Consider the following 115343-nt stretch of genomic DNA (forward strand, 5'->3'; position numbering starts at 1 on the left):
CATTTTTCGCGCCTCCTTATGGGGTTTCGATGTTGACTATCAGTCTGACTCCACAAGCACCCACACGAATTGCTTGATTCAGTTGTTAAAGAGCGGTTGGCTAAGATCTTTCGTCTCAACCGAGGCGCGCATTCTACAGCAGCCTCTGTTACTGTCAAGCGGTTATTTTAAGAAGTTTTCAAAGTTTCGCTTGGGAATCTTCAACAACTTCAACCACTTGCGCTTCCGATCTCTCGTTAGCGGGAGGCGAATAGTACAGTATTTAATTTCGTGGTCAACCACCTGCTGCGATTATTTTTCCCTTAGCAAAGCCCTTCAAGGCGAGCACTGATTTCTGCTTCTATAAGCAGCCCTGCTTTACTCATCGACACCCCAGTGATGGACAAGGCTCAATCCTCACCACTAGCTGCGTTATCATCGCCCGCCTCTCTGCACCAAGAGTCTTGAGCCCGGATGTCCGTATCTTTGCCATTGCCCGCCGATCACTCCCTATTGCCACCGGTCCTCGTCGGTCCACTATTACGGCGCCTGGAACCCACGCGGCTGGTACTGTGGTTGGTAGGGTCGCGTGCGCTGCCGCTGACGCTGCGCCTGCAAGGAGTCGACATCAGTCTCGATGCGGGACAACGCACGGTTATCCCGGTCGGTACTCATGCCTTCATTCATTTGATAGATGTGCCACTGGATGCCGCCCTGCCCTGCGACACGTTGATCGAGTACGACCTGCTGATCACCGACGCGGATGGCACTCAGTCGGGCATTCTCGAATGGGCGCCTCATCTACTATATGGCGAGGCGCAATGTCCGAATTTCGTGTTGCGCTCGCGGATCGATCAATTGCTGCATGGCTCCTGCCGTAAACCTCACCATTCGGCGGCTGATGGTTTGCTGTGCGTCGATCGATTGCTGGAGTCTGAGCCGGAGGCTTGCAAGCGCCCCGCGCTATTAATGATGAGCGGCGATCAGGTATATGCGGATGATGTCGCGGGGCCGATGTTGCGGGCGATTCATGCCTTGATTGAGCGTCTGGGGCTGTTCGGCGAACACCTCGACGGTGCAGTGGTCAGCGACAGCGCCAAACTCTACGAGCATCCTGCCAGTTACTACCATCGTGCGGATTTGTTACCGGCGCTTGAGAGCAACGAAACCCTGCGCGAACGATTTTTCGGTGGAGCGCGTAAGCCGATCTTTACCAGTAGCAGCGCCGACAACCATTTGGTGACCTTCGCCGAGGTCATGGCCATGTACCTATTAGTATGGTCGCCCACGTCCTGGACACTGATCGCGCCGCAACCACCGGCACTGACGCCCGAACGGCGCAAGCGCTATACCCTGGAGCAGACGCGCATCGATGCGTTCAAGATGGGGCTGGGTGGTGTTGGGCGAGCGATGGCGCACCTGCCGTGCCTGATGATTTTCGACGACCACGACATTACCGATGACTGGAATCTTTCCGCGCAATGGGAGGAAACGGCCTACGGCCATCCGTTCTCCAAGCGCATCATCGGCAACGCGCTGCTCGCTTACATGCTGTGCCAAGGCTGGGGCAACAACCCGGGAGCGTTTGGCGGCATGCTGGAAAAAACCCTTCTATTGAGTGCCTCGGGGCAAGATCCTTACCTGGACAGCGATGTCCAGGATAGCTTGATCGACGAGCTGCTGAGCTTTCAGAAGTGGCATTACGTGCTGCCCACTCGCCCTGCGGTGGTGGTGCTCGACACTCGCACTCGGCGCTGGCGCAGCGAAATGACGCTCAAGCAACCGTCCGGTCTGCTGGATTGGGAAGCGCTCAGCGAGCTACAGCAGGAATTGCTCGATCATCCCTCGGCGATCATCGTTTCGCCGGCACCGATTTTCGGCGTCAAATTGATCGAGACCGTGCAACGAGTGTTTAGCTGGTGCGGTTATCCACTGTTGGTGGACGCCGAAAACTGGATGGCCCATCGCGGCGCCGCCCAGGTCATCCTGAACATTTTCCGACACTCCCGCACTCCCGGTAACTACGTGGTGCTGTCCGGCGATGTGCATTATTCCTTCGTCTACGAAGTATTGATCCGACACCGCAAGGCTGGCCCACGAATCTGGCAGATCACCAGCAGCGGTATCAAAAACGAGTTTCCGCCCGCGCTGCTCGAATGGTTCGACCGCCTCAACCGCTGGCTCTACTCGCCCCGTTCGCCGCTGAACTGGCTGACCAAGCGCCGGCGGATGCGCATTGTTCCGCATGTTCCAGAGCATGCCGAGGCGGGCGAGCGGTTATGGAATTCGGCGGGGATCGGCCAGGTGTTCTTTAATGAAAAAGGCCAGCCGCAGGATATTTATCAGCACAACGCGGATGGTTCGCCGAAGACGCGGATGGTGGCGCCTGAAATTTCCGAAGCGGCTGACTGACTTTGCCCGAGCTGCCATGAGCAATCATTACCCGCACACCATGAACCTCACCCGAACCCTGATCATCGGCAACTCCGGCTCGGGCAAGAGTTGGCTGGCCAAACGACTGGCTGAGCACTTGCAAGTGCCCTGGACCGATCTCGACCTGATTCACTGGCTATCCGATGAACACAGCATCGCTCGTCCCCGCGCCGAAGCATTGGGAATGGCGCGGGTGGCAGCGAATGAAGAGCGGTGGGTTATCGAGGGTGTGTATGGATGGATGGTCAGTGAACTGGTGGAACAGGCGACGACGTTCATCTGGCTGTGCCTGGATGACGAAGACTGCGTCAGTCATATTCGCCAGCGTGAAGCAGAGCGCGATGATAGTGACGAGTTGCTGATAGCGTTACAGGACTGGGCGGGTAGCTACCGTATGCGCGGCGATTCCAGTGGATTTGCCGCGCATCAGCGCTTGTTCGCAGGGTTTAGCGGTTCGAAACTTCAACTGATGAATCGGAATGAAGTCACGGCTTTCGTCAGTACGATGCAACAAATCGACTGATCGTTCCCGATTCCACTCACGCGAACACCGATTCCTACGGAGGGAATGCATACATTCAATAGAAGTCAGGCTGCGCTCACCGCCCGACCAACGCCTCTGACAATCATCTCCACTTCCCGCTCATCAATCGTCAGCGGTGGGAGCAGGCGAATGGTCTTGCCCCGTGTCACGTTGATCAACAAGCCATGATCGCGGGCTGCAATCAGGGTCAGGTCGCGAATCGGTTGTTTGAGTTCGATGCCGATCATCAAACCCTGGCCGCGAATCGCCAGGACGTTGGGGTCATCGGCCAATTCGATGCGCAATCTGGCGAGCAAGCGTTCACCCTGCAGTTTGGCGTTTTCCAGCAGCCCTTGCTCCTCAATGATCTCCAGCACGGCGCATCCCACTCGACATGCCAGCGGATTGCCGCCGAACGTGCTGCCGTGGCTGCCGGGGGTGAACAGGTCGGCGGCTTTGCCCCGGGCCAGGCAGGCACCGATAGGGATGCCGTTGCCCAAACCTTTGGCCAGAGTCATGACGTCCGGGATAATGCCTTCGTGCTGGAACGCAAACCACTGGCCGGTGCGGCCGATGCCGGTCTGGATTTCGTCGAGCATCAGCAGCCAGGCGCGCCGGTTGCACAGTTCGCGTACCGCTTTGAGATAACCGGGCGGTGCCACTTGCACACCGCTTTCGCCCTGAACCGGCTCCATCAGAATCGCCACGATGCGAGGACCGTGGGCCTGCTGGACCGCCTCCAACGCAGCGAGGTCGCCGAACGGCACTTTAATGAAGTCCCCCGGCAATTGGTTAAACCCCAGGCGAACCGCCGGGCCGTCACTGGCGGACAGGGTGCCAAGAGTACGGCCGTGAAAGGCGTTTTCCATGACTACTACCAGCGGCTGCTCGATGCCTTTGTGCCAGCCGTAAAGCCGCGCGAGTTTCAGCGCGGTTTCGTTGGCTTCGGCGCCAGAGTTGTTGAAGAACGCCCGATCCATGCCGGAAAGCCGAACCAGTTTCTGCGCCAGCCGCTGTTGCCAGTCGATGCTGTACAGGTTGGAGGTGTGCAACAACAGCCCGGCCTGTTCGCTGATGGCTGCCACGATTCGCGGATGGGAATGGCCGACGTTGGTCACCGCTACGCCCGCCACCGCGTCCAGATATTCGCGACCGGCCTGATCCCACAAGCGCGTGCCCAGGCCTTTGCTGAAACTCAGGGCCAAGGGTTGATAAGTGCTCATCAGGCAGGCGGCGGTCATGACATCAAACTCCATTAATAGTCGGTGTTTTTGCAGTATGGTTAGCCACCTGAGCTGGATAAACACTGCAACACTTCAATCATTTTAAAGCTGGGCTTGATAATGGATTTGTTCCAGGCAATGACCGTTTACGTAAGAGTGGTGGAAGCCGGCAGCATGACCGCCGCCGCTTTGCAGTGCGAAATGTCCACGACCATGGTCGGCAATCATCTTCGGGCCCTGGAGCAACGTCTGGGTGTGCGCCTGCTTAACCGTACGACACGACGCCAGCGGCTGACGGAATTCGGCACGGCGTACTATCAACGTTGTCTTGAGGTATTGGGGCTGGTGGCCGATTCCGAACGCCTGGCAGAACAGACCCTCGACGAGCCGAGCGGCACCCTGCGCATCACCGCACCGCTGACCTTCGGCACCGAACGGCTGGCGCCGGCCTTGAGCGAATTCACCTTACGCTGCCCGCAGGTCAAACTCGACGTCGTGTTGACCAACCAGCGCCTGGATCTGCTCGACAACGGTTTCGATGTGGCGATTCGCTTGGGCACTACCGAGATGTCCAACATGATCGCCCGCCCGCTCATCGACTACACGATGACCCTGTGTGCATCGAAGGACTATCTGGCGCGCCGAGGCACTCCTGAAAAACCCACCGACCTGCAACACCATGACTGCCTGGCCTTCGCCTACCCGGCTGGAGATGACTGGCATTCGGTAGCCAAACAATGGCGCCTGAGGGGACCCGAAGGCGAAGTCATGGTGGCAGTCAGCGGGCCGATGCTGATCAACAGTTCGGCGGGCCTGCACCAAGCGGCGCGCACCGGTATGGGCATCGTGATGGTGCCCGATGCCTTGGTGGAGCAGGATCTTCAGGACGGAAAACTGGTGGCCTTGATGCAGGACTACCAACTGCCCAGCCGCCCGATGAACCTGGTGTACGCCCAAGACCGCTACCGTTTGCCGAAATTACGCAGCTTCGTCGACTTTGCGCTGCAGAGGTGGGGCAAGCAGTAGGGGGCGTTCTCAATGAGTTTCCCCGCCGCGGTGGGGGAACTAATTGAGAACGCCCCCTAGCAGTAGCAATACCCCATGAACTAATCTCCCCGACTGGGGAGTCACGTTGATATCAGTTCGGCAGGGAGACCGATGATGGGTGAGGCATCGAATATCGAGCCGTTGAAGTTCAATCTGTCAGATTTTAACGAAGACATGCTGCACACCATTCTGGAACTGGTCAGCGATGGCATCTGGGACTGGAATGCCAACACCGGGTTCGTCTACCGCAACCCCGGGTGGTACGAGATGCTCGGCTATCCGCCTCATTCCCTGGATAACACTGTGCTGACCTGGGAAAACGTGATCCACCCCGACGATTATTCACAGGTCATGGCGCTGTTTGATGACTACCTGAATCAGCGCGCACCCGGTTATCAAGCCGAGTATCGCTGCCGCATGCGCGATGGCACTTACACCTGGATCGAAGATCGCGGCTATGTGCTGGCACGTAATGCCGACGGCTCGGTGGCACGAATGGTCGGCGCGCACCGCAGTATCGAAGACAAGAAACGCCTGTTCGAAGAAATGGAACGGCGCAATCAATCCCTCGAAGCCATCGTCGAAGAACGCACTCGGGAGTTGTCTCGGGTCAATCAGCAGTTGCAGATTCAACTCGAAGAAAACCGCAAACTGGCGGAAACCGACGTACTGACCTCCATCGCCAATCGCTATCGCCTGGAAAAAGCCCTGCCCCAGGAATGCGACCGCGCCCAACGCTTTCGCCAACCCCTGTCGCTGATCGCGATGGACATCGATGACTTCAAAAACATCAACGATCACTACGGCCACGCCTTGGGTGATGCGGCGTTGGTGCAGGTGATCGAGAGCGTGAAGCACTGCGTGCGCGAAGGCGATCTGTTGGCGCGCTGGGGCGGTGACGAATTCATCATGATCCTGCCCAATACCTTGTTGGCCGACGCCAGGGCACTCGCTGAAAAAATCCGTCACAGCCTGTCGAGCTTGCTGCCGGTCGGGGACTATCAAGTGACCATGAGTTTTGGAGTGGTGCAACGCTTTGAAGAAGAGCAACAGACAGGGTTGCTGGCCAGGGCCGATCAGGCGCTGTATCGGTCGAAGATTGCGGGCAAGAATGTGATTTCGGGGTGAGTACTTCCGTGCTTATCCGTGATATGCAGCCCTCGGACGCAGAGCCCGTACGACTTTTTCTTGGCGAGAATGGATGGGCTCACCGCACCGGCTCATCCGAGCATTTCGCGCAGCTGATCGCTAATTCCCAACGTACAGCTCTTGCGATAAAGGACTCCCACATCGTCGGGTTTGCCCGAGGCATCACCGACGGATTGTCCAATGGTTATCTGTCGATGGTTGTCGTGTGTGGGCAGCATCGGCGTGAAGGCGTCGGTCGCGCACTGGTTGAGCATGTCATGGGCGACAACACCGCCATTACCTGGGTTCTGCGAGCAGGCCGTGAAGGCGCTTCAGATTTCTTTTCAAAGCTTGGCTTTGAAACGTCGACCATTGCGATGGAACGCTCACGCTTGAAGTAGCCAATGCACTATTGACCAGCCTTCACCAACACCGGCTTCTCCTGATACCGATCCGGATACAACTGTTTCAACTGCGCCACTTTCGGCAGGTCATTGATCACGATGTAGGGATACGTCGGATGTTCCGTCAGGAAGTCCTGATGTTCTTCCTCGGCCGGGTAGAAGCCGTTGTAGGTTTCCAGTTTGGTGACGATGGGTTTGTTGAACGAATGGGCAGCGTCTAGCTGGGTGATGTAAGCCTGGGCGACGCGTTGCTGTTCGGCACTTTTCGGGAATAGCGCCGACCGATACTGAGTGCCGCGGTCCGGCCCCTGGCGGTTGAGTTCGGTGGGGTTATGGGCCACCGAGAAATAGATCTGCAAGAGGCTGCCATAACTGACTTGAGCCGGATCGTAGGTGACTTCGACGGCCTCCGCATGACCGGTATCGCCATTGCTGACCCGCTCGTACTGAGCGGTGTCGGCTGTGCCCCCCGCGTAACCGGAGACAGCGTTCTTCACCCCTTTGACGTGTTGAAATACCCCTTGGACGCCCCAGAAGCAACCGCCGGCAAAAATTGCCGTTTCACTGCGGGCTTCAGTGTTCTCGTCGAGTGTTGGTGGCGCAATGATGACCGCCTCTTCGGCGCCTGCGAAAGAAAACGCGGCACACTGACCGATAAAACTGGCTGCGGCCAATCCCAGCAGGGTGCGACGCCAGTTAAATAGGGTTTTCATGGCTTGTCTCCTGAATGAATGGGGCTATCAACCAAATGGCTATCAACCAAAGGTGAATGCATACGCCGACACACCCGGGTCGAGAAATTCAATGCTGAATGTCCGGTCCTTTACGCCTGCGGTCTGGCGTACCAATTGATACAACCGCTGCTCGGTAACGCTGCCGCTGCCATCCGGCGCCACGTCAACACCGTGGGCACTACCTGGGGGCTTGCCGTCAATCAACACGTTGAAACGCACCGGTTTGCCATCAGCACCGGGGCCCAATACCAGATGCAGATCACGAGCGTGGAAGCGGTAGACGATTCGACTGGCCGGTGCGTTCGAAACGGCCCGCTCCGGACCGACCGTCCATTGGCCCTCCAGGCTCCAGTGATTGAGGGCCAGTCGGGACGGCGGGCTATAGGCCGTCATCTTGTCTGGCGCCAGATCGGTTTGAGCAACGAAATGCTCCGCCCGTCGGTAGCCGATATAGGTTTCCGGCGATTGCACTTCACTCATGTCCGGGGCGAGCTGGACGCCCTCGGCACGAGCATTGATCAGCCCGTCCGCGACCTTCTCGGCGCCCGCCTCACGCAGCAGTTGTTGAATCACTCGCTCCGATTCGGCGTATTTGCCCTCGCCAAAGTGGTGGTAACGAATGCGCCCCCGGGCATCGGCAAAATAGTGGGCCGGCCAGTATTGGTTGTTGAAAGCACGCCAGATCTTGTAGTCGTTATCGATTGCCACCGGATAAGTGACACCCAGGTCGTTCATGGCTTTGGTGACGTTGCCGACATCACGTTCGAAGGCAAACTCGGGCGTATGGACGCCGATCACCACCAAGCCCTGATCGCGATACTTCTCGGCCCAGGCCTTCACATACGGCAGGGTGCGCAGGCAGTTGATGCAGGAGTAAGTCCAGAAATCCACCAGCACGACCTTGCCCTTCAAGGCCTGGGCGGTGAGAGGTGGAGAGTTGAGCCATTGCACAGCGCCGTCCAGCGATGGAAGGTTGCCTTCAGTCGGCAGTTCGCCCGGTATCCTGGCGGTCATTTTCATGCTGGCGGCGGGTTGATCGCCGCCCCGTGGAATCTGCGACATCATCGCCCCACTGTCGGAGGGCAGCTTACCGGCCAATTGGTTGACCAGCGCCTGCTCGATATCGCCGGTGGATGCCGTCGAGACCCGCGCCAGAATCCCGGTATCCAGCCCCAAGGCGATCGCCACTACACCCGCCAGCATCGCGCCTCCCAAGCCTCGACGCAGCCACTCGCCTGCGCCTATCGAGCGCTTCATCGCGGCGAAGACTTTACCGCCCAGCAGCAATGCCGCGGCGAGAGAGGTGGCGGCGCCGGCCGCGTAAGCCAGCAGCAACAAGGTGGTGGCGATGTTTGCCCCTTGCAGCGCCGCGCCAGTCAACAGCAGGCCCAGAATCGGCCCGGCGCAGGGCGCCCAAAGCAGGCCCGTGGCGACACCGATCAGCAACGAAGCGCCGGGGCGCGGCCGGGTATCGAGAGCAGCGGCTTCCGACAGCCGACCGCCGGCCGCCACCAATGGACGCGTCAGGCGTTCGGCCAACCGGGGCAGCAACAGCGTCAGCCCGAACAGTGCAACGAACAGCAACGCGAGCCAGCGACCGTACTGATTGACTTGCACCACCCAACCGCCGCCCACCGCCGCCAACGAGGCGACGAGCGCGAAGGTCAGCGCCATCCCCGCCAGCAGCGGCAAGCCACTCTTGATAAACGGCTGCCCGGTGCGAGCGAAGACAAAGGGCAATACCGGCAGAATGCACGGGCTGACGATCGTCAGCACACCACCGAGATAAGCGAGGACCAGAAGCCACATAACGTCGACCTGCGTGAAGTGAGTGGAAGGAAGTGCCCATGGATTACGCCTGTGGCTTGAAAGTCAGCGCCAGACCGTTCATGCAGTAGCGCATACCGGTGGGCTTTGGCCCGTCCTCGAAGACATGGCCCAAGTGACCGCCGCAACGACGGCAATGAACCTCTTCGCGCAGCACGCCGAAGGAGCGGTCCTGACGGGTGGCCACCGCGTTGTCCAGTGGCGCCCAGAAGCTCGGCCATCCAGTGCGGCTGTCGAACTTGGTGTCGGAAGAAAACAACGGCAGATCACAACCGGCGCAGGCAAAAACGCCCTTGCGGTGCTCGTTGTTCAGCGGGCTGCTGTAGGCCCGCTCGGTGCCCTCTTCGCGCAGGATCTCGTACTGCTCGGCGCTGAGCATGGCGCGCCACTCGCTGTCGCTGTGGGCCACCTCGAAAACCTCTGCCGCGCGGACCTCATCGATCAGCGCGCCGCCTGCGGAAAATTTTGGCAATACACCGATCACCAGCGCCGCAGCCCCCAGCCCGCCGCTTGCTACAAGAAACTGTCGCCGTGAAAACATGGGCCTTCTCCAAAATTCCAGATGCCTTGCATGGAACACAGCCTAGGCTTGAGTTGATCGCCAAATCCTCACGAGGAGTTAAACAATTCGTGATAACTCAGCCTCAGGAAAAGCCGCACAATGTTGTTCATTGCATCACGAGGGATTGAGCTCCATGGAACCGGCCAAACGCGTCCTGGTGGTCGAGGACGACCTGCCTATCGCCGACCTTATCTGCCTGCATCTTCGCGATGAGCAGTTCGAGGTGGTGCACTGCGCCGATGGCGATGAGGGCATGCGACTGCTGCAGCAAGGAAGCTGGGACGCACTGATTCTCGACCTGATGCTGCCCGGCGTCGACGGCCTGGAAATCTGCCGCCGCGCCCGGGCCATGGCCCGCTACACACCGATCATCATCACCAGTGCGCGCTCCAGCGAAGTCCATCGGATTCTGGGGCTGGAACTCGGTGCCGACGACTACCTGGCCAAACCCTTTTCCATGCTCGAGCTGGTGGCACGGGTCAAGGCATTGCTGCGACGGGTCGACGCCATGGCCCGCAACCTGAAAATGGATGCTGGCAGCCTGATCAGCGATGGCCTGTCCATCGACCCGATCACACGTGAAGTCTCCCTCGATGGCCGTCGTCTTGACCTCACGCCGCGGGAGTTCGACTTGCTGTACTTCTTCGTCCGCCAGCCCGGCAAGGTCTTCTCGCGCATGGACCTGCTCAACGCGGTGTGGGGCTACAGCCACGAAGGCTACGAGCACACGGTCAACACCCACATCAACCGCCTGCGAGCCAAGATCGAGGCCGATCCGGCGCAACCGGCGCGCATCCTCACCGTGTGGGGTCGTGGTTACAAATTCGCGACGAGCGGAGAACAGCCATGAGGTTGACCCTGACCCAACGCCTGTCCCTGGTGTTCGCCGTGCTGTTGCTGGTGTGCTGCGGCACCTCGGCATGGATGCAGGTGCGCTCCAACCAGATGCATGAACTGGAAGTGGTGCAGGGGTTGTCGCGGGATCTGGCGCAACACATCGCCCACGACACTGTGCTGATGGACCGCAATGGCCCGATGCCCAATGCCGTGCGCGAACTGTTCAGCCAGCTGATGCTGGTCAACCCCAGTGTCGAGGTCTATCTGCTCGACACCGGGGGTCGAATTGTCGGCAGCGCCGCGCCCGAGGGTCGAATACGCCGAGAGCAAGTCGACCTGGCGCCAATCCTGCGTTTGCTCAAAGGCGAGGCCCTGCCGATTCTCGGCGACGATCCGCGCAGCATTGATGGCAGCAAGGTTTTCAGTGCTGCGCCGTTGCGGGTCAATGGTCTGCCGGCCGGTTATCTTTATGTGGTGTTGCTCAGTGAAGAGCACGATCGCTTCGCCGAACGCGGCGCCACCAGCGCAGCGCTCAATACCGCTTTGTTGTCCATTGGGCTGGTGGCGTTGCTATGCCTGATTGCCGGCCTCACGGCATTTGCCCTGATCACACGACCATTGCGTCGCTTGACTGAAAAAGTCAGTCAGTTCGATATCAATGGCGTTCCGTCCACCTCGCCCGAACCAGAGCCTGAACCGGTAGAAAAAGCCGCCAGCCACGATGAAATAGCCATCCTCGACGCCGCCTTCCGACAGATGCAAGCGCGCCTCGGCGAACAATGGCGCTCGCTGACCCGTCAGGATCAGGAGCGTCGGGAACTGGTGGCGAACATCTCCCACGACCTGCGCACACCGCTGGCCTCGCTGCACGGTTACCTGGAAACCCTGTCACTCAAGGACGCCACATTGTCCCCCGCCGACCGCCGCCGTTATCTGGGGATCGCCCTGGATCAGAGCCGCAAGGTCGGCGGCCTGGCGCAATCGCTGCTGGAACTGGTGCGGCTGGAGCACGGTTTCGTGCAACCGGTGCTGGAGCGCTTTTCGCTGACCGATCTGGTGCAGGACATCTTTCAGAAATTCGAACTCAGCGCCGAAGCGCGCCAGATCGAACTCAAGGCCACCTTCGCCCCCAACGTCTCGGCGGCCTGCGCAGATCTTGGGTTGATCGAGCGGGTGCTGACCAACCTGTTCGACAATGCCCTGCGCCATACGCCCCAAGGTGGAGAAATCGAACTAAGCCTGCGCCCTCAAGGGTCTTTTATCGAAGTGACCGTCAGCGACACCGGCCCGGGAATCGCTCCCGAACTGCGCGAAGGTCTGTTCCTGCGTCCGTTCAACATTGGCGGCGCACGGCGCGATGGCGGGCTGGGATTGCGGATCGTGCACCGGATCCTGCAATTGCACGGTCGAGAGATCCATCTGATAGATATTCCCGGACGCGGCGCGACCTTTCGCTTCTCGTTACCGGTGGATGAGCAGACCGCCGAGCAATGGGCCGTTCGGTCGACTAATCCGAACGCAATGAGGAAATAGTCGACAGCTTTGGCCATAGTAACGGCTACTATCCCGATCCTCATTTTTCGGCAAGGAACGCTGCGCAATGCTCATCACCCTGCAAAACATCCCGCTGTGGGTTTACGTGATTTTTTTGGTGTTGTGTTACTTCGGGGTCAAAGCGCTTTATCCGACCCATGAAAGCAAAGCCGCATTACTTGTCACTCCCCCGGCCTTGCTGGCATGGTCCCTGTTTTCATTGAACCTCACGCTGAACCCTCAGCTCTCGGTGGGTTGCTGGTTGGTCACGTTTCTGCTGGGCAGCCTCGCGGCGCTGGTGTTTTTTTCACGCAAGGGCGTGGAGCTGGATGATCCGGAAACCGGGTTGATCGTGCCTGGCAGTTGGAAGACGCTGGTGCTCTACCAGCTGTTTTTTGCCGTAAATTTTTACTTCGGCTATCAGGACGACGTGCATCCAGAACAGGCCGCTACGCTTGAGGTGTTGCTGTTCAAGGCTTCGGCGTCGGGGTTTGTCTATGGATTGATCTGCGGACGGTCGCTGAAACTTTATCGGCTGTTGCTGGAGCTTCAGGCGCAACGTCCCAAAATGGCTGCCGGTTAAAAGCCCCTCGCCAAAAATGCTGACCAGCCGCCTGTTCATCCGTGACAACGCAGCCTCGGTCCAATAGATTAGGCGGCCTGAAAAGGCCTCGTGCTTTCTCGCCTCAATCCAAGCTAAAAGAAGTAGTGAAATTTCAATGTCCGATTCCAATACCGCTGAATCCGTAGTCACCTTGTCGTCCAAAGCGGAATACGAAAACTCCATCAATCTTTCACAACACGTGCCTCAGGCCAAGACCATCAGCGAGATGGTTCTGGATGCTTTTCAATCCACCCGCGAAAGCGACCAGATCCGCGAACTGCGCGCCGCGATTCGCCAGGCTCACGACAGCTTCGACGACGATAAAGCCTACGAATTGATGGGCGAACTCAAGCAATTGAAAGACGCCGAAGCAGCCGACATCGCTGCCCTGGAAGACCTGAGCAGCAAATTCCCGATCAGCCGCATTCTGTCCAGCTTCAAGGACGACCCGGCGTTCCAGGAAATCGTCTACGGCCTGGCGCTGAAGGTACTGAACCAGACTCACCAGGCCATCAGCAACCCGAGCAGCGGCAAGAGCAAAGCGGCTCGCGCCAAGAAAGACGTCGAAGTGTTCACCATCAGCAAGGACGGCATCAGCGTCACCCTGCCCCTGCGCACCCCGCGTTCGCGCCTGAACGTTGACCGTGAAGCGCTGGAGTTCCTGGGCTTCACTTTCGTCGGCGAAGGCGATGAGGCGGAGTTGGAAAGCGAGACGTTCCTGGACAATGCCGGGGCTGAACAAGCGGTCAACCGCAAGAACATCATCACCGCGCTTCAGCAGCAAACCGCGTTCGACGGCTACAGCATCGCCGCGCAGTAACGCTATACGCTGCACACAAAAATCCCCGCCATCAGAGCGGGGATTTTTATTTCCTGTTCGCCTGATTAGCTTTTTTCTGATGCACCGCGGCGCGGCCATCGCGAGCAGGCTCGCTCCCACAGGGGTTAAGCATCTAGCACAAAAGTGGCGACAACACCGACCCAGTGTGGGAGCGAGCCTGCTCGCGATCGGGACGACACGGTCCGTCAAATAGAACCCAACAAAAAGCCCCGCCATTCTCTCGAAGGGCGGGGCTTTTCTTTACAGCATCCGAAGCTTAAGGCGCGTAAGTCAGCAACAGCTCACTCGGCACTTTAAAATCCAGCGACATCATCACGCTCAACGCGGTAATGGTGAAGATCGAGAACACGAACAGCTTGCGTGCCCAGACCGTGTCATCCACTGCCTTGTAACCGGTCCAGGCCATGTACAACCAATACATGCCCATGGCCGCGGCGACGGCGAGGTAGCTCATGCCGGCGTAGCCGCTGAAGGTCAGCATCAAGGTCGCCACGAGGAACGCCAGGATGTAGAGCAGGATGTGCTTCTTGGCCACTTCAATTCCACGCTTCACCGGCAACACCGGAATCGATGCGGCCAGGTAATCGTTGAAGCGGAAGATTGCGATGGCGTAGGAATGCGGCATCTGCCACAGGCTGAACATCACCAGCAGCGTCAGTGCGGCCATGTCGAAGCTGTTTGTCACAGCTACATAGCCAATCACCGGCGGCATCGCCCCCGACAGACTGCCCACCAGCGTGCCGTGAACCGACTTGCGCTTGAGGTACAGACTGTAGAAACCGACGTAGATGACGAAACCGATCACCGCGAACAACGCAGCCAACGGGTTGGCCACCTTGTACAACAGTGCAACGCCGAAAACACCAAGGATGGTCGCAAAAGCCAGGGCCAGTTTCAGGGAGATCAGGCCCTGGACCAGCGCACGGTTCTTGGTGCGTTCCATCTTCAGGTCGATGTCGCGGTCGATGCAGTTGTTGAACACGCAACCGGAAGCGACCACCAGGGACGTGCCGATCATCGCAGCCAGGAAAATGGCCAGATCGACATGCCCTTTGGAGGCCAGGAAAAATCCGCCTGCCACAGAAAGCACGTTACCGAAAATGATCCCCGGTTTGGTGATTTGGATAAAGTGCTTAAAGGACATCCGGACTTACCTCACTTCGCCATCATGTTGGTGTGGATGCTGAACATGATCCACAGCGACAGGCCGACCAACAGGACGATCACCAGGGCAGCGAAGACAAACGCAATCACGTTGTTACGCTGGGCGGCGGAGCGGTCCAGGTGGAGGAAGTAAACCAGGTGCACCAGCACCTGGATCACAGCGAAGGCCAGAACGATCCACAGGGTCACGGCTTTCGGCAGGGATGGGTACATCACCAGGCCGAAAGGAATGACAGTCAGGATCACCGACAGGATGAAGCCGATGGCGTAGGACTTTACGCTGCCGTGGTTGGCTTCGTGGCCATCGTGGGAATGAGCGTTAGCCATTTACATAGTCCCCATCAGATAAACAACCGTGAATACGCAGATCCACACTACGTCCAGGAAGTGCCAGAACAGGCTCAGGCAGCTCAGACGGGTCTTGTTGGTCGCCGTCAGGCCGTTTTTCTGCACCTGATACATCATGATCGCCATCCAGATCAGACCGCTGGTCACGTGCAGACCGTGGGTGCCGACCAGGGTGAAGAACCCGGACAGGAAGCCGCTGCGGCTAGGACCGAAGCCCTCGGAGATCAGTACGTGGAACTCGTTGATCTCCATGCCGATGAAGCCGGCACCGAACAGGAAGGTCATGCCCAGCCAGCCCAGTACCTGGTTCTTCTTGCCCTTGAACAACGCCAGCATGGCGAAGCCGTAGGTGATCGAGCTGAACAGCAGCAGAGCGGTTTCGCCCAGTACGTATGGCAGCTCGAAGATGTCGTGGCCCGACGGGCCACCCGCTACGTTGTTAACCAGTACCGCGTACACCGCGAAGATCGACGCAAACAGAATGCAGTCGGTCATCAGGTAGAGCCAGAAACCGAATACGGTCATCTCGCCCGAGTCGTGGTGATGGTCATCATGCCCATGTCCATCGACATGGGTGTGTCCAGCATTGGTCACTAAGTTCGACATGGTTTAAGCCTGTTCCAACGAGGTTTCAACACGGGTGGCGGTGGCTGGAACTTTCCCGGCCGCTACCAGACGCTTGTGCTGCTCGGCTTCGATGCGCTCGATTACGTCGACCGGCACCATATAGCCTTGATCATCACGTGCAGCGTGGATCACGAAGTACACCACGGTGCCGACCAGGCCTGCGATGGCCAACCACCAGATGTGCCAGATCATCGCGAAACCGAACACGGTCAACAGAGCACCCATGACCACACCGGTCGCAGTGTTGTTTGGCATGTGGATCGGCTCATACCTGGCCGGAGCCTTGTACGCGGTGCCGTTTTCCTTGGCTTCGGTGAACGGGTCGATGGTTTCTGCTTTTGGCAGCACGGCAAAGTTGTAGAACGGTGGTGGCGAGGAGGTCGACCATTCCAGGGTATGGGCATTCCACGGGTCGCCGTGTTCGCACATGTTCTCTGGCTTGTTGCGATCACGCACGCTGACATACAACTGGATCAGCTGGCAGGCGATACCGACGGCGATCATCACCGCACCGAACATGGCAACGTACAGGTACGGTACCCACTCAGGGTTGGTGGTGGCGTTCAGACGACGGGTCATGCCCATGAAGCCCAGTGCATAGAGCGGCATGAACGCGACGAAGAAGCCGCTGATCCAGAACCAGAACGCTGCCTTGCCCCAGCCTTCGTGCAGCTTGAAGCCGAACGCTTTCGGGAAGTAGAAGGCGAAACCTGCGATGTAGCCGAATACCGCGCCGCCGATGATCACGTTATGGAAGTGCGCGATCACGAACAGGCTGTTGTGCAGAACAAAGTCAGCACCTGGAATGGCCAGCAGTACGCCGGTCATGCCGCCGATGGCGAACGTCACCATGAAGCCCAGGGTCCAGAGAACCTGGCTGGTGAAACGCAGACGGCCTTGATAAATGGTGAACAACCAGTTGAATAGCTTCACACCCGTCGGGATGGAAATCAGCATCGTCGCCAGACCGAAGAAGGCGTTGACGCTGGCACCCGAACCCATGGTGAAGAAGTGGTGCAACCAGACCATGAAGCCCAGGATCGAGATCGCGCCGCTGGCGTAGATCATCGAGTGGTGGCCGAACAGTTTCTTGCCGGTGAAGGTCGAGATGACTTCGGAGAAGATCCCGAACGCCGGCAGGATCAGGATGTAAACCTCGGGGTGACCCCAGGCCCAGAACAGGTTGACGTACATCATTGGATTGCCACCAAGTTCATTGGTGAAAATGTGGAAATCCATGTAACGGTCAAGTGTCAGCAGTGCCAGGGTAGCGGTCAGGATCGGGAACGAAGCCACGATCAGGACGTTGGCCCAGGTGCAGGTCCAGGTGAAGATCGGCATGTCCATCAGCTTCATGCCAGGGGTACGCATTTTCAGCACGGTGGCCAGGAAGTTGACCCCCGTCAGCGTCGTACCCAACCCGGATAGCTGAAGTGCCCAGATGTAGTAATCCATCCCCACGCCCGGACTGTATTGCAGGCCCGACAGCGGTGGATAAGCAACCCAACCGGTCTTGGCGAATTCGCCAACGCCCAGGGACAGGTTGATCAGCACCACGCCGGATACCAGCAGCCAGAAGCTCAGGGAGTTCAGGAACGGGTAGGCAACGTCACGCGCGCCGATCTGCAGCGGCACTGCAAGGTTCATCAGGCCGGTGAAGAATGGCATCGCCATGAAGATGATCATGATCACACCGTGAGCGGTGAAGATCTGGTCATAGTGTTCAGGTGGCAGGTAGCCAGGCGAACCCTCGGTGGCCATGGCCAACTGGGTACGCATCATGATGGCGTCGGCAAAACCGCGCAGCAGCATGACCATGGCGACGATGATGTACATCACGCCGATTTTCTTGTGGTCGACCGAGGTCAACCACTCGGTCCACAAATAGGTCCACTTCTTGAAGTAGGTGATTGCAGCGAACAGCGCCAGACCACCGAGCGCGATCATGGCGATGGTTATCATCACGATCGGTTCGTGGAACGGGACCGCTTCCCAACTTAATTTACCAAACATCGTTTACTCCTCTGCCCCGGCAGCTGAATGCGAGTTCATGTCCATTCCTTGCGTAGCGGCCACTTCTTTCTCTTTCTTCTCGTGCTTGACCTTCGGACCCGGTTTCATGCCTTCGTACTTGTCGACGATGATCTGGAACAGGTTCGGCGTGACCGAGGAGTAGAGCTCGACTGGGTTGTTCTGGCTTTGCTTGGCAAGGGCTGCGTATTCAGCTTGTTCAAGCTGTTTAGGTGCCTTTTTGACTTCGCTTACCCAGGCGTTGAAATCTTCCTGAGAAGTGGCGATAGCTTTGAATTTCATGCCGGTGAAACCCGCGCCGCTGTAGTTGGCGGAGATACCGTCCATTTCAGCGTTCTGGTTGGCGATCAGGTGCAGTTTGGTCTGCATGCCCGCCATCGCGTAGATCTGACCGCCCAGGGCCGGAATGAAGAACGAGTTCATCACGGCGTCCGAAGTCACCTTGAAGTTGATCGGGGTGTGCGCCGGGAACACGATCTTGTTGACCGTGGCGATGCCTTGTTCCGGGTAGATGAACAACCACTTCCAGTCCAGCGCGACCACTTCAATGGTGATTGGCTTGACGTCGGATTCCAGCGGCTTGTAAGGGTCCAGGGCGTGGGTCGACTTGTAGGTGACGTAACCCAGGGCAATGATGATCAGTACCGGAATAGTCCACACCGCGATTTCGATCTTGGTGGAGTGGGACCATTTTGGCGTGTAGACGGCGTCCTTGTTGGAGGCGCGGTATTTCCAGGCGAACAGGAAGGTCATGACGATGACCGGCACGACGACCAACAGCATCAGCAGCGTTGCGGTGATGATCAGGTTTCGCTCATCCAGGCCGACCTGGCCCTTGGGATCGAGCAAGGTCATGTTGCAGCCTCCCAGCAACAGAGTGCCGAGCAGCGGCAATAAGCCTAGTAGTCTGGGGTACCTGTTTTTACTCATCTCACGACCTCTAAAGCAGCTTGCGCAATGCAGTTGGGTTTTGATCGCCAACACTTCACCCTGCCAAGGGTTGGCATTTTTCTTGGATTGAATAAGGGCCTGCCCGTCGCGCGTCAGACGCTGTTCGACAATTGCTGGGCCTGCGGTGAGTTCTTATTCGAATTCGTGGTCAAGGGCCTTGTTACAGACCAATTCCATTTGGTGCGGATAGTCGGAAGGCACCGACACCTGGGAGTCGCATGAAGCCATCGGACCTCTCGACACCCTGGTTCTGCTCATGCACCTGAGTAAGGGTGAGCAGTGCCGGGAATTCAGTGCGGGCGATTGTAGATATGTAACGATTCATAAACCATGTCTCATCCCGAAATAATTTATATCCGATCCGACAACAATCATTAACGGCTTTTGCAAAAGTGCGCCATGGTATCGAAATTCATTCTCAACAAAAACACCAAAAATAGTAGGTCTACCACGCGAAGTTCAGACAGCTTCCAAGGCTCTGCGCTCGCCTTCGACCCGGCTCTACCCCCTATGTGACAAGGGCTTTGCCAATTTGCCAGGCCCTGTTAAAACTGCCTGTTTCGACTGACAAGCGCTGAAACCGACAGTGCCTGGAAGAGCAGGTTTTTGCTGCGAAGCGATGCCCTGAATCAGCGATTTGAAATGCCTTGCGACACTCAAGCTGTGACAACATGTCGCATACGTGTCGCACCCTTCCTTGTCGAGCATCAAGGTCTTTTTACCTGACCAGCGAATATGCAAACGCCCCGGCCTCTCAACGAGAACCGGGGCGTTTTTTTTGCTTCCTGCAATAGTACGACGTACAGCCTCAGCGCAGCGCTTTGCGGTTACGCGAAATGAGCAGCGGCACCAGCACCACGATCAGCACGAAGGCCAGCAGCGCCCACTGTGCCAGGGACAAGCCGAGGATCGGCGGGTACGGTGTAGAGCAGAAGCCATCGACCTGGAAGCCCAGCGGGAAGATCTTCGCCAGCGGCAGGCCGTCGACGATTGGCTGCAGCACATCGATGCCGCAACTGACCGCCGGGTAAAACTGGGTATAGACGTGATGCCCGGCCACCCCGGCGCCCGCAATGGCGCAGATCACCACCAACGTTTCGAACAGCGTGACGCTGCGGCGGGTGCGCGTCGCTGCGCCGATAAAGGCGAACAGCGCAATCAGCAACAACGCGTAGCGTTGCAGGATGCACAGCGGGCATGGTGCCTCGCCCAGAGCCACTTGCATGTACAGCGCGCCACCGATCAGCGCCAGGCAGATAATGCCCAGCAACACCAGATAGCGCCGCTCACGTCCCAACCGCATGGTTTCCTCGCTCATCGCGTCTCCCTTTTGTGTCCGTGGATATCGGTTGTCCGAAAGTCTACACGCAGCCCCTGCCCTTTGAGAGCCTTGAACGGGCCGCTGAAGTCGGGGGAATAAACGATAAACCGGTTAAGCACGGATTAACCTTTAAGCGATTGTTAATAATCGAAACCGCGACGCGGTCTTCGCGAAGGGTTACTTACTGCTTCCACCGATCTGCCGCCGCATGATCGCTGTCACGCCCTTCCACCCAACGCGGTCCATCACGGGTGTTTTCTTTCTTCCAGAACGGCGCGCGGGTTTTCAGATAGTCCATGACAAAGGCACAGGCATCGAACGCCGCCTGACGGTGGGCGCTGGCGGCGCCGACGAAAACGATCGGCTCGCCCGGCTCAAGCGCGCCGATGCGGTGCAACACTTCCAGCTTCAACAGCGGCCAGCGCTGCTCGGCCTCCACGGCAATCTTGCCCAAGGCTTTTTCGGTCATGCCCGGGTAGTGCTCCAGAAACATCCCGGCGACGTCGAGGCCCTCATTGAAGTCGCGCACGTAGCCGACAAAACTCACCACCGCACCGACGCCCACATTGGCCGCGTGCATGGCGTTGACTTCGGCGCCCGGGTCGAACGGCGTGGACTGCACACGAATCGCCATGGCTCAGCCCCCGGTCACGGTCGGAAAAAACGCCACTTCATCGCCATCGCTCACCGGCTCGTCGAGCTGGCAGAGGTCTTCGTTGCGGGCGCACATCAGGTTTTGCTCGCTCAGCACTTCGGCGCCGTCACGCTGGGCCAGCAGCGTGCGCACATCGTCGACCGTGGCGAAATCACCTTCGACCTTCACCGAGTCCACACCGAGCGCTTCACGGTAACGGGCGAAAAACTTCACGGTAATGTTCATGGCTGATCCGCCCGAAAATGGCCGCTCTTGCCGCCGAGTTTCTCCAGCAGCCGCACGCTCTCGATGGTCATGCCGCGATCCACGGCCTTGCACATGTCATAAATGGTCAGCGCCGCGACGCTGGCTGCGGTCAGCGCTTCCATTTCGACGCCGGTCTGCCCGGACAACTTGCAGCACGCCACGATGCGCACGGTGTCGTCGCCTTCGGCACTGAGTTCGACCTTGACGCCGGTGAGCATCAACGGGTGGCACAAAGGAATCAGATCGCTGGTTTTCTTCGCCGCCTGGATGCCGGCGATCCGCGCCACGGCGAACACGTCACCCTTGGGATGGCCGCCTGTGACAATCAACTGCAGGGTTTCGGGCAGCATGCGCACCAGCGCTTGGGCCGTCGCTTCACGGAACGTCACGTTTTTTTCAGTGACGTCGACCATATGGGCGCGACCTTGGGAATCGAGATGAGTCAGCACAGGGATACTCCTGATCAGGAGCATCGATTGTAAACCTGTGGGTCAAATTTCCGCACGTTTGATTATCGGATCACCACGCTCCCACATTTGATTTGTGTCGGATACAAAAAACCGGGCGACTTTGGGCCGCCCGGTTCTGGTGAGGGTTACAGATGCGATTCGGCGTATTCGGCCAGAATCGAGCGTGGCACCCCTTGCAGGGTGATGTGTACACCGTTGGGGAAATCCTTGAAGCGTTCGGTCAAGTACGTCAGCCCGGAGCTGGTCGCGGACAGGTAAGGGGTATCGATCTGCGCCAGGTTGCCCAGGCACACCACTTTGGAACCGGCGCCAGCACGGGTGATGATGGTTTTCATCTGGTGCGGCGTGAGGTTCTGGCATTCATCGATCAGGATCAGACTCTGCTGAAAGCTGCGGCCTCGGATGTAGTTGAGGGATTTGAACTGCAACGGCACTTTGCTGAGGATGTAGTCGACGCTGCCATGGGTGTTTTCGTCATCCATGTGCAAGGCTTCGAGGTTATCGGTGATGGCGCCCAGCCAAGGCTCCATTTTTTCCGCTTCGGTGCCAGGCAGGAAGCCGATTTCCTGGTCCAGCCCCTGCACGCTGCGGGTGGCGATGATGCGCCGGTAGCGCTTGCTGACCATGGTCTGCTCGATGGCCGCCGCCAGGGCCAGGATGGTTTTACCCGAACCGGCCGCGCCGGACAGGTTGACCAGGTGAATGTCCGGATCAAGCAAGGCGTACAGCGCCAGGCTCTGATAGATATCACGCGGTTTCAGGCCCCAGGCTTCCTGGTGCAACAGAGGTTCCTGATGCAGGTCGAGGATCAGCAACTTGTCGACCTGGATTTCCTTGATCCAGCCAACAAAGCCCTGTTCGTCGATGATGAACTCGTTGACGTGTACCGCAGGCAGGTTGTCGATCAGCTGCACCTGGTGCCAGGTGCGACCATGATCCTGCCGGGTTTCTACTTTGCTCACCCGATCCCAGAACGAACCGGTCATGTTGTGATAACCGTTGGGCAGCAACGAAACGTCGTCGACCAGTTGGTCGGTGCTGTAGTCCTCGGCCGCAATCCCGCAAGCCCGGGCCTTGAGGCGCATGTTGATGTCTTTTGTGACCAGCACCACGGGCAGTTTTGCATCCCGCGCGCGCAGGTCGATCAACTGGTTGATGATGATGTTGTCGTTCAGATGCTCGGGCAGAATGATGTTCGGCTCAGTGCGCTTGCTCATCAGAATTGACAGCAAACCCTTGGGCCCACTCTTGCCGCGCTGGATCGGTACGCCGAGTTCAACGTCTTCGGGGCTGGCATCGCCCAAAGTCTTGTCGATCAGGCGAATCGCCTGGCGGCATTCCGCGGCAACGCTGTGATGCCCGCTCTTGAGCTTGTCCAGCTCTTCAAGCACGGTCATCGGGATGGCGACGTGGTGTTCTTCGAAATTAAGCAGGGCGTTTGGATCGTGAATCAATACGTTGGTATCGAGTACATAAAGGATTGGCTGGTTGGAAGAAGGGCTACGTCCGTGATCATCCATACTCGGTCACCTTTGTGGGAGCCAGTCGACGCAATACCATGACAGTGCTGCGCCTCGAAGTGGCCGCCGAATTCACCTGCGAGGAGTCAAGTGAACTGCACACAAACTGGGGTCTTGGGAGACGCCACCTGTGTTGCAGGTTTCGGCGGTCTGTCTTCGTAATACTCCAAAACATGTGACAGAAAAAAGCACTTTGACGTTTTTTTGAAGTTTATTTTTCAGAGTGACGAATAGCCCTTGGCGTGCAGGCAATGTGCCGTTAAAGTCGGAAGTCCGCCTGCACCGATTTCTCTGCAAAAATCGCCCTTCACCCAATGTTTACGGCCTTTTGCCGTTTTCAGCGAAACGCGTCCTGACAGTCTGCCCAACCGATCCCGCTTGGCGCCGTTTGCGTAATGAGCCAAGGCATCGCCGTTTTCAGCGCATCCTGCTTCACATTGAAATTGATCACCCCATGCCGCCATAGCAGCATCAAGGTCAATACCCGTTGTGCGCTCTGGCTGCCCTTGAGCTTGCCGGCGCCGTCCTGGGCATCGATGTCCCACAATGCCACCTGCAAGCCCTGAGATTTGAAGAAGCCCTCGGCATCGGATCGACGCTGCCCCTCGGGCGGGCGAAACAGCGGCACGTAATTCTCCGGCAACTTGCCTTTGACCAGCTCGACGCTGCGTCGCACCGAGTCCTGCCAGTCTTGCCAGTGGCTGTGGGAGCGAAACTCCCAGCCTTGCACGCCAACGCATTGCTGCGAATAAGTCCCTTGCAGGCTGGCCACCGAGTGATCGGCCAGGCGGGCCTGGATGTCCTTGCCGAGGACGAAGAACGTAGCGTTCATGTTGGATTTGCGCAGGTACTCGGTGACCCAGGCGGTGTTATCTGGCGCGGCGTTGGCGGCGCTGTCGAAGGTCAGCAGGAACAGCCGGTCATTCATGGCATCGCCGTTGCGCTCATAGTCGCCAAAACGATCGACTTCGCTGCTGGTCTGCGGGAACAGCGCAGCCTTGCGCAGCTGCTCGTCCAGGTATTGGGCGTGGAACAACCGGCTCGGCTCGGCCCATTTGATGTAATAGCTGTCATCGCTCACCTGAAACTTGGCCGCTTGCTCGCGCAGGGTGGCCATGTCCTCGACCAGGAAACAGAAGGAGGCATCCTGATCGCAACTCTGCTGGGCGAAGTTGTAGTTGGTCAGCAAACGCTGCCACAGGCGTTGGCGCAGTTGGTTGACCGACTCCAGATTGAGGGTGCGCAGGCCCAGGCGTTGAGCCAGGCTCGCTTCATCCAGCGATTCACTGGCCAGCAGAACCCGGGCAAACATGAGGATTTCGGCCCGCGAGGCGACGTCAAACAGCGTCGGGCTGCTGAGCTGCTCAGGCCAGGTGCTGCGATCCAGCGTCGCCACATCGCCCGGCGCCGCCAGGGCGCCGAAACTCAATAGCCAGGCCGAGAATAGAAAAACGATACGCAATGGGATGTCTCCATAACAAAACCCGCGCGGCACTATAGCTGATCGCGTTCACATTCCCGCAGCAGCACTGATCTCATTGTGGCGAGGGAGCTTGCTCCCGTTGGGCTGCGAAGCAGCCCTCAACCCAACACATGCATTCCTTCAGAAAAAACACATGCGCCTGTATTGCGACCGCTTCGCGCTCGAGCGGGAGCAAGCTCCCTCGCCACAGGATCTCTCTGTCACAAAACCTGGTTACACCACCGATCACCTATGACACCCATAGCTGGAGTCAACAAGGACAACCCCCTAGAATCGCCCCCACGATTAAAGGAGACGACTTCATGCTGATGGTGATTTCCCCCGCCAAGACCCTCGATTACGAAACACCGCCGGCGACCCAGCGCTTCACTCAGCCGCAATACCTCGACCATTCCCAGGAGCTGATCCTGCAACTGCGCGACCTGACGCCAGCGCAGATCAGCGAATTGATGCACGTCTCCGACAAGATCGGCGGTCTCAATGCCGCGCGTTTCGGTAGCTGGACCCCGGCCTTTACCCCTGCCAACGCCAAGCAGGCGTTGCTGGCATTCAAGGGCGATGTGTACACCGGCCTGAATGCACAAACTTTCAGCGAAGCCGATTTCGATTACGCCCAGCAGCACTTGCGCATGCTCTCCGGCCTGTATGGCCTGTTGCGCCCCTTGGATCTGATGCAGCCCTATCGGCTGGAGATGGGCACCAAGCTGACCAATGCCCGTGGCAAGGACTTGTACGCCTTCTGGGGTACGCGGATCAGCGAATGGCTGAACGAAGCCTTGGCCGATCAAGGCGATGACGTGCTGCTGAACCTGGCCTCCAACGAGTACTTCTCGGCGGTCAAACGCAGTGCTTTGAACGCGCGCATCATCAATACCGAGTTCAAGGATCTGAAGAACGGCCAGTACAAAATCATCAGCTTCTACGCGAAAAAGGCCCGCGGGATGATGAGTCGCTTCGTCATCGAAGAACGCATCAATGACCCGGTCGCCCTCAAGCAGTTCGACGTTCAGGGTTATCGCTACAGCGCCGAACAGTCTAAACCGGACAATCTGGTGTTCCTGCGAGATCACGCACCGGAGTAATAGAGCCTGCACTAAGTCAGCGCACGACACCCGTTACTTCGTCGTGCGCGCCCCCCTTTGATCGTCGAACAATCCCTTCCTTTTCGCCGCTTTATTGGCGCCAATATTCAAGCACTTCATTTTCTAACTTTAGTTTCACTCGACATTGATCATTTTTTTCAGTAGTGGCACTGAAAATTTTTACTCGTAGTGGCAAAAACATATCCAGAACGACAATCGCCCCATATATAAAGGGCCAAAGGGCAAGTGCTATCAATATGAAAGCAGTGCCATCTTTTTCAATATTTCAAGAAATTTCAGAATTCGCGATGGGCGGACAGGAACTATGTCCAAATGCGCCGCTCATACCACCGGTAACGATTCTCTCGGTGATTGTGCGAGATAACTTACACAGACAAGAGATCGATATAGCGAAGTTGTCACACTTACTTGGGCTTACTGATCACTTATTTGGGCAACACACGAAGGACAGGAGATAACGCACCATTACTATCCCCTACAAGGCCACGGCTGCGCCCCTATAAACGTGCTCACCTGAGCACCCAACCGCTTGATTTACGGGCTTTCGGGCCTGGCATTGAGCGCGCAAGACCTTTGCACGGAAGTCTTCAGAAAAGAGGATCGGCTGCATAACAGGGCACGTCATAACAATAAGACCTGGCTGCGCACATCTTGAGTGCACTTATTTAGACACTCGGAACTTAGTATGCCTGCACACGGCATTGTGGCGCCTTTAAGTCGCACTTGCGAGTGCTCTATGACCGCTGAACACCATTAAATCCGGCCATGTAATGGCTTGATGAACACAGGTTTGATTAACTGAGAGGTAATTGCGATGCGCATCAGCATATTTGGTTTGGGTTACGTCGGCGCAGTATGTGCCGGTTGCCTGTCTGCACGGGGCCATGACGTCGTTGGCGTCGATGTTGCCAAAGACAAAATCGATATGATCAACGCCGGCAAATCGCCGATCGTTGAACCGGGTTTGGGCGAACTTCTGCAGAAGGGCATCGAGACGGGCAAATTGCGCGGCACGACCAACTTCGCCGAGGCGATTCGCGACACCGACCTGTCGATGATCTGCGTCGGCACGCCGAGCAAGAAAAACGGTGACCTGGAACTGAACTACATCGAAGCCGTGTGCCGCGAGATCGGTTTTGTCCTGCGTGACAAGACCACCCGCCACACCATCGTGGTTCGCAGCACCGTCCTGCCGGGCACCGTGGCAAACGTGGTGATCCCGATCCTCGAAGACTGCTCCGGCAAAAAAGCCGGCGTCGATTTCGGCGTGGCGGTCAACCCTGAGTTCCTGCGTGAAAGCACCGCGATCGCCGATTACGATCTGCCGCCAATGACCGTTATCGGCGAGTTCGACAAGGCTTCGGGTGACGTTCTGCAATCGCTGTAAGAAGAACTCGACGCACCGATCATCCGCAAGGACATCGCCGTTGCCGAGATGATCAAGTACACCTGCAACGTGTGGCACGCCACCAAGGTGACCTTCGCCAACGAGATCGGCAACATCGCCAAGGCCGTCGGTGTTGACGGTCGCGAAGTGATGGAAGTGGTCTGCCAGGACAAGACACTGAACCTGTCCCAGTACTACATGCGCCCTGGTTTCGCGTTCGGTGGCTCCTGCCTGCCTAAAGACGTCCGCGCCCTGACCTACCGCGCCGGTTCCCTGGACGTGGAAGCACCACTGCTCAACTCGCTGATGCGCAGTAACGAGTCCCAGGTGCAGAACGCGTTCGACATCGTCTCCAGCCACGACAAGCGCAAAGTCGCCCTCCTGGGTCTGAGCTTCAAGGCCGGCACCGACGACCTGCGCGAAAGTCCGCTGGTTGATCTGGCGGAAATGCTGATCGGCAAGGGCTACGACCTGAGCATCTACGACAGCAACGTCGAATACGCCCGTGTCCACGGTGCGAACAAGGATTACATCGAGTCGAAGATCCCTCACGTCTCGTCCTTGCTCAACGCCGACTTCGACGACGTGATCGCAAACTCCGACGTGATCATCCTCGGCAACCGTGACGAGAAATTCCGCGCCCTGGCGCTGGAAGCTCCACACGGCAAGCAAGTGGTCGACCTGGTTGGCTTCATGTCTCAAGCCACCAGCGTCAGCAAGCGCACCGAAGGTATCTGCTGGTAACACGCCTGTAGGAGCTGCGTAGGAGCTGTCGAGTGAAACGAGGCTGCGATCTTTCCAGATCCACTTGAATGCCAAGCGAAGATCAAAAGATCGCAGGCTTCGCCAGCTCCTACAGGGATTCTGGCGTTATCCAAACCCGGTGGCGCCAGTTTTCACAAGCCTGCCTTAACCCCATCGGGCCACCCCACAGGCTCGCCCGAGATCGAGACGGATGCAGATTATGCACAGGCTAAAGCACGGCCTACTTCAGGCCGCCGGTTGGCTGTTTTACCTAAGTTTACTGATGGGCATCGCCATGGCGCTGCCTACGTCCACGTTCGACTCCGAGTCGAAGGACTTTATCTTCCTGATCGGTATCGTCGGTATCTGGCGCTACTCGATGGGTGCCACGCACTTTCTGCGCGGCATGCTGTTTCTGTACGTGGTCTACCCGCACCTGCGGCGCAAAGTGCGCAAGCTGGGCAAAGAGGCAGACCCGTCCCATGTATTTCTGATGGTCACCAGCTTCCGTATCGACGCGCTGACCACCGCTCAGGTCTACAGCTCGGTAATCCGCGAGGCCATCGACTGCGGCCTGCCGACCACCGTGGTGTGCTCCATCGTCGAAATGTCCGATGAGCTGCTGGTCAAGAGCCTCTGGAAACGCATGAACCCACCGCCACGGGTCAAGCTCGACTTCGTGCGCATTCCCGGCACCGGTAAACGCGATGGCCTGGCCTACGGTTTCCGCGCCATCTCGCGCCACCTGCCGGACGACCGCGCCGTGGTTGCCGTGATCGATGGCGACACCGTGCTGGCTGAAGGCGTCGTGCTCAAGACCGTGCCGTGGTTCCAGCTGTTCGGCAATGTCGGCGGCCTGACCACCAACGAGTTCTGTGAAGTGCGCGGCGGCTACATCATGAGCGAATGGCACAAACTGCGATTCGCCCAGCGCCACATCAACATGTGCTCCATGGCCCTGTCCAAGCGCGTGTTGACCATGACCGGCCGGATGTCGGTATTCCGCGCCACCGTGGTCACCAACCCGGACTTCATCGCCGATGTGGAAAGCGACTCGCTGCAACACTGGCGCCTGGGCCGCTTCAAGTTCCTCACCGGTGACGACAAGTCGAGCTGGTTCAGCTTGATGCGTCTGGGCTACGACACGTTTTACGTGCCGGATGCCGCGATCCATACCGTGGAACACCCGCCGGAAAAGAGCTTCATCAAGGCCAGTCGCAAACTGATGTTCCGCTGGTACGGCAACAACCTGCGGCAGAACTCCCGCGCCCTGGGCCTGGGGATGAAACGCCTCGGCCTGTTCACGTCGGTGGTGCTGTTCGATCAGCGTGTATCGATGTGGACGTCCTTGCTGGGCCTGACCGTGGCCATCCTCGCCACCTTCAAGTACGGCAGCGCGTTCATCCTGGTTTACCTGCTGTGGATCGGCATCACCCGCCTGATCCTGACCGTGCTGCTGTCCTGCTCCGGTCACCGGATCGGCCCGGCTTACCCGGCGATTCTCTATTACAACCAGATCGTCGGCGCGCTGGTGAAAATCTACGTGTTCTTCCGCCTCGACCGACAGTCCTGGAGTCGCCAGCCCACTTCCCTGACCCGTGATCTCGCCAGCTTTCAAGGTTGGTTCAACACTTGGTCGTCTCGGACCATGACCTTCTCCGCCGGCAGCATTTTTGTCGCCGTGCTGCTGCTGATGGTCTGACCGAACTCGCCTGAATTAACTAGGAAATCGCCCATATGAATACCGCCGTCAACTCCAACGTAGTGCACGAATCCGAAGCCCAGCGCCAACACGCTCGCGTGAAAATCCCGGCCAAGCTGCGTTTCTTCGGCCCTGACCGGACTCCGGTTGAAGCCCGGCTCATCGACCTTTCCGCTGGCGGCCTGGCGTTCAACGCCGGTCAGCTGCCGCTGAAAGTCGGCGATGTGCACAAGGCTCGCCTGCAATTCGTGATCGATAACCTCGGTTTGGCCATGGACGTGGAATTGCAAATCCGCTCCGTGGATCGCCAGACCGGTCGCACCGGTTGCCAGTTCCAGAACCTGGAACCTCGTGACATTTCCACCCTGCGCCACCTGATCACCTCGCACCTGGCCGGCGACATCGTCAGCGTGGGTGAAATGCTGGCGACCCTGCAGCGCGACAACTTCACCAAGGCGCGCAAGGACAAGGATGGCGGCCACGGCATGACCCCGCTGGGCCGTCTGAAAGCGGTGACCTTCAGCGCCGGTATCTTCGTGGTCGGCCTGGTGGCGTTCGGTTTCATTTTCAAATCGGTGTACGGCATGTACTTCGTCAGCCACGCCCAGGCCGGTCTGGTCAGCGTGCAGGGGATGAACATCACCATGCCGCGCGACGGCACCGTGCAGAGCCTGATCAAGGCTGACGGCGTTGCCGCCAAAGGCGCCCCGCTGGCGACCTTCAGCACCAGCATGCTCGACGTACTCAAGGGCCATCTGGACGAAGGTCAACTGCAACCATCCAAGGTTGAAGAACTGTTCGGCAAGCAAATGACCGGAACCCTGACGTCGCCGTGCGATTGCACCGTGTCTCAGCAACTGGTGGCTAACGGTCAGTACGCCAGCAAAGGCGACGTGATCTTCCAACTGGTGCCGCGTAACACCGAAGCCAACGTTGAAGCGCGCTTCTCCTATCGCCAGTTCGGCGACGTGCGTCCTGGCACCACCGTCAGCTTCCAGATCGCCGGCGAAGACCAAACCCGTACCGGCAAGATCGTCAGCAGCACCAGCCTGAAAAGCGCCGACCTGTCATCCGACATCCGCGTGCAGATCAAACCAGACGAGCCGCTGGACAGCGCCTTCGCCGGTCGCCCGGTTGAAGTGAACAGCACCCGTGGCCCGAACCTGAGCTGGCTGATCAACAAAGCCATGGCCGCCGGTCTTTAAACAGAGGACATGCCCGTGACCATCACAAAAATCCTGAACACACCGCACACCTTGTGGGAGCGGGCTTGCTCGCGAAGGGATCAACACGGTCTGCCTGATGCTCCGCAGCGCCTGCTTCGCGAGCAAGCCCGCTCCCACAAGGGTGCATTCTGTGCACTGGCGTTAGCGGTGAGCCTTAGCGGCTGCGCCGGCCTGCCCGACCAGCGTCTGGCCAATGAAGCCCTCAAGCGCGGCGACACCGCGCTGGCGGCGCAGAACTACCAGCAGCTGGCAGACCTGGGTTACAGCGAAGCTCAGGTCGGTCTGGCCGATCTGCAAGTCGACAGCCGCGACCCGGCACAAATCAAAAAGGCCGAGGCGACTTACCGCGCCGCGGCCAGCGTCTCGCCGCGGGCTCAGGCTCGCCTGGGTCGTCTGCTGGTGGCCAAACCCGGTGCCACCGAAGCCGAACATCACGAAGCCGAAGCGTTGTTGAAGAAAGCCTCGGCCAATGGCGAAGGCAACACCCTGATCCCGCTGGCGATGCTGTACCTGCAATACCCGCACAGTTTCCCGAACGTCAACGCACAGCAGCAGATCAGCCAATGGCGCGCCGAAGGCAAACCGGAAGCCGGTCTGGCGCAAGTGCTGCTCTATCGCACCCAGGGCACTTACGATCAACACCTGGATGACGTGGAAAAAATCTGCAAAGCCGCGTTGAACACCACCGACATCTGCTACGTCGAACTGGCCACGGTCTATCAGAAACGCGGCCAGCCAGAGCAACAGGCTGAACTGATCAAGCAGATGCAGGCGGGTCAAAGCCGTGGCGTCGTCACTGCGCAACGTGTGGACAGCGTGGCTCGCGTACTGGGCGATGCGAGCCTGGGCAAGACCGACGAGAAAACCGCTCAGTCGCTGCTCGAAGGCATCGCACCAGGCTATCCGGCGTCCTGGGTCAGCCTGGCGCAATTGCTCTACGACTTCCCGGAACTGGGTGATGTCGACACCATGATGAAGTACCTGGACAACGGCCGCGCCGCCGACCAGCCGCGTGCCGAACTGTTGCTGGGCAAGCTCTACTTCGAAGGAAAAATGGTGCCGGCCGACGCCAAGGTCGCCGAAGAGCACTTCAAGAAAGCCGTCGGCCGGGAAGTCGCCGCCGATTACTACCTCGGCCAGATTTACCGTCGTGGTTACCTGGGCAAGGTCTATCCGCAAAAAGCCCTGGATCACCTGCTGACCGCTGCGCGTAACGGCCAGAACAGCGCCGATTTCGCCATTGCCCAACTGTTCTCCCAAGGCAAGGGCACCCGACCCGACCCGGTCAACGCTTATGTCTTCAGCCAGTTGGCGAAGGCTCAAAACACCCCACAAGCCAATGAGCTTGCGCAAACCATCGAAGCGCAACTGCCGCCTGACCGGCTGGCCGAGGCCCAACGCCTGTTGAAACAAGAACAGGCCATTCGTAGTGCCGTGAGTCCGGACACGCTGGAACTGCACGCCCTGCAAGAAGAAGACGGCGAGGAATCCCTATGAAGCTCAATCCATTCGTGAAGGCCGGTATTGGCCTTACATTCGCCCTGCTGTGGTCGTGCCCGACCCTGGCGGCCCTGACCGAAGACAAGAATTTCGGCCTCGAAGTCAAAGTTACCGGCCAGTCCGAAGACGACCGTGACCTGGGCACTGCCAGTGGCGGCGACGTTAACGGCGTTGGCCTCGATCTGCGTCCATGGGTGTACGGCGAAAGCGGCGCGTGGAGCGCCTACGCCATGGGCCAGGCCGTGACGTCCACCGACATCATCGAAACGGACACCCTGCAACAGTCCGACAGCGACGGTACCCAGACCACCGACAACGGTGATCGCAAAACCAAGAAGAACTACCTGGCGATGCGCGAGTTCTGGGTCGGTTACAGCGGCCTCACGCCCTACCCTGGCGAGATCCTCAAGCTCGGTCGCCAACGCCTGCGCAACGACGACGGGCAATGGCGCGACACCAACATCGAAGCCCTGAACTGGACCTTCGACACCACCCTGTTGCGCGCCAACGTCGGTGTCGCCGAACGCTTCAGCGAATACCGCACCGACTTGAAAGAGCTGGCCCCCAAGGACAAGGATCGCCTGCACGTTTTCGGCGACGTTGCCACTCAATGGTCGCCGGGTAACTGGGTCGGCATTCGCGGTCATCACACCCACGATGACGGCAAGCTCGACTACCCGGAGCCGGGCGTGGCCGGCGATTCGCTGGATAAAAAACAGAATGGCGACATCAGCTGGCTCGGCCTTACCGCCGATAGCGATGCCTACAACTGGCGCAACACCAACACCGTCAATTACTGGGGCAGCATCACCGGCATGAGCGGTGACACCGACACGGTCAACCCGCTGAACGCCGATGGCACGCGTCCGACCGAAGCCAAACGTGGTGAAGACCTCAATGGCTGGGCCACCGATATTGGTCTGCGTCTGCGCCTCGATCCGCAGTGGCAAGTCGGTGCGGCCTATGCCCGTGCCAGCGCCGAGTACGAACAGACCGGTCTGGAAAGCAATCGCTCGAACTACACCGGTACACGTTCGCGGGTTCACCGTTTCGGCGAAGCCTTCCGTGGCGAAATGAACAACATGCAGACCGCTACCCTGTTCGGCTCGTGGATGCTCAACGACGAATACGACGCCAGTCTGATCTACCACAAGTTCTGGCGCGTCGACGGCAACAAGCCGGTGGGCAGCAACGGCATCAACGCCGTCGAAAACAACACCGACGACGTGACCGGCGCAATCCTCTCCAGCACCTCTCTGCCGCTGGAAGATGGCAACAAAGACCTCGGTCAGGAAATGGACCTGGTGGTCACCAAGTACTTCAAGCAAGGCCTGTTGCCGGCGGCGTTGAGCCAGTCGATCGATGAGCCTTCGGCACTGGTACGGTTCCGTGGCGGTGTGTTCAAGCCCGGCGATGCGTATGGCAAAGAAGTCGACTCGTACATGCACCGCGCGTTTGTCGACGTGGTCTGGCGCTTCTGATGCAAACCGCGAAGGGAGTGCCCGACATGAACAGTGCCAAGAAAGGCTCGATCAGCCTGCTGGCCGGCGCGCTGCTGCTAGCCAGCGCAGCCGCCTTCGCCACCGTCGAACCGGCCAAGCCTGTGCAACAGGGCAAATCGGCGACCATAGCTAAAGGGCTGCAACAGGCCAAGACCTACACCGTCAGCAGCGCGCCAACCGCGCCGCTGGACTTGGCCAAGCCGAAACTGCCGGACACCTCTGGCTACACCGCCGAAGCCATCGCCGCGAAAATCGTGCGCACCAAACCCGGCAAGATCAGCGTGCGCCGGATGATGCAGGAAAACGCCCTGAAGGACTTCATCGGCGGCGACAACAAGATGGCCGAGTGGGTGGTGCGTCAGCATGGCATCCCGCAGGCGATCTTCGTCGACGACGGCTACATGAACCTCAAGGACCTGGCGAAGAAGCTGCCCAAGCAGTACTTCAGCGAAACCTCGCCGGGCGTGTTCCTGGCGAAGTTGCCGATCGTGGTGGGTAACAAGGGCATTCTGGAAATCGACAAGCAGACCCAGGAATTGCGCCTGTCCCAAGAGGCCGGCTCGTTCCTGGTCAACGACGGCCAGCTGTTCGTGCGTGATACCAAAATCACTGGCTGGAGCGAGAAAGCAAACGGCCCGGCGGCCTTCAAGTCGCCCAAGGAGTTCCGTCCGTTCCTGCTGTCCTGGGGGGGCACCGAAACCTACATCGCCAACAGCAAGATCGCCAGTTTCGGCTACGCCAACAGTAAGTCCTACGGCGTGAGTATTTCCCAATACACGCCGAACATGGCCAAGGTGCTCAAGCGCCCTGAACCGTCCGGCTGGATCGTCGGCTCCGAGTTCTCGGACATGTGGTACGGCTTCTACTGCTACGAAACCCGTGACTTCGTGGTCAAGGGCAACACCTACAAAGACAACATCGTCTACGGCATCGACCCCCATGACCGTTCCCACGGTCTGATCATCGCCGACAACACGGTGTACGGGACCAGGAAGAAGCACGGGATCATTATTTCCCGTGAGGTCAACGACAGCTTCATCTTCAACAACCGCAGCTACGACAACAAGTTGTCGGGCCTGGTGATCGACCGTAACAGTGTGAACAACCTGATCGCCTACAACGAGATCTACAAGAACCACACCGATGGCATCACCCTCTATGAGAGTGCTGACAACCTGCTGTGGGGCAACAAGGTGATCAGCAACAAGCGCCACGGCATCCGCATTCGTAACAGCGTGAACATTCGCCTATACGAAAACGTTTCGATGGCCAACGGCCTGACCGGTGTTTACGGGCACATCAAAGACCTGAGCGACACCGACCGGGACATCAAGCTCGACCCGTTCGACGCCCAGGTGTCCCTGATTGTGGTCGGTGGTGAGCTGGCCGCCAATGGCAGCGGACCACTGTCGATCGACTCGCCGCTGAGCGTGGAGCTGTATCGCGTGTCGATGCTCGCGCCGACCAAATCCAGCGGCATCAGCTTCTCGGGGATCCTCGGCGAACGCCAGGATGAAATTCTCGACCTGCTGGTGCGCCAGCAGAAAGCCGTGCTGATCGACCCAGTCGAACGCCAGACCAAAATGCAGGACTGAGGATAATTTTATGCACCCACACTTGATCAAATTACTCAGCCTGTCGGCCCTGACCGCTGGCATTCTTGCGGCGAGCACTGGCGTACGTGCCGAAGACGCCAAAGCCCCCAGCTTCAAGGCCGATGATTGCTGCAATCTCTGCCCCGAAGCCCACGACCCGAAGAACTACACCACCCGCTATCAGCAGAACTTCACCACACTGGTGCAGGCGCAGGGCGATTGGCTGTTCCGTACGCAAGAAGACTTGCGCACCGAATTCGACACCACACCCGCTGGCTACAAACGCATGAAACAACTGCACGATGCGTTCAAGAGCAAAGGCGTGGAACTGGTCATCGTTTACCAGCCGACCCGTGGCCTGGTGAACCGCAACAAGCTGAACCCGGCAGAGAAGGCGAGCTACGATTTCGACAAGGCGCTGAGGAATTACAAAACCATGCTCGGGCGTTTCGCGCAGATGGGCTACGTGGTCCCGGACCTGTCGCCACTGACCAACGAATCGCTGCCCGACACCTTGCCAGCCCACGACTTCTACTTCCGCGGCGACCAACACTGGACGCCGTATGGCGCCCAGCGCACGGCGAAAATCGTCGCCGAGAAGGTCAAGCAATTGCCGGCCTTCGCCGACGTTCCCAAGCGTGAATTCGAGACCCATAAGTCGGGTCGCATGGGCAAGACCGGAACGTTACACAACATGGCTGGTCAACTCTGTGGCACCAGCTACGCGATCCAGTACATGGATCAGTTCACCACCGAGCCAAAAGGCGAAGCGGGCGATGGCGATCTGTTCAGTGATTCCGGCAATCCGGAAATTACCCTGGTCGGCACCAGCCACAGTGGCAAGAACTACAACTTCGCCGGTTTCCTCGAAGAGGCCATCGGCGCCGACATCCTCAACGTGGCATTCCCCGGTGGTGGCCTGGAAGGTTCGATGCTGCAGTACCTGGGCAGTGAAGAGTTCCAGACCAAACCGCCGAAAATCCTCATCTGGGAATTCTCGCCGCTTTATCGCCTCGATCAGGAAACCATCTACCGCCAGATGATGGCGCTGCTGGACAACGGTTGCGAAGGCAAAGACGCGCAGATGAGTGCCAGCGCCACGCTGAAACCGGGCAAAAACGAATTGATGGTCAACAGCAAGAACCTGGACCTGCGCAACAGCAGCCACCAGGTCGATATCCGCTTCGCCGACACCTCGGTGAAAACCTTGCAAGCCACCCTCTGGTACATGAACGGGCGCCACGAGGACATCAAGATCGACAAACCGGAAACATCCGAAACCGACGGGCGTTTCGCCTTCGAGTTGCGCACGGACGAAGACTGGGCCTCGCAGAATCTGCTGGCCGTCGAAGTCCAGGGACCTGAAAAACCAGGTACCACGCCTCAGAAAGTCGAAGCGAAAATCTGCAAACGCAACGTGTTCTCCGGCGCCGAGCAGCGTACCGCTCAAGCCGGGCAATGAGGCTACCTCTTATGAACTGCATGCAAACCCGAACGCTGAAAAAGTTACTCGCGCCCTCTCTGCTGACGCTGGCGATGTTCGCCGGCGCCACCCAGGCTGCCGCGCCACTTCGCCCGCCCCAGGGTTACTTTGCGCCCATTGAAAAAGTCAAAACCGGCGACAAGAGTGAAGGCTGCGACGCGATGCCGACGCCTTACACCGGCGCCCTGCAATTTCGCAGCAAATACGAAGGCTCCGACAAGGCCCGTTCGACCCTGAACGAGGCATCGGAAAAAGCGTTCCGCGAGACCACCGCCGACATCACCAAGATCGAGCGCGCCACCAGCAAGCGGGTGATGCAGTTCATGCGTGACGGTCGTCCGGAACAACTGCAATGCACCCTCAATTGGTTGACCGCCTGGGCCAAGGCCGACGCGTTGATGTCCAAGGACTTCAACCACACCGGCAAGTCCATGCGCAAATGGGCGTTGGGCAGCATGGCTTCGTCCTATGTCCGCCTGAAATTCTCTGACTCGCATCCACTGGCTACCCACCAGGAAGAAGCGCAAGTGATTGAAGCCTGGTTCAGCAAAATGGCTGATCAGGTGGTCAGCGATTGGGACAACCTGCCGCTCGAACAGACCAACAACCACTCGTACTGGGCAGCCTGGTCGGTGATGGCGACGTCGGTCGCCACCAACCGCCGCGATCTGTTCGATTGGGCCGTCAAGGAATACAAGGTCGGCGTCAATCAGGTCGACGCCCAAGGCTTCCTGCCCAACGAGCTCAAGCGCCAGCAACGCGCCCTCGCCTATCACAACTACGCCCTGCCGCCACTGGCGATGATCGCCAGTTTCGCTCAGGTCAACGGTGTCGATTTGCGCCAGGAAAACAACGGTGCCTTGAAACGTCTGGGTGATCGCGTGCTTGCAGGCGTGGAAGACCCGGATGAGTTCGAGGAAAAAAACGGTAAAGAGCAGGACATGACCGACCTCAAGGTCGATTCGAAATTTGCCTGGCTCGAACCGTTCTGCTCGCTCTACACCTGCACGCCGGATGTGCTGGCGCAGAAACACAAAATGCAGCCGTTCAAGACCTTCCGCCTCGGCGGGGATTTGACCAAGGTCTACGACCCGGCGAATGAGAAGGGCAAAAAAGGTTCCTAGAGCCAAACGCAAAACCCCTATGGGAGCGAGCCTGCTCGCGATGACTGAGTGTCAGGCGACATCGATGCTGAATATCAGATCGCTATCGCGAGCAGGCTCGCTCCCACAGGGTCAGTGTCAGGCATGAATTGTGTGTTACGCCCTCCGGTTTTCGGTGGGGGGTTTGGGGGGGCTGCGGCCCTTGACTGTTGGTTAAACATGGAGAGATCGGGATGGTATTTTCATCCAACGTGTTCCTGTTTCTGTTCTTGCCGATCTTTCTCGGCATGTACTACTTGAGCGGAATACGCTATCGCAACTTGCTGCTGCTGATCGCCAGCTACGTGTTCTACGCCTGGTGGCGTGTGGACTTCCTTGCGCTGTTCGCAGCCGTCACGCTGTGGAACTACTGGATCGGCCTGAAGGTTGGTGCGGCGGGCGTTCGGACCAAACCGGCCCAGCGCTGGCTACTCCTGGGCGTGGGCGTCGACCTGTGCATCCTCGGCTACTTCAAGTACGCCAACTTCGGCGTGGACAGCATCAACGCGATGATGACCTCGGTCGGTCTGTCGCCGTTCATCCTGACTCACGTGTTGTTGCCGATCGGGATCTCGTTCTACATCTTCGAGTCCATCAGCTACATCATCGACGTCTACCGTGGTGATACCCCGGCGACCCGCAACCTGATCGACTTTGCCGCATTCGTGGCGATCTTCCCGCACTTGATCGCCGGCCCCGTGTTGCGTTTCCGCGACCTGGCCGACCAGTTCAACAACCGCACCCACACCCTCGACAAGTTCTCCGAAGGTGCCACGCGGTTCATGCAGGGCTTCATCAAGAAGGTCTTCATCGCCGACACCCTGGCGGTGGTGGCCGACCATTGCTTCGCCTTGCAGAACCCGACCACGGGCGACGCCTGGCTCGGCGCCCTGGCCTACACCGCGCAGCTGTACTTCGACTTCTCCGGCTACAGCGACATGGCAATTGGTCTGGGCTTGATGATGGGTTTCCGCTTCATGGAAAACTTCAAACAGCCGTACATCAGCCAGTCGATCACCGAGTTCTGGCGTCGCTGGCACATCAGCCTGTCGACCTGGTTGCGTGACTATCTGTACATCACCCTCGGCGGTAACCGTAAAGGCACGCTGATGACCTATCGCAACCTGTTCCTGACCATGCTGCTCGGTGGTCTGTGGCACGGCGCGAACATCACCTACATCGTCTGGGGTGCCTGGCATGGCATGTGGCTGGCGATCGAAAAAGCCCTCGGCCTGAACACTTCGCCGCGCAGCTTCAACCCGGTCCGCTGGGCCCTGACTTTCCTGTTGGTGGTGATGGGTTGGGTGATCTTCCGCGCAGAGAACCTGCACGTCGCCGGTCGCATGTACGGCGCCATGTTCAGCTTCGGCGAATGGTCGTTGTCGGAACTCAACCAGGCCAGCCTCACCGGTCTGCAAGTGGCAACCCTGGTGGTGGCTTACGCAACCCTGGCGTTCTTCGGTCTGCGTGATTTCTACACCAACCGGCCACCGGTCAAGACCAAGCCTGCGGTGAACACCGAAACCGACGGCCCTGCCGCGGCTACGCCTGGAATGATCAAAGCCGTACCGGGTGAAAACCCGGCCAGCATCCACGAACCGGGTTACACCGTCGGCGTTGAAGCGACTGTGCAACCGGCCTACTGGACCGCTGACTGGTCCCGTTACGTGATGCGCGCTCTGGTACTGCTGCTGTTCATCGCCTCGATTCTCAAACTCTCGGCGCAAAGCTTCTCGCCGTTCCTTTACTTCCAGTTCTGAGGGATCTGACTATGACCCGCTCATTACGCATCTTCTACATCGCCCTGTTCCTGGTGACCTTGCTGGTCCTGGGCGTGTGGTCGGTACGCAGCTTCTTCGGCTTCAGTACCAACGCCGATGCGACCGTGCTCAACGGTCGCTGGAGCAAAGCCGTCGAGACGCACTACGACGACGAGTTCCCGATCAAGCGCCTGGGCACCAACCTTTGGGCCGCGCTGGATTTCAAACTGTTCAACGAAGGTCGTCCGGGCGTGGTGCTCGGTCGCGATCAGTGGCTCTACAGCGATGAAGAGTTCCACCCGATCGTCAACGAAGAGTTGAACCTGCAGGGCAACTACGCGCTGGTCGAAGGCGTGCGCCAGACCTTGAAAAAACAAGGTGTGCAACTGGTGATGGCGATTGTCCCGGCCAAGACACGTCTCTACCCGGAACACCTGGGTGAAGTGAAGCCGGCGAGTATCCACGCCAATCTGTACAAGGACTTCCACGCTCGTGTGGCGGCCGACAAGATCCTCGCCCCTGACCTGCTCGGCCCGCTGCAAAAGGCCAAGCAAGACGGTCAGCAAGTGTTCCTGCGCACCGACACCCACTGGACCCCGGAAGGCGCGCAAGTCGCTGCCCAGACTCTGGCCAAAACCATTGCCGACAAGGCTCCGCTGAGCGGCGAACCGCAAAACTTCGTCACCGAACCTGCGGAGAAGGTGACGCACAAGGGCGACCTGCGGTTGTTCCTGCCCCTGGACCCTCTGTTCGAAAACCTGATGCCGGCGCAGGAGCCTTTGCAGAAGCGCAACACCGTGGCGGCCCAGGATCAGCCTGCCGGTGATGACGCCCTGTTCGCCAACACTGAAGTGCCGGTAGCCCTGATTGGCACCAGCTACAGCGCCAACCCGAACTGGAACTTCGTCGGTGCGCTGAAAGAAGCACTGCACAGCGATGTGGTCAATTACGCCGAAGACGGTCACGGCCCGATTCTGCCGATGCTCAGCTACCTGAAAAGCGATGCTTTCAAGAACAGCCCGCCACAAGTGCTGATTTGGGAGTTCCCTGAACGATATCTGCCTGTGAACAACGAAATCGGTGACGCCGACCCGCAGTGGGTCGCAGAGCTTAAACAAGCCGGCGCACGCCAACAAAACGTAGCTGCAAACACTAAATCCGAGACGCCCGACCGGGCGCAAAACTGAAAGAGAGGTACTTCCATGACTTTCACTACTACTCCTCGCCGTCTCGCCAAGACCTTCGCCCTCGTCGCCGGCATGAGCGTGCTGTCGATGCAGGCCTTCGCCGGTGACGGCGCGCTCTACGGCCCGACCGCGCCAAAAGGCTCCAGTTTCGTGCGGGTCTTCAACGCCGGTAACGCTGAAGTCAGCGCCACTGTTGGCACCACCAACCTGAGCGAAGTCGCGCCACTGTCCAGCACCGACTTCAGCTTCATGCCGGGCGGCGATTACAGCGCCAAGGTCGGCAGCCAGACCCTGCCAGTGAAATTGGCCGGCGACCACTATTACACCCTGGTCAACAACGCCAGCGGCGCACCACAACTGATCGAAGAGCCGCCGTTCAAGAACAAGCAGAAATCCCTGGTTCGCGTACAGAACCTCAGCGACAAGGCCCTGACCCTGAAAACCGCCGACGGCAAGACCGAAGTGGTCCCGTCTGTGGCAGCCAAGGGCCGTGGCGAGCGTGAAATCAACCCGGTGAAAGTCAGCCTGGCACTGTACGACGGCGCCACCAAAGTCGGCGACGTGAAACCGGTTGCCCTGGAACGAGGCGAAGCCGCGGTGCTGTACGTCACCGGCAGTGGCAGCAGCCTGTCGCCAGTGTGGGTAAAACGCCCGGTTTCGACGCGCTAACACATTTGCCGGATTGACCCATATCCCTGTGGGAGCGGGCTTGCTCGCGAATACGGTTTCACACTCAACGATGATGTTGGCTGACCCACCGCTTTCGCGAGCAAGCCCGCTCCCACAAGGGACCGAGGCGTCAATTCGGACACGGAACAAGAACAAGAGTGAAACGACAGAACGCAGTAGCTCTAACCCAATCGATTTTGAAGGAGTAACAACATGATTCCGGTGATCTTGTCAGGTGGTAGCGGCTCACGTCTTTGGCCGCTTTCGCGTAAGCAATTCCCCAAGCAATTCCTCGCCCTGACCGGCGAACACACGCTGTTCCAGCAAACCCTGGAACGCCTGGTGTTCGAAGGCATGGATACCCCGATCGTGGTCTGCAACAAAGATCACCGTTTCATCGTCAACGAGCAACTGAGTGCCCGCAACCTGGACACCCAGCGCATCCTGATGGAACCGTTCGGTCGCAACACCGCCCCGGCCGTGGCCCTGACCGCGATGATGCTGGTCAATGAAGGTCGCGACGAGTTGATGCTGGTGCTGCCGGCCGACCACGTGCTGGAAGACCAGAAAGCCCTGCAACGCGCCCTGGCCCTGGCCACTGTGGCAGCCGAGCGTGGCGAGATGGTGCTGTTCGGCGTGCCGGCGACCAAACCGGAAACCGGTTACGGCTACATCAAATCCACCAACGATGCGCTGCTGCCGGAAGGCGTCAGCCGTGTCTCGCACTTCGTTGAAAAACCGGACGTGAAACGCGCCACCGAATTCGTCCAGTCCGGTGGTTACTTCTGGAACAGCGGCATGTTCCTGTTCCGCGCCAGCCGTTTCCTCGAAGAACTGAAAAAGCATGATCCGGACATCTACGACACCTGCGTACTGACGCTGGAACGTAGCGCACAGGATGCCGACACCGTCGACATCGACCCCGCCACCTTCGCCTGCTGCCCGGACAACTCCATTGACTACTCGGTGATGGAAAAAACCCAGCGCGCCTGCGTCGTGCCGCTGACCGCAGGCTGGAGCGATGTCGGTTGCTGGTCGTCGCTGTGGGAAGTCAATGAAAAAGACGCCAACGGTAACGTCACCAAAGGCGACGTGGTCATCCAGGACAGCAAAAACTGCATGATCCACGGCAACGGCAAACTGGTGTCGGTGATCGGCCTGGAAAACATCGTGGTCGTCGAAACCAAGGACGCCATGATGATCGTCCACAAGGACAAGGTCCAAGGCGTGAAACAGATGGTCAACACCCTCAACGAGCAGGGCCGCAGCGAAACCCAGAACCACTGCGAAGTCTATCGTCCGTGGGGCTCCTACGACTCGGTGGACATGGGCGGTCGCTTCCAGGTCAAGCGCATCTCGGTCAAGCCGGGCGCGTGCCTGTCGCTGCAAATGCACCACCACCGCGCCGAACACTGGATCGTAGTCAGCGGCACTGCCGAAGTGACCTGCGACGAAAACGTGTTCCTGCTGACTGAAAACCAGTCGACCTACATCCCGATCGCCTCGGTCCACCGTCTGCGCAACCCGGGCAAGATTTCACTCGAGATCATCGAAGTGCAATCGGGCAGCTACCTGGGCGAAGACGATATCGAGCGGTTTGAAGATATCTACGGTCGCTCCAACCCGATCGAGCGCGGCGTGTCGGTGAAAACCATCGCGCAGTGATTGACCGGCAACAATAAAAAGCCCCCGTCCAGCCCACTGCGTCCCTATCCGCAGAGGGTTGGGCGGGGGCTTTTTATTTGGATCGGCTTCTTTTGCGCTCGCGCATTGCCGGTGCGGCTGCAGGCGTAGGGGTATTGAATCCCGCTGCCAGCAGGCGCATTGCCAGCGGGCTTGGTGAGTGCGATGACGGCTCCACTGAACCAGCCAAAGGCGATTGGGCAGTCGTCAAGGCTGGCATTGTCGATGACCTGGCAATAACCGTTGGCGGACCTCCAACAGTTGGGGCTCGAACATTACTCAGCTGCCTGTACTGCATTTGTGTCTGGGCTTCCGATACTTCCATAAGCCGTCCCATAGTCTGCACCACGGCTCCCGCGGCACTCAGTAGCGGGTTTCGGGAGAACGACGCCAGTTTTCCCACTCCCTTCATACCTTTGGCCACGGCATCGCGTCGGTCAGCCAGAACCTGCGGATCCTCGACCGGACTGTTGAAGGTGACCGACATCGGGCCCATGATGCGACCTGTTGTTTGCTCTCCCGCTACAGAGTTCAGCATCCCCGAAATGAGCTCCCCCGAGTGATACAGCACTGCCCCGGAAGGTGGCGCCGTCTGGGTCCTGACGGCGGCAATGACATGGGCTTGATGGGTGTTAGTGAACGCTATGTTTCCGCCTTCACCCAACTGCTCGAGGGCTATCGGAATTTCTCGGCGATAAGCCAAAGTCGATGGGTCCTGGCTGTCCGCAAAATAATTGCGGATGGGTTGCATGCCGGCTGCTTGAAGTGGGTAAACAATGCCCTCCTGGGCAAGATCGTGATAAACCTCGTCCTTTGTTTTTTGATTAGGATGAGGCGCCAGACCATCGACATCCTTGTAGAACAACGGATTGTTACGCATCGCCCGGTATCGATTCGGCCCATCAATGTTTCCCCCAGGATCCGGGTTGATCCATCGTTGCAACCACGCGGCGTAATATCTGTACCCGTAGTAGTCGAGCCCCGTCGCATCCCGTTCCTTGCCCGAATAACGAATGGTTTTGTAACTCGCTTCAACGATGCCCGCCCCGGCAAACCAAGCCGTTTCGCCAAAGGGATAGTAAGTTTCCTGGCTGATAATTCGCGCGTCGTCGGCCAGTTCCAGCGTGCAGGATTTCAGGTGATCGACCAGGCTGTAGCGGTATTGATCGTTGGCGATACCGGACGGTGGCGCTGTTTCCCAATGCAGCACTCGCACGCTATTGAGTCCCGCCTGGGCGCTGATCACCTGCAATACTTCTCCCGTGCCGTTATCGCTGCGCATCTCAAGCCCCGGCAGATAACGCACTTCAGCCACCACGGTCCGGGCATTGGTCTGCAATGAGCGGATTTTGCGAACCCGCTGCCCACCGCCATCGTAGACATAGGACTCCCTGTCATTGAGCCCGGAGACGCGTTCCACCGGGCTGACCGACTGCAACTGATTACGCAGATCCCAATTCAGGATCCGTCCCTGATCCAGCTCCAGCAAATTGCCATTGGCGTCGAACGCCGCGGCGATGTCCTCTTCCGTCGGCGGCACACCGTTGCGCCAGGGCAGACAACGATTGCTGTAGCGCGCCGCTTTCAGTTCGCGCCCCCGACTCTGCGTGCCGACGTGCGTCAGCGTCAGCAGGTTCCCGCCCTCGTCATAGCGGTAGGTCTGGTGATAGTTGCTGACCGCCGCCGGATCGACCCGTCCCACCGACGCCGGCCCCTGCTGGAGAGTGCCCTCCTCCCAGCCGTAGGCTTCGATCAATTGATACAGGCTGTCATAGATAAAGCGACTGAGGGGATCGATGCGCTGGTTGTTGAAGTAACGCACCGACAGTGCCCTGTCCTCGATGCTCAGGACATTGCCCATCCGGTCATAATCGTAGATCAGGTGTTGCAACAGTCGGGCACTGGCATCCTGTGCCCGGCGCTCCATCAGCAGACCGTCTTCGGGGCGGTAAACGAGGGTCGTCTGTACGTTGTTGCCAGCAGTTTCGTGTTCGACCTGGCCCTGCGCGCTGTACCGAATATCGCGCACCAGCGTTTGCCAGGTGGTCAGCCCATGGAGTTGCAGTCGCGCCTCACGCAATTGTCCATCAAGCGTCAGGTGGAAGACCTGACGATTCTCCTTGGCATCGGTCTGTTCCAGCACATGATCCTGTGGACCGAAACGCCACGTCGACGACGCACCTTCACCGGGCTCAAGCAGCCGCTCGCGATCGGCTTCCAGCTCCGGCCAGTCGGGGGCAACAGGGTCCAGGGTAAAGTGACGGACTTGCTTCACGCATTGGCCGGTGATCGAAAATGCCTCGAACAGCACCGTTCCGGCGGGATCGTCATTACGGATCAACTGCCCGCATTGATTCTGATCGCCCTGATCGGGCCCGCCATAGGTCATGCGTTCAACGGACCTTCGCGGCTCAGTTGCGCCCTGCTCGAACACTGCCAAAGGACGAAGCAGGCCATCGTATTCAACCTCGCGTCGTGTACCTCGGCTGTCCCATGCCAGCAAAATCTCGTCGCCCAGACCGGGCAGGTTCAGCTGCAATCCAGCATCGACGCTGACGGTACCCAGCGCATGGCCGGACAGCGAATGCACGGTCGTTGAATTGGCGGGTGTCAGAGGATCTTCAACCTGCAATGCCCAAAGCCGCGGATCCCACTGTTTTATCGGGTGGCCCGCAGCATCATGGGCCGTGCGATTGATGCGTGCTTCAGTGGGCAGGTTTTCGACGGCGCGCCAATAGTCCACCGTACGGATGGTCAAGCCGCGCGGGTCGACGACGGACAATTTTGGTGTTTTGTGGTGCATTCCCATCGTCAAGACCTGCATGCCTGTATGTCCTCATCTAACTGTTCGTGGACAGGCCTGGCTACTATCAGAAATGAGAGTACCGACCAACGGCCACCGATCTTGCTCCACGAATGTCCATTCCCGCGCCCCTTCGGTAGGATGGTGTTTATGAGTTCAAGGAGCGTTCACACATGTTCATCGGCGTCCTGCTGGTCATCACCTGGCTGATCCTGCTGCTGCGCTACCCGTCCAAGGCTGTGCCGGTGTCCATGGCCGCCGCTGTCGGGTTGGGCCTGGTGGCGGTGTGGGTGTTCTGGCTGGACACCCGCGAGGTCAAGCAACTGGCGCGCCTGGAGTTGCGCATCACCTACGCGCCCGAGCACTGCCCGGCGGATCGCCCCTTGAAGCTGACGATGAACAACGGCAACGACGTGCCGCTGACCGAACTGCGCTGGCGAATCGCCGCTTACGCACCGGGCGATACGGTCAATCTGGCTGACAATCAATACGCTGCGCCGCGTTATCGCGGCCCCGGCGAATTGCAGGCCGGAGGCAATTGGGAGGACTGCTTGCCAATGCCACCTCTGCGCCCCGGTTATCGCCCGCAAACCCTGGAGTTTCGCGCCGAGCGTTTGCAGGGTAGTTTCTCCGACTGATCCCTTTTCTTTTTGCACAAGGACCGCGCCATGCCCGTTGCGTTGATTACCGGTTGTTCCAGCGGCATTGGCCGCGCCCTCGCCGACGCTTTCAAAAGTGCCGGGTACGAAGTCTGGGCCAGCGCCCGCAAAGCCGAAGACGTAGCCGCTCTAACCGCCGCCGGGTTCACCGCCGTGCAACTGGACGTGAACGATGGCCCGGCCCTCGAACAACTGAGCGAGCGGATCAATCAGCAACGCGGCGGCCTTGATGTGCTGATCAACAACGCCGGCTATGGCGCCATGGGGCCGCTGCTCGACGGCGGTGTGCCGGCCATGCAGCGGCAATTCGAAACCAACGTGTTTGCGATTGTCGGCGTGACTCGCGCGATGTTCCCGGTGCTGCGTCGCGCCAGGGGCCTGGTGGTGAACATCGGCAGCGTTTCCGGGGTTCTGGTCACGCCATTTGCCGGCGCCTACTGCGCCTCGAAAGCCGCGGTGCATGCCCTGAGCGATGCGCTGCGCATGGAATTGGCACCGTTCGGTGTGCGGGTCATGGAAGTTCAGCCTGGGGCTATCGCGTCCAGCTTTGCCAAGAATGCCGGCCAAGAGGCTGAGCAACTGATCACCGAACAATCGCCATGGTGGCCGCTGCGTGAAGGTATTCGCGCACGGGCCAAGGCGTCTCAGGACAAACCGACGCCGGCCAGTGAGTTTGCCGCCGGTTTATTGAAGGCCGTGCAGCAGAATAAACCGCCGCGTCTGGTGCGTTTGGGTAATGGCAGCCGCGCGTTGCCGTTGATGGCGGGGTTGTTGCCCAAAGGGTTGCTGGAGTCGGGGTTGATGAAGCGGTTCGGGTTGCGCGGGCAACTTTGAGATCGCGGTGCCCCATTCGCGAGCAAGCCCGCTCCCACAAGGTTCTGCTGGGTGGCATAGATAGCATTCACACCAAAGATCACTGTGGGAGCGGCGGTGCGACGATTCGACTTGCCCGCGAAGACGTCAGGACAGACGCTGCAAAATTTCAGGAAACAGCATGACCAACTACACCGAATACTTTGACGAAGTGATCCAGGCTCACATAGCCATTGAACAATGGTTGGCCGAAGAGCAAGACGAATCCGAGCTTGAACAATTGCTCATGCGTTTTTCACCACAGTTTTCCATGATCTCGCCGTTGGGCCGGGTGCTGGATTTCGGGGCATTGAATGAATTGTTTCTGCTGGCGGGCGGGAAGAAACTCGGGTTCAGGATTGAGCTCAGCGAGTTGCGCGGTGTTGCGCTATACGACGGTGGCGCAGTGGTGAGTTACCGCGAGCAGCAGACCGATGCGACGGGGTTGCATTCTGATCGACGGTCTTCGGTGGTGTTCGAGAAACAGCCCGATGGCAAGGTGGTTTGGCGGCATTTGCATGAGACGTTTTGTCAAAGCTGAAACCGTTCCCTTGTGGTGAGGGGGCTTGCCCCCGTTGGGCTGCGCAGCAGCCCCAAAACCTGCAACCCCGTTCTTCCAGATGCACCGCATGCTCTGGTTTTGCGCCGGCTTCGCCGCCGAACGGGGGCAAGCCCCCTCGCCACAAGGTTATTCGCCACTTTCCTGTTTCACCACAACGGTGCAAGTAATCCCCGCCGCCAGCAGCACCCCCTCCGGCACTTCATCAATGTGAATCCGCACCGGCACCCGTTGCGCCAGGCGCACCCAGTTGAACGTCGGGTTCACGTCGGCGATCAGCTCGCGGCTTTGCGGGTTGTCACGGTCGTAGATCCCGCGAGAAATGCTTTCCACATGGCCCTTGAGCACTTCGCCGCTCATCAGTTGCATATCGGCTTTATCGCCCACGCGCACATGCGGCAGTTTGGTTTCTTCGAAGAAGCCATAAACCCAGAACGAGTTCATATCGACCACGGCCATTTTCGCTTCGCCGATACGTGCGTAGTCGCCGCGATGGACGTTGAGATTGGTCACATAGCCGTCCACCGCCGCGCGCACTTCGGTGCGTTTGAGGTTCAGTTCGGCGGCTTCCAGCTGTGCCTGGGCGTGCTGGTAATCGGCCAGGGCCGAGTCGGCGATGTTGGTGGCGTCGTCGCGGTTTTCCCTGGAGATCACCAGGTTGTCGAGGTCGGCGCGGCGATGGGCGTTGACCTTGCGCATCTCCCACGTGGCTTTGCGCGAGGCCACCAGTGACTGCGCCTGTTTCACCGCGATGCGGTAATGCTCGGGGTCGATGCGCATCAGCAAATCGCCCTTTTTCACTAACTGGTTGTCGCGCACCGGCACATCCACCACTTCACCGGTAACGTCGGCGGCGACGTTGATGATGTCGGCGCGCACCCGGCCGTCGCGGGTCCAGGGTGTGTTCATGTAATGCACCCACAGGGTCCGGCCGATCCACAGGGCAAGGGCCAACACCAGCAGGGTCGCGAGCAGGCTGAAAAGCTTTTTCATCAGGGCATTCTCAGTGGTAGAGAGTCAACGGTAAACAGTCAGCGCAAGAGCGCCGAACAGACAAGTAAACAGACTCAGACGCAATAGCGCCGGGTGCCAGAAGAAGCGGTACAGATCGAACCCGGAGAGGAACCGATCCAGCGCCCAGGCCAGCGCCGCAGCAATGAAAAACATCAAGGTCATGGTCGGCATGTACACGCCGTGGAAGGCGATTTCACGAGGCATGTTCAAGTCCTTGGGGCTTGGTGATGGCACTCGCTTTTATGTAGCCGGCGAGTGGCGATTGCGGGTCAAGCAGCGAGGTGCGGATGAAGTGCAGGTAGCTTTTCACCCGACGCAATGCAGAGGTATCGAAGTGCGGCGCGAAGGGCTCATCGGTGGCCTGCACGCGGCTGATCGCGTGGTCGACCGCGGCCAGGGCACGCTCCAGATTGCTCGGGCCGGGTTGCAGAAACAGTCGCACCAGCGAACGCCCCATCGCCCGGATTGACTGGCGCCACGGTTGGGATTCGGCATAGGCCGGATGCACCGGCAGAATCGCCTGTTCCTTGCGCAACTCGATGATCGCGTGGCCGACTTCCAGCACCACGAACATCCAGCGCAATAAGTCCCGTTGCACTTGCGGCTGTCCCGCTGCGAGGCCATAGGCCTGATGCAAAAGATCGCGGGTACGACTTTCGAAACTCGACGCCAAACCTTTGAGTTTGCCACTGATGGCGTACACCACTTGCTCGCGCAAATCCTGCTCCAGGCGCCGCCATAACCAGCGACTGTTGGGCGGCAAAATGATCGCCCCGGCCGCCGCGCACACCAGCATGCCCATGATCATGGCGATGTAATCGTTGATGAAGGCGTAAGGGTTGTAAACCGTGAGGTTGTCCGGCACCGAACCGGTGCTGAAGAAGATCAGCAACCCCAGGCCAACCCCGGCGTATTGCGGCCGTGACGTCAGGAACGCCCCGATCACGATCACCGGCGCGAGCATCACGCAGAGCAAGGGAAACCCGTCGATCCAGGGGAAGATGAAAAACATTTCGACGAAGCCGATCAGCGCCCCGAGCAACGTCCCGCAAGCCATCTGAAACGCCATCCGTTTGGGGTTCGGTGTCGCCGCTGAAAGGCCGACGGTGGCGGCGGCGATCAGGGTCATGGTCGCCCCGCTCGGCCACGCGGTGGCCACCCAATAACTGCCGAGCACCACGAGAATGAATGCTGCGCGAAGGCCCGATGCCGCCGAGGCCAGCCAGTTGGTTTGCGGGGTGAAGGGCTCGTCCCAACGTTCCCGTTCGTGGCTGTGATCGGCCAGCGATGCGTGGGTCTGTGCATAACTGTGCAGGTCGTCGACATAGCGATAAAGCAGCTCGTAGGCGGTGTGAAAATCCAGCTGCTCGGCGTCGCTCGGATCACTCTCCTGAAAGGTCGCCCGCAGGCTGCGGACTCGCGCTGGCAAGTTTTCCTTATAGGTCGCCAAAGCGCTGGCCAGGCGTGCAGCGTCGGGGCTGGTCAAGGCGCGACCGCTGAAGCCGTCGAGCACTTCGGCCAGGTCCTGCAACCCCGGTTTGATCGCCGCGACAACGTGATCGGTGCCGCCGCTGCGCAAGCGTTCGAGCAACTGATGCAACGCATTGAAGCGCGTAGTAATACCCATGAACTCGCTGTTCAAGCGACTGAGCCGCCCGTTGCGCCGACGCATGTGCGGGTCTTCGAACACTGTGACGCTGCGCAGTCCTTCCAGACCTACCGCCTCGGCGATAAACCGCACGTTGTTCGCTTCAAATGCCTCGCGCCGGCTGCGACCGCGCAAGCCATCGGTGACGAACAAGGCAAACACGCCGAAGCGCTGATACAAAGCATTGCGCATCGCGGCACTGGCGGTTTGCGGCAGGATCGCGGCGCTCACCAGCGTCGAGCAGAGAATCCCCAGGGAGATTTCCAGCACTCGCCAGACTGCTGCCATGAACGCGCCGTCGGGATGAGCCAATGCAGGCAGTCCGATCATCGCCGCCGTATAACCGGCGAGCACAAATCCGTAGGCGCGGAAGTTGCGATAACGCGCCGCGCCGGCCGAGCAGAGGCCGACCCAGATCGCCAGCGAGCCGAGGAACAGTTCGGTGTTCTGCGCAAACAGGGCAATCAACGCGACCATCACCGCCGACCCGGCCAACGTGCCGAGGAAGCGATAGAAACTCTTGGCGAAAACCTGGCCGCTTTGCGGTTGCATGACGATGAATACGGTGATCATCGCGGTGCGCGGTTGTGGCAACTCAAGGCGCATGGCCAGCCACAGGGTCAGGAACGCGGCGAACAGCACCTTGAAAATGTACACCCAGGTCACGCCGTCGCTGCGTGCCCAGTCGAAGAAACCCCGGCGCCATTCAAGGGAATACAGCCAGCGCAAAGGTGCGGGCAAGGGAGTCATGGGATTTTGCTCAATGAAATTCAGTCAGGTCGCAGAACCTGTGGGAGCGAGCCTGCTCGCGATGGCGATTTCACATTCAACATTGATGTCGACTGACACACCGCTATCGCGAGCAGGCTCGCTCCCACAGGTTTTGTGTTCAACGCAAAAGAACCGGGGTTTTCGGGGGTTGGGTTTTCTCGGCATTCGGGACGTCGTTGCCAGCGCCGAGGCCTCCGCCCAAAGCAGTCACCAATTCCGCATGAGCGCTCAACCGTGCAGCCTGAACCTGCTGTTGCACTTGTTGCTGCTTGAACAACAAAGTCTGCGCATTGAGCACGTTGAGATAATCGGTGAGCCCGCGCTGATAGGCGATCATCGCGATGTCGTAGGTTTTCTGCGCCGTGGCCACCGACTCGGCGGCGAAGGCCTGTTGCTTGTCCATCGACTCGCGGCGAATCAGCTGGTCGGAGATGTTCTTCAGCGCATTGACCAGCGTCTGGTTGTACCTGGCCACCGCGATGTCATAACCCGCCGAGGCCTCGCCCAACTCCGCACGCAAGCGGCCACCGTCGAAGATCGGCAACGAAATCGCCGGACCAACGCTGTAGTTGAGCTTCTTGCCAGTCAAAAACTCCAGCGCACCACCGCCGGTGGCCATGTAGCCGAGACTGCCGACCAGATCGACGTTGGGGTAGAAGCCCGCGTGAGCGACATCGATGCCCCGCGCCTGCGCCGCCACTTGCCAGCGACTGGCAACCACGTCCGGGCGTTGACCGAGCAATTGCGCCGGCAAGGAGGACGGCAGTTTCAATGCCTCGCCCAACGACAGTGTCGGCCGTTGCAACTGCGCGCCCTCCCCCGGTCCCTTACCGGCCAACGCGGCGAGTTGGTTGCGGCTTAGGGCAATTTCCTCGTCCAGGGCATCGATTTGCCGATGGGTTTCCGGCAAGGGTGTTTCGGCCTGGCTGACTTCGAAATGGGTGCCAATACCGCCGTCCAGACGTTTCTGTGCCAGGTCGAGAATTTGCTGTTGCTGCTTCAAGGTCGCGGCGACGATGTCCCGTTGCGCGTAATGCAACGAGAGCTCGATGTAGGCGCGCACGATGTTGTTCTGCAATTCGAGCTGGGCCTGCCGTGCTTCGGCGGCGCCCATGTGAGCCATGTCCACGGCGCGTTCGGTGGCGTTGCTTTCGCGTCCCCAGAGGTCGAGGGCATAGCTGAAACCCAGCGCGGCGTTGTTGTCCCAAGTTGTGGTGTTGGCCAACTCGCCGGGGCCGTAGAACTGATCGGTGGGCCAGTTGTGGCGCTTGAGGGTGGATTGGCCATTGATCTGCAACGACTCGGCGGACTCGGCAATGCCGGCCATGGACCGAGCCTGACGCACTCGCGCGGCGGCCATGGCCATGCTCGGGCTGCCTTGCAGGGCGAGGTCGATCCAGCGGTTCAATTGCGGGTCGCCGTAGGCTTGCCACCATTGAGCGGTGGGCCAATGAGCGTCTTGCTCGGCGCTCTGAATGGCATCGTCGGTGGCCAATGCATTGGCCTCCAGTGCCTTGTCTTGCGGGGCAATACCTGCGGTGCCGATGCAGCCGCTGATTGCCAGGGTTAAAGCCAAAACACTGAGCGTCTTGAGCGCTCTGTTGATGCGACGCGGCACTGCTGCGATTTCCTGAGGTGGGAAGAGGTACGGAAAACGTGTGGGAACGGCTTTTTGTGGCGAGGGGGCTTGCCCCCGTTCGGCTGCGCAGCAGTCGTAAACCGGTTACTGCAATTCTGATTGAAGATCGCGGTGACCGGTTTTCAGGGTCGCTTCGCAACCCAACGGGGACAAGCCCCCTCGCCACACAAGCCCATGCCTACAGGGCGCAATTCTAGGGGTGGGCCTTGTTGGCGATAAGCCGGGATTCTTGTGAATCTTTGTTACCGTTAACGCGATAATCCCTTGGTCGCACCTTTAGTCGTCTGTAAAGAATCAGCAACTTCGTGTCACAATTTGCCATTCGCCAAGAGAGCACCCCATGGACACTTTGCAAAACATGCGCGCCTTCAGTTACGTGGCCGAGGCCGGGAGCTTCACCGCCGCCGCCGTGCAACTCGACACCACCACGGCCAACGTCTCGCGCGCGGTCTCCAACCTGGAAGCCCACCTGCAAACCCGCCTGCTCAACCGCACCACCCGCCGCATCGCCCTGACCGAGGCCGGCAAGCGCTACTTATTGCGTTGCGAGCAGATCCTGGCCTACGTCGAAGAAGCCGAAGCCGAGGCCAGCGACGCCCACGCGCGCCCGGCCGGGCAACTCAAGGTGCATACCATGACCGGCATCGGTCAGCACTTCGTGATCGACGCCATCGCCCGCTACCGCAAAACCCACCCGGACGTGACCTTCGACCTGACCATGGCCAACCGCGTGCCGGATCTGCTCGACGAGGGCTACGACGTGTCCATCGTGCTCGCCAGCGAACTGCCCGACTCGGGCTTCGTCTCCCAGCGTTTGGGCATCACCTACAGCATCGTTTGCGCGTCGCCCGCCTATGTAAAAGCCAACGGCTGCGCGCACAAACCCAGCGATTTGCTCAACCACGCCTGCCTGCGCCTGGTGAGCCCGGTCATCCCGCTGGAGAAATGGACCTTCGATGGCCCCGATGGCCAGGAAATGGTCACCATCAACAGCTCACCGTTTTTGGTGAACTCCGCTGATGCGATGAAGACTGCAATCACCAGCGGCATGGGGGTTGGCGTTTTACCGGTGTACGCGGCGATTGAAGGGCTGCGCAACGGCACGTTGGTGCGGGTGATGCCGAACTATCGTTCACAGGAATTGAATCTGTATGCGATCTACCCGTCGCGGCAGTATCTGGATGCGAAGATCAAGACCTGGGTCGAATACTTGCGTGGGTCGTTGCCGGAGATATTGGCGGCGCATCAGGCGGAATTGGCGGCGTATGAGTTGAGTGGGAGTTTGGGTGGGGTTCGGTTGGCGAATTGAGGTGTGTGGACTGCGGGTTAGCCCAGCAGTCCAGCGTACGTTCCGCAGAGCCAATACGCACAAAGGCCAACAATTGAATAGGCAAACATCAGATTGGGAATGACGACCCAGCGTCGTAGGTGTAAAGGAAAGTGCTTTATTTCATCGATACAATGCGGGTCGCTTTTCAGCAGGAATGCATCATCCTCACGAAGCATGGTCGAGAGATGAGTCAAGCGGTAATGACGCCCGTACAGACCATCCCCCATGACCCGACGGTTGCGACCAACGAAGTAAGAGTCGTTGAGGTGAAATTCGAGTTCTTCGAGTTTAAAAAAACAGATGTACACACGCAGCAGCGAAACGATAGAAACCAGGGCGAAAAAGCCGATCAGGATGGCTGTGTAGAGTAGTTTCAGGTCACTCATCGGGTTTGAAATTGTCGTACGCAAAGACACAAAACCACTCCAAAGCAACAGTAGTCCAGCGCTGACGACCGCAATCCGCATCATTTTTTTTGGAGTTTCAGCCCATTTTCTCAGACGCGCCGGCAAGATTTCAGCCTCCATAAACGCATACGGGTCCAACATCTGATGTTGATAGAAACTGCCCGTTAAAGCGCCAATCAACCTAAGTCTGTTCATCCGTCCAAACGGGCCGTCACCCGCCGTGTTTCGATTGATACTCACCAAATGAGACGCGTTGAAGTGACCTTCAATTTGGTCGAGTTTGAAGTAGGCGCCCAATAATAAGAGGGTCTGACTGAGCAAAATCATCAGAAAAACAAGTACCCAACCAATCAAATGCACATTCTCAGCGCCACTCATGGTTGTGTGAGCTCATATATTTTTTCACCTATTTCTCCGCCAATTTCTGAGCCTTTGGTTCCCGTCGCACTGGCGACAGCACCCGACACCAGCAGCGCACAAACGATTCCACCAACACCCAATGTCTCCACACCTATTGCCGCGCACACTCCATATTTCAGTGCGCTACTCGCTACATATCCGGCGGCAACACCTCCGCTAATACTTCCTGCCAACTTGCCTCCCTCTACGAATCTAGCTTGGGAGCATTCATCCTTGCTTCCACTGCGACAGGCTTCATCAACTCTCATCGCCGCCGCCCCCATCGCCAATCCAATACCAACATAGCCTCCTGCCTTCAAGTACTTCACCGCTCTGGATACGCCCTGAATATTCGTTGCATAGCCCGGCAGTTGGGTAGGGGCGCCAGCCTTGTTCCAATGGTGAATTGTTCTGCGAGTAGAAAGACCCAATGCTCGTTTAAGCCTGGGATGATCAGGAATGCCTGTGCCTTTACGTACCAGCGGGCCAAGGCTGGCATTGATCTTTGCCATCATCCGTTTGCGATGGGTAAAGAAATCCCTCGATCGCAAGTGGCCGTGCTGACGGTATTGTTGCTGATGCAGTTTCTCCAACTCGATGAGCGTACCTTTGAGGTTTTCCAGGTGTTGGCCGACCATGAAGGACGCCACACCCAACGACCCTGCCGACACCTCCAAAAACGGCTCAATCACTTCATGATTTTCGACCATGAACGAAGCCTCTTCTTCGCTCAGGTCCTTAAGCGCTTCGTTGACCTTCTGCGCCGCGATCATCATTTGCGCCTCTTCGCGGCGGCACATGTAATGCCGTGAATCGCTGAAAATCACCATTTGCCCCGGTTTCACCCGATCACCGAGATGGCGATTGAGCGAGCGGAATTCTCGGCGCAGCGCATCGCTTGGCGGGTTTTCGTACAGTGAGCGCTCAAGGGCTTCGAGGGTCATGGGCTGCTGAATGATGTAGAAGCCCGACTCCACGGGTTTGGGCAGAGCAAAGGCGTGTTCTTCGACCAGATGCTGCGCTGGTGGCGGCTCAGGTTTGGGTTTGAAGGCATTCCATGAAGCACCGCCGTTATCGGGATCGATGCGGGGCGTCACCATGACCCAATCGCCGTTGCTAACAGCATTGATGAGTTTCTGCTGGTTGGCGGCCTGCATGTAGTTGGAGCGGTTGGCGCCGATCGCGCCAAGCAGATCGTCGAAGCCTTGCAGGTCGTAAGGATAGTTCAGGGCCTGGCGCAGGTCGGCGACGGCTTGATGGCTGTCTAGCACCTGGCCGTGTTGGCCGGCGAGTTGGTTTTTGGGGATGAGTCTGGTCACGCTCGTGTCCCGTTCCTTGGAAATGGGAGACTTTGGCGAGTGGACTCAAGGGGGGATGCCGGGCGATTCGCCTTTGCGTGTAGGGGAAGTCCGAGTTTTCATGATGGCGACACTGTCGGCGCTGCCGAAGGGCTGGGATCTTTTGATCTTTACGTCATTGATAGCGCCGGAAGATCAAAAGATCGCAGCCTTCGGCAGCTCCTACAGACGGGGTGATTTTTGAGGATGTTTCCCACAGGTTTTGACGGTTGTTGCTTCGGAAACGAAGTGGGTAGGCTTTGTGGGTCGCTACCAAATCAGCGATCAGGTCTGGAAAACCTGGCGAACACTTACCAAACCCCATGGCATACTGCGGCGCTTTTTTCTGCACGCAATTCCTTGTTATGGCGGCTGTGCGCGGGAGACCTTCGGGTCTGCCGGGTTTGGTGGATGTTCCGGTTTTTCCAGTCCGCGCGCAGCTGCCACCCTTTCGTCTGGAAAACGAAAGATGGCAGTTCCACTTCATCTGCCAATGAGTAACTTCCGCATGATCAAAGAAACACCAAATCCTCCTGAAACCGACGACGTTTCCCCCTACGAATCCCTCGATTCAAAAAAACTCCACGATGCCGCTAACCGCGCGCTCGATCACTACCTCAATCCAGCCGCTCTCAAATCCCCCGTGGCTCGCAAGCCAAGCACGATGTATATGGTTGCGCCGGATATCAAAGACGAAGACCTGTTGGCCCACACCTGTGAATCGTTGGCCCAGGCCAGTGTGATGGCGAGTGATTTTGCGGGGTATCTGGAAGGCCCGCATCGGAATACGGCCATGGCGATTCAGCAAATCGTCATGCTGGCCGAGCTGGCGGTAAACCGGATGCTAGATAATCTCAACGTACCAAAACCCGCGCCACACAGCTGATCCCCCTGTGGGAGCGGGCTTGCTCGCGAATGCGGACGCCCAGTCGACAAAGATGTTGCCTGACATATCGCTTTCGCGAGCAAGCCCGCTCCCACAATTGGACGGCGCACACCCGCAGGTACTCGCACCCAACCCGCGAAGAATGTTAGCGTGCTTGGCATTCTCCAAGCCCGACGAGCCGCCTCCAATGAAAAAAACCGTCCTCGCCTTCAGCCGTATCACCCCACCGATGATCGAACGTCTGCAACAAGACTTCGACGTGATCGTGCCGAACCCGAAAAACGGCGACATCAATGCCCAATTCAATGAAGCCCTGCCCCACGCCCACGGCCTGATCGGCGTCGGCCGCAAACTCGGTCGCGCGCAACTGGAAAACGCCAGCAAACTGGAAGTGGTCTCCAGCGTCTCGGTCGGCTACGACAATTACGACCTCGCCTACTTCAACGAACGCGGGATCATGCTCACCAACACCCCCGACGTCCTCACCGAAAGCACCGCCGACCTGGCCTTTGCCTTGCTTATGAGCAGCGCCCGCCGCGTTGCCGAGCTGGACGCCTGGACCAAGGCCGGCCAATGGCAAGCCACCGTCGGTGCGCCGCTGTTCGGTAGCGATGTGCATGGCAAAACCTTAGGGATTGTCGGCATGGGCAACATCGGCGCGGCCATCGCCCGTCGCGGTCGGCTGGGCTTCAACATGCCGATTATCTACAGCGGCAACAGCCGCAAGACCGAACTGGAACAGGAGCTCGGTGCGCAGTTTCGCAGCCTCGACCAGTTGCTGGCCGAAGCCGATTTCGTCTGCCTGGTGGTGCCGCTCAGCGATAAAACCAGGCACCTGATCAGCCACCGTGAACTGGCGCTGATGAAACCGAGCGCCATTCTGGTGAACATCGCCCGCGGCCCCGTAGTGGACGAACCGGCGCTGATCGAAGCGCTGCAAAACAACCGGATTCGCGGCGCCGGGCTGGACGTCTACGAGAAAGAACCGCTGGCCGAGTCGCCGTTGTTCCAACTGAAAAACGCCGTGACATTGCCGCACATTGGCTCGGCGACCCACGAAACCCGTGAAGCCATGGCCAACCGTGCCTTGGCCAACTTGCGCAGTGCCTTGTTGGGTGAGCGACCGCAAGATCTGGTGAACCCGCAAGTGTGGAAAGGCTGACTTAAAAAGGGCAGGCGTTTCAATCGCCTGCCCGCTCACTACATACTTTGAAATTCAGTCCGTCGTCATAAAAAAGATACACACGATAGACTCTCCATTACTTACCCGTCCTCAGGGAACTTTAGCTATGGAGAGCAACTACCTTGATCCCGCCAACAACCGACCAACTCATCAGATACAGCAAAATAATATTGATGGCCTATTTCAGTTTTTTTGGCCTGCTGGTGATGTACAGTAACTTTACCGACTATGCATCCAATTATGAATATGTCGGTCATGTCCTAAGCATGGACACCACTCGAGAAAAATCAAACCTGAGTTACCGGGCAATTACGTCACCCATACTCCATCACCGGATCTACTGGATCATTATCACCCTGGAAGTTACTTATACCGTTTTCTGCCTACTGGGCACTTATCATCTTTACCGAAATAGGTATGCTTCTCCCAAGGACTTTCACGAAGCAAAAAAGTTTGCGATCATCGGACTATTAGTCGCCATGTTTATCTATTACGTCTGCCTCCAAGTCATCGGCGTCGAATGGTTCAACATGGATGAGTCACACACCTGGAACGCCAAGGACTGGGCCCGCCACATTGTCGATTTTATAGTGCCGTTACTGATTTATGTGGCCATCAGGATCGAGCGCTGAGCGTTCAGCGCTCGATCAACAGCGAACCTCACGCCAACTTGCCGCGCCCCTGCACCATCAACGCCTTGGGTTTACGGAACACCAGCACATTCCCCAACATCACCAGCACCAACCCCACCAGCGCCGGCGCAGTCCATTGATAGCCTTCGACAAACGCCGACACATTCAGCGCCACCACCGGAAAGAGTACGGTGCAGTACGCTGCCCGCTCCGGGCCCATGCGCCCGACCAGCGTCAGGTAGGCGGTGAAGCCGATCACCGAGCCCGGAATCACCAGGTACAGCAACGACCCGATGTAGCGGGCATTCCATTCCATGTCGAACGGGATGCCTTTGACCAGACACCACACCGTCAACATCGCCGCGCCGTAAGCCATGCCCCAGGCATTGGTGGTCAGGGGTTTCAGGCCGGCCTTCTGTTGCAGACTCGACAGCATGTTGCCGGCCGAGAAGCATAAGGTTCCGAGCAGCGCCAAGCCCAACCCGAGCATGGTTTCAGGGCTGGCGGTATGACCGGCCAGCTCTGGCCAGAACAACAGGCCCAACCCGAGCAAACCCAGAGCACCGCCCATCAGTACATTGCGAGCGATTTTCTGACCGAAAAACACCCGTGCGTTGAAGGCATTCCAGAGGGTCGCGGTGGAAAACACCACGGCGACCAGACCGCTGGGAATCCATTGGCTGGCGGTAAGAAAGCACATGAAATTGATGCAGAACAGGCACAAGCCCTGCGCCAGGCAGATCAGATGCCCGCGACGGTTCATCACTTGCAGACGGCGGCTGAGCAGCAACATCACGAACAACACCAATGCGGCAAGGCCGAAGCGATAAACGATCGACACCGGAATCGCCACCACGCCCAGTTGCCATTTCAAGGCAATCCAGGTGGTGCCCCAGATCAGCACGGTCAGTAGATACAACGAAATGTTCATGGTGAAGACTCCTGAATAGGCCTTCAGTGTCCGGCGCGAAACCCTTCTGCACTTGCATAAACTTGCGCTTTTGTCGGCCGGCGGGCTGGCAGGCCAACCTCTACGGAGTAGGATGCAAGGCGTTGGAGAGAACCAATCATGGCCGCACTGGAATCCTTGCAAGTCTTTCAAGCGCTTAACCGCTCGCCCAATGCTCGTCTGGAGCACAGCGCCGAGCTCGGTGACGGCATGGCCGCAGCTTTGTGGAACAACCACCATGATGCCCAGGACTACGAAGCGCCGAGCCATCACACCTTGTCTTGCTACATCGCCGGCGGCACCGGCACCTTTCGCCGCGACCAGCCCGGTACCAAGGGCGGCCCGGACAAGCTGTGCATCCTGCCGGCCGACCATCAGTCGGGCTGGGTGATCAATGGCGATATTCGCTTGGCCCACCTGTATTTCAGCCCCGAACAATTTGCCCTTGGCTGCGTCACGCTGCTGGATCGCGAACCACGGGAATTGCAGTTGCGCGAGCGCACGTTCCTCGAAGACCCGCCGCAAGCCCGGCGCTTTCGGCAGTTGATCGCCCTCAACTGGGATGAGCCGGGCGAACGCCTGCTCACCAGCAGCCTGGCCCACGAAATGCTCAGCCATGCCCTGCTCAGCCAGGTCGGTGTGCGTGAGGGCTTGCGCCTCAAGGGTGGGTTGGCGGCGCATCAGCGGCGGCAGTTGGTGGAGTTCATCGACCATCAAATGGCCGAAGCCATCAGCCTTGGGCAATTGGCGGGGTTATGTGCGCTGTCGGAATACCACTTTGCGCGAATGTTTCGTGTGAGCTTCGGTTTGCCGCCGCATCAGTATGTGTTGGCTCGGCGACTGAGCCGCGCGCGGGAATTGTTGCGCACAACGTCGCAGCCGTTGGGGGATATTGCGTTGGCCTGTGGGTTTGCCAGTGCGAGCCATTTCACCAATCGTTTTCGCCAGGCACTGGGTGGTACGCCTGGGGAGTATCGGCAGGCGTTTTTGCGGTAGCGCTGCAATCCAGTGGATTTTCGGCGCCTGTGCGGCCGCCTTCGCGAGCAAGCCCGCTCCCACAGGTGACCGAGTTCTTTCAGAGGAATTCGGTCGAATGTGGGAGCGGGCTTGCTCGCGAAGAACGATGACACGGTCTCCAGATCAGAGAAACCGGCGAGGAGCCGATTGCCGGATGCAGGCCCCGCCCCTACAATGCGAACAATTCTTGTTCTCTAACGTATCAAAATGCGTCTGGAGCGGTTCCGTTGTCGTCAGCCACTACCGTCGAAGTCCTTTATCACGCCCATCACAACTGGCTCACCGGTTGGCTGCGGCGCAAACTCGGCTGCCCTGACAGCGCCGCGGACCTGGCCCAAGACACGTTCATGCGAGTGCTGGCGGCACGGGAAACGCCCCAGATCATCGAGCCGCGGGCATTTCTCACCACCATCGCCAAGCGCGTGCTATTCAATCATTACCGCCGTCAGGATCTGGAGCGCGCCTACCTCGATGCGCTGGCGCAGATGCCGGAAATCGTCGCGCCGTCGGAGGAGGATCGGGCGATCATCCTGCAAACGCTGATGGAACTCGACCAGTTGCTCGACGGTTTGCCGCGCCTGGTCAAGCGCGCCTTTTTGCTGGCTCAGCTCGATGGTTTGACTTATCCACAGATCGCCACCGAACTCGGCATTTCCATTGCCACCGTCAAACGGCACCTGAACAAAGCGGCGATGCGCTGCTACTTCGCACGATGAACAGCCCTGCGGATTTCTCCTCTCAAGTGGCTGAGCAGGCCGTACGCTGGTGGATGGCAATCCAGCAAGGGCCGTTGAACCCGCGCCAGCAAGTCGCCTGGCAGCAATGGCTCGATGCTCACAGCGAACATCGACGGGCCTGGGAACATATTCAGCGAGTCAATCAACGCTTGCGCGGTTTGTCTTCACCGCTGGCCCATGCCGCCCTCAACGCACCGAAATCCTCCGGCCGTCGTCAGGCGTTGAAGCTGTTGCTGATTCTCGGCGCGGGTTCGGCGGTCACTTGGGGCATGCGCGAGCACACTCCGCTGACGCCGTTGCTGGCCGACTACCGCAGCCCGATCGGCCAGCGACGTAAAGTGCCGCTCGGCGATGGCAGCCAAGTGCAGCTCAATACCGCCAGTTCGGTCGATGTGCGAGTCGACGGCCAGCAACGGCTGATCCGCTTGCTCGAAGGCGAGATGCTGCTGACCGCCACCCAAGCGTTTCAAGTACAGACCGCACAAGGCCTGTTGAAAACCCAAGGTGGGCGGCTGAATGTGCGGCAGTTTGCCGATCACACTCAGGTGGCGGTGTTCGAAGGCAGCGTCGAATTGACGCCCGATGGCGGCGCACCGCTGATGCTGCAAACCGCCCGGCAGTTGAGATTCGGCGTACGCGGCATCGGCGCTCCCCTGCCACTGGACGCCAACAGCGGCGCCTGGGCCGACGGCATGCTGGTGGCCGCGCATATGCGCCTGGGGGATTTTCTCGATGAACTCGGTCGCTATCGCCGGGGGCAGCTTAATTGCGCGGCGAATGTTGCCCACCTGCTGATCTCCGGGACTTATCCACTGGACGACAGCGAGCGGATTCTTGATCTGCTGGAAATCAGTTTACCGGTGAAGGTGAGGCGTTTTACCCGGTATTGGGTGACGGTTGAGGCGCGCGCGTAAATGATCGTTCCCATGCTCTGCGTGGGAACGATCTTCAAAAAGATGAGCCGTTTTTCAGATCTGGCGTGACAGAGAAGGAAAGCCCCCTTGATTCAACCTTCTCAGGATCGCCTTTCATGCAACCCATCCGCGTCACACCGCTAACCCGCACCTTGCGCCAACTCTTGCTGGGCGCCAGCCTGAGCTTCGGCGCTCTGCCCCTGGCGCATGCCGCTGACGCCAAGCCGTACCACATCGCGCCGTCCTCGCTGGAGAACGCCCTCAACCAGTTTGGCCGTGAAGCCGGCGTGCTGATCTCCTTTGGCTCGCAAGTCACCCGCGGTGTGCAAAGTCGCGGCCTGGAAGGCAACTACACCCCTTCCCAGGGCTTGAACGCGTTGCTCGAAGGTACCGGCCTGCAAGCCCGCGCCGAGGGCGACAATGCTTTCAGTCTGCAACCGGCGGGTGATGCGGCGCTAGAGTTGGACACCTCGAAAGTGGTCGGCGACTGGCTCGGCGATGCGGCGCAAACCAACGTCTTCGAACATCCCGGCGCTCGCGACGTGATCCGGCGCGAAGAATTCGAACGCCAGGGCGCGACTCAGGCCAAGGATGTGCTCAATCGCATTCCGGGGGTCAACGCGCCAGACAACAACGGCACCGGCAGCCATGACATGGCACTGAACTTCGGCATTCGCGGGCTCAACCCTCGGCTGGCTTCGCGCTCCACGGTATTGATGGACGGCATTCCGGTGCCCTTCGCACCTTATGGTCAGCCGCAGCTTTCGTTCGCGCCGATCAGCATGGGCAACATGGACGCGGTCGACGTGGTGCGCGGCGGCGGTGCGGTGCGCTACGGGCCGCAGAACGTCGGCGGTGTGGTCAACTTCGTGACTCGCGCCATTCCCGATGAACCGACGGTCAAGGGCGGCTTCCAGACCGAAACCAGTCCATCATCCAGCCATGATGGCTTCAAAACCACCGGCAATTTGCTGGCCGGCGGCACGGCCGATAACGGTCTGGGCGGCGCGATTCTGTACTCGGGCACCCGTGGTGGCGACTGGCGCGAACACAGCGACACCGAAATCGACGACCTGATCCTCAAGGGCAAGTACCAGCTCGACGAGGCCAACAGCTTCAACGCCATGGCCCAATACTACGAAGGCAAGGCGGACATGCCCGGCGGGCTGAACGTCGCCGATTACGACGCTGACCCGTACCAGTCGACCCGCCCGAAAGATCAGTTCTGGGGCCGCCGCACGATGTTCAATTTCGGCTATCGCTATCAGGAAGATCGCCGCGAGTTCACCGCCAATACCTTCTTTACCAAAACCCTGCGCAGCGGTTATCTGGACCAGGGCACGTTCCTCTCGCTGTCGCCACGCGAGTATTGGGTACGTGGCCTGGAAACCCGTTTCGCCCAAGGCTTCGACCTCGGCCAAACCAGCCATGAAGTCGGCGTCGGCTATCGCTACATCAACGAGGCCGGCCACGAACTGCGCTACCGCACGCCGATCGCCAGCAACGAACTCCCGACCACCAACAGCCGCAACGACCGCGATACGCGGGGTGGCACCGAGGCCAATGCGTTCTTCGTCGATGACCGGATCGACATCGGCAAGTGGACGATCACGCCTGGCATCCGCTACGAGATGATCGAGTCGCAGCAGACCAACAACCTGACCAACGTGAAATACAAAGGCGACTACAACACCGCCCTGCCGGCGTTGAACGTGCTCTATCACCTGACCGACAGCTGGAACCTCTACGCCAATACCGAAGGTTCATTTGGCAGCGTGCAGTACAGCCAGATGCCTAACCGTGTGACCAGCGGCGAAGTCAAACCGGAGAAGGCGCGCACCTGGGAGCTGGGTACCCGCTACGACAATGGCGCGTTGCGTGCCGAGATTGGCGCATTCCTGATCAATTTCGACAATCAGTATGAAAGCAATCAAACCAATGACTCGGTGATCGCCCGTGGCGAAACCCGCCATCAAGGCATCGAAACCAGCATCAACTACGCCCTCGACGATTTGAGCCCGGCGCTGGCCGGTTTCGATGTGTACGCGACTTACGCCTATGTCGACGCGACCATCCGCGAAGACGGACCGAACAAGGGCAATCGCGTGCCGTTCTCTTCGAAACACAAAGGCACGGTCGGCGTCGGTTATACCGAAGGCGCGTGGAAACTGAACCTGGACAGCAGCTATCAGAGTGACCAGTTTGCTGACAACGCCAACACCTCGGCCGAAAACGCCGATGGCAACACCGGCAAGATTCCGGGATACATGTTATTCAGCAGCCGCGCCGCATATGACTTCGGGCCGAAACTGTCGGATCTGAATGTGGCGGTGGGGGTGAAGAACATCTTCAACCACCAGTACTTCACCCGCTCGTTCGATGACAACAACAAGGGCAAATACGTGGGTGAACCGCGGACGGTGTATGTGCAGACTTCAGTCGCGTTTTGATTCCCTGTGGCGAGGGGGCTTGCCCCCGTTCGGCTGCGTAGCACTCGCAGAACCTGCTGTCCGGTTTTTCCTGACACAACTCATTGGATGGTTTTGGGACTGCTACGCAGTCCAACGGGGGCAAGCCCCCTCGCCACAGAAGCTCCCTCGCCACAGGTTTCCATGGAACCACAGGAGCCGGCGAATACCATAAACAAGAACGGGCCTGCAATGCAGGCCCGTTTTTCAGGTGGAGAGAAAGTGGGAAGGTAAAAAGTAAATCAGGCCTCAGCCGTTTTGTGCAGCCTGTTCGTTCTCGAGAAACTCGTCTTCCAGCAGCGCATCGGCCGTAGGCCTTTCGAACGGCACCACAGCGGCACGTGGTTTGCCCCGCAGTTTGCCGAACAGATGTTCAAGCGCATGTTCGAGTTTTTCAGCCGCACCGTCGATCGCCAGTTCCAGGTTAGCGGCTTTATGGGTAACAGAAATCGGTTGATGGCCTTTTGGCCGCGCTTCCAGCTGACAGCGCATATCGTGGGGACCGGGCTTGTCGCCGTTCTCGTCCCGCAGGTGAACCTCGACGCGGGTCAGGTCCTCTTCATAACGTTCGAGCGTGCTCTCAATGGTAGTACGTACCCACTCCTCCAGTCGGATGCTGCTTTGAATATGGTTATCGCTATTGACTTGGATTTGCATAGTTCATCCCTTATTTCAGCTAGCTCGCGAGAGGCCCTTCGGCTGGCCCTTGGGCTTCATCACCGTGACCTCTTGGTTACACAATCGGTGTGTGCGCAGAACATTTCAACCCCTAAAAAAAGATAAATATTCATTCGCAAAAAAAGCCGGACAACGGGTAAAAGCGCTGTTAATGTCGGGAGTTGGGTCGCCCCTGGCTGATGCTCCAGGCTGCTGTCACATCGGCCGCTCCGCCAGCGGGTGCAGGCTACGAAATATCCCCGCTTCTTCCACCAGCCAGTCATGCACCGCGCGCACGCCCGGATGGCTCAGCGCGCCCGGTGCATAAAGCAGCACGTAACGCTTGTGATTGGGCACCGCCAGGCCAAACGGCACGATCAACGTCCCGCGCTCGAGTTCATCGTTGAGCAGCGTTCGCCGCGCAATCGCCACGCCCATCCCGGCAATCGCCGCTTCAATAGTCAGGTGATTGCGATTGAAGGTATGCCCGCGCCGCACATCCGCGCCTTCGAAGCCGATGGCGTTGAGGTAGAACTCCCATTCCGCGTATTCGTAACTGCCGCGCCAGGCGGTGATGTCGTGCAGCAACGGAAAATGCACCAGGTCTGCCGGGCCGTGCAGCGGCGGCCTTGCGCGCAAAAGGCTTGGGGCGCACACCGGAAAGATCTGCTCATCCAACAAGGTTGTGGATAACAATCCCGGATAACTGCCGTCATTGAGGTCGATGGCCAAATCGAAGTCGCCCTCATGCAATGGCACGCTGCTGTCTTCTGCCACCAGCCGCAATTGAATGTCCGGAAAACGCTGTTGCAAACGCGGCAACCTGGGGGTCAACCACTTGCTCAGGAACGATGGAATCGAGCGCAATCGCAAAATCCCGGTGATCATTCCCGCATCCAGTCGTCGCAATTCCGCATCGATGCTGCCGTAGGCTTCGTTGACGGTGATAGCCAATCGCTGGCCTTCAGCGCTCAACTCCACACCCCGGGCGCGACGATGAAACAGGCGAAAACCTAGCCGCTCTTCCAGTTGGCGAATTTGCTGACTGACCGCCCCCGGCGTGATGTGCAGCTCTTCGGCGCAACGGGTGAAGGACAAGTGCCGCGCGGCACACGAAAACACGTGCAGCCAGACGTAGGTCTGGGCGTGCAATTGGCGACTCATCGTTTAGTCCTGCTAAAGGCTGTCTTAGGAAGTTTCGTTGGTCACGTAGGACCGAGGTTGGCAGTATCGCCCACCTTGCGCTTGGCCTACAAAAATGGCGGCGATTTCTCTTCCATTGCTTGTATAGGCTTTAGCATGGCTATCAGTGTTTTCGATCTCTTCAAAGTCGGCATCGGTCCGTCCAGCTCCCATACCGTCGGCCCGATGCGCGCCGCCGCAACCTTCGCCCAGGCACTGATTGACCAACATTTACTGGCCGACGTACGGCGGGTAAAAATCCGCCTCTACGGCTCCCTTTCGGCCACTGGCGTCGGTCACGCCACCGACCGTGCCTGCGTCATGGGCCTGATGGGCGAATGGCCAGACAGCATTGATCCGAACTCAATCGACAGCCGAATCCAAACCTTGCGTGAAACCGGCGAACTGAGTCTGGCCGGCAAATCGGCCATTGCCTTCAACTGGCAGCGCGATCTCCTGCTGCTGGACGAGAGCTTGCCCTACCACCCCAACGCGATGTCTCTGACAGCCTTCGGTGAAACCGGTGAGCTGTTCGAGCAGACGTACTACTCGGTGGGTGGTGGTTTCATCATCGAAGCAGCAGAAGCCGAGTCCGGCATTGCGCCGGCCAGCAATGTGGTCCTGCCCTACGATTTCTCCAGTGCCGCCGAGTTGCTCAAGCTCTGCAACCAGCACGGTCTGCGGGTTTCCGAGCTGATGATGGCCAACGAACGGGCCTGGCGCAGCGACGCTGAGATCCGTCAGGGCTTGCTGCATATCTGGTCGGTGATGCGCGAGTGCGTCGAGCAAGGTTTGCGTCACGAAGGCATCCTGCCCGGTGGTCTGAATGTTCCGCGCCGCGCCGCGAAATTGCACCGCAGTCTGTTGGAAATCGGCAAACCGAATGTCATCAGTTCCACCCTGTCAGCCATGGAGTGGGTCAACCTGTTCGCCCTCGCCGTGAACGAAGAGAATGCGGCTGGCGGACGCATGGTGACCGCGCCTACAAACGGGGCGGCGGGGATCATTCCCGCCGTGCTGCACTACTACATGAAATTCAACCCGGACGCGTCGGACGATGACGTCGTGGCGTTCTTTTTGGGCGCTGCCGCTGTAGGCATTCTCTGCAAGAAAAACGCCTCGATCTCCGGTGCCGAAGTCGGCTGCCAGGGTGAAGTCGGCTCCGCCTGCGCCATGGCTGCCGCCGGCCTGGCCGACATACTCGGAGCGACTCCCGAGCAACTGGAAAACGCCGCCGAAATCGGCCTGGAACATAACCTCGGCCTGACCTGCGACCCCGTCGGCGGTCTGGTGCAGGTGCCGTGCATCGAGCGCAACGCAATTGCTGCCGTGAAGGCGATCAACGCCACGCAAATGGCCCTGCGCGGCGACGGCAAACACTTTATTTCCCTGGACCGGGTGATCCGCACCATGCGCGATACCGGCGCCGATATGCACGACAAATACAAAGAAACTTCACGGGGCGGCCTGGCTGTCAGCTGGGTGGAGTGCTGAGGAGCACTCCCTGACCGTCTGCAATACGTGAGCCCGAGCAAGAATAATAACGAGGCAAAAACGATGACCGATGTACGTACACCTGCTGCCGATAATCCTGCTGTAGATCTGACACACAATAGAGAAATAACCCACAAAGGCTGGAGCAAACACGACACCACCTGGATGCTTGGCCTCTATGGCACGGCGATTGGCGCCGGCACATTGTTCCTGCCGATCAACGCCGGCGTCGGTGGTTTCTGGCCGCTGTTGCTCCTGGCGGTACTGGCCTTTCCGATGACCTTCTTCGCCCACCGTGGCCTGACGCGCTTCGTGTTGTCCGGGCGTTCCGGGGACATCACCGAAGTGGTGGAAGAACACTTCGGTATCGGCGCCGGCAAGCTGATCACGCTGCTGTATTTCTTCGCGATCTTCCCGATTCTGCTGGTGTACAGCGTGGCGCTGACCAACACCCTGAGCAGCCTCATGGAGCACCAGTTGCACATGACACCACCGCCTCGGGCGATTCTGTCGCTGGGGCTGATTCTCGGCTTGATGGCGATCGTGCGTTGCGGTCAGGGCGTCATCGTCAAATGCATGAGCGTGCTGGTTTATCCGTTCGTCGCCGCGTTGCTGCTGCTCGGCGTCAGCCTGATCCCGAACTGGAACGGCGCGTTCTTTGCCACCGCCAGTGAAGGCATGCCGCTGCCGCTGTTCTTCAAAACGTTGTGGCTGGCGATTCCGGTGATGGTGTTCTCGTTCAACCATTCGCCGATCATCTCGGCCTTCGCCGTCGATCAGAAACAGCGTTACGGCGAACAAGCCGAACGCAAAAGCAGCGGTATTCTCGCGATCGCTCACGTCATGATGGTCGTCACGGTAATGTTCTTCTGCTTCAGCTGCGTGCTGGCGTTGTCCCCGGCTGATTTGGCCGCTGCGAAGGCGCAGAACATTTCGATCCTGTCGTACCTGGCCAACCACTTCCAGACACCGGTCATCGCTTATGCCGCACCGTTGATTGCGTTGGTGGCGATCACCAAATCCTTCCTCGGCCATTACATCGGCGCCAGCGAAGGCTTTCAGGGCCTGATCGTGAAAAGTCTGCGTGGCCGTGGTCGCGTTATGTCCGCCAGTTGGCTGAACCGCATTACTGCGCTGTTCATGATCCTCAGCTGCTGGGCCGTCGCGACTTTCAATCCGAGCATCCTGGGCATGATCGAAACCCTTGGCGGGCCGATCATCGCGTGCCTGTTGTTCCTGATGCCGATGTACGCCATCCGCCGCGTGCCGGCCTTGCGCCAGTACTCGAATCAGGCCTCGAACGTGTTTGTGGTGTTGATCGGTTTGATTGCACTGTCTGCGATCATCTACTCGTTCATGCCCTGAAACGGGCAGGCAAAAAGAAGGCGGGCCACAGTGCCCGCCGTTTTTTTGCCGTATCCATTGTCCGACAGTTTTTCCGGCATGCCCCTTGCTGTATCCCCTACGCGGCACGGAAGAAAGCGCATGAACATGGAAAGCCGGTGGTCTGGTGTTGCGAACTAATCCCGATCACGGCCGTCAACAACTGCACGTTCAATCAGGCGGTGACGCATTATGGACAATCCTTTTCAGCTCATTACCGATGCCTTTGCACCGGATTATCAAGTCAACCTGAGCATTCAGGGGCTGGACGGCAGCATCATGCTGACCCTCTCCAAAAGTGGCCGCGTGGTGGCCAAACGGATGATCAGCGCCGAACAGCGCAATGATCCCAAGCGCCTCAAACGCCTGGTACAAAGCATTCAATTCGGCATCGCCATCGAACAAGGCCACAGCGCCGTGGCCATCCTCGAAGCCATGACCGACGGCGACAATCGCAACCCGCCGCCACAGGTCAAGTCCCGGCCCCGACCTTCAATGGGGCTTTAAATCTCGCCCTTCTCCACTTCGGGATGCTCGCCGGAACCCGCACCGATCTTGCGTTGCGGGTGTTCGATCTTCACCGAAGGGAACTGCGACGAGGCGTAACGCACCACCAGAATCGCAAACGCCAGCAGCAGAATCCCGCCGCACAGATAGATGATCCCCAGGTCCGGCGGATTGTGGTGCGAGACGTTGGAGATCAACAGCCGCGTCAGCGCGGTGATCGCCACATAGATCAGGAAACGCACCGGCATGTGGTTGGTCTTGAAGTAAATCCCGACCATCGCCCCCAGTTCCAGGTAGATGAACAGCAGCAAGATGTCATCGATCTTGATATGCCCCTGTTCGAGCATTCCGAGGAATTCCATTACCGCCGCCCACGCGGTCACCGCACCGATGGCGAACAGCGCCAGGTAGTGGAAGGTCTCGACGAACAGGTTGCCCAGGGACTCGGCCAGTTGGTGCACGTTCTGCCGCAGGTTCTCGGCCCAGTTGATTTTCACTTTGATTGTTCCTTAGCTCGGTTCGAGCGGATGATGCGGGTTGGACGTGACGGTTGTTCTGCATGCAGAAAAAAGGCCAGAGGCTGTTGGGTGAGATGATGGCTGCGTGACATGAGACACGTTAGTGGCGTTTGGACGGGCCCCATCGCGAGCAGGCTCGCTCCCACAAGCGATCTGCGGCGTTCACAAAACCATTGTGGGAGCGAGCCTGCTCGCGATGGGAGCAACACGGTTCACCTGACAAACCCTGAATTCGGTCTACATTAAAAAGCCACTACCCAAAGCGCAGGGATTCGCTTATCCTTTTCGCTGTATATAGATACAGTAGTCGAAACAGACAACTAATGTGAAGGCATGTGAGGTGGTGAATGGCCGTCGAAGTGGTATACCGCAGCAGCCGAGATCTGGAGCGCTTGTTCATGGATAAAGCCGAAGCTGACCGTCATGACAAAATGCTCGAACTGGCCGAATTGCTGGCTGAAGTGTTGCAAAAAGCCGTTCCGTCCCTGACCGAACAGCAAGTGGAAGAAGCCGGGATCTACATGGCGAAGAACCGTGATGTGTTCGCCAAGGCGTTCAAGAGCCAGCCGGACGCACTGTCCGAACTACTGAATGCACCCGCCGAAGCCATTGAACCTGTTAAAGCCACTGAACCTGTTGAAGTAGCTGCACCAGTTGAAGTAACGAGCGCTGAGCCGACCAAGCCAGCCAAAGCTGCCAAGACACCCAAGTAAGCAATGCCCGAATTGAATAGGCCCTGAGTCAAATGGCTCAGGGCCTTTTTCATGCCTGCGGGAAATCTAGACCTCGGGTTGTTCCAGCGCCTGGACCAACGCTTTGAAGAACCGCGCCGCCTCGCCGCCGGTGACCACGCGGTGATCGAAAGTCAGGGACAGCGGCAGGATCGGATGCACCACCACCGCGCCCTCGACCGCCACCGGTTCATCGCGGATCGCCCCGGCGGCGAGGATCGCCACTTGCGGTGGCACCACCACCGGGTTGGCGTAGCGGCCGAACAAGGTGCCGAAGTTCGACAGGGTCAGGGTCGCCCCCATCATTTCCTGTGGCGGGATCGAGCGCGCCTGCACATCGGCCCGCAGACGCATCACACCTTCTTTCAAATCCGCCGCCGTGCGCTGACCGACATCGCGTAGCACCGGCACGAACAAGCCGTCCGGCGTATCCACGGCAATGCCCAGATCGAGTCGTTCATGTTGCTTGAGCGCCAGGGTTTTGCCATCGAAGGCGCTGTTGAGCACCGGTTCTACCGCGCAGGCCGCCGCCATCGCCTTGGCCAGACGAATCAGCGGTTCTCGCGCCTGCCCCCAGCGATGCAGATCGGCATCACCGAAAATCGTCACCGGCACCACTTCGGCATGGGACCTGGCCATGTTCAGCGCCATGCTGCGTCGTACACCGCGCAGCTTCTCGCCGCCGAAGCGTTCGCGTTCCGTCTGGGCTGCGTTTTCTACGTCGCTGCGGGTGATCTGGCCGTCCTGGCCGGAGCCCGTCAAGCCGCTCAGTTCAACACCGAGTTGCCGAGCCAGTTGACGCACCGCCGGCGTGGCACGGTTCGCCAGGTGCTCACGAGTCGAAGGTGCAGCGCCGATGAAAAATGCATCCTCCTGGTTCGTGCCGCCGCCCTCAAGCCGACCGACCACAGTGCCCGCATCCGCTTCGCCTTCGTAACCGAGCAGAGGTTCGCCGACGTGAAGAATGTCGCCCTCGCCACCGAATGTTTTCGCCACCACGCCATCGTAGGGCGCGGGAATATCCACCAGCGCCTTGGCGGTTTCCACCGACACCAGCAGTTGGTCGGCTGTGACGGTATCGCCGACCTTGACGTGCCAACGGACGATTTCCGCTTCCTGCAAGCCTTCGCCCAGATCCGGCAGTTTGAAATATTTCATCGCAACCTCCTCGGCCTCAGGCGTCTGTTCAGGGGTAGTGCTGCATGACGGTGTCGCAGGCATGAAGAATGTCTTCGATGCCGGGCATGTACAGCGATTCCAGTCGATACAGCGGCGGCGGAATGTCTGGCGCGGTGACTCGCTGGATCGGTGCCTGCAACTCCAGAAACACCCGTTCGTAGAGACTGGCGGCGATTTCCGCGCCGACTCCGCAGGAGCGCGGCGCTTCATGCACGATCACGCAACGACCGGTCTTGCGCACCGAGGCTTCCATCGTGTCGAGGTCCAGCGGTTTGATACTGGCGACATCGATCACTTCCGCCGAGACGCCCTGCTCGGCCAGTTTCGTGGCGGCTTGCAGGGTTTCCATTACGCTGGCGCCCCAACTGATCAAGGTAATGTCACTGCCTTCACGCAGGGTGAAACAGCTGTCCAGCGGCAGACGTTTGCCGTCATCCAGCAGCGGTTGCGGGTTCATTCGATAGAGTCGGGTCGGCTCGAGAAATATCACTGGATCCGGGTCGTCGATGGCCGCGAGCAACAAGCCATAGGCCCGGGCCGGCGAGGACGGAATCACCACCCGCAACCCCGGAATGTGCGCGAACAGGGATTCAGTGCTTTCGCTGTGATGTTCCGGCGCGCGAATCCCTGCGCCCATGGGTGAGCGCATCACCATCGGGCAGGTGATCCGCCCGCGCGTGCGATTGCGCATGCGGCTGGCGTGGGACACCAGGTGCTCCATGGTGGCGTAAATAAACCCCATGAACTGGATTTCCACCACCGGTTTCAGGCCTTGGGCCGCCATGCCCACCACCAGCCCGCCGAGCATGGTTTCGGCCAGCGGCGAGTCAATCACCCGCTTGAAACCGAAGGTGTCGCGCAGGCCCAGCGTGGCGCGGAACACACCACCGTTTACCCCGACGTCTTCACCGAGGACGATGACGTTCTCGTCCTCGCTCATGGCCCGATGCAGCGCCAGATTCACCGCTTCCAGCAGCGTCACTTTGCCGTTACTCATCGCTCGCCCCCCCTGTCCGGCGCGCCACGCGTTCAAGGAAATCTTCACGTTGCTCGGCCAGGGCTTGCGGCCATTGGGCGTAGACATGATCCATCACCGACTCCGGCGCCTGCAGGCCCGCCGCTTCGAAGTTATCCACAGCACGCTGCACCAAACCCTGGCATTCGCTGATTAGCGCCTGTTCGCGGCCTTCGTCCCACACACCCTGCCCGGCCATAAACCGTTGCAGGCGTTTGATCGGTTCTTCGAGCCAGGCCTGCTTGACCTCGTCCGCCGACCGGTAGCGCGTGGCATCGTCGGCGGTGGTGTGGTCGCCGAGCCGATAGCTCAGGCATTCGAGCAACACCGGGCCTTTACCGTGACGCGCCCGTTCGAGGGCGGCTTGCACGCGGTCGTAAACGGCGAGCATGTCATTGCCGTCGACTTGCTCCCCGTGGAACCCGGCGCCAATGGCTTTCTGCGCCAGCGTCGGAGCGCCGCACTGGATTCGTCGCGGCACCGAGATCGCCCATTGGTTGTTGTTGACCATGAACACCACCGGCAACTGCCAGGCGCCAGCAACGTTGAGGGCCTCGAGGAAATCACCTTTGCTGGTTCCGCCGTCGCCGCACGTAGTGACAGCGACCCGATGCTCGCCGCGGATTTTGAACGCGCTGGCGACGCCACAGGCATGCAGGGCCTGGGTGGCGATCGGCACGCAGATCGGGAAATCCTGGGCCACCGCCGGGTCGGCAAAGTCGCTACCTCGCTCATCGCCGCCCCAATACAGCAGGATTTCTTCCATGCGCACACCGCGCATCAATTGCACAGCGGTGTCGCGGTAATACGGGATCAGTACGTCTTCGGCGTGCATCAGGCTGCCGACCGCGACACCAATGGCTTCCTGGCCCAAGGTCGGCGCGTAGGTGCCGATGCGCCCGGTGCGTTGCAAGGCGACAGCTTTCTGATCGAAAAGGCGGGTCAGGACCATCTGCCGATACAGACGCGTCAACAGATTGAAATCGTCGGCCCAGGCGGGAAGATTGCCGAGCGGCTGGCCATCAGGGGATAAAAATCGGGTGTAAGGCAGCTCAACCTTGTGAAGCATCACAGGGCTCCTGGCACGCGGGAATCGGCGTGCATTTGTCAGGCCCGGCGCTTGTGACGCAGGGCTTGGGGAGCAACGACCGGATAGGCTCTCACTCCTTTAAAACTTTTCACCGGTACAACACTTTCTCCGCCAACTCATCCGCCACCCGGGCCGGAGAGCGCTTTTCCGCCTGGGCATGGGCGAAGACTTCGGTCAGCCGTGAACTGATTTTCGACAGGTGAGCGGTGATGGTCGTCAGCTCTTCCCCGCGGTGTCTGAGCGAAACGTAGATCAGCCCACCGGCATTGATCACGTAATCGGGCGCATACAAAATGCCCCGGCGTTCCAGTTGATCGGCGATCTCGAGATGGATCAGTTGATTGTTTGCCGAACCGGCGACCGCTGCGCAGCGCAGTTGGGGCACGCTGTTTCTGTTAAGCACACCGCCCAGGCCGCAGGGCGCGAGTATGTCGCACGGCGTGCTGAGCAGCGCATCATTGGCGATTGGATGAGCGCCCAACTGCTCCATGGCCAGCTGCACCTTGCCATGATCGATGTCGCTGACCAGCAGCTCGGCACCGGCGGCGTGTAGCTGTTCGGCCAAGGCATAACCGACATTGCCCAGGCCTTGAATGGCTATGCGCAAGCCTTCGAGATTATCGCTGCCCAAGCGGGCCATGGCGGTGCTGCGAATACCAGCGAATACGCCCATGGCGGCATGCGGTGCAGGGTCGCCCGCGGCGGTGGTGCTGGTAACGAACTGCGTCTGTTGGGCGATGCAATCCATGTCCGCCACCGAAGTGCCGGCGTCGATGGCGGTGATGTAGCGACCGTCGAGTTCGTTAATGCAGCGCCCGAAAGCTTCAAATAGCGCGGCGCGGTTTTCCACATGGGCCGGGCGAACAATCACCGCTACGCCACCGCCCTGAGCCAGGCCGGCCAGGGCCGCCTTGTAACTCATGCCTTGGGCAAGGCGCACAGCATCCTCGATCGCGGATTCATCGCTGGGGTAAGCAAGGTAACGACACCCGCCCAGGGCAGGTCCCAGACGGCTGTTGTGGATGGCAATCACCGCCTTCAACCCGGTGACCGGATCGACGCTCAGGTGTAGCGATTCAAGGCGAGTGCTTTGCATGAGAGCGAACATCGTAGGGCTCCCGAATCACTTCTTGTAGTCGCCAGTATAGGCTTGTGCACAAAAATTGCAGAAACGCCCCGGAATAAGCGGCGTCGCTTTAGAGGCTTTCGGACATAACCTACTAGCGCCTGTGCCCGACACTGGACGAAAGCCTGAGACGGGGCTAAAACGAGGCATTCCCCGGAGATTTTGATGACCCCGCGCCAACGTTTTTTCGACTGTCTGCAACGATCACCGCCCGCGCTGTTCGAGGCGGCGCTGTGGATGGCCGTCGAACACGATAAGGAACTGAATCCCGAGACGGTGCTGGCGGATTTCAAGGACCTGCAACAGCGGGTCAGCTACGGGTTGCCGATGCTGCCGGTGAGTGAATTGGCCCAACCGTTGTTGCGCCGAATGAATGACCTGGGGTTCGCTCAGGACGACTCCACGCCCTTGCGTCCGCAAGTAGCGTTACTCAATAAGGTGCTGGAGCGTCGGCGGGGCCAACCGCTGGTGCTGGGCCTGATTGCGCTGGAACTGGCCAGAAGGCTGGAGATCCCCATGGTCGGGGTCAACTTCCCCGGGCATTTCCTGCTGCGGGTGCAAGGCGCCGATCATCTGCTCGACCCGTGCGGCGGGCGACGGCTATACCCCAACGACTGCCGGGAGTTACTGCAACGCCAGTACGGCCCGAACATGCAGCTCGGCGCCGAGCATTTACTGACAGCCGAACCGGTGCAGATGCTGCAGCGGCTGTCGCGCAACCTGCGCCAGTTGTACCTCACGAATGATGACTACATCGACGCCCTGATCGACGCCGAGCGCGTGCTTGAATTGGGCAACGCCAGCGCCTCCGACTATCTGGCCCGGGCCAGTCTCTACCAACGACTGGACTGCCCGAATGCCGAGCGTTTTGACCTGGAGCACGCGCTGCTGCTCTGTGACGACCCGATCCAGCGGATTCGCCTCACCGAACGGCTCGGGCACCTACCGCCTAACTCAGTGGTTCACTGATCTCATGTGGGAGCGGGCTTGCTCGCTAAGAAGACACCGCGGTATTTCTGACGGACCGCGTTATCGTTCTTCGCGAGCAAGCCCGCTCCCACATTAGGTCTATGTGAGCCATTAAGGGGTGTCGGGCTGATTTGCCGGATGGGCCAGGAAGAAGGCGGGGTGTGTCGCCGCCAGCGCCGCCACTCGACGAATTCGCGGGTAGGCCTCAAGGGAAATATTGAAGCGCTCGGCCGCATACAGCTGCGGGATCAAATAGACGTCCGCCAGCCCCGGTTGATCGCCAAAGCAGTAACCGGTGTCACCGATCAATTGCTCCACCGTCGCCAACCCTTGGCTGATCCAGTGACCGATCCACTCAACCACCTGCGGCTCATCGTGCCCCAACTGCCGAAGCTGATTGAGCACGCTGACGTTGTGCAGGGGGTGAACATCGCAGCCGATCACCGCCGCCACGCCACGCTCATGGGCACGGGCGACGAGGTCCTTGGACAGCAATGGCACCTGTGGATAACGTTCCTCCAGGTACTCGATGATCGCCGGTGACTGGATCAGCAACTCGCCCTCATCAGTGCGCAAGGCCGGCACCCGGCCTTGGGGGTTGATGCCCAGATAGGTCGGCTGCCGATGTTCGCCACCTTGCGGCGCAATCAAGTTGATTGGCAGCGCCTGGTAATCCAGCCCCTTCAACGCCAGCGCAATACGCACCCGGTAAGACGAGGTCGAACGATAGTAGGTATAGAGTTCCATGACCCGATCCTCTTAGCGCGCTGGCAGCACTTTGCCACGGCATTCGCCGAAACCGATGGAAGCAAAACCCTCGCGGCTGCAACGTGCGCGCAGAATGATTTCGTCGCCGTCCTCAAGGAATTTACGCACCTCACCCGAGGCTAGTTCGATCGGCTTTTTACCGCCCTCGGTGATTTCCAGCAGGCTGCCGAACTGACCGTTTTCAGGACCGGACAGCGTGCCCGAACCGAACAGATCACCGGCCTGCAACTGGCAGCCGTTGACGCTGTGATGCGCAACCATTTGTGCGACGGTCCAGTACATGTGTTGTGTGTTGCTGAGGGTCAGGCGATGGGCTGGCAGATTTTGCTCGCGCATCGATTCGGTCAGCAGCAGCACTTCGAGTTCGATGTCGAAGGCACCGGCGGCCTGATCACGCTTGTCGAACAGGTACGGCAACGGCTGCGGATCGCCTTCCGGGCGCGCAGGCTGCGCACGACGGAACGGCTCCAGCGCTTCGGCCGTCACCACCCACGGCGAAATACTGGTGATGAAACTCTTGGACAGGAACGGACCCAACGGCTGGTATTCCCAGGCCTGGATGTCCCGCGCCGACCAGTCGTTAAGCAGGCAGAAACCGGCGATGTGGTCGGTGGCGTCACCGATGGCGATGGAGTCGCCCATCGCGTTGCCCTGACCGATCCAGATACCCAGCTCCAGTTCATAGTCCAGACGTGCGCACGGGCCAAACGTCGGCTCGGTCTGGCCGGCCGGCAGGGTCTGGCCTTTCGGACGGCGAACGTCAGTGCCGGACGGGCGAATGGTCGAGGCACGGCCGTGGTAACCAATCGGCACGTACTTGTAGTTCGGCAGCAACGGGTTGTCCGGGCGGAACAGTTTGCCGACATTCTGCGCGTGCTCGATGCCGACGTAGAAGTCGGTGTAATCGTTGATCTTCGCCGGCAAGTGCATTTCGCAATCCGCCGCCAGCGGGAGCAGTTTGGCGCCTTGGGCTTCGATCTTGCCGTGCAGGGTGCTGCCTTCGGCAAACAGTTCCAGCAGACGCTCGCGCAGGGCAACACGAGCATCGCGCCCCAGCTCGAAGAACGCATTCAATTGGCCGCCACGGGTGGCTTCGACCGCGGTGCGCGCGGTTCCCTCGAACAGACCGGCATCCAGTGCCGCTTCCAGATCAAAGATATGGTCGCCGATCGCCACGCCACTGCGCGGCGCGGAGCCCTTCACGCTGAACACGCCCAACGGCAGGTTTTGCAGCGGGAAATCAGCGTGGCCGTTGGCGGAGGCAACCCAGCTACGAGTGATGGAAGTCTGAGTCATGGTTATCTCCGGGTCGGGTCGAAAGTCGCGGGCAGCGTGGCCCAGCAGGCGTCGTAATTGTTTTGCAATTGTGGGCAATCCAGGGCAAATCGGCTCGGGCGCAACACCTGGCTGGTCTCGAACATGAAAGCCATGGTGTTGTCGATTTTAGCCGGTGCCAGTTCCGCGTTGATCGCCTTGGTGCAGGTCTCGCCGTCGGGGCCGTGGGCGCTCATGCAGCTGTGCAACGACGCACCGCCAGGCACAAAACCTTCAGCCTTGGCATCGTATTCGCCCTGGATCAGGCCCATGAATTCGTTCATCAGGTTGCGGTGGAACCACGGTGGACGGAATGTCTTCTCAGCGACCATCCAACGTGGCGGGAAGATCACGAAGTCGAGGTTGGCCAGACCGTGCACGCTGGTCGGCGAGGTCAGGACGGTGAAAATCGACGGATCCGGGTGATCGAAACTGACCGTGCCAATGGTATTGAAACGGCGCAGGTCATATTTGTACGGCACGTTATTGCCGTGCCAGGCGACCACGTTCAGCGGCGAATGATCGAGCTCACAACCCCATAACTGGCCGAGGAATTTCTGTACCAGGGTGGTCGGTTGCTTGAGGTTTTCGTAATGGGCCACCGGTGTCAGGAAGTCTCGCGGGTTAGCCAGGCCGTTACTGCCGATCGGCCCCAGGTCCGGCAGGCGCAGAGGGGCGCCATGGTTTTCGGCGATGTAGCCGCGGGCTTGCGGGTCGAGCAGTTCAACGCGGAATTTCAGCCCGCGAGGCAGGACGGCGATTTCCAGCGGTTCCAGTTCCAGCACGCCCAGTTCGGTGGCGATGCGCAGGCGACCCAGTTGCGGCACCAGCAGCAATTCGCCGTCGGCGTTGAAGAACACGCGTTCCATGGAACGGTTGGCGCGGTAGTTATAAATACTGATCCCGGACGGTTTTTCCGCACCCGAGTTGGCGGCCATGCTCACCAGCCCGTCGATGAAATCGGTGGGCTCGGTCGGCATGTCCAACGGATTCCAGCGCAGGCGATTGGGGGTTACTTCACCCAATGGGCCGCCGGCCAGTTGCCGATCCAATTTGACGAATGCAGGGTGATTGGCCGACGGCTGGATGCGGTACATCCAGGTCCGCCGTGCTTCGCTGCGAGCCATGGTGAACGCAGTGCCGGAGAACAGTTCGGTGTACAGGCCGTAAGGAGCTTTTTGCGGGGAGTTCTGGCCGACGGGCAGTGCGCCCGGCAACGCTTCGCTGCTGAATTCGTTGCCAAAGCCTGACTGATAAGCCAGCGCTGGCGCCGTTGAATCGAGGTTCATGGAGCCTCCTGAACGGGAGTTGGCAATGGCCTGTCACTCTGCCGAAGAGATCTTGGCACGCCTGGGTTATTTTTATCGTAATTCGATTACGCATAACGTAATTTGATTGGTATTGACCGTCAAGCTATAAAGACGCCCATTCGTCCCGGGATCACACCGCCTCATGACCAGCGAAAGCAACGGTAAACAGAAAGTCCGCTCGGCCGAGGTCGGCACCGACATCCTCAAGGCGCTTGCCGAGCTGTCGCCATCGACCTCGTTGTCGCGCCTGGCTGAACACGTGCAAATGCCGGCGAGCAAGGTTCACCGCTATTTGCAGGCGCTGATTGCCAGCGGTTTTGCCGAGCAGAACACCGTCACCAACCACTATGGCCTCGGCCGTGAAGCGCTTCGGGTTGGCTTGGCTGCTTTGAACAGTATGGACGTGCTGAAAGTCGCTGCCCTGCCCTTGGCCGAGTTGCGTGACGATCTGAATGAGACCTGCTTTATAGCGGTGTGGGGTAATCAGGGCGCGACAGTGGTGCACATCGAACCGGCCGTGCGCGCGGTGACAGTGGTCACGCAATTGGGCTCGGTTTTACCGTTGCTCAGCTCCTCGACCGGGCTGGTGTTCAGTGCCTATTTGCCCCACCGCGAAACCGATGAGTTGCGCGATCTCGAAGTTCGCGCCGTCGACGTTCATCCGTTGGCCGATGAGCAGGCTTACACCACATTGTGCGAACAGATCCGCGAACGCGGCTTGCACCATGTTCATGGCCTGCTGATGCCCGGCGTGGATGCGTTGTCGGCACCGGTGTTCAATGCAGTCGGGCAAGTAGCGGCGGTGATGACCATCGTCGGCCCGGCCTCGTTATTTCACGCCGATGAAAACGGCCCGGCGGCGCAGCGGTTGTTGGCGGCGACGCGGGCCGTGAGTTGGCGGATGGGGTATCAGGCTGATGATCTCAGTCGCTGAGCCAGACGCAAAACCAGCGGACCGTCATTAACGCTGGATAATGGTGGTTTTGCTGGTAGCGCTTTGAGGATCGTCGAGAACCTGCTGAATCACCTCCAGCACCCGTTCATGTAGTCGAGGCTGTCCAGTGGCTTGGGAGAAAAACCATTCCACGGTGTATACATCCCCCAATAATCCGATCAGATCTTTCTGTATTTTGGTGGGCTGCGAACCCACATATCCTGCCTTGCCCAACAACGCCAACTCAATCAGCGCATCCCTGAAATGGATCAGGGCCTTGGCCCGATTGCCCTCCGAGTAAGCCTCGGCGCCTTGCACCAGATTCTTGGTCAGCAAGGCTGCGCTCAAGGCAATACTGACTGGCGGATAGACAATGCCGATGACGCTGACGGCTGTCAGGACGGCGTTGTACACCAGGCCGGTGATGATTTCTTCAAGGCTTTGTGTTTTCGCATCAACATCCGAAATGATCTTGTACACCACGTCGCTATAACAGTCGTACAGATCCGTGACCCGACTGTTGCGCTCCAGTTCCGGTGCCTCAGTGAAGTGGGCCAATTGTTCGAGATCGGTCAAATAAGCGCCCACGCCCGGCTGATACTTCTCGTGCACACGGTCGTAGAGGTAATCACCCAGACCACGGGTTTTCACCGCACTTACAAAGTCCTTGAATGGTCGTATCTCATAACCATCCGGAGCATCAGGCGTGAACAGGTATTGCTCGATCGTCCCGGCGATACGCAGCCTGAAAACAAATACCCCGACTACCAGGCGCTTCTTGAGATGGAGTTTAAACAGAGCACTGTGAGGTACATCGCCAGGTGCCTCGCCCACCGGCCAGGCTAGTTGCGGATGATCGAATGCCGCAATTACCTTTTTCAGCTCCTCGAAGTTTTTCCTCGTCAAACATCCGGTGAACAGCGCCTGCATCGCTGCCACGGTCATCTGACGTTTCATGATGCCCATGTAAATCTTGCGCTTGAAGATGCCTTCGGGATGGGAGCGATTAACATGAGTCGTGCGCAACATATCAATGTACTGCTCGCCCGCGCGCAACGTTCTCGACCAACCGGCGATATCGCGGATATCAAGTTTGTCGAGTGGCGGGTGATCTGTTGCCATCGTAAAACGCGGATACTTGTCCCGATCGGCGTTACCAGCGTAGAAGTGCGTTTCATCGGCAATCAACCGAGTCAGTGTCATCTGTTGTTCATGACTGATTTGCACGTAAATCCGATCAGGATCAATCGCGACTACGTCACCTCTGCCCAGCAGGATTTCTTCCACACGCTGCTTGATCAGTTGATGGCAAAAACGCTCATAGGTGATAAAGCCACCCTCGCGGACCTCAACGGTTTTGAGCGCCTTAAGCTCAGTGTTGATGCGCGTAAACGTCTGACGCAACTCATCGGATGCGGTGCGATAGTAATAGGGCGTTTGGCTTTCTTCCTGTGCCACCAGCCAGGCTCGATGATTGAAAACAACCGTATTTAGCACCTCGGGTCCTGTGTAAGGGGTTGGCACCGGCTGGACACCACGCCATAGATCAGGTCGTTGTGAGATCTTTTTCAGATAACCGGCGATCACTTCGCGATCCAGCGCATGGGATCGCCAGACCAGATAGGCTTGCCCCTCTGGCTTGGCCATCCAGCTGCAGATCTCGCCGTCAAGTTGCCTGAAACCCGGCAACTCATACCAGTCCTGTCCACCAGGCGAATCCGGTGCATACAGGAGCCAGTCATCCTGGCTGGGGCTGCGGCTTCCAATGGCAACCAGCTCCGCGAACGGTCGAGTGTTCCGAACGCCGTCACCCATGAGCGTCAATGGCGCCAGCGTCATGTTCGTATCGCCATTGACGGCAAGCTCGATCCGCTGAAGATTGGTGTCGTTGAGATGTCCGCGAAGCTTCGCGGTAAATGCACTCAGCAATAACTGATCCCGGGTGACATTTTTCATGGCGGCGAGCACAGCACTGCGCTCGTAAGCGGCGCGCAAATCCCGGCCATATGACGCACGGACGTCCCCGTTCCAGTTTTCCTCCAGCCATTGCTGATTCAATCCGATAGGAATGCCTTCACCTTCAAGCGTGATACTTGCACGCCGACCTTTCTCGTGTAGGCCCCACAACAATAAATCTGTCAGAGAACGCTTGTCTTCCTGTCTGATTTTGCAGTCGGCCTCGTCGAACTCGTATTGGCTGATGGTCATAAGAGTGTCGGGATCAAGGCTGCTGTCAAATTCCAGCTGCAGAAACTGGCTGGCCAGGTTACGAGCATAAACCTGTACATTGATATGCCCTCTAAGTTGTCTTTCCAGATCGGCCCTGTTTGCAATCAACTGCTGTTCGAGCCCCCCATAATGAAGTTGGTCGGTAATACTGACCTGCTCAAGCCATTGGGGACGATTCGCGGGGGGAATAGAGGTATTCATAATATTCATTTGTCACCCTTTCAAAAAAATGGAGCGAGAAACTCGCCTAACCAAATTAATTCAGGGGCAGCTCAACATGAAAACATCCAAGTAATACCAGGCATTTACGACTTAAACCGCTTGTAACTTCACCCCTAATATAAATATGAAGTAAACAATTATATATTCTCCGTATTCTGGATCAGTTCCACAGCCCTAACAATTTGGCCTTGGCCACCGCTTGCGTCCTGCGCTCAACCCGCAACTTCGCATGTATGCGTCGTGTGTGAGTTTTGACGGTATGTAATGAAATGAACAGCACCTCGGCAATCTCTTGATTGGAATGGCCCTGTGCAATCAGCTTGAGCACTTGTAGTTCACGCTGACTTAATGTGTCTGTTTCACCTGTCCGCATGCAAAGTTGATCAGAAGCTAGAAGAGTGGCTTGCTCATTGAGCAATAACGGCTGACGCTGGCGCAATTCACTTAACAACTGACGAGTCTGATACCGCGCCACATTGCGTTCTCCTTCCTGCAATGCATCAATGGCCTTAGCAGTTTGCCCCTCAAGCCATAGCACTTCAGCCAGGGCCAGTTGCAGTTCGGTGGCGAGTGCCCACATTTCGCGCGCCTGTGCCTGCTCCATCAATGATTCGAGCTGTGCTGCGGCATCACTCGCATCGTGCTCCAACCGAACCTTGGCGAGAATCAGCAAATATTCGATGCGTGGGATCAGCTCCAGCGTGGCCGGTGGCGCCTGCTGTGCCTGCGGCCCGCGATAGTGATTGAGCACCCGGCTCAAAGCCTCGCACGCCAATTCGGCACGCCCCTGTTGCAACCAGAAATGACTACTGACTTGCAACAGCACCCCCCGGTAAACAGTTTCCGGAATCAGCCGCTGCTGCATCAGCCGTTCGGCATCGCGTAAGCGCACAAATGCCTGAGCATAATCGCCTTGATTAGCCGCCAGTTGTGCCAGGCCGAGAAACCCATAGAGCACACGCTTGTCATGGCTGCGCAGACAGTCGTCCAGCCCGCGCTGAAAGAGTTCGGCCGCCCTTTCCTCCTGCCCCATGCATAACGCCAGTCGTCCACGTCGCAGATCAATGCGTCCCAGCAAGGGTATAGGCCGGTCTGTCTGCTGGCAGAGCAGCTCGTACATATTGGTCAGTACACTTTCAGCCCGCACCGCCGCCCCCCGTTGCTCCAGCAATTGCGCATGATCGAGCTCCATCAAGCCCTCGAACACCAGCGAACCTTGCGCCCGCGCCAGGCACAGCGCCTCGCGGTTATGGGCTTGCGCCACGTCGAGTTCGCCCCTTAGCAAGGCCTGTTGCGTCAGACCGGACAAACACATCAGGCGCGCCGTCCAGCATTCGGGATCGAGCGCGCTCAACGCATCTAGGAAGTGCGCGCGTGAAGTCTCCATTCGTCCCTGCAAATGCAGTAGCCAACCCTGCAGGGCCTGCCAGCGTGCAATCAGTTGACGCTGAAGCACCGCCGAGGGCTGAGGCGTGAAATGCGCCAAATGAGCAATGCAGGCAGTTGCCTGTTCGAAACGCCCGGCGAACAACAGCGCAGCGGTAATCAAACCCACCAACTGCGGGCTCCCCAGCGTCAGTTCTTCGCCTTGCTGCTCATGCAAACGCAGCAACAGCACGACCATTTGCTCTTCGAACAAGTGCTCGAAACTGAAGTGCTGCAACAGGCTGACCGCCACTTCGTATTCCTCGGCGAGCAAGGCCTGTTCGAAGGCCGATTTCCAGTCCTGTTCAGCACAGAACCACTGGCATGCACGCCGATGCCAAGAGCGTCCCGCTGGCCATTGCTCATCGCGCAACAACTGCGTGAACGGGGTGAAAATCTGCAGCCAGTCGCTGGAGTCCCCCCAAGGTTCGATAAAACAGCCCAGCGCTTGCAATGTCCTCAGGTACTGCGCGCCCTCCCCGGCCCCGAACAGGTGATCGCACAGCCGGGCATTGAAGCGGGGCAAGTGGGCCAGCACGCGCCAGGCCTCGCTCAACTCAGGTGTCAGCGAGCTGAACAACTCATGCTCCAGGTAATCGAGCAAGGTGGCCGCCCGCCCCAGGGAGTTGTCCTGACGTGACCAGTCGCACTTCTGCAGCAATGCAATCCGTACACCGGCACACCAGCCGCCGGTGCGCTGGATAATCCGACTCGCCACCTTGCTGGCCTGCTCCGGTACCCAGGGCTGCAAAATCTGCTCGACTTCACCTTGGGTGAACACCAGCGAAGCGTTCTCGCACTCGTACAACTCATCATCGAGCAGCAACCTTGGCCAGTTGCATGGCGGCCGGCGGCGGGCACCCAACCACCAAGTCAGCATCGGGCTGCTGATCGCCAACATGCGATCCAGTAACTGATCCAGTTCCGGGTTCGGCAGACGGCAATAGTCATCGAGAAACAGCCAAGTCGGCGTCTGCAGTCGCGCCAGATCGCCCAGCAACCCGGTTTCATCCGATGAGGCCAGCCCCAACGTTTCTGCCAGACGCTGACAAAAATCCGCCGCGCTCCACGCCACGCCGGACAATGGCAACCAATGCACCCGGCACTGGGTTGGCGCCTGCAACAGGCATTCGGCGAGCAACGCGCTCTTGCCACTGCCGGCGGGTGCGCAGAGTAATTTCACCCGGGCCGTCGAAGCCAATAACGGCTCGCTTAAGCGAGCCCGCGACAGGTGATGAGAGGACAGGCGGGGCAGGAATCCAGAACGGTCCAGACACGGAGTCATGGCGGTCATTGCAGCGTGCCTTTTTATAATTGTCCGGCCACCCTAGCCCTCTCCAACCCGCTTGTTGAGAAGTATTCAGGACGCTGATTGGCGCCCATAAAAAAGGCGACCCGCAGGTCGCCTCTTGTGATACCAATGTATCAAAACCCTTACCGAACGCCCTCGGCGCGCAGGGCCGACGGAGTGTAGTCGGCAGACTTGGCGTCGAAGCCGAATTCGAAGCTGTGCTTCTCTTCGTTCTTCATTCCCAAGGCAATGTATCGGCCGGCAATGATGTCGTAGAGCGCCTCCAGGGTGTAGGCCGGTGTCTGGTGATCGTAGTAATACTGGGCGTGACCTTCAGCCACTCGCCAGAGTTGACCGCGACCGTCGTAGTGATCCGCCAGCGCCACTTGCCAGCTGTCTTCGTCGAGGTACATATGGCGCTTGGCGTAGATGTGCCGCTCGCTCGGCTTGACCGTGCCGACCACTTCCCAGACCCGGTGCAACTCGTAACGGGTCAGGTCCTGATTGATGTGCCCGGCCTTCACCACGTCATCGTACTTGAGGCTCGGCGAGTCGAGTTTGTAGCTGTTGTAGGGAATGTACATTTCCTTTTTGCCGATCAGTTTCCAGTCGTAGCGATCCGGCGCACCGGAGAACATGTCGAAGTTATCCGACGTGCGCAGACCATCGGCAGCGGTGCCCGGCCCGTCGTAGGCCACTTGCGGCGCGCGTCGTACCCGACGCTGACCGGCGTTGTAGATCCACGCCAGACGCGGCTCTTTCACTTGGTCGAGAGTTTCATGCACCAGCAGCACGTTACCCGCCAAGCGTGCCGGCGCGGTCACCGACTGCTTGAAGAAAGTCAGCACGTTGGCGCCTTTTTCCGGGTCCAGGTCCTTCATCAATTGCGGTACGGCGATCTCTTCCTCGAAGCGGATCGGCGTGTAGCTGCCGTTGGTCTGCGGGGTCACCTGGGTAATGATGCGGCGCAGGTTGCCGCCGTGATAACGGGTGATGTGGTTCCACAGGACCTCGACGCCGTTCTTCGGAATCGGGAACGCGTAGTAGCGATTGCCAGTGAAATTGGCCAGGCCGTTACCGTCGTTGATGCTGTTCACATTCAGCGCGCTGCGCTTGGCCGACTCGTAGATTTCCGCCGGCAGGCCCACGGTGCGATGGGTCGGGTAGACCGGGATCTTGTAGGTTTCCGGGTAGCGCTTGAACATCGCCACCTGGCCATCCGAAAGCTTGTCCTTGTACTTATCAACGGTTGCAGCAGTGATGGTGAACAACGGTTTTTCGCTGGCGAACGGGTCAGCCAGGAAGCCTTTGCTGTCGACCGCGCCGGCGTTTTTCGGGATGCCACCGGTCCAGGCCGGGATCGAGCCGTCGGCGTTGCCGGCCTTCTCGGCGCCCAGCGGCGTGAGTGTGTTGCCGAGCTTGTTGGCTTCTTCCGGCGAGACCGCCGCCATCACGTTGGCGGCCAGCAGGCTCAGGGCCAGGGCGCCGCATTGCAGAATCATCTTGCGCATTAACATCATCCTTCTCAGCCAGATCAGAAGTTCACACCGAAGCTCAGCGCCAGGAAGTCACGGTCTTCCAGGACGTTGTAGTCACCGCCGAAGAAGTCGGTGTAACTGAGGCTCGCGGTATAGGTGTTGCGGTAATCGGCATCGACACCGACGCTGACCGCCTTGGCGCCTTCGTTGAACAGCCCGTTGGGACCGTAGCCGGCGACGTCATGGGACCAGGACAGGTTGGGTTTGAGGTTGATCCCGCCAATCACGTTGGCGTAATCGAGGATCGCCCGAGCGCGGTAGCCCCAAGAGGTAGAGGTGACGAAGCCGTCGGTATCGCCTCCGAAACCGTACTGGCCGTAAACCGAATCGCGGCCATAACGCAGCTTGCTCCGCGACTCCAGACCACCGACTCGTACCACCGCGGCTTCACCGACCAGGGTTAGCCGTTGGGCGCCCAATACCTGGTCGAAAAAGTGCGTCAGGGTGCTTTGGACCTGGGTCACTTCCTTGCGGCGATAACCCGTGTTGTCGGCACTTGGCCGGGTCGCGACAGGCGATGCGGCGCCGCCGGCGATCGGGTTAAGCAACGCCAGTGTCAAGTCGTTGGTATTGACCTGCACCGGAGCGTTGGGCCGGTAGCTGATTTCGCCGGTCCAGGCAGTCCCGGTGGGCAAAGTGGTGGAGAAGCTTGCGCCGTACAGACGAATGTCTTCCGGGTATTCGAGGTAATACTGGCCGCGCCCGAGCATCACGCTTTGCGCCAGGCCCGAGCCGCTGCCCGGGGCCAGACGGTTGGCAATGCTGACCATGCCCGGCAGGCTGGCCAGTGTCGACAGCCCGGCGGTGGAGGTGCCAACGGTCGGTGTGCGACTGTGATAGTTCATGAAGTAGAGGCCGTATTCGGTGTCGTCACCGAGCCAACGCAAGGCGGTGCCCCACTGCCCTGAATCCCGGGCATCGCGGTCGCCGCCACGGGGCACGATGACGCCCTCTCGGGTGACCTGAATAGGTTGGCCAAAGGCTGACGCCAGCGGCGCCAACGGGGCAATCGCCGGGCTGCCGACGGTATAACCGTTGTTGCAGCCGTCCGCCGCCACGTCGACGCCGAAGAAAGTGCCGCAGTTGTCGAGAACGGTCTGATCCCACTCCAGTTGGTAGAAACCTTCCACGGTGAGCTGATCGGTCAGGCCTTGGGAAGCGAACAGCATGTTCACCGGAATCAGGCCTTCCTTGATCTCCGCACCTGGACGACGGAATGCGGAAACGTCGACCGGGTTGATGCTGTTGATCGAGTTGCCGATGAAGGTACTTTCACCCCAGCTGACCACCTGCTTGCCGGCGCGCACGGTGCCCGGCAGATCGGCGATGGAATAGTTGTGATAGACGAATGCATCGAGGATCTGTGCGCCCGAAGACTTGGCGCCTTCTTTGCGACCGCTGTCGCTGATCTGTTTGAACTCGCGGTCTTCGTCCTTCAGCTCGAAGTCGTACCAGTACTTGCCACGGACGAACACGCCTGTGTCGCCGTATTTCAATTCGAGGTCGTGGATACCTTTGAAGATCTTGGAGAAGGTCTCGCCTTTCTTGAAGTTCAGGCGCCCGTCATCACCGGTCGAAGACTGGCCGGTACCGCCGTTGACGGTGCCCACCAGTGACTTGTCGGCATCGCGCATGCCCCAGCTCGCGCCGACGGACAACGAGGAATCGAACTGCCCCTCGATTTCGCCGATGTTGAATGAAACAGCCTGCGCCTGGGCACAGCAGCCCAAGGCCACCGCAGCGGCCAGCGCTTGCGGTTTGAAGATGGCGCGCATTGTTGTTTTTGTCATGCGTCTTCCCCGGTGAGTGACAGAAGGCCCCACCCTACTGCCACGCGCCGGGAGCGATAAGCGCACCAAGGAGGTATTCGCGTTGTCCCTCCAAAGGATGAATGCCCGCATGGGACGGGGGTTTGCGCGGGGTATGGATGGGCTGGATGGAGGGTTATCAGCGCAGCGCATGGACGTGGGTTGAATCGGGCATGTAGCAGCTGCCGAGCTCGCGAGGCTGCGTTCGGCTGCGCAGCAGTCGTAAACCCTGAATCCACAGTGGGCCTGACAGAACACAGTGCCTGATTTTGCGACTGCTTCGCAGCCGAACGCAGCCTTCGGCAGCTGCTACAGGGGTCAGCCAGAGACTGTTGCTGAGACTGCAACAGTGCATGTCTGGAATCGCTATTTTTCCTTTGCGCTCAAGCCCTTATTCTTGCCGGGCTTTCACGGCAAACAGCCTGAAGACATGAAGCCACGGAGATGACAGACCCACCCCGTTGGCGACAGATTCCAGATGATTTGAAGCGTATTTTTTCGACTCATCGCCCCCTGTTCACTGACGTTGATTTATTGCTCCTTGATCCACGTCTTGCTTTGGCCGCTGCGTTTGCAGCGGCCTTTTTTATGGGCGATGGTTTTGTGACGGTGGCGAAGAGTTGCATGAAGTAAAAGTGGCGCCCATTGATTAATCAAATCTAACTTTCTATTTCCTACACATATCTCGGAAAGCGACTACATAGTTCTGTAATCACGCGAAGCGCCCTCGCGATTAAAGTTAAAAACAAGTCAGCCATTCTTTTGCACGTTGACTTTAACCTAATTAATTTCGAGCAATACTTCCATGAAACCTATTGATTACAACAAATACCGCTCCACCAAAAGTTTCAACACCCGAGTACGCTTTCTGATTTTCCACTACACCGCTGGCAACTTCTCCAGTTCGGTCAACGCACTGACCGGCCCGAATGTCAGCGCCCACTACTTGGTTCCCGACATCACCGATCCGAGCTACTTGAAAGCAGGTTATACCGGGCAGGAAGTTTTCAATCTCGTCGACGAAACCAAGCGTGCGTGGCATGCGGGCGTCAGTACTTGGGGCAATCGAAGCAATCTCAACGACACGTCTATCGGCGTTGAAATCGTCAACCTAGCAACGTTTAGCAAAGGAGTTTTCAACTTTCCGCCGTATCAGCCAGAACAAATTGCCGCCATTGAGGAGTTGGCGTTAAACATCCTTGAACGTTACCCGGATATCAGCCCGACCCTTGTTCTGGGGCACTCGGATATTGCGGTCGGCCGCAAGAGTGACCCAGGGCCGAAATTCCCCTGGCATGCCCTTTACTTGAAAGGCGTCGGTGCCTGGTTCGACGATGCCACCCGAGACACCTTTCTGCAGCAATACAACGAGACCGGCATTCCAGCCCGAAGCGACTTGCTCAAACTGTTCAAGACTTACGGGTACGACGTTTCCGGTGCGTCAACCGAACAAGGCTTCACACACCTTGTTCGGGCCTTTCAGTTGCACTTTCGCCCGGAAACGTACGACGGGATCATGGATGTGCAAACAGCAGCGAATCTGGCGGCATTGGTTGACAAGTATTTTCCTTGAAGACCGCTGCAAACCAGATGTCGGGCCCGACTATCAAGAACCAGCAAGGTCAAGAACGATGACCTTGCTGGCTTAATTAAATCGAATGCTTCTGCAAATTCGCCATCATTTCCTTCAGCGCTTCAAGGTTGTCCTGCGGGTGCGCCGCGCCTTCAAAATCGCAGATCTGTTGCCAATGCGCTGCCACATCTTCGGGGGAGAAACCAACCCGCGGATCAAACCCCGCGCCGAGGCTTCGTTCCCAGCGCACCTTGCCCATCCAGCCGCCACCGACTTCAAACAGCCCGGAGGTTTCCTGGCAGTTCTCGCTGGCGAGGTACACCACCAGCGGGCTGACCAGTTCCGGTTTGAGTTGCTCGAACACGTGTGGCGGGATCAGGCCTTCGGTCATGCGGGTGCCGCCGGTCGGTGCGATGGCGTTGACCAGAATGTTGTTCTTGCGGCCTTCAATGGCGAGTGTGCGGGTCAGGCCATAGAGGCCGAGTTTGGCCATGCCGTAGTTGGACTGACCGAAGTTGCCGTAGATGCCCGAAGTCGAGGCAGTGAAGATCACGCGGCCATAGTTTTGCTCACGCATATGCGGCCAGGCGGCGCGGGTGACCTTGTAGGCGCCTTCGACGTGGACGCGGTAAACCAGGTCCCAGTCGCTGTCGTCCATTTTGTGAAAGGTCTTGTCTCGCAGGATGCCGGCGTTGTTCACCACAACATCGACACGGCCGAATGTGTCGAGGGCGTGTTGCACGATTTTGTCACCGTCGGTGACGGAATCGTGGTTGGCTTCGGCGGTGCCGCCCGCGTCGCGAATTTCTGCGACCACACGATCGGCAGCCGATGCATTGGCGCCTTCGCCTTGAGCCGAACCGCCGAGATCATTGACCAGCACTTTGGCGCCCTGCTTTGCGAACAGCAGCGCGTGCGCCCGCCCCAAACCGCCGCCCGCACCGGTGACGATCACCACTTTATCTTCGAAGCGCACAGACTCATTCATGGGGAACTCCAGCAGGCCAAGGGACAAGGAGTGCGAGTGTCAGCCACGGGGCTTGCGGTCACAATAAACACGGGGGCGGCTGAATGGTGCGCAATAAGGCAGCGGGATAGTCAGGAACACGCTACTTTGCGCGGCGGTGAAACCAGCCGATCGCGAAACTCCAGATAGTGCTTGAGCACCAGCGCCGGTGCTTCGATCTGCGGGTAATGGCCGATCTCAGGCAGCAGGACCGTATCCGGGGCGGGAATCAGTTGCCGATAGCGCGCCACCATGTGCCCGCCGGAAACCGGATCGACCTCGCCATCGATGACCCGTAGCGGCACCTCGCCACGCTGCATGGCGCTGACCCAACGCTCACGCTGGACACGGCGCTGCGGGATATAACTGATGAGTTTGTGCATGATCCGTTGCCCGTGATTGCTGCTGACCAGGCTCCAGAAATCATCCAGTTCGCTTTCTGTGGGCCGGGTCTGTGGGCCAAAGATCTGCTGGAAACTCTTCACCAGCGCGTCACGGCTAAAGGCTCGCCCGATCATCCAGCCGAAGGGGCTGAGCAGGAGTTTTTGCATCAATACCGGACGATGGGTTTCGGGAAACAGCCCGCCATTGAGGAACACGCAACTGGCGATATCAGCGCGCGTTTCATAGTGCCGGGCCAACAGTTCCTGAGCCACGCTATCGCCATAATCGTGTGCCAAAATGTGAACGGGCTGGTCAACGTTCAGATGCGCCAGTAAGGCCTGTTGCAAATCGGCCTGTGCCAGCAGGCTATAGTCGTGGCTCACCGGTTTGGCCGAATCGCCGAAGCCGAGCATGTCGCAAGCAATCACCCGGTAGCGCTGCGTCAGCGGCTGCCACAGGTAATGCCAGTCCCAACTGGCCGTCGGGAAGCCATGGATCAGCAACAGCGGCTCGCCTTGCCCCGCGGCCCAATAGCGCAGGGTCTGACCGCCGAATACGAACGTCTGGCCGCGCTTGCGCCAGACACATAGCGGAATCTCGGCGAGGGCCATTTAGAGTTTATAACCGGGGTCTTGTTTATCGAGTTTGCGCAGCAGCGCCGGCCAGGCCAGCGCGCCGCCCATCCCTTGAGCACTTTTGGTGACACCAGCGATCATCGCCTTGGCGCCCGCCAGAATCTGCGGTTCGATGGCGATCAGCTCCGCACCACCGTTCTGCGCCAGCACCTGAATTTCGCAGGCGCGCTGAAAGGTAAACATCATCAGGAACGTGTCGGCGATGGTGCCGCCACAAGTCAGCAGACCGTGGTTGTGCAGCATCAGGAAATTGTTTTCGCCAAGATCGGCTTGCAGCCGCGCCTTCTCTTCATGGTTCAGCGCAACGCCTTCGTAGGCGTGACAGGCCAGGCTGGAAAGAACGAACAAGGACTGCTGACTGATCGGCAAGATGCCCTGCTTCTGTGCCGATACCGCCACCCCCGCCGCGGTGTGGGTGTGCAGTACACACACGACGTCATGACGGACTTCATGCACGGCGCTGTGGATGGTGTAACCCGCCGGGTTGATCTCGTAAGGGCTGTCCATCAGCTTGTTGCCGGCCTGATCGACCTTGACCAGGCTCGACGCGGTGATTTCATGGAACATCAGCCCGAAGGGGTTGATCAGAAAGTCTTCAGTGCCCGGCACCTTGGCGGAAATATGCGTGAAAATTAGATCGTCCCAGCCGTGCAAGGCGACCAGACGATAACAGGCGGCCAGATCGACGCGGGTCTGCCATTCGGCGGCACTGACTTTGTCTTTGATGCTGTGTGGCGATTGGACGGGGGCTACGCTCACGGCAAGGATTCTCTTTTTTATTTTTCTGGGTTTTTATTGTTTTTTGCTGCGTTACAGCAGTCTAGTCAGCCCCCGGACTTCGTGTAGTTGCATTGGCAGCCAGCTTGATGGCCGAGCGAGTCAGTGCGCGGGTGAATCTGGATCCATTGTCAAGGCACCCACAAACTTGTGGATGTTGCCTGACCCGCCGCTATCGCGAGCAGGCTCGCTCCCACAAGTCAGCCTCGCAAAACGCTGACCAGTTCCGCCAGCCAAGGCTCGGCGTCGGTTTCCGGCGTCACGGTTTCGCTGGCGTCCAGGCGCAGCATCGGCAGGACTTCACGCACGCCCAGTTCACCGAACAATTCACGCATTTGTTCGCCGCCGCCGCAGAACGTATCGCCATAACTGGAATCGCCCAAACCGATCACCGCGCCCGGCAAACCACGCCAGGCCGCCGGCAACTGATCGCGGATGGCGAAATACAACGGCTGCAGATTGTCCGGCAACTCGCCCATGCCGGTGGTCGAGGTCACCGCCAGAAATGCTTCGGGCCCAAACGCCTGAACATCGGCGAGGGTCGCGCGGGGGTTGTGCCAGGTTTCAAAACCGGCGGCGTTCAAAATGCTTGCAGCGTGACGGGCAACTTCTTCAGCCGTGCCGTACACCGAGCCGGAAAGGATGGCGACTTTCATCAATCTGATCCTGAATCTAAATATAAGTACGAGATATTAACAGCACCGACCTCATTGATCTTTTAGAATGCAGCCTATCAATCAATACGCAAAGGACTCTGCGATGATCAATGCCCAACTGCTGCAAATGGTGGTCAACGCCTCCAACGACGGCATCGTGATTGCCGAAAAGGAAGGCGAACAGGACAACATCCTGATTTACGTAAACCCGGCATTCGAGCGCCTGACGGGTTATACCAGCGAAGAAATCCTTTATCAGGATTGCCGTTTTTTGCAGGCAGGAGACCGCGATCAGGCAGCCCTCGCCTTGATTCGGCAGGCGTTGGGCAGTGGCGGCTCCTGCCGGGAAATCCTCAGGAATTATCGTAAGGACGGCACTCCGTTCTGGAACGAACTGTCGCTTTCCACGGTAAAAAACCCGCACGACGGACAGACCTATTTCGTCGGGGTGCAGAAAGACGTCACGCTTCAGGTCAAGGCGCAGCAGCGAGTCGCGCAGCTGGAAGCGCAATTGGCCGAGGCACAGGCAGAAATTGCCGCACTCAAAACGACGAACGGCTCAAACCAATCTGCGAATTAGTGGTCATTTACTACAATCACCGATGACTTTGTAATTATTACTTTCGAGCAAAACCATGCAGCGCGACGCACTCCTGACGCAGGATGAGCTGGATTTTATCCAGAACATGCAACACAACCCGCAACTCAATGTGCGGGATGCGACGTCGAGTCTGCTCGTCAACGGTGGTTCGCAGATTCGTGACTTGCTCACACGCCTGGCCGCTCATGAACAAGTCACTATCCAGGCCAATTTCGAAAATCAGCAAATGACCTTCCCGCTGCACTTGGTGGAAGATGAATTTCACGCCATGCATCTACGCCTCGGCGTTCCCAGCATCTATGAAGACGGGCCGATGATTCGGCCATGGCGCCTGGTGCTCGAAGAGCCCGTGGCACTGGAAAATGCCAAGGGCCAACCCGGCACGATGTGGGTACACGAAATATCGTTCAAAGGGGTTTTGCTGGAGGTTCGCAACAAGACCAAAGCGCCAAAGCATTTCGCGTTGTGGTTCAGCCCGTCAGGTTATGAGCGGATTGCGTTGCGCGGCACCTTCGAGCGTGAAACCGAGCAGGGTTTCTACGCCTACGAATTGAGCCAGAGCGACAAGGACGAAACCGAACGTCTGCGTCAGTACATTCTTCAGCAACATCGCCTGACCCATCCTGCCCTGCATATCTGATCTTTCAGTCTATCTACGCTCAGGTATCCAGGTTTCCCGCCAGGAACTGCTTCAGACGCTGGCGCATTAACACTCCCTCGTTTCCCAGGCAACCGATCGACGATCCAGCCAGGCTCTCCTGTGCCAGGTCCGATGCCTCTCCGGCCAGCAACACCTGACAATCCAGGCTCATGGCCAAGCGTTTCAAACGTCTAGGCAGTTCCCCCGCCGGCGCGTGGTTGGAAACCAGTATCAGTACCTTGGGCCTGATCTTCTCGCAGACCAGAACCAACTCTTCGAAGGGCTGACCGATCGCCAACAACTGAATAGCCGAATCGACGCTGCTCAGATACAACGCCGTGACCAACACGTCGAGTTCACGACATTGATCGGCCAAGGCGCAGACAATTGCTCGTCGCGGTTGCATGACTCGCACCAGCAACAGGCGTTGCAACACTCGAGATCGTAGAAAAGCATCCAGAAAAAGCCACTCGCTGATCTGACCGAACGCTTCATGGCGTTGTAGCAATAGCTTCCAGACCGGAATCAGAATGTCCTGAAATACCACCGTCAGCGGGTAACTGGAAAAAATCTGACCGTAGACGTGCTCCAGTTGAACTTCGTCAAAAGCACTCACCGCTGCCTTGACCTGCTGCTGCCATTGGTCGTAGTCGGCTTGAACGAATTCGTTGGGAATGATCTGCGCCAGTACTTTGAGCGGTTCGGTCTTGGCCAGTATCTTGCCGACCTTGCTGACGGCGACACCGCGTTCGATCCAGCCGAGGATGCTGCGAACCCGCTCGATATCGGTCATCGAATACAAACGGTGCCCGCTTTCGGTGCGCGTGGGTTGTATCAAACCGTACCGCCGCTCCCATGCGCGTAGCGTGACAGGGTTGACCCCTGTCAGACGCGCGACCTCACGGATCGGAAACAGCTCTTCTCGAATCAGGGAGGTGATAGGGGGCAAGCCAGGTGCAAGGTCTGTCAACACAGCCATCAGGATCTACTTCCATGTAATATTGAGACACATTCTAACGCTCCTGCCCCAGTGGTGATCAACACATTGTTGAACTAATTGGAACAGACGTCCCAGACAGAATCAGGAATAATCCTTGCTTGTCTTGAGACGCAGCCCACCACCCCGGCGCTGTGTCTGGCGAAGCTCTTATCCGGAGCGACGCGTTTGCCCTACGGAGATACAAAATGTCTACCTCACCCGTCACCCTGATGGTTGCGCGTCGCGTCGCCGATGGGCGTTATCAGGACCTGATGGCCTGGTTGCGCGAAGGCGAACAACTGGCCACCGATTTCCCCGGTTACCTGGGCTCTGGCGTACTGGCTCCGCCGCCCAATGATGACGAGTTCCAGATTATCTTCCGCTTCGCCGACGAGCAGACCATGCACGCCTGGGAGCATTCCGCCTCGCGCACTGCCTGGCTGGGGCGCGGCAGTGATCTGTTTGCCAATCCTTCGGAACATCGGGTCAGTGGCATCGATGGCTGGTTCGGTGCGGTCGGCCAGCGTCTGCCACGCTGGAAACAGGCCGTGGCCATCTGGCTGGCGTTCTTTCCGGTGTCCCTGTTGTTCAACTTTGTATTGGGGCCGCTGCTGGCTGAAACGGGTTTGCTGACCCGCGTGTTTGTCAGCACCCTGTGCCTGACGCCATTGATGGTGTATTTCTTCATTCCGCTGTCGACGCGTCTGCTGGCCGGGTGGCTGCATACCCCATCTGCACGTCCGTTGCCTGCCGAACCCTCAACCCAGCATCGCTGATGCCCGCTCCCACAATAGGTGATCAACTCCCGTCGCTGGTATAGTTTTGCTCTTACCGCGACGCGAGCCGTTCATGACCTCTACCGCAGCCCCAATCCTCATCACCGGTGCCGGCCAGCGTGTTGGCCTGCACTGTGCGCAGCGTTTGCTCGAAGACGGCCATCCAGTCATTTTCAGCTATCGCAGCGAACGCCCTGGTGTGCAAACCCTGCGTGATCTGGGGGCGACCGCGGTGTTTGCGGACTTTTCCAGCGAGGCCGGCATCCTTGCGTTCATCGGCGAACTGAAAAACCACACCGACAGTTTGCGGGCGGTTGTCCATAACGCTTCCGAATGGCTGGCCGAAACCCCGGGCACCGAAGCCACGGCTTTCACCCGCATGTTCAGCGTGCATATGCTGGCGCCCTACCTGATCAACCTGCACTGTGCCGACCTGCTACGGCGTTCAAGTCCCGCCGACATCGTGCACATCAGCGATGATGTGACCCGCAGGGGCAGCAGCAAGCATATCGGCTACTGCGCCAGCAAAGCCGGGCTCGACAGCCTGACCCTGTCCTTTGCCGCGAAGTACGCGCCAGGCATCAAGGTCAACGGTATCGCGCCAGCCCTGCTACTGTTCAATCCCGACGACGACGCGGCGTACCGCACCAGGGTTCTGGCCAAATCGGCACTGGGCATCGAGCCCGGCAGCGAAGTGATCTACCAGAGCCTGCGTTATTTGCTCGACAACCCTTATGTCACCGGCACGACCCTGACCGTCAACGGCGGACGGCATGTCAAATAAGCCGCTCCCGCGAGGATGTCCCATGACGTTATTCCCGCCACACAACTCCTTGTCCCAGAGCTATCGCGAGATTCTGATCGGCCTCGGTGAAAACCCCGACCGCGAAGGGCTGCAAGACACCCCGGTGCGCGCCGCCAAGGCGATGCAATACCTGTGTCATGGTTACGAGCAAAGTGTCGACGAGATCGTCAACGGCGCGCTGTTTGCCTCAGACAACGATGAAATGATCATCGTCGACAACATCGAGCTGTACTCGCTCTGTGAACATCACATGCTGCCCTTCATCGGCAAGGCTCATGTGGCTTATATTCCAACGGGCAAGGTGCTGGGCCTGTCGAAGATTGCGCGGCTTGTGGATATGTTCGCCCGCCGACTGCAAATCCAGGAAAACCTCACCCGGCAAATCGCCGACGCCGTGCAGCAAGTGACCGACGCCGCCGGTGTCGCAGTGGTCATCGAAGCCCAGCACATGTGCATGATGATGCGCGGCGTCGAAAAACAGAATTCGACCATGAACACCTCGGTGATGCTCGGCGCCTTCCGCGAGTCGAGTAATACCCGCCAGGAGTTCCTGCAATTGATTGGACGGAGCAAGTAGCAATGCCACAACTTCAACCAGGAATGGCACGCATCCGGGTCAAGGACCTGTGTTTGCGAACTTTCATCGGGATCAACGAGGACGAAATCCTCAACAAGCAGGATGTGCTGATCAACCTGACCATTCTGTACGCCGCCCAGGATGCAGTGCGTGACAACGATATCGATCACGCGCTGAATTACCGCACCATCACCAAGGCGATCATCGCCCACGTGGAGGGCAATCGCTTTGCCCTGCTCGAACGCCTGACCCAGGAATTGCTGGACCTGATCATGATCAACGAGTCAGTGCTGTACGCCGAAGTCGAAGTCGACAAGCCCCATGCCTTGCGCTTTGCCGAGTCGGTATCAATTACGCTCGCGGCAAGCCGCTAAGCTTCAAGCCTTAAGCTTCAAGCTGTAAGCTACAAGCCACCGCAAACCACATCTTGCAGCTTGCAGCTGTCTCAAAGAGCCCCTTATGACCGAGCAACAACGCCTGGAACTTGAAGCTGCCGCCTTTCGCCGGCTGGTTGCCCACCTGGACAGCCGCAAGGACGTGCAGAACATCGACCTGATGAACCTCTCGGGTTTCTGCCGCAACTGCCTGTCCAAGTGGTACAAGGCCGCCGCCGACGAACGCCAGATCGACGTCAGCCTCGACGAAGCCCGCGAAGTGGTTTACGGCATGCCGTACGCCGAGTGGAAAGCCCAATACCAGCAAGAAGCCACCGCCGACCAGCAAGCGGCGTTCGCCAAAGGAAAACCCAATGAGTGATTTGAACACCCTGCGCGCCAGCCTCAAGAGCGGCGAACACGCTTTCGCCGATACCTTGGCATTCATCGCTGCCGGTTACGACTATCAGCCCCAGTCGTTCAATAACGGTGGTGTGGAAAACGCCGCCGGGCAGAACGAAGGTTCGTGCAAGACCCTGGGTCTGGCATTGCTGGAAGGCTTGAGCAATGAAGAAGCGCTGTTGGCATTTGGCGAGCATTACCGCTCGGTAGTGGCCACGCCTGAAGGCAGCGACCATGGCAATATCCGCGCGTTGATCGCCCATGGCTTGGCCGGTGTGAAGTTCTCGCAGCTGCCCCTGACTCGTCGCTGATTCGCTAAAGATCAAAATCAAATTCAAAAGATCGCAGCCTTCGGCAGCTCCTACGTTGGAATCGCGTATACCCATGAAATATCGGGCGGACACAAATTCTGTAGGAGCTGCCGAAGGCTGCGATCTTTTGATCTTTTGATCTTTGATATTTCAATCCCGACTCCACATCCCGACTTTTAATATTGACCCGGCAACTTTATTTCGTTTGCCGGGCACCTCTGCTCGCGGCTTAGATAAAAAGAAGCATCCCTTCTTCTGAGTCCGGTATCCATGAGCAGCGAAAACATCAGTCAGTCAATCAACATCGTTCATCCCGTCACGCTCAGCCACGGCAAAAACGCCGAGGTCTGGGACACCGATGGCAAACGCTACATCGATTTCGTCGGTGGTATCGGCGTGCTGAATCTCGGCCACTGCCATCCGCGCATCGTCGAGGCCATTCGCGAGCAAGCCACCCGGCTGACCCACTACGCGTTCAACGCCGCCCCGCATGTGCCTTACCTCGAACTGATGGATCGCCTGACGGCGTTTATCCCGGTGGATTACCCGGTCAGCGGCATGCTCACCAACAGCGGTGCGGAAGCGGCGGAAAACGCCCTGAAGATCGTCCGTGGCGCCACCGGTCGCACGGCAGTCATCGCCTTCGACGGCGCCTTCCACGGTCGCACACTCGCCACCCTCAACCTCAACGGCAAAGTCGCGCCGTACAAGCAGAAAGTCGGTGTGCTACCGGGGCCGGTGTTCCACCTGCCCTTCCCCAGCAAAGACAATGACGTGACCTGCGCCGAGGCCCTGAAGGCGATGGATCGGCTGTTCAGCGTCGAGATCGACGTTGATGACGTGGCCTGTTTTATCGTCGAACCGGTACAGGGCGAAGCGGGTTTCCTGGCGATGGATGTGGAATTTGCCCAAGCGCTGCGGCATTTCTGTGACAAGAAAGGCATCCTCCTGATCGCCGATGAAATCCAGTCCGGCTTCGGCCGTACCGGCCAGCGGTTTGCGTTCTCGCGATTGGGTATTGAACCGGACCTGATCCTGCTGGGCAAAAGCATTGCCGGCGGTGTGCCGCTGGGGGCGGTTGTCGGGCGCAAGTCGCTACTGGATAACTTGCCCAAAGGCGGATTGGGCGGCACCTATTCGGGCAACCCCATCGCTTGCGCCGCCGCATTGGCGACCCTGGACGAAATGACTGACGCGCATTTGCACGCCTGGGGTGCGCAACAGGAAGAAGCGATTGTCAGCCGCTATCAATCCTGGCGAGCCCGCGAACTGTCACCGTATCTGGGTCGTTTGACCGGCGTCGGTGCCATGCGCGGCATCGAGTTGATCAATGCCGACGGCACACCGGCCTCGGCGCAACTCACACAGCTGCTGGCCCTCGCGCGCGATTCGGGCTTGCTGCTGATGCCCAGCGGCAAATCGCGCCACATCGTTCGGCTGCTGGCGCCGTTGACCACTGAGGCCTCCGTGCTAGAGGAAGGACTGGATATTCTTGAGTCGTGCCTGGCGAAATTGTCCTGATCCCAAAGCCCACACAGTCCCATGTGGGAGCGAGCCTGCTCGCGATAGCGATTTACCATTCAATCTTGATGTCGACTGATACACCGCTATCGCGAGCAGGCTCGCTCCCACAGGTACTTTGTTCGGCAATAAATCGCGGGCACAAAAAAACCGGCCGAAGCCGGTTTTTTGCTTTCTACAGAATCAGAATCAAGCGTTCTGCAGATCGTCGAGGTAACGCTCGGCATCCAGTGCCGCCATGCAACCGGCGCCGGCCGAGGTGATGGCCTGACGGTAAACGTGGTCAGCCACGTCACCGGCAGCGAAGATGCCTTCGAGGTTGGTCGCAGTGGCGTTGCCGTCACGGCCGCCCTGCACAACCAGGTAGCCGTCTTTCAACGTCAGCTGACCTTCGAACAATGAAGTGTTCGGGGTGTGGCCGATGGCGATGAACACGCCGTCGACTTTCAGCTCGTCGAAGCTGCCATCGTTGTTCTTCAGGCGAGCACCGGTCACGCCCATGTTGTCGCCCAGCACTTCGTCCAGGGTCGAGTTCAGCTTCAGGACAATCTTGCCTTCGGCAACCCGGGCATTGAGCTTGTCGATCAGGATCTTCTCGGCGCGGAACGTTTCGCGACGGTGGATCAAGGTGACGGTGCTGGCGATGTTGGCCAGGTACAGGGCTTCTTCCACAGCCGTATTACCGCCACCGACCACAGCCACGGGCTTGTTGCGATAGAAGAAACCGTCGCATGTCGCACAGGCCGAAACGCCTTTGCCCATGAACGTTTCTTCCGACGGCAGACCCAGGTAGCGGGCGCTGGCGCCGGTGGCGATGATCAGTGCGTCGCAGGTGTAAGTCGCGCTGTCGCCAATCAAGGTGTATGGCTTGGCGGCGAAGTCCACGGCATTGATGTGATCGAACACGATCTCGGTTTCAAAACGCTCGGCGTGTTCTTTCATCCGCTCCATCAGCGCCGGGCCGGTCAGGCCGTGAACGTCGCCCGGCCAGTTGTCGACTTCGGTGGTGGTGGTCAGTTGACCGCCAGCCTGCATGCCAGTGATCAGCAGTGGCTTGAGGTTGGCACGGGCGGCGTAGACCGCAGCGCTGTAACCGGCAGGGCCGGAACCGAGAATAATCACTCGCGAATGACGAACTTCAGACATGACCTGCTCCTGTTGACCGGGCCCGAAACACTAGGCGCGGAACGCCGGATTGCCGGCGGGAATAAAAAAGGACCGTTGAAAGCACTTGGGGAAGGCTTGGGCTCGACAGTCCTGTAAAAAGAATGGGTGCAGCGTATCGAGGGGGCGAAGATTAAGGAAATACGGTTTAACAATCCAGCTCATAGGCGGTCTCTATCCCATCGAGGTGAACATATAGACGCCTTTGTTACAGTTAATGTCGATGCCACTACCGCGCTTTCGCCTGTCAGGCAAAGCCGGTAAGGTCGGCGCGTTTACCCTTTGCCCGGAGCACGTTATGCCCGCCCCCGTTCTGTCTGGCCCGCAATACCTGCGCGAGGGCCTCAAGCTGGTCCTGAGTCCCAGCCTGCGCTTGTTCGTGTTGTTGCCGCTGGCGATCAACCTGGTGCTGTTCGTCGGATTGATCTATCTGGCTGGCCATCAGTTCAGTATGTGGGTCGATACGCTGATGCCATCCCTGCCCGATTGGCTGAGCTTTCTGAGCTACATCCTCTGGCCGATTTTCGTCGTGTTGGTCGTGTTGATGGTGTTTTTCACCTTCACCATGCTCGCCAACATCATCGCCGCGCCGTTCAATGGCTTCCTCGCGGAGAAAGTCGAAGTGGTGGTACGCGGCACCGACGACTTCCCGGCCTTCAGCTGGGGCGAACTGATCGCCATGATCCCGCGCACCCTGTCCCGGGAAATGCGCAAACTCGGCTACTTCCTGCCCAGGGCCATCGGGCTGTTCATCCTGTCGTTGATCCCGGTGGTCAACATCATCGCCGCGCCGCTGTGGCTGCTGTTCGGGGTGTGGATGATGGCGATCCAGTACATCGATTACCCGGCGGATAACCACAAACTGGGCTGGAACGAAATGCTCGCCTGGCTGCGGCAGAAGCGCTGGCAGAGCCTCGGCTTCGGCGGGAGCGTGTATCTGGTGTTGCTGATTCCGGTGGTCAACATTCTGATGATGCCGGCGGCCGTGGCCGGTGCAACGCTGTTCTGGGTACGTGAGCGTGGGGCGGAAAATCTGGTGGCAGAACGCCGCTGATCGCGTCACAAATCCATCATCCCACCGTCACAATGACGACATGGCCTCAGCCGACACTGAGGTCATGACGACAACTCTGCATATCACCCTGATCACCGAAACCTTCCCACCGGAAATCAACGGCGTGGCCAATACCCTAGGCCGCTTGTTCGACGGTTTGCGCGCACGCGGGCATCAGGTGGAGTTGGTGCGGCCACGGCAGGGTGGCGACCCACTTATCGGAAGCAACGATGAGTTGCTGTTGTGTCGAGGCTGGCCGCTGCCGGGGTATCCCGGCCTGCAATGGGGTCAGTCGTCAATGCACAAGCTGCTGCGGCGCTGGAAACGGCATCGCCCGGATGTGTTGTACATCGCCACCGAAGGACCGCTGGGGTTGTCGGCGTTGCGCGCGGCACGGCGCTTGGGGATTTCGGTGGTCAGCGGCTTTCATACCAATTTTCAGCAGTACTCCAGCCAGTACGGCCTCGGGCTGCTGACGCGCTTGCTGACTCACTACCTGCGCTGGTTTCACAATCGCTCGACCCTGACCCTGGTGCCCAGCGCCAGCCAGCGACTGGAGCTGGAACGCCGCAGCTTCGAGCGCCTGGCGCTGCTCTCTCGAGGCGTAGACAGCCAGTTGTTTCATCCGGCCAAACGGCTGAAATCGTTGCGCGAGCAATGGGGACTGACCGAGGATGATATTGCCCTCATCCACGTAGGACGTCTGGCCCAAGAGAAGAATCTTGGCTTGCTCAAGCGCAGTTTCGACACGCTGAAAGCCACTTATCCACAGCGACAAATGAAATTGATTGTGGTCGGTGATGGGCCGCAACGATCGATGCTGGAGAAGGAATTGCCCGAAGCGATTTTCTGCGGCTCACAACGCGGCGAAGCCTTGGCCAGTCACTATGCGTCGGGGGATGTGTTTCTGTTTCCGAGCCTGACCGAAACCTTCGGCAATGTGGTGCTTGAGGCATTGGCTTCGGGGCTGGGGGTGGTGGCGTACGATCAGGCTGCGGCGGCCCAGCATATTCGCCATGGCTACAACGGCGTACTGGCCATGCCCGGGGATGAAGAGGCGTTCTGCGATGCAGCACGCTGGCTGCTGGAGGAGCGCGAAACCTTGCGCTGCGTGCGCCTTAATGCGCGCCAGCATGCGAGTCGTCAGGGTTGGGCGGCGATTATCGAGCAGTTTGAAGGACAGTTGCGGGGGGCTTGTGTTGGGGAGCAGGTGGTTCCTGATGCACAGACATTACCCTGAATCTTTGCTGACCTTGAGGCCATCATCGCGGGCAAGCCCGCTCCCACAGGATTTGTGTGTGGCGCAGAACACTGTGGGAGCGGGCTTGCCCGCGATGGGGCCCTTCCAGACGCTACTTAAACCAGCGTCATCAAAGCCTCACGGCTGAATGGCAGAATGTCCTGCTCACGACCGTCGCGCACTTTCTGCGCCCAGTCCGGATCCACCAGCAACGCACGCCCCACGGCCACCAGATCGAATTCATCGTTATTCAACCGCTCCAGCAGTTTTTCCAGGCTGGCCGGTTGGGCGATCTTGTCGGTGTTGACCATGAATTGCAGGAACTCGCCATCCAGGCCGACGCTGCCGACGGTGATGGTTGGCTTGCCGGTGAGTTTGCGGGTCCAGCCGGCCAGGTTCAGCTCGGAACCGTCGAACTCCGGCTCCCAGAAACGGCGTGTCGAGCAGTGGAAAATATCCACGCCAGCGTCGGACAACGGCTTGAGGAACTCACCCAACGCCTCTGGCGTCTGCACCAGGCGCGCGGTGTAATCCTGCTGCTTCCACTGCGAGAAACGGAAGATAATCGGGAAACCCTCACCGACCGCTGCACGCACCGCCTGAATCAGTTCGATGGCGAAGCGCGAACGGTTCGCCAAGCTGCCACCGTATTCGTCAGTGCGCTGATTGCTGCCTTCCCAGAAGAACTGGTCTACCAGATAACCGTGGGCACCGTGGATTTCCACGCCGTCCATACCGATGCTCTGAGCATCCTTGGCGGCTTGGGCGAACGCGGCAATCACGTCCTGGATATCTTCCTTGGTCATGCCGTGAACCACGACCTGACCGTCCTTCAATTTTTCCGACGGACCGTAACCCGGCACGCTGGCGTCCGGCTCGGTGCCGATGCGGCGCACGCTGCCCACATGCCACAGTTGCGGAACGATTTTCCCGCCCTCGGCATGCACCGCATCGACGACTTTCTTCCAGCCGGCCAATGCCGCTTCACCGTAGAAGTGCGGCACGTTCGGATAGCCGTTGGAGGCCTTGTGACCAACGGTGGTGCCTTCGGTGATGATCAGCCCAACCCCGGCAGCGGCGCGACGACGGTAGTACTCGATCACTTTGGAATTGGGCACGCCGCCCGGCGAAAACGAGCGGGTCATCGGCGCCATGACGACGCGGGTCGGCAACTCGAGAGCGCCTAGGTGAAAAGGCTTGAACAGGGCTTTGACAGGCATGGGACGCTCCACGGGGCATAGACTTTATGACAGCGATAATATGGAGACTGCCAAGCCTTGAACAGCACTATTGATTTAAGTGATTAAGGATTAGAAACGAAAAGATCGCAGCCTTCGGCGGCGCGTAGGAGCTGCCGAAGGCTGCGATCTTTTGATTTTGATTTTCAGCTCAGCGCTTTTTCAATCGCATGAACAACGGTGGGATCATCCGGCGCCGTACGCGGCGAGAATCGCGCCAACACGCGACCATCCTTACCCAGCAGGAATTTCTCGAAGTTCCAGGTGATGTCGCCCGGAAATTCCGCGCCTTCGCCCGCCAGCAGACGATACAACTGATGACGCTCATGACCGTTGACTTCCAGCTTGCTGGACAACGGAAAGGTCACGCCATAGTTGAGGCTGCAGAACGCCTGGATCTCCTGCTCGGTACCCGGTTCCTGCCCGGCAAACTGGTTGCATGGCAAGCCCAGCACACTGAAACCCTTGTCCTTGTATTGCTGGTAGAGGTTTTCCAGCGCCGCGTACTGTGGTGTCAAACCACATTTGGAGGCAACGTTGACCACCAGCACGACACGCCCCTTGAAGGGCGCCAAAGGTAGCTCCTGACCATCCAGGGCTGTCAGTTTAAGGTCGTGAAAAGCACTCATGACGAACTCCAAATTCCAGTGTTCTTCTCAAAACAGCCACTTGGCGGTGCCATCAAGGACAGCCGCGGACTAAAAAGGCGCCCTCGGGCGCCTCTCCAGCTCTCGAAAGCTTAGCGCAGAAAATCAGTGGTGATGGCCACCTTCGCCATGGACGTGACCATGAGCGATTTCTTCCTGGCTGGCGTCACGGATGTCGATGATCTTGACCTGGAAATTCAGGCGCTGACCGGCCAACGGGTGGTTGCCGTCGACAGTAACATCGTCGCCGTCCAGATCACGAATGGTGACGATCTGCATCTGGCCGTCCGGAGCGGATGCGTGGAACTGCATGCCTACTTCCAGCTCGTCAACGCCTTCGAACATGCTGCGGCTCAAAGTGCTGACCAGTTCGGCAGCGTATTCGCCGTAGGCATCTTCAGGTTCTACGGCGACAGTCAGTTCGTCACCGACTGCTTTGCCTTCCAGTGCCTTTTCCAGGCCCGGGATGATATTACCTGCGCCTTGCAGGTAGACCAGCGGCGCGCCGCCGGCGGAGCTGTCGATGACCTCACCAGCGTCGTTGGTCAGGGTATAGTCGATGGAGACAGCCTTATTGGCGGCGATCAGCATGGGGCGAGACCTTTTGCATAAGAATATAGAAAGACCAAGTTTAGCGAAGCAATCGCCCGAAAGCGAACACAACCCGGACAGACGGGGTGCGGCAAAGGGCTCGACGGTCACAGGCTTCCATCAGGATGAAGACGGACACTGGGTAGCCGAGCTTTCCTGCGGCCATACCCAACACCTGCGGCACCAGCCGCCGTGGCAATCCCGGGCCTGGGTGCTGGACCCTTCGCTGCGTAATGAAAAAATAGGCCAACCCTTTGATTGCGGATGGTGCGCACAAGGCTCGGTTAGCGATAACCTTGACGACTGAATTTCGGTAGAACGCCAACCATAGGCGCTCACCATTGCCATGCACCCTTAGAGAATCCGCATGCAAACTTTTTTTATCGCGCCCACCGATTTTGGTGTGGGTCTGACCTCCATCAGCCTCGGGCTGGTGCGTACGCTTGAGCGGGCCGGTCTCAAAGTCGGCTTTTTCAAACCGATTGCCCAGCCGCACCCGGGTGACACGGGCCCTGAACGCTCCACCGAACTGGTGGCCCGCACCCACGGTTTGAAACCGCCTCAGCCACTGGGCCTGGCCCACGTTGAGCGAATGCTCGGCGACGGTCAGCTGGACGAACTGCTCGAAGAAATCATCACCCTTTATCAGCAAGCCGCTGTCGGCAAGGACGTGCTGATTGTCGAAGGCATGGTCCCGACCCGCAGCGCCAGTTACGCGGCGCGGGTCAACCTGCATTTGGCCAAGAGCCTGGACGCCGATGTGATTCTGGTCTCGGCACCGGAAAACGAAGTGCTGACCGAATTGTCCGGCCGGGTGGAATTGCAGGCGCAATTGTTCGGCGGGCCGAAAGACCCGAAAGTCCTGGGCGTGATCCTCAACAAGGTCAAGACCGACGAAAGCATGGAGGCCTTCGCCTCGCGCCTGAAGGAACACTCGCCGTTGCTGCGCAGTGGCGACTTCCGCCTGCTCGGCTGCATCCCGTATCAACCGGAACTGAACGCACCGCGCACCCGTGACGTGGCCGACCTGATGGGCGCTCAGGTGCTCAACGCCGGCGACTATGAAACCCGGCGCATGACCAACATCATCATCTGCGCCCGCACCGTGCGCAACACCGTGGAGCTGCTCAAACCTGGTGTGCTGGTGGTAACCCCCGGCGATCGCGACGACATCATCCTCGCCGTCAGCCTCGCGGCGATGAACGGCGTGCCCCTGGCCGGCCTGTTGCTGACCAGCGACACCCTTCCCGACCCGCGCATCATGGATCTGTGCCGTGGCGCCTTGCAGGCCGGCTTGCCGGTGTTGTCGGTCAGCACCGGTTCCTACGACACCGCCAACCAGTTGAACAGTTTGAACAAGGAAATCCCGATCGACGACCGCGAACGTGCGGAAATCATCACCGATTTCGTCGCCAGCCACCTCGACGCCAACTGGCTGCACCAGCGCTGCGGCACGCCACGGGAAATGCGCCTGTCGCCTGCGGTGTTCCGCTACCAGCTGATCCAGCGCGCCCAGGCCGCCAACAAGCGCATCGTGTTGCCCGAAGGCAGCGAGCCGTTGACCGTGCAGGCCGCCGCGATCTGCCAGGCCCGCGGCATTGCCCGTTGCGTGTTGCTGGCCAAACCGGCGGACGTCGAAGCCGTGGCCCGCGCCCAAGGCATCGAGTTGCCGCCGGGGCTGGAAATCCTCGATCCGGACCTGATTCGCGAACGCTACGTCGAGCCAATGGTTGCACTGCGCAAGACTAAAAGCCTCAACGCGCCGATGGCCGAACAACAACTGGAAGACACCGTGGTGATCGGCACCATGATGCTGGCGCTGGATGAAGTGGACGGCCTCGTGTCCGGGGTCATTCACTCCACCGCCAACACCATCCGCCCGGCCCTGCAACTGATCAAGACCGCGCCGGGCTGCACGCTGGTGTCGTCAGTGTTCTTCATGCTCTTCCCCGAGGAAGTGCTGGTCTACGGCGACTGCGTAATGAACCCGCACCCGAGCGCCAGCGAACTGGCCGAGATCGCGCTGCAAAGCGCCGACTCGGCAGCCGCCTTCGGCATCACCCCGCGCGTGGCGATGATCAGCTACTCCAGCGGTGAATCGGCTAGCGGCGAAGAAGTCGAGAAGGTGCGCGAAGCGACGTTGCTCGCCCATGAACAACAGAACTCGCTACTGATCGACGGCCCATTGCAATACGACGCCGCCGCCAACGAAACCGTTGCCCGGCAACTGGCGCCGAACAGTCAGGTCGCCGGGCGTGCCACGGTGTTCGTGTTCCCCGACTTGAACACCGGCAACACCACCCACAAAGCCGTGCAGCGCAGCGCAGACTGCGTCAGCCTCGGGCCGATGCTGCAAGGCCTGCGCAAACCAGTGAATGACCTGCCGCGCGGCGCGCAGGTCGACGACATCGTCTACACCATCGCGTTGACCGCGATTCAAGCTGCCAACCGACCTTTGGATGTTTAAATGCTGGATTTTCTACCTGCACCCGTGCGCGGCGTGATCGCCTCGCTGTTGTTGGCGCTGAACACGATTGTCTGCTGCACGCCGCTGTTCATCGTAGCGATTTTCAAACTGCTGCTGCCCTTCCCCGCCGCCCAACGTTTTACCGATTGGCTGATGAGCCATATCCACGAAGCCTGGATCAGCAACAACAAGGCCTGGATGGACCTGCTCGGGCACACGCGCTGGCAGCTCAGCGGGCTGGAAGGTCTGGACTATCAGCACTCGTACCTGATCACCAGCAACCACCAGAGCTGGGTCGACATCATGGTGTTGCAATACGTGCTGAACCGGAAGATTCGCCCGCTGAAGTTCTTCCTCAAACAGCAACTGATCTGGGTACCGGTGATTGGTCTGGCGTGGTGGGCGCTCGGTTTTCCGTTCATGAAGCGTTACTCCAAGGCCTATCTGGAAAAGCACCCGGAGAAGAAAGGCAAAGACCTGGAAACCACCCGCAAGACCTGCGACAAGTTCCGCAATAACCCGGTGGGGATTTTCAACTTCGTCGAAGGCACGCGCTTCACCGAGGGCAAGCACGTACAGCAGAGCTCACCGTTCCGCTACCTGCTCAAGCCGAAAGCGGGTGGCATTGCCTTCGTGCTGGATGCCATGGGCGACCAGCTGGAAGCCATCGTCAACGTGACCATTCACTATCCGGCCGGGCGGCCGGGTTATTGGGATTTGCTCTGTGGGAACGTGAAGGATGTGGTGGTGCATTTTCAGGAGCTGAAGATTCCACCGCAGTTCGTCGGCAAGAACTACGACCAGGATGGGGTGTATCGGATCGAGTTTCAGGGTTGGATCAATCAGCTGTGGAATGACAAGGATGCGTTGCTGGGGCAGATGCACCGTGAGTATCCAGCGCAGTAGTTCGGCGTCTGTTCCGGCCTCTTCGCGAGCAAGCCCGCTCCCACATTGGATCTTCTTGAGACACAAATTTTGTGTATGACAAAAATCCACTGTGGGAGCGGGCTTGCTCGCGAAGGCGTCCTCCCAGACACAAAAAAACCCGCCGATGATCACTCATCGGCGGGTTTTTTATTAGCGGCTAACGCTTAGATCGCGCCACGTTTACGCAGCAGATCCAGCACTTGCTTGACGCTTTCTTCCAGCGACAGCGACTGGGTGTCGATCACCAGATCGGCATTCAGTGGCACGTCGTACGGGAAGGATTCGCCCGGGATGTTATCCCCGGCCGCCGCATACAGACCTTGCGGATCACGCTCAGCACACACCGTCGGAGAGGCCTGGACGTAGACCGTCAGCAGACGCTCCTTGCCGATCAGATCCTTGGCTTGCTCACGACCTTCAGCACTCGGCGCAACAAAGGCTGCCAAGGTCAACAGACCCGCTTCGTTGAACTGACGCGCAACGTGCGCTGCGCGACGCCAGTTTTCGGTACGCCCGGCGCGATCCTGTGGCAGACCTTTGTTCAGGTCGTGACGCAGGTTCTGGCCATCGAGTACAAACACCGCACGGCCCAAGTCGAACAGCTTGCGTTCAACCGCATAGGCCAGGGTGCTTTTGCCAGCGCCCGACAGGCCGCTGAACAACACGGTGGCCGGTTGCTGACCAAAACGCTGGGCACGTTCTTCGGTAGCCACGTGAGCCAGTTTGCCGTGGTGGGTACTGGTGCCATGGCTCAACGGCTGGGCGATGATCATGCCGGCCGCGACCGTACCGTTGGTCAGTCGATCGATGACGATAAACGAACCGGTGGTGCGGTTGCTGTCGTAACCGTCCAGCGCGATGGCCGCGTCGAGGCTGATCTTGACCCGACCGATCTCGTTCAGCTGCAGCGAGCTGGCGGGACCTTCGGCCAGGGTGTTCACGTCCACGCGATTGACGATGCTGGTGATCGAACCCGGCACGTAAGTCGTGGCGCGCTTGATGTCGTATTTCTTGCCCGGCAGCATCGGTTCTTCGGCCATCCACACCAGCATGGCGTCGAAGGCGTCAGTCACTTGCGGCTGGTTGTCGGCATGCACCAGCAAGTCGCCGCGGGAGATGTCGATTTCGTCTTCCATGGTCAGCGTCACGGCTTGACCGGGACCTGCATGCTCCAGTTCACCTTCGAAGGTGACAATGGATTTCACGCGGCTGCTCTTGCCCGACGGCAACACAACGACTTCGTCGCCCTTGTGCACGATGCCGCTGGCCAGGGTGCCGGCAAAACCACGGAAGTTCAGGTTCGGACGGTTGACGTACTGCACCGGGAAACGCAGGTCGGTGTAGTTGCGGTCGCTGGCGATTTCGACGGTTTCGAGGATTTCCATCAGCGACTGGCCGGTGTACCACGGCGAGCGCTCGGACTTGTTCACCACGTTGTCGCCCTTGAGCGCGGACATCGGCACGAACGCCATGGTGGTCGGCTTGAACGCGATGCCTTCGGCGAACTTCAGGTAATCGGCCTTGATCGACTCGAACACGCTTTCGTCGAAGCCGTTGAGGTCCATCTTGTTGATGGCGACAACGATGTGCTTGATGCCCAGCAACGAGGCGATAAAGCTGTGGCGACGGGTCTGGGTCTGCACGCCGTAACGGGCGTCGACCAGGATGATCGCCAGGTCACAGGTGGAGGCACCGGTGGCCATGTTGCGGGTGTACTGCTCATGGCCGGGGGTATCGGCGATGATGAACTTGCGCTTGGCGGTGGAGAAATAGCGGTAGGCGACATCAATGGTGATGCCCTGCTCACGCTCGGCCTGCAAGCCGTCGACCAGCAATGCCAGGTCGATGTCTTCACCGGTGGTGCCGACTTTTTTCGAGTCGCGGGTAATGGCTTCCAGGTGATCTTCGTAGATCATCTTGGAGTCGTGCAGCAGACGCCCGATCAGGGTGCTCTTGCCGTCGTCGACGTTGCCACAGGTAAGAAAGCGCAGCATTTCCTTGCGTTCGTGCTGGCCCAGATAGGCGAGGATGTCCTCGCTGATCAAATCAGATGCGTGCGACATGACAACCCCTTAGAAATAACCCTGACGTTTCTTTTCTTCCATCGAACCTGCGCCATCGTGATCGATGACTCGGCCCTGGCGTTCGGAAGTTCGCGTCAGGAGCATTTCCTGAATGATGTCGGTCAGGCTGGTGGCCTCGGACTCGACCGCACCGGTCAACGGGTAGTCGCCCAGCGTACGGAAACGGACCTTCTTCTTGACGATGCGCGCCTTGTCTTCGTCGCTCAGGTGATTGAGCAGGCGCTCGTCGTCGATCATGATCCAGGTGCCATTCATCTCGATAACGTCGCGCTCGGCGGCGAAATACAGCGGCACGATCGGGATACCTTCGAGGTAGATGTACTGCCAGATGTCCAGTTCGGTCCAGTTCGACAACGGGAAAACACGGATCGATTCGCCCTTGTTGACCTTGCCGTTGTAGACGTTCCACAACTCGGGACGCTGGTTTTTCGGGTCCCAGCGGTGCTTGGTGTCACGGAAGGAATACACGCGCTCTTTAGCACGGGATTTCTCTTCGTCGCGACGGGCGCCACCGAATGCGGCATCGAAGCCGTACTTGTCGAGAGCCTGCTTGAGGCCTTCGGTCTTCATGATATCGGTGTGCTTGGCACTGCCGTGGGTGAGCGGGTTGATACCCTGTGCAACACCCTCGGGATTCACATGCACCAGCAGGTCCAGACCGAGTTCTTCGACCATGCGGTCGCGGAACGCGTACATTTCCTTGAACTTCCACTGGGTGTCGACGTGCATCACCGGAAACGGAAGTTTGCCCGGGAAGAATGCCTTGCGTGCCAGGTGCAGCATCACGGCGGAGTCTTTACCGACGGAGTACAGCATCACCGGGTTATCGAACTCGGCGGCGACCTCGCGGATGATGTGGATGCTTTCGGCCTCCAGCTGTTTCAGATGCGTCAGTTTGTCGACCATGGCTACTCACGAAAACGATCTTATGGACGGCCTGCGGGCCGTGTTCGAGCGGGGAATCCTAGCACAGCGCCCTCTTCTAATCAGGACGCTGGCTAGATCGAAAGGGTATATGAATATACCTGCCTGTTCGGGTGTACTGGGTCCTGTGGGAGCGAGCCTGCTCGCGATAGCGGTGTGTCAGTCACATCAATGTCGAATGTGACGTAGCCATCGCGAGCAGGCTCGCTCCCACAGTGGATATGGGGTGATTCAGATAGGGTTCGGGCAATCAATAAAGATGTGCTCGAGGGCGAAACGTCGCGCCAGGTAATCGCCCAAAGCCTGCACGCCGTAACGCTCGGTGGCGTGATGGCCGGCGGCGATGAAGCTGATGTCGTTTTCCCGGGCGCTGTGGAACGTCTGCTCGGAGGCCTCGCCGCTGAGGTACAGATCAACGCCGGCCAACACCGCCTGATCAATGTACCCTTGGCCACCACCGGTGCACCAGCCGACCCGACGAATCATCTCGCTGCCTTCGATCAGCAATGGCTCGCGCCCCATGACTTCCTGCACGCGACGGGCGAAATCGCGAGGGGTCATCGGTTCGCTCAACGAGCCGACCAGGCCAACGATTTTCAGATTGTCCGGATCCAGCGGGCCTTCGACGGTGATGTCCAGTTGCCGGGCAAGCTGCACGTTATTACCAACTTCCGGGTGCAGATCCAGCGGCAAGTGATAGGACAGCAGGCTGATATCGTGCTTGAGCAAGGTTTTCAACCGGCGCTGCTTCATGCCGGTGATGCACGGGTTTTCGCCTTTCCAGAAATAGCCGTGATGCACCAGCACCAGATCGGCCTGGGCTTCCACCGCCGCGTCCAGCAACGCCTGGCTGGCGGTTACACCGCTGACGATGCGCATCACTTGCGGCCGGCCTTCGACCTGCAAACCGTTGGGGCAGTAA

103 protein-coding genes and 2 pseudogenes (1 of these 105 running past the window's edge) are annotated in these 115343 nt (G+C 58.9%); 55 read left to right on the forward strand and 50 right to left on the reverse strand.

Annotated elements, in window-relative coordinates; translation table 11 throughout:
* The first annotated feature begins 453 nt into the window (after positions 1-453).
* Positions 454-2391 (forward strand): alkaline phosphatase D family protein, encoded by a 1938-nt coding sequence (locus ACQKPC_RS04140; RefSeq protein ID WP_427623218.1) that lies wholly within the window; start codon positions 454-456, stop codon positions 2389-2391.
* A 16-nt stretch (positions 2392-2407) separates the two neighbouring features.
* On the forward strand, positions 2408-2935 hold the full coding sequence (locus tag ACQKPC_RS04145) for an adenylate kinase (protein ID WP_427623219.1): 528 nt from the start codon (positions 2408-2410) through the stop codon (positions 2933-2935).
* Between the two features lie 65 nt (positions 2936-3000).
* On the opposite strand, the gene ACQKPC_RS04150 is transcribed toward ACQKPC_RS04145, so the two are convergent.
* The gene (locus tag ACQKPC_RS04150; RefSeq protein WP_427623220.1) at positions 3001-4176 is read right to left on the reverse strand and encodes an aspartate aminotransferase family protein; all 1176 of its coding nucleotides are present in this window, start codon (positions 4174-4176) and stop codon (positions 3001-3003) included.
* Positions 4177-4278: 102 nt separating this feature from the next.
* Here ACQKPC_RS04150 and ACQKPC_RS04155 point away from each other — a divergent pair, with 102 nt between their 5' ends.
* From ACQKPC_RS04155 to ACQKPC_RS04165, 3 genes are all read left to right on the forward strand, one after another.
* Complete coding sequence (locus ACQKPC_RS04155; RefSeq protein ID WP_427623221.1) at positions 4279-5184, forward strand: LysR family transcriptional regulator; 906 nt, start codon at positions 4279-4281, stop codon at positions 5182-5184.
* A gap of 135 nt (positions 5185-5319) precedes the next feature.
* The gene (locus tag ACQKPC_RS04160; RefSeq protein WP_427623222.1) at positions 5320-6333 is read left to right on the forward strand and encodes a sensor domain-containing diguanylate cyclase; all 1014 of its coding nucleotides are present in this window, start codon (positions 5320-5322) and stop codon (positions 6331-6333) included.
* Positions 6334-6356: 23 nt separating this feature from the next.
* Positions 6357-6734 (forward strand): GNAT family N-acetyltransferase, encoded by a 378-nt coding sequence (locus tag ACQKPC_RS04165; protein ID WP_427623419.1) that lies wholly within the window; start codon positions 6357-6359, stop codon positions 6732-6734.
* An 8-nt stretch (positions 6735-6742) separates the two neighbouring features.
* On the opposite strand, the gene msrA is transcribed toward ACQKPC_RS04165, so the two are convergent.
* From msrA to msrB, 3 genes are read right to left on the reverse strand one after another with little or no spacing between them, the layout of a single operon-like run.
* Positions 6743-7450: a peptide-methionine (S)-S-oxide reductase MsrA gene (gene msrA, locus ACQKPC_RS04170; protein ID WP_008070426.1), complete on the reverse strand. Its 708-nt coding sequence runs from the start codon at positions 7448-7450 to the stop codon at positions 6743-6745.
* Between the two features lie 42 nt (positions 7451-7492).
* Entirely contained in the window at positions 7493-9280 is a 1788-nt protein-coding gene (locus ACQKPC_RS04175; protein ID WP_427623223.1) for a cytochrome c biogenesis protein DipZ, read from the reverse strand.
* Between the two features lie 43 nt (positions 9281-9323).
* Positions 9324-9839, reverse strand: a complete 516-nt coding sequence (gene msrB / locus ACQKPC_RS04180; RefSeq protein WP_427623224.1) for a peptide-methionine (R)-S-oxide reductase MsrB — start codon at positions 9837-9839, stop codon at positions 9324-9326.
* A gap of 154 nt (positions 9840-9993) precedes the next feature.
* Here msrB and ACQKPC_RS04185 point away from each other — a divergent pair, with 154 nt between their 5' ends.
* The 4 genes from ACQKPC_RS04185 (at position 9994) to ACQKPC_RS04200 (ending at position 13654) form a co-directional block, all read left to right on the forward strand.
* Positions 9994-10710 (forward strand): response regulator transcription factor, encoded by a 717-nt coding sequence (locus ACQKPC_RS04185; RefSeq protein WP_427623225.1) that lies wholly within the window; start codon positions 9994-9996, stop codon positions 10708-10710.
* Positions 10707-12230: a sensor histidine kinase gene (locus ACQKPC_RS04190; RefSeq protein ID WP_427623226.1), complete on the forward strand. Its 1524-nt coding sequence runs from the start codon at positions 10707-10709 to the stop codon at positions 12228-12230. Before ACQKPC_RS04185 ends, ACQKPC_RS04190 begins: the two co-directional genes overlap by 4 nt.
* A 67-nt stretch (positions 12231-12297) precedes the next feature.
* Entirely contained in the window at positions 12298-12813 is a 516-nt protein-coding gene (locus ACQKPC_RS04195; RefSeq protein WP_427623227.1) for a hypothetical protein, read from the forward strand.
* 136 nt (positions 12814-12949) lie between these two features.
* On the forward strand, positions 12950-13654 hold the full coding sequence (locus ACQKPC_RS04200) for a hypothetical protein (RefSeq protein ID WP_008070431.1): 705 nt from the start codon (positions 12950-12952) through the stop codon (positions 13652-13654).
* A 277-nt stretch (positions 13655-13931) separates the two neighbouring features.
* Here ACQKPC_RS04200 and cyoE read toward each other — a convergent pair whose 3' ends face one another.
* The 11 genes from cyoE to ACQKPC_RS04255 form a co-directional block, all read right to left on the reverse strand.
* On the reverse strand, positions 13932-14819 hold the full coding sequence (cyoE, locus tag ACQKPC_RS04205; protein ID WP_427623228.1) for a heme o synthase: 888 nt from the start codon (positions 14817-14819) through the stop codon (positions 13932-13934).
* A gap of 11 nt (positions 14820-14830) precedes the next feature.
* Complete coding sequence (gene cyoD / locus ACQKPC_RS04210) at positions 14831-15166, reverse strand: cytochrome o ubiquinol oxidase subunit IV (protein ID WP_427623229.1); 336 nt, start codon at positions 15164-15166, stop codon at positions 14831-14833.
* Entirely contained in the window at positions 15167-15793 is a 627-nt protein-coding gene (locus ACQKPC_RS04215) for a cytochrome o ubiquinol oxidase subunit III (protein WP_427623231.1), read from the reverse strand. It lies immediately after the preceding gene.
* Positions 15794-15796: 3 nt separating this feature from the next.
* Positions 15797-17827: a cytochrome o ubiquinol oxidase subunit I gene (gene cyoB / locus ACQKPC_RS04220; protein WP_427623232.1), complete on the reverse strand. Its 2031-nt coding sequence runs from the start codon at positions 17825-17827 to the stop codon at positions 15797-15799.
* Positions 17828-17830: 3 nt separating this feature from the next.
* Positions 17831-18775, reverse strand: a complete 945-nt coding sequence (cyoA, locus tag ACQKPC_RS04225) for a ubiquinol oxidase subunit II (protein WP_427623233.1) — start codon at positions 18773-18775, stop codon at positions 17831-17833.
* An 829-nt stretch (positions 18776-19604) separates the two neighbouring features.
* The gene (locus ACQKPC_RS04230; protein ID WP_032830273.1) at positions 19605-20114 is read right to left on the reverse strand and encodes a disulfide bond formation protein B; all 510 of its coding nucleotides are present in this window, start codon (positions 20112-20114) and stop codon (positions 19605-19607) included.
* Positions 20115-20298: 184 nt separating this feature from the next.
* The gene (gene moaE, locus ACQKPC_RS04235) at positions 20299-20751 is read right to left on the reverse strand and encodes a molybdopterin synthase catalytic subunit MoaE (RefSeq protein WP_427623234.1); all 453 of its coding nucleotides are present in this window, start codon (positions 20749-20751) and stop codon (positions 20299-20301) included.
* A 3-nt stretch (positions 20752-20754) separates the two neighbouring features.
* A complete protein-coding gene (gene moaD / locus ACQKPC_RS04240; RefSeq protein ID WP_218398743.1) occupies positions 20755-20997 on the reverse strand; it encodes a molybdopterin converting factor subunit 1 in 243 nt (80 codons plus the stop codon).
* Positions 20994-21467, reverse strand: a complete 474-nt coding sequence (gene moaC, locus ACQKPC_RS04245; protein ID WP_218398742.1) for a cyclic pyranopterin monophosphate synthase MoaC — start codon at positions 21465-21467, stop codon at positions 20994-20996. The genes moaD and moaC overlap by 4 nt, the downstream gene beginning before the upstream one ends.
* A gap of 146 nt (positions 21468-21613) precedes the next feature.
* Positions 21614-23008: a PhoH family protein gene (locus ACQKPC_RS04250; RefSeq protein WP_007896403.1), complete on the reverse strand. Its 1395-nt coding sequence runs from the start codon at positions 23006-23008 to the stop codon at positions 21614-21616.
* A 337-nt stretch (positions 23009-23345) separates the two neighbouring features.
* The gene (locus ACQKPC_RS04255; RefSeq protein ID WP_427623235.1) at positions 23346-24470 is read right to left on the reverse strand and encodes a polysaccharide deacetylase family protein; all 1125 of its coding nucleotides are present in this window, start codon (positions 24468-24470) and stop codon (positions 23346-23348) included.
* A gap of 323 nt (positions 24471-24793) precedes the next feature.
* Here ACQKPC_RS04255 and yaaA point away from each other — a divergent pair, with 323 nt between their 5' ends.
* From yaaA to ACQKPC_RS04320, 13 genes and pseudogenes are all read left to right on the forward strand, one after another.
* Complete coding sequence (yaaA, locus tag ACQKPC_RS04260; RefSeq protein WP_427623236.1) at positions 24794-25573, forward strand: peroxide stress protein YaaA; 780 nt, start codon at positions 24794-24796, stop codon at positions 25571-25573.
* Between the two features lie 835 nt (positions 25574-26408).
* Positions 26409-27725 (forward strand): annotated as a pseudogene (locus ACQKPC_RS04265) (nucleotide sugar dehydrogenase).
* Between the two features lie 220 nt (positions 27726-27945).
* Positions 27946-29427: a mannuronan synthase gene (gene alg8, locus ACQKPC_RS04270; RefSeq protein WP_427623238.1), complete on the forward strand. Its 1482-nt coding sequence runs from the start codon at positions 27946-27948 to the stop codon at positions 29425-29427.
* A 35-nt stretch (positions 29428-29462) separates the two neighbouring features.
* Entirely contained in the window at positions 29463-30632 is a 1170-nt protein-coding gene (locus ACQKPC_RS04275) for a PilZ domain-containing protein (RefSeq protein ID WP_427623239.1), read from the forward strand.
* A 9-nt stretch (positions 30633-30641) separates the two neighbouring features.
* Positions 30642-32150, forward strand: a complete 1509-nt coding sequence (algK, locus tag ACQKPC_RS04280; RefSeq protein ID WP_427623241.1) for an alginate biosynthesis TPR repeat lipoprotein AlgK — start codon at positions 30642-30644, stop codon at positions 32148-32150.
* Positions 32147-33634 (forward strand): alginate export family protein, encoded by a 1488-nt coding sequence (locus ACQKPC_RS04285; protein ID WP_052966654.1) that lies wholly within the window; start codon positions 32147-32149, stop codon positions 33632-33634. Before algK ends, ACQKPC_RS04285 begins: the two co-directional genes overlap by 4 nt.
* 26 nt (positions 33635-33660) lie before the next feature.
* Positions 33661-35250 carry a mannuronan 5-epimerase AlgG gene (gene algG / locus ACQKPC_RS04290; RefSeq protein WP_427623242.1) on the forward strand — a complete coding sequence of 530 codons (1590 nt, stop codon included), beginning with the start codon at positions 33661-33663 and terminating at the stop codon, positions 35248-35250.
* A 10-nt stretch (positions 35251-35260) separates the two neighbouring features.
* Positions 35261-36712: an alginate O-acetyltransferase gene (locus ACQKPC_RS04295; protein WP_008010605.1), complete on the forward strand. Its 1452-nt coding sequence runs from the start codon at positions 35261-35263 to the stop codon at positions 36710-36712.
* Between the two features lie 11 nt (positions 36713-36723).
* Positions 36724-37857 (forward strand): mannuronate-specific alginate lyase, encoded by a 1134-nt coding sequence (locus tag ACQKPC_RS04300; protein WP_427623243.1) that lies wholly within the window; start codon positions 36724-36726, stop codon positions 37855-37857.
* Between the two features lie 212 nt (positions 37858-38069).
* Positions 38070-39635, forward strand: coding sequence for an MBOAT family O-acyltransferase (locus ACQKPC_RS04305; RefSeq protein WP_427623244.1), 1566 nt, complete (start codon positions 38070-38072; stop codon positions 39633-39635).
* A gap of 11 nt (positions 39636-39646) precedes the next feature.
* Positions 39647-40822: an alginate O-acetyltransferase gene (locus ACQKPC_RS04310; protein ID WP_427623245.1), complete on the forward strand. Its 1176-nt coding sequence runs from the start codon at positions 39647-39649 to the stop codon at positions 40820-40822.
* Positions 40823-40837: 15 nt separating this feature from the next.
* On the forward strand, positions 40838-41491 hold the full coding sequence (locus tag ACQKPC_RS04315) for an alginate O-acetyltransferase AlgF (RefSeq protein WP_427623246.1): 654 nt from the start codon (positions 40838-40840) through the stop codon (positions 41489-41491).
* Between the two features lie 213 nt (positions 41492-41704).
* Entirely contained in the window at positions 41705-43156 is a 1452-nt protein-coding gene (locus tag ACQKPC_RS04320) for a mannose-1-phosphate guanylyltransferase/mannose-6-phosphate isomerase (protein WP_427623247.1), read from the forward strand.
* 73 nt (positions 43157-43229) lie between these two features.
* Here ACQKPC_RS04320 and ACQKPC_RS04325 read toward each other — a convergent pair whose 3' ends face one another.
* Positions 43230-45998: an RHS repeat-associated core domain-containing protein gene (locus ACQKPC_RS04325; protein ID WP_427623248.1), complete on the reverse strand. Its 2769-nt coding sequence runs from the start codon at positions 45996-45998 to the stop codon at positions 43230-43232.
* A 152-nt stretch (positions 45999-46150) separates the two neighbouring features.
* On the opposite strand from ACQKPC_RS04325, the gene ACQKPC_RS04330 reads away from it, so the two are divergent.
* The 3 genes from ACQKPC_RS04330 to ACQKPC_RS04340 all read left to right on the forward strand — a co-directional run bounded on the left by ACQKPC_RS04330 (position 46151) and on the right by ACQKPC_RS04340 (position 48029).
* The gene (locus tag ACQKPC_RS04330; RefSeq protein ID WP_008070465.1) at positions 46151-46615 is read left to right on the forward strand and encodes a hypothetical protein; all 465 of its coding nucleotides are present in this window, start codon (positions 46151-46153) and stop codon (positions 46613-46615) included.
* 30 nt (positions 46616-46645) lie between these two features.
* Entirely contained in the window at positions 46646-47470 is an 825-nt protein-coding gene (locus ACQKPC_RS04335) for an SDR family oxidoreductase (protein WP_123358528.1), read from the forward strand.
* 160 nt (positions 47471-47630) lie between these two features.
* Positions 47631-48029, forward strand: coding sequence for a DUF4440 domain-containing protein (locus ACQKPC_RS04340; protein ID WP_427623250.1), 399 nt, complete (start codon positions 47631-47633; stop codon positions 48027-48029).
* Between the two features lie 147 nt (positions 48030-48176).
* Here ACQKPC_RS04340 and ACQKPC_RS04345 read toward each other — a convergent pair whose 3' ends face one another.
* From ACQKPC_RS04345 to ACQKPC_RS04360, 4 genes are all read right to left on the reverse strand, one after another.
* The gene (locus tag ACQKPC_RS04345) at positions 48177-49040 is read right to left on the reverse strand and encodes an efflux RND transporter periplasmic adaptor subunit (RefSeq protein WP_427623251.1); all 864 of its coding nucleotides are present in this window, start codon (positions 49038-49040) and stop codon (positions 48177-48179) included.
* 24 nt (positions 49041-49064) lie between these two features.
* Entirely contained in the window at positions 49065-49265 is a 201-nt protein-coding gene (locus tag ACQKPC_RS04350; protein ID WP_007896379.1) for a DUF1656 domain-containing protein, read from the reverse strand.
* Positions 49255-51459: an FUSC family protein gene (locus ACQKPC_RS04355; RefSeq protein ID WP_427623252.1), complete on the reverse strand. Its 2205-nt coding sequence runs from the start codon at positions 51457-51459 to the stop codon at positions 49255-49257. The genes ACQKPC_RS04350 and ACQKPC_RS04355 overlap by 11 nt, the downstream gene beginning before the upstream one ends.
* A gap of 139 nt (positions 51460-51598) precedes the next feature.
* Positions 51599-53098 carry an efflux transporter outer membrane subunit gene (locus ACQKPC_RS04360; protein WP_427623254.1) on the reverse strand — a complete coding sequence of 500 codons (1500 nt, stop codon included), beginning with the start codon at positions 53096-53098 and terminating at the stop codon, positions 51599-51601.
* Between the two features lie 361 nt (positions 53099-53459).
* On the opposite strand from ACQKPC_RS04360, the gene ACQKPC_RS04365 reads away from it, so the two are divergent.
* On the forward strand, positions 53460-54428 hold the full coding sequence (locus tag ACQKPC_RS04365; protein WP_123719955.1) for a LysR family transcriptional regulator: 969 nt from the start codon (positions 53460-53462) through the stop codon (positions 54426-54428).
* Positions 54429-54445: 17 nt separating this feature from the next.
* On the opposite strand, the gene ACQKPC_RS04370 is transcribed toward ACQKPC_RS04365, so the two are convergent.
* The 3 genes from ACQKPC_RS04370 to ACQKPC_RS04380 form a co-directional block, all read right to left on the reverse strand.
* Positions 54446-55234 carry a hypothetical protein gene (locus tag ACQKPC_RS04370; protein WP_218398731.1) on the reverse strand — a complete coding sequence of 263 codons (789 nt, stop codon included), beginning with the start codon at positions 55232-55234 and terminating at the stop codon, positions 54446-54448.
* Entirely contained in the window at positions 55231-56574 is a 1344-nt protein-coding gene (locus ACQKPC_RS04375; RefSeq protein WP_427623255.1) for a hypothetical protein, read from the reverse strand. The genes ACQKPC_RS04370 and ACQKPC_RS04375 overlap by 4 nt, the downstream gene beginning before the upstream one ends.
* Positions 56575-56728: 154 nt before the next feature.
* Positions 56729-56944: a hypothetical protein gene (locus tag ACQKPC_RS04380; protein ID WP_427623257.1), complete on the reverse strand. Its 216-nt coding sequence runs from the start codon at positions 56942-56944 to the stop codon at positions 56729-56731.
* Positions 56945-57100: 156 nt separating this feature from the next.
* Between ACQKPC_RS04380 and ACQKPC_RS04385 the strand changes: the two genes are divergently transcribed.
* From ACQKPC_RS04385 to ACQKPC_RS04395, 3 genes are all read left to right on the forward strand, one after another.
* Complete coding sequence (locus ACQKPC_RS04385) at positions 57101-57478, forward strand: DUF6124 family protein (protein ID WP_427623420.1); 378 nt, start codon at positions 57101-57103, stop codon at positions 57476-57478.
* A gap of 187 nt (positions 57479-57665) precedes the next feature.
* The gene (locus ACQKPC_RS04390; RefSeq protein WP_427623259.1) at positions 57666-58640 is read left to right on the forward strand and encodes a 2-hydroxyacid dehydrogenase; all 975 of its coding nucleotides are present in this window, start codon (positions 57666-57668) and stop codon (positions 58638-58640) included.
* Positions 58641-58783: 143 nt separating this feature from the next.
* Positions 58784-59293, forward strand: a complete 510-nt coding sequence (locus ACQKPC_RS04395; RefSeq protein ID WP_427623261.1) for a DUF2165 family protein — start codon at positions 58784-58786, stop codon at positions 59291-59293.
* A gap of 28 nt (positions 59294-59321) precedes the next feature.
* On the opposite strand, the gene ACQKPC_RS04400 is transcribed toward ACQKPC_RS04395, so the two are convergent.
* Positions 59322-60224, reverse strand: a complete 903-nt coding sequence (locus ACQKPC_RS04400; protein WP_427623263.1) for a DMT family transporter — start codon at positions 60222-60224, stop codon at positions 59322-59324.
* Between the two features lie 138 nt (positions 60225-60362).
* Here ACQKPC_RS04400 and ACQKPC_RS04405 point away from each other — a divergent pair, with 138 nt between their 5' ends.
* The 4 genes from ACQKPC_RS04405 (at position 60363) to fecA (ending at position 65360) form a co-directional block, all read left to right on the forward strand.
* Positions 60363-61238 carry a helix-turn-helix transcriptional regulator gene (locus tag ACQKPC_RS04405; protein ID WP_427623265.1) on the forward strand — a complete coding sequence of 292 codons (876 nt, stop codon included), beginning with the start codon at positions 60363-60365 and terminating at the stop codon, positions 61236-61238.
* A 248-nt stretch (positions 61239-61486) separates the two neighbouring features.
* Positions 61487-61975 (forward strand): sigma-70 family RNA polymerase sigma factor, encoded by a 489-nt coding sequence (locus ACQKPC_RS04410; protein WP_427623267.1) that lies wholly within the window; start codon positions 61487-61489, stop codon positions 61973-61975.
* Positions 61972-62910, forward strand: a complete 939-nt coding sequence (locus tag ACQKPC_RS04415) for a FecR domain-containing protein (RefSeq protein ID WP_427623269.1) — start codon at positions 61972-61974, stop codon at positions 62908-62910. The genes ACQKPC_RS04410 and ACQKPC_RS04415 overlap by 4 nt, the downstream gene beginning before the upstream one ends.
* A 116-nt stretch (positions 62911-63026) precedes the next feature.
* Positions 63027-65360, forward strand: a complete 2334-nt coding sequence (gene fecA, locus ACQKPC_RS04420; RefSeq protein WP_427623271.1) for a TonB-dependent Fe(3+) dicitrate receptor FecA — start codon at positions 63027-63029, stop codon at positions 65358-65360.
* A gap of 267 nt (positions 65361-65627) precedes the next feature.
* Here fecA and ACQKPC_RS04425 read toward each other — a convergent pair whose 3' ends face one another.
* The gene (locus ACQKPC_RS04425) at positions 65628-66035 is read right to left on the reverse strand and encodes an HPF/RaiA family ribosome-associated protein (RefSeq protein ID WP_008070486.1); all 408 of its coding nucleotides are present in this window, start codon (positions 66033-66035) and stop codon (positions 65628-65630) included.
* Between the two features lie 216 nt (positions 66036-66251).
* Positions 66252-67199, reverse strand: coding sequence for a LysR substrate-binding domain-containing protein (locus ACQKPC_RS04430; RefSeq protein WP_427623273.1), 948 nt, complete (start codon positions 67197-67199; stop codon positions 66252-66254).
* Between the two features lie 135 nt (positions 67200-67334).
* Between ACQKPC_RS04430 and ACQKPC_RS04435 the strand changes: the two genes are divergently transcribed.
* The 3 genes from ACQKPC_RS04435 (at position 67335) to ACQKPC_RS04445 (ending at position 70601) form a co-directional block, all read left to right on the forward strand.
* Positions 67335-68711 carry an L-serine ammonia-lyase gene (locus ACQKPC_RS04435; RefSeq protein WP_427623275.1) on the forward strand — a complete coding sequence of 459 codons (1377 nt, stop codon included), beginning with the start codon at positions 67335-67337 and terminating at the stop codon, positions 68709-68711.
* Positions 68712-68774: 63 nt separating this feature from the next.
* On the forward strand, positions 68775-70076 hold the full coding sequence (locus ACQKPC_RS04440; RefSeq protein ID WP_427623277.1) for a serine/threonine transporter: 1302 nt from the start codon (positions 68775-68777) through the stop codon (positions 70074-70076).
* Between the two features lie 210 nt (positions 70077-70286).
* The gene (locus ACQKPC_RS04445) at positions 70287-70601 is read left to right on the forward strand and encodes a DUF3509 domain-containing protein (protein ID WP_427623279.1); all 315 of its coding nucleotides are present in this window, start codon (positions 70287-70289) and stop codon (positions 70599-70601) included.
* Here the strand turns inward: ACQKPC_RS04445 and ACQKPC_RS04450 are convergent.
* Entirely contained in the window at positions 70598-71098 is a 501-nt protein-coding gene (locus ACQKPC_RS04450) for a phosphate-starvation-inducible protein PsiE (protein ID WP_007903272.1), read from the reverse strand. The genes ACQKPC_RS04445 and ACQKPC_RS04450 overlap by 4 nt on opposite strands.
* A 368-nt stretch (positions 71099-71466) precedes the next feature.
* Between ACQKPC_RS04450 and ACQKPC_RS04455 the strand changes: the two are divergent.
* Positions 71467-71721, forward strand: a pseudogene (locus tag ACQKPC_RS04455) (YebG family protein); the annotation flags it as partial.
* A 177-nt stretch (positions 71722-71898) separates the two neighbouring features.
* On the opposite strand, the gene ACQKPC_RS04460 reads toward ACQKPC_RS04455, so the two are convergent.
* From ACQKPC_RS04460 to ACQKPC_RS04475, 4 genes are all read right to left on the reverse strand, one after another.
* Entirely contained in the window at positions 71899-73008 is a 1110-nt protein-coding gene (locus ACQKPC_RS04460) for a dihydrolipoamide acetyltransferase family protein (protein ID WP_427623281.1), read from the reverse strand.
* Between the two features lie 28 nt (positions 73009-73036).
* Positions 73037-74026, reverse strand: a complete 990-nt coding sequence (locus tag ACQKPC_RS04465) for an alpha-ketoacid dehydrogenase subunit beta (RefSeq protein ID WP_427623283.1) — start codon at positions 74024-74026, stop codon at positions 73037-73039.
* Positions 74019-75113, reverse strand: coding sequence for a pyruvate dehydrogenase (acetyl-transferring) E1 component subunit alpha (gene pdhA, locus ACQKPC_RS04470; RefSeq protein ID WP_427623285.1), 1095 nt, complete (start codon positions 75111-75113; stop codon positions 74019-74021). Before pdhA ends, ACQKPC_RS04465 begins: the two co-directional genes overlap by 8 nt.
* A 109-nt stretch (positions 75114-75222) precedes the next feature.
* The gene (locus tag ACQKPC_RS04475; protein ID WP_427623287.1) at positions 75223-76242 is read right to left on the reverse strand and encodes a Glu/Leu/Phe/Val dehydrogenase dimerization domain-containing protein; all 1020 of its coding nucleotides are present in this window, start codon (positions 76240-76242) and stop codon (positions 75223-75225) included.
* 183 nt (positions 76243-76425) lie between these two features.
* Between ACQKPC_RS04475 and ACQKPC_RS04480 the strand changes: the two genes are divergently transcribed.
* The gene (locus ACQKPC_RS04480; protein WP_008070509.1) at positions 76426-77229 is read left to right on the forward strand and encodes a SirB1 family protein; all 804 of its coding nucleotides are present in this window, start codon (positions 76426-76428) and stop codon (positions 77227-77229) included.
* 111 nt (positions 77230-77340) lie between these two features.
* Here the strand turns inward: ACQKPC_RS04480 and maiA are convergent, their stop codons facing one another.
* Genes maiA through hmgA form a run of 3 tightly spaced genes read right to left on the reverse strand, consistent with a single transcriptional unit; the run spans position 77341 to position 80600 of the window.
* Entirely contained in the window at positions 77341-77976 is a 636-nt protein-coding gene (maiA, locus tag ACQKPC_RS04485) for a maleylacetoacetate isomerase (RefSeq protein ID WP_063341517.1), read from the reverse strand.
* A 12-nt stretch (positions 77977-77988) separates the two neighbouring features.
* Positions 77989-79293: a fumarylacetoacetase gene (fahA, locus tag ACQKPC_RS04490; RefSeq protein ID WP_427623290.1), complete on the reverse strand. Its 1305-nt coding sequence runs from the start codon at positions 79291-79293 to the stop codon at positions 77989-77991.
* Between the two features lie 2 nt (positions 79294-79295).
* Positions 79296-80600 carry a homogentisate 1,2-dioxygenase gene (gene hmgA / locus ACQKPC_RS04495; RefSeq protein WP_427623292.1) on the reverse strand — a complete coding sequence of 435 codons (1305 nt, stop codon included), beginning with the start codon at positions 80598-80600 and terminating at the stop codon, positions 79296-79298.
* A gap of 163 nt (positions 80601-80763) precedes the next feature.
* On the opposite strand from hmgA, the gene ACQKPC_RS04500 reads away from it, so the two are divergent.
* On the forward strand, positions 80764-81555 hold the full coding sequence (locus tag ACQKPC_RS04500; RefSeq protein ID WP_427623294.1) for an IclR family transcriptional regulator: 792 nt from the start codon (positions 80764-80766) through the stop codon (positions 81553-81555).
* 27 nt (positions 81556-81582) lie between these two features.
* Here ACQKPC_RS04500 and ACQKPC_RS04505 read toward each other — a convergent pair whose 3' ends face one another.
* The 4 genes from ACQKPC_RS04505 to ACQKPC_RS04520 all read right to left on the reverse strand — a co-directional run bounded on the left by ACQKPC_RS04505 (position 81583) and on the right by ACQKPC_RS04520 (position 90050).
* A complete protein-coding gene (locus ACQKPC_RS04505) occupies positions 81583-83994 on the reverse strand; it encodes a dermonecrotic toxin domain-containing protein (protein WP_427623296.1) in 2412 nt (803 codons plus the stop codon).
* A 172-nt stretch (positions 83995-84166) separates the two neighbouring features.
* Positions 84167-86725, reverse strand: a complete 2559-nt coding sequence (locus ACQKPC_RS04510) for a LuxR C-terminal-related transcriptional regulator (protein WP_427623298.1) — start codon at positions 86723-86725, stop codon at positions 84167-84169.
* 140 nt (positions 86726-86865) lie between these two features.
* A complete protein-coding gene (locus tag ACQKPC_RS04515) occupies positions 86866-88233 on the reverse strand; it encodes a DUF1329 domain-containing protein (RefSeq protein ID WP_427623300.1) in 1368 nt (455 codons plus the stop codon).
* A 23-nt stretch (positions 88234-88256) separates the two neighbouring features.
* A complete protein-coding gene (locus tag ACQKPC_RS04520; RefSeq protein ID WP_427623302.1) occupies positions 88257-90050 on the reverse strand; it encodes a DUF1302 domain-containing protein in 1794 nt (597 codons plus the stop codon).
* Between the two features lie 462 nt (positions 90051-90512).
* On the opposite strand from ACQKPC_RS04520, the gene ACQKPC_RS04525 reads away from it, so the two are divergent.
* Together ACQKPC_RS04525 and ACQKPC_RS04530 are read left to right on the forward strand one after the other, a co-directional pair.
* Positions 90513-90701, forward strand: a complete 189-nt coding sequence (locus ACQKPC_RS04525) for a hypothetical protein (RefSeq protein WP_427623304.1) — start codon at positions 90513-90515, stop codon at positions 90699-90701.
* Positions 90702-90873: 172 nt separating this feature from the next.
* Positions 90874-91641 (forward strand): N-acetylmuramoyl-L-alanine amidase, encoded by a 768-nt coding sequence (locus tag ACQKPC_RS04530; protein ID WP_427623306.1) that lies wholly within the window; start codon positions 90874-90876, stop codon positions 91639-91641.
* A gap of 76 nt (positions 91642-91717) precedes the next feature.
* Here the strand turns inward: ACQKPC_RS04530 and ACQKPC_RS04535 are convergent, their stop codons facing one another.
* The 4 genes from ACQKPC_RS04535 to ACQKPC_RS04550 form a co-directional block, all read right to left on the reverse strand.
* Positions 91718-92629: an SDR family oxidoreductase gene (locus ACQKPC_RS04535; protein WP_427623307.1), complete on the reverse strand. Its 912-nt coding sequence runs from the start codon at positions 92627-92629 to the stop codon at positions 91718-91720.
* A gap of 110 nt (positions 92630-92739) precedes the next feature.
* Positions 92740-93642, reverse strand: coding sequence for an alpha/beta fold hydrolase (locus ACQKPC_RS04540; RefSeq protein WP_427623309.1), 903 nt, complete (start codon positions 93640-93642; stop codon positions 92740-92742).
* Positions 93643-94425 (reverse strand): class II aldolase/adducin family protein, encoded by a 783-nt coding sequence (locus ACQKPC_RS04545; RefSeq protein WP_192346180.1) that lies wholly within the window; start codon positions 94423-94425, stop codon positions 93643-93645.
* A 218-nt stretch (positions 94426-94643) separates the two neighbouring features.
* Entirely contained in the window at positions 94644-95099 is a 456-nt protein-coding gene (locus ACQKPC_RS04550; protein WP_427623311.1) for a flavodoxin, read from the reverse strand.
* Between the two features lie 103 nt (positions 95100-95202).
* Between ACQKPC_RS04550 and ACQKPC_RS04555 the strand changes: the two genes are divergently transcribed.
* Both ACQKPC_RS04555 and ACQKPC_RS04560 read left to right on the forward strand, forming a co-directional pair.
* On the forward strand, positions 95203-95679 hold the full coding sequence (locus ACQKPC_RS04555; RefSeq protein ID WP_427623312.1) for a PAS domain-containing protein: 477 nt from the start codon (positions 95203-95205) through the stop codon (positions 95677-95679).
* Positions 95680-95734: 55 nt separating this feature from the next.
* Positions 95735-96340, forward strand: a complete 606-nt coding sequence (locus tag ACQKPC_RS04560) for a hypothetical protein (protein ID WP_007901651.1) — start codon at positions 95735-95737, stop codon at positions 96338-96340.
* 19 nt (positions 96341-96359) lie between these two features.
* Here the strand turns inward: ACQKPC_RS04560 and ACQKPC_RS04565 are convergent, their stop codons facing one another.
* Positions 96360-97319 (reverse strand): MerR family transcriptional regulator, encoded by a 960-nt coding sequence (locus ACQKPC_RS04565; protein ID WP_427623313.1) that lies wholly within the window; start codon positions 97317-97319, stop codon positions 96360-96362.
* A gap of 206 nt (positions 97320-97525) precedes the next feature.
* Here ACQKPC_RS04565 and ACQKPC_RS04570 point away from each other — a divergent pair, with 206 nt between their 5' ends.
* From ACQKPC_RS04570 to ACQKPC_RS04600, 7 genes are all read left to right on the forward strand, one after another.
* Positions 97526-98095, forward strand: a complete 570-nt coding sequence (locus ACQKPC_RS04570; RefSeq protein WP_427623314.1) for an antibiotic biosynthesis monooxygenase — start codon at positions 97526-97528, stop codon at positions 98093-98095.
* A 73-nt stretch (positions 98096-98168) separates the two neighbouring features.
* Positions 98169-98879, forward strand: a complete 711-nt coding sequence (folM, locus tag ACQKPC_RS04575; RefSeq protein WP_427623315.1) for a dihydromonapterin reductase — start codon at positions 98169-98171, stop codon at positions 98877-98879.
* Between the two features lie 22 nt (positions 98880-98901).
* A complete protein-coding gene (gene folE / locus ACQKPC_RS04580) occupies positions 98902-99477 on the forward strand; it encodes a GTP cyclohydrolase I FolE (RefSeq protein ID WP_123501388.1) in 576 nt (191 codons plus the stop codon).
* Positions 99478-99479: 2 nt separating this feature from the next.
* A complete protein-coding gene (folX, locus tag ACQKPC_RS04585) occupies positions 99480-99851 on the forward strand; it encodes a dihydroneopterin triphosphate 2'-epimerase (RefSeq protein WP_427623316.1) in 372 nt (123 codons plus the stop codon).
* A gap of 85 nt (positions 99852-99936) precedes the next feature.
* On the forward strand, positions 99937-100233 hold the full coding sequence (locus ACQKPC_RS04590) for a DUF1244 domain-containing protein (RefSeq protein WP_008070547.1): 297 nt from the start codon (positions 99937-99939) through the stop codon (positions 100231-100233).
* Positions 100226-100564: a HopJ type III effector protein gene (locus ACQKPC_RS04595; RefSeq protein WP_427623317.1), complete on the forward strand. Its 339-nt coding sequence runs from the start codon at positions 100226-100228 to the stop codon at positions 100562-100564. The genes ACQKPC_RS04590 and ACQKPC_RS04595 overlap by 8 nt, the downstream gene beginning before the upstream one ends.
* Before the next feature lie 270 nt (positions 100565-100834).
* Positions 100835-102085, forward strand: coding sequence for a 2-aminoadipate transaminase (locus tag ACQKPC_RS04600; protein ID WP_427623318.1), 1251 nt, complete (start codon positions 100835-100837; stop codon positions 102083-102085).
* 189 nt (positions 102086-102274) lie between these two features.
* Here ACQKPC_RS04600 and trxB read toward each other — a convergent pair whose 3' ends face one another.
* On the reverse strand, positions 102275-103231 hold the full coding sequence (trxB, locus tag ACQKPC_RS04605; protein ID WP_008070552.1) for a thioredoxin-disulfide reductase: 957 nt from the start codon (positions 103229-103231) through the stop codon (positions 102275-102277).
* A 316-nt stretch (positions 103232-103547) separates the two neighbouring features.
* On the opposite strand from trxB, the gene cysZ reads away from it, so the two are divergent.
* Together cysZ and ACQKPC_RS04615 are read left to right on the forward strand one after the other, a co-directional pair.
* Positions 103548-104303: a sulfate transporter CysZ gene (gene cysZ / locus ACQKPC_RS04610; protein WP_008070554.1), complete on the forward strand. Its 756-nt coding sequence runs from the start codon at positions 103548-103550 to the stop codon at positions 104301-104303.
* A 40-nt stretch (positions 104304-104343) separates the two neighbouring features.
* Positions 104344-105543 (forward strand): glycosyltransferase family 4 protein, encoded by a 1200-nt coding sequence (locus ACQKPC_RS04615; RefSeq protein WP_427623319.1) that lies wholly within the window; start codon positions 104344-104346, stop codon positions 105541-105543.
* Between the two features lie 116 nt (positions 105544-105659).
* On the opposite strand, the gene ACQKPC_RS04620 is transcribed toward ACQKPC_RS04615, so the two are convergent.
* The 3 genes from ACQKPC_RS04620 to ACQKPC_RS04630 all read right to left on the reverse strand — a co-directional run bounded on the left by ACQKPC_RS04620 (position 105660) and on the right by ACQKPC_RS04630 (position 108019).
* Positions 105660-106763 (reverse strand): NADH:flavin oxidoreductase, encoded by a 1104-nt coding sequence (locus ACQKPC_RS04620; protein ID WP_008008644.1) that lies wholly within the window; start codon positions 106761-106763, stop codon positions 105660-105662.
* Between the two features lie 164 nt (positions 106764-106927).
* Complete coding sequence (locus ACQKPC_RS04625) at positions 106928-107410, reverse strand: glutathione peroxidase (protein ID WP_427623321.1); 483 nt, start codon at positions 107408-107410, stop codon at positions 106928-106930.
* 123 nt (positions 107411-107533) lie between these two features.
* Positions 107534-108019, reverse strand: coding sequence for an FKBP-type peptidyl-prolyl cis-trans isomerase (locus tag ACQKPC_RS04630; RefSeq protein WP_007901600.1), 486 nt, complete (start codon positions 108017-108019; stop codon positions 107534-107536).
* On the opposite strand from ACQKPC_RS04630, the gene ACQKPC_RS04635 reads away from it, so the two are divergent.
* From ACQKPC_RS04635 to ACQKPC_RS04645, 3 genes are read left to right on the forward strand one after another with little or no spacing between them, the layout of a single operon-like run.
* Positions 107988-108326, forward strand: a complete 339-nt coding sequence (locus tag ACQKPC_RS04635; protein WP_427623323.1) for a DUF3565 domain-containing protein — start codon at positions 107988-107990, stop codon at positions 108324-108326. The two genes, ACQKPC_RS04630 and ACQKPC_RS04635, sit on opposite strands and share 32 nt — an antisense overlap.
* Positions 108327-108386: 60 nt before the next feature.
* A complete protein-coding gene (gene pta / locus ACQKPC_RS04640; RefSeq protein WP_123499023.1) occupies positions 108387-110486 on the forward strand; it encodes a phosphate acetyltransferase in 2100 nt (699 codons plus the stop codon).
* Complete coding sequence (locus ACQKPC_RS04645) at positions 110487-111392, forward strand: acyltransferase (protein ID WP_427623326.1); 906 nt, start codon at positions 110487-110489, stop codon at positions 111390-111392.
* Between the two features lie 185 nt (positions 111393-111577).
* On the opposite strand, the gene cysN is transcribed toward ACQKPC_RS04645, so the two are convergent.
* From cysN to ACQKPC_RS04660, 3 genes are all read right to left on the reverse strand, one after another.
* On the reverse strand, positions 111578-113476 hold the full coding sequence (gene cysN, locus ACQKPC_RS04650; RefSeq protein WP_427623328.1) for a sulfate adenylyltransferase subunit CysN: 1899 nt from the start codon (positions 113474-113476) through the stop codon (positions 111578-111580).
* Between the two features lie 9 nt (positions 113477-113485).
* Positions 113486-114403 carry a sulfate adenylyltransferase subunit CysD gene (gene cysD, locus ACQKPC_RS04655; RefSeq protein WP_008008639.1) on the reverse strand — a complete coding sequence of 306 codons (918 nt, stop codon included), beginning with the start codon at positions 114401-114403 and terminating at the stop codon, positions 113486-113488.
* Between the two features lie 249 nt (positions 114404-114652).
* Positions 114653-115343, reverse strand: the 3' portion of a protein-coding gene (locus ACQKPC_RS04660; RefSeq protein WP_018927191.1) for a Nif3-like dinuclear metal center hexameric protein. Its footprint extends 68 nt past the window's final position; 691 of the gene's 759 nt are visible here — the last part of the coding sequence; its start codon lies beyond the right edge, outside the window; it ends in the stop codon at positions 114653-114655.

It is taken from the genome of Pseudomonas sp. NPDC089918 (assembly GCF_050280605.1).
Lineage (GTDB): Bacteria > Pseudomonadota > Gammaproteobacteria > Pseudomonadales > Pseudomonadaceae > Aquipseudomonas.

Coding starts and splice junctions, on each gene's coding strand:
- ACQKPC_RS04140 (WP_427623218.1), top strand. CDS start 454: ATGTCCGTATCTTTGCCATTGCCCGCCGATCACTCCCTATTGCCACCG.
- ACQKPC_RS04145 (WP_427623219.1), top strand. CDS start 2,408: ATGAGCAATCATTACCCGCACACCATGAACCTCACCCGAACCCTGATC.
- ACQKPC_RS04150 (WP_427623220.1), bottom strand. CDS start 4,176: ATGACCGCCGCCTGCCTGATGAGCACTTATCAACCCTTGGCCCTGAGT.
- ACQKPC_RS04155 (WP_427623221.1), top strand. CDS start 4,279: ATGGATTTGTTCCAGGCAATGACCGTTTACGTAAGAGTGGTGGAAGCC.
- ACQKPC_RS04160 (WP_427623222.1), top strand. CDS start 5,320: ATGGGTGAGGCATCGAATATCGAGCCGTTGAAGTTCAATCTGTCAGAT.
- ACQKPC_RS04165 (WP_427623419.1), top strand. CDS start 6,357: ATGCAGCCCTCGGACGCAGAGCCCGTACGACTTTTTCTTGGCGAGAAT.
- msrA (WP_008070426.1), bottom strand. CDS start 7,450: ATGAAAACCCTATTTAACTGGCGTCGCACCCTGCTGGGATTGGCCGCA.
- ACQKPC_RS04175 (WP_427623223.1), bottom strand. CDS start 9,280: ATGTGGCTTCTGGTCCTCGCTTATCTCGGTGGTGTGCTGACGATCGTC.
- msrB (WP_427623224.1), bottom strand. CDS start 9,839: ATGTTTTCACGGCGACAGTTTCTTGTAGCAAGCGGCGGGCTGGGGGCT.
- ACQKPC_RS04185 (WP_427623225.1), top strand. CDS start 9,994: ATGGAACCGGCCAAACGCGTCCTGGTGGTCGAGGACGACCTGCCTATC.
- ACQKPC_RS04190 (WP_427623226.1), top strand. CDS start 10,707: ATGAGGTTGACCCTGACCCAACGCCTGTCCCTGGTGTTCGCCGTGCTG.
- ACQKPC_RS04195 (WP_427623227.1), top strand. CDS start 12,298: ATGCTCATCACCCTGCAAAACATCCCGCTGTGGGTTTACGTGATTTTT.
- ACQKPC_RS04200 (WP_008070431.1), top strand. CDS start 12,950: ATGTCCGATTCCAATACCGCTGAATCCGTAGTCACCTTGTCGTCCAAA.
- cyoE (WP_427623228.1), bottom strand. CDS start 14,819: ATGTCCTTTAAGCACTTTATCCAAATCACCAAACCGGGGATCATTTTC.
- cyoD (WP_427623229.1), bottom strand. CDS start 15,166: ATGGCTAACGCTCATTCCCACGATGGCCACGAAGCCAACCACGGCAGC.
- ACQKPC_RS04215 (WP_427623231.1), bottom strand. CDS start 15,793: ATGTCGAACTTAGTGACCAATGCTGGACACACCCATGTCGATGGACAT.
- cyoB (WP_427623232.1), bottom strand. CDS start 17,827: ATGTTTGGTAAATTAAGTTGGGAAGCGGTCCCGTTCCACGAACCGATC.
- cyoA (WP_427623233.1), bottom strand. CDS start 18,775: ATGAGTAAAAACAGGTACCCCAGACTACTAGGCTTATTGCCGCTGCTC.
- ACQKPC_RS04230 (WP_032830273.1), bottom strand. CDS start 20,114: ATGAGCGAGGAAACCATGCGGTTGGGACGTGAGCGGCGCTATCTGGTG.
- moaE (WP_427623234.1), bottom strand. CDS start 20,751: ATGGCGATTCGTGTGCAGTCCACGCCGTTCGACCCGGGCGCCGAAGTC.
- moaD (WP_218398743.1), bottom strand. CDS start 20,997: ATGAACATTACCGTGAAGTTTTTCGCCCGTTACCGTGAAGCGCTCGGT.
- ACQKPC_RS04250 (WP_007896403.1), bottom strand. CDS start 23,008: ATGGATGATCACGGACGTAGCCCTTCTTCCAACCAGCCAATCCTTTAT.
- yaaA (WP_427623236.1), top strand. CDS start 24,794: ATGCTGATGGTGATTTCCCCCGCCAAGACCCTCGATTACGAAACACCG.
- alg8 (WP_427623238.1), top strand. CDS start 27,946: ATGCACAGGCTAAAGCACGGCCTACTTCAGGCCGCCGGTTGGCTGTTT.
- ACQKPC_RS04275 (WP_427623239.1), top strand. CDS start 29,463: ATGAATACCGCCGTCAACTCCAACGTAGTGCACGAATCCGAAGCCCAG.
- algK (WP_427623241.1), top strand. CDS start 30,642: ATGCCCGTGACCATCACAAAAATCCTGAACACACCGCACACCTTGTGG.
- ACQKPC_RS04285 (WP_052966654.1), top strand. CDS start 32,147: ATGAAGCTCAATCCATTCGTGAAGGCCGGTATTGGCCTTACATTCGCC.
- algG (WP_427623242.1), top strand. CDS start 33,661: ATGAACAGTGCCAAGAAAGGCTCGATCAGCCTGCTGGCCGGCGCGCTG.
- ACQKPC_RS04295 (WP_008010605.1), top strand. CDS start 35,261: ATGCACCCACACTTGATCAAATTACTCAGCCTGTCGGCCCTGACCGCT.
- ACQKPC_RS04300 (WP_427623243.1), top strand. CDS start 36,724: ATGAACTGCATGCAAACCCGAACGCTGAAAAAGTTACTCGCGCCCTCT.
- ACQKPC_RS04305 (WP_427623244.1), top strand. CDS start 38,070: ATGGTATTTTCATCCAACGTGTTCCTGTTTCTGTTCTTGCCGATCTTT.
- ACQKPC_RS04310 (WP_427623245.1), top strand. CDS start 39,647: ATGACCCGCTCATTACGCATCTTCTACATCGCCCTGTTCCTGGTGACC.
- ACQKPC_RS04315 (WP_427623246.1), top strand. CDS start 40,838: ATGACTTTCACTACTACTCCTCGCCGTCTCGCCAAGACCTTCGCCCTC.
- ACQKPC_RS04320 (WP_427623247.1), top strand. CDS start 41,705: ATGATTCCGGTGATCTTGTCAGGTGGTAGCGGCTCACGTCTTTGGCCG.
- ACQKPC_RS04325 (WP_427623248.1), bottom strand. CDS start 45,998: ATGCAGGTCTTGACGATGGGAATGCACCACAAAACACCAAAATTGTCC.
- ACQKPC_RS04330 (WP_008070465.1), top strand. CDS start 46,151: ATGTTCATCGGCGTCCTGCTGGTCATCACCTGGCTGATCCTGCTGCTG.
- ACQKPC_RS04335 (WP_123358528.1), top strand. CDS start 46,646: ATGCCCGTTGCGTTGATTACCGGTTGTTCCAGCGGCATTGGCCGCGCC.
- ACQKPC_RS04340 (WP_427623250.1), top strand. CDS start 47,631: ATGACCAACTACACCGAATACTTTGACGAAGTGATCCAGGCTCACATA.
- ACQKPC_RS04345 (WP_427623251.1), bottom strand. CDS start 49,040: ATGAAAAAGCTTTTCAGCCTGCTCGCGACCCTGCTGGTGTTGGCCCTT.
- ACQKPC_RS04350 (WP_007896379.1), bottom strand. CDS start 49,265: ATGCCTCGTGAAATCGCCTTCCACGGCGTGTACATGCCGACCATGACC.
- ACQKPC_RS04355 (WP_427623252.1), bottom strand. CDS start 51,459: ATGACTCCCTTGCCCGCACCTTTGCGCTGGCTGTATTCCCTTGAATGG.
- ACQKPC_RS04365 (WP_123719955.1), top strand. CDS start 53,460: ATGGACACTTTGCAAAACATGCGCGCCTTCAGTTACGTGGCCGAGGCC.
- ACQKPC_RS04370 (WP_218398731.1), bottom strand. CDS start 55,234: ATGAGTGGCGCTGAGAATGTGCATTTGATTGGTTGGGTACTTGTTTTT.
- ACQKPC_RS04385 (WP_427623420.1), top strand. CDS start 57,101: ATGATCAAAGAAACACCAAATCCTCCTGAAACCGACGACGTTTCCCCC.
- ACQKPC_RS04390 (WP_427623259.1), top strand. CDS start 57,666: ATGAAAAAAACCGTCCTCGCCTTCAGCCGTATCACCCCACCGATGATC.
- ACQKPC_RS04400 (WP_427623263.1), bottom strand. CDS start 60,224: ATGAACATTTCGTTGTATCTACTGACCGTGCTGATCTGGGGCACCACC.
- ACQKPC_RS04405 (WP_427623265.1), top strand. CDS start 60,363: ATGGCCGCACTGGAATCCTTGCAAGTCTTTCAAGCGCTTAACCGCTCG.
- ACQKPC_RS04415 (WP_427623269.1), top strand. CDS start 61,972: ATGAACAGCCCTGCGGATTTCTCCTCTCAAGTGGCTGAGCAGGCCGTA.
- fecA (WP_427623271.1), top strand. CDS start 63,027: ATGCAACCCATCCGCGTCACACCGCTAACCCGCACCTTGCGCCAACTC.
- ACQKPC_RS04425 (WP_008070486.1), bottom strand. CDS start 66,035: ATGCAAATCCAAGTCAATAGCGATAACCATATTCAAAGCAGCATCCGA.
- ACQKPC_RS04430 (WP_427623273.1), bottom strand. CDS start 67,199: ATGAGTCGCCAATTGCACGCCCAGACCTACGTCTGGCTGCACGTGTTT.
- ACQKPC_RS04435 (WP_427623275.1), top strand. CDS start 67,335: ATGGCTATCAGTGTTTTCGATCTCTTCAAAGTCGGCATCGGTCCGTCC.
- ACQKPC_RS04440 (WP_427623277.1), top strand. CDS start 68,775: ATGACCGATGTACGTACACCTGCTGCCGATAATCCTGCTGTAGATCTG.
- ACQKPC_RS04445 (WP_427623279.1), top strand. CDS start 70,287: ATGGACAATCCTTTTCAGCTCATTACCGATGCCTTTGCACCGGATTAT.
- ACQKPC_RS04460 (WP_427623281.1), bottom strand. CDS start 73,008: ATGAAATATTTCAAACTGCCGGATCTGGGCGAAGGCTTGCAGGAAGCG.
- ACQKPC_RS04465 (WP_427623283.1), bottom strand. CDS start 74,026: ATGAGTAACGGCAAAGTGACGCTGCTGGAAGCGGTGAATCTGGCGCTG.
- pdhA (WP_427623285.1), bottom strand. CDS start 75,113: ATGCTTCACAAGGTTGAGCTGCCTTACACCCGATTTTTATCCCCTGAT.
- ACQKPC_RS04475 (WP_427623287.1), bottom strand. CDS start 76,242: ATGTTCGCTCTCATGCAAAGCACTCGCCTTGAATCGCTACACCTGAGC.
- ACQKPC_RS04480 (WP_008070509.1), top strand. CDS start 76,426: ATGACCCCGCGCCAACGTTTTTTCGACTGTCTGCAACGATCACCGCCC.
- maiA (WP_063341517.1), bottom strand. CDS start 77,976: ATGGAACTCTATACCTACTATCGTTCGACCTCGTCTTACCGGGTGCGT.
- fahA (WP_427623290.1), bottom strand. CDS start 79,293: ATGACTCAGACTTCCATCACTCGTAGCTGGGTTGCCTCCGCCAACGGC.
- hmgA (WP_427623292.1), bottom strand. CDS start 80,600: ATGAACCTCGATTCAACGGCGCCAGCGCTGGCTTATCAGTCAGGCTTT.
- ACQKPC_RS04500 (WP_427623294.1), top strand. CDS start 80,764: ATGACCAGCGAAAGCAACGGTAAACAGAAAGTCCGCTCGGCCGAGGTC.
- ACQKPC_RS04505 (WP_427623296.1), bottom strand. CDS start 83,994: ATGAATATTATGAATACCTCTATTCCCCCCGCGAATCGTCCCCAATGG.
- ACQKPC_RS04510 (WP_427623298.1), bottom strand. CDS start 86,725: ATGACCGCCATGACTCCGTGTCTGGACCGTTCTGGATTCCTGCCCCGC.
- ACQKPC_RS04515 (WP_427623300.1), bottom strand. CDS start 88,233: ATGCGCAAGATGATTCTGCAATGCGGCGCCCTGGCCCTGAGCCTGCTG.
- ACQKPC_RS04520 (WP_427623302.1), bottom strand. CDS start 90,050: ATGACAAAAACAACAATGCGCGCCATCTTCAAACCGCAAGCGCTGGCC.
- ACQKPC_RS04525 (WP_427623304.1), top strand. CDS start 90,513: ATGACAGACCCACCCCGTTGGCGACAGATTCCAGATGATTTGAAGCGT.
- ACQKPC_RS04530 (WP_427623306.1), top strand. CDS start 90,874: ATGAAACCTATTGATTACAACAAATACCGCTCCACCAAAAGTTTCAAC.
- ACQKPC_RS04535 (WP_427623307.1), bottom strand. CDS start 92,629: ATGAATGAGTCTGTGCGCTTCGAAGATAAAGTGGTGATCGTCACCGGT.
- ACQKPC_RS04540 (WP_427623309.1), bottom strand. CDS start 93,642: ATGGCCCTCGCCGAGATTCCGCTATGTGTCTGGCGCAAGCGCGGCCAG.
- ACQKPC_RS04550 (WP_427623311.1), bottom strand. CDS start 95,099: ATGAAAGTCGCCATCCTTTCCGGCTCGGTGTACGGCACGGCTGAAGAA.
- ACQKPC_RS04555 (WP_427623312.1), top strand. CDS start 95,203: ATGATCAATGCCCAACTGCTGCAAATGGTGGTCAACGCCTCCAACGAC.
- ACQKPC_RS04560 (WP_007901651.1), top strand. CDS start 95,735: ATGCAGCGCGACGCACTCCTGACGCAGGATGAGCTGGATTTTATCCAG.
- ACQKPC_RS04565 (WP_427623313.1), bottom strand. CDS start 97,319: ATGGCTGTGTTGACAGACCTTGCACCTGGCTTGCCCCCTATCACCTCC.
- ACQKPC_RS04570 (WP_427623314.1), top strand. CDS start 97,526: ATGTCTACCTCACCCGTCACCCTGATGGTTGCGCGTCGCGTCGCCGAT.
- folM (WP_427623315.1), top strand. CDS start 98,169: ATGACCTCTACCGCAGCCCCAATCCTCATCACCGGTGCCGGCCAGCGT.
- folE (WP_123501388.1), top strand. CDS start 98,902: ATGACGTTATTCCCGCCACACAACTCCTTGTCCCAGAGCTATCGCGAG.
- folX (WP_427623316.1), top strand. CDS start 99,480: ATGCCACAACTTCAACCAGGAATGGCACGCATCCGGGTCAAGGACCTG.
- ACQKPC_RS04590 (WP_008070547.1), top strand. CDS start 99,937: ATGACCGAGCAACAACGCCTGGAACTTGAAGCTGCCGCCTTTCGCCGG.
- ACQKPC_RS04595 (WP_427623317.1), top strand. CDS start 100,226: ATGAGTGATTTGAACACCCTGCGCGCCAGCCTCAAGAGCGGCGAACAC.
- ACQKPC_RS04600 (WP_427623318.1), top strand. CDS start 100,835: ATGAGCAGCGAAAACATCAGTCAGTCAATCAACATCGTTCATCCCGTC.
- trxB (WP_008070552.1), bottom strand. CDS start 103,231: ATGTCTGAAGTTCGTCATTCGCGAGTGATTATTCTCGGTTCCGGCCCT.
- cysZ (WP_008070554.1), top strand. CDS start 103,548: ATGCCCGCCCCCGTTCTGTCTGGCCCGCAATACCTGCGCGAGGGCCTC.
- ACQKPC_RS04615 (WP_427623319.1), top strand. CDS start 104,344: ATGGCCTCAGCCGACACTGAGGTCATGACGACAACTCTGCATATCACC.
- ACQKPC_RS04620 (WP_008008644.1), bottom strand. CDS start 106,763: ATGCCTGTCAAAGCCCTGTTCAAGCCTTTTCACCTAGGCGCTCTCGAG.
- ACQKPC_RS04625 (WP_427623321.1), bottom strand. CDS start 107,410: ATGAGTGCTTTTCACGACCTTAAACTGACAGCCCTGGATGGTCAGGAG.
- ACQKPC_RS04635 (WP_427623323.1), top strand. CDS start 107,988: ATGGAGACAGCCTTATTGGCGGCGATCAGCATGGGGCGAGACCTTTTG.
- ACQKPC_RS04630 (WP_007901600.1), bottom strand. CDS start 108,019: ATGCTGATCGCCGCCAATAAGGCTGTCTCCATCGACTATACCCTGACC.
- pta (WP_123499023.1), top strand. CDS start 108,387: ATGCAAACTTTTTTTATCGCGCCCACCGATTTTGGTGTGGGTCTGACC.
- ACQKPC_RS04645 (WP_427623326.1), top strand. CDS start 110,487: ATGCTGGATTTTCTACCTGCACCCGTGCGCGGCGTGATCGCCTCGCTG.
- cysN (WP_427623328.1), bottom strand. CDS start 113,476: ATGTCGCACGCATCTGATTTGATCAGCGAGGACATCCTCGCCTATCTG.
- cysD (WP_008008639.1), bottom strand. CDS start 114,403: ATGGTCGACAAACTGACGCATCTGAAACAGCTGGAGGCCGAAAGCATC.